Below are 97,183 nucleotides of genomic sequence, written 5' to 3' on the forward strand. Positions count from 1 at the left end.
CGTATTCAACTTAAATTAAAAGGACTGAGTCCTGTGCAATACAGAACTCAGTCCTTGTTATAAACTAAACCGTCCAACATTTGGGGGTCAGTTCATTGGCAACCCTTTTTTATTAACAGCTATCAATCATTATTAATAATTCATCAATAACCCTCAATCCCTTTATGAAAAATATTTATCAAAAGACCTTATTTACGATAATGGGTGCTATCAACGCTCGGCAGATGATGCTCGGTACTGGTCACTTGATGATCATCCAAATAATCTTCTGGTCGACCAAACATCTTCGCCGTCCACGTCAGTATAACGATTGAGGCACTCAGCACCATAATGGCAAAGGAAATCGTTGCTAGCAACCACAGATGAAAGTCATCCGATACCGCTTGCACATCGACCACCAGATGTCGTGATAAAGCGGTAATCGCAATAAATATCAAAAACTGTACTGGCAGACGATGGGTTTTAAAATAAATTCCAATCATCGCCAGCAGCTCTAGATAAATAAACAGCAGTAAAATGTCTTTTAAATCTGCTGAGCCTTTTTGAAAAATAACAAAGAACTCTTTGCCCGCTGTCCAAACCACCACCACACTGATTAAAAATAAAATAATATAGTGGCAAATATCGACAAACTCACGGCCAATATGTTGCATACGCTCATGTATTTCCATCTTTGGCTTTGATGCATGAGCGGTATTGGTTTGTTGTGCTCGATGGACTTTACTATTTTTCTGTTCCGATTGCTGTTCTGGTTCTTGCTCCGACAGCGGCTGCATTAGCTGACTGCACTGTTGTCTAAACCAGCAGATTTTTCAGCAGCATCAACGGTTTGGCGAATAAGCGTATTAATGGTCATAGGGCCAACACCACCTGGGACAGGCGTATAAGCACTAGCAATACTTTCGATGCCTTGCAACTCGATATCACCGACGCCGCCATTGTCAGTTGGGTGGAAACCTGCATCGATGACTACTGCGCCTGCTTTAATCCAATCGGCTTTGATCAGCTCAGGTACGCCCACTGCCCCAACTACGATATCAGCACGCTTAATATGAGATTCTAAATCTTGTGTTCTTGAATGGCAAACCGTTACCGTACAATTAGCATTTAACAGCATCATCGCCATTGGCTTACCTAGTATAGCACTACGACCTACGACCACTGCTTCTTTACCAGCAAGCTCGATATTATTATGCTCTAATAAATGCATGATACCTTGAGGGGTACACGAGCCATAAGCGGACTGCTGCATCGCCATACGACCAAAACCAAGACAGGTCACCCCATCGACGTCTTTTGCCAAGTCAATCTGCTCAAAGCAAGCGCGCTCATCGATATGCTCAGGAACAGGATGCTGTAGCAAGATACCATGGACGTCTGGATTGTTATTGAGCTCGTCTATTTTCGCCATAAGCTCTTCAGTGGTTGTCACACTTGGCATCTCAACCCGTATAGAATCCATACCAACACGCTTACAAGCATTGCCTTTCATACGTACATAAGTTGCAGAAGCAGGATCATCGCCTACCAATATTGTCGCTAAGCTTGGTGTACGTCCTGTCTTAGCTTTAATCGCGTCTACACGCGTACTCAGTTGCTGTTCTATTTGTTTAGCAAGTGCTTTACCGTCCAAAACGGTAGCAGATCCTTGGGCAGTTGACGTAATAGACGCAATTGACATAGTAACTCCAATAGAGGGTACGATAAAAAAGTAAAGACAGCGCCTGCAGTATTGTTGCATGCCTGTCTTATGTTCGGTCAATTCTTTTTGACCGTTGATTGAGACTGATATTGTACCTGTTTGGGCTAAAAAATCCTAGCACTCTAATATGGGTAATGGCGGCTTTACGCCAATACAGAAAATAAATCATACAGCTTAATTCTATTTGATAAGTGTCTTATGGTTAGAATGATTACCTTATTTTTTAATATCAAACTACATATCGGTATCGCGCTCTGAAAAACGCCTATTAAGACGTCGACATCTTAGCAGACTTCTTCTAAAATTAGCGTTTATAACTTTATATCTTCGTTGCTTATTACCAGTAAATCGACTCATCGTAGCTTCTCCCTCTGCACAAATACCTTGCTTTTTAATAACCAGCCTCACTGTTTTGAATAATATTTGAATATCTAACCACATCGATTGATTATCAACGTACCAAATATCAAGCTCAAAGCGTTTTTCCCAACTGATGCTATTACGACCATTGATCTGGGCATGACCAGTGATTCCTGGTTTAACTAAGTGCCTCTTAAACTGCTCTTCACTATATAATGGTAAGTACTCTATAAGCTGAGGACGCGGGCCCACTATACTCATTTCACCTTTAAGCACATTCCATAGTTGAGGTAATTCATCGAAACTACTCGCTCGAAGCTGCTTACCAAACTCTGTAAGACGATACTCATCAGGCAAGAGATTCCCTTCAGAATCTTTATCATCGCTCATTGTCCGAAATTTAATAATCTCAAACGTTTTACCATCAAGACCAGACCGAGCTTGACGAAATAACACAGGTGCTCCAAAATTCTTCCTAACTTTGTATACCACCAGAATATAAATAGGCAACATTAAAATTAAGGCCATTAGAGCAATACTCACGTCGAATACCCTCTTAAGCATTTTAAAACCTCCTATGTAGAGCAGTTCACTATGTACCCAGACCCACAATGCATTTCTTATATAATAAATATTAAATACATATACTCTTAAAAACGAATATATAGGATAAAGTAGCTTCCAAGATAAAAACTATTAGACTTTGTGTTTCCTGAAGCGATGACTAAGAGATATATTTCAATATAAAAATCTAACCTAAACCCATCTCCACTATCATATGAGCGTTTACTTTTTTAACGTCATACTTATCTACCGCAATACCTCTAGAGGCCGATCCCATTTGCTCATAAAGATTGGGATGCTCTATGAACTGGCGCATGGCATCTATTAACTCATCAACGGCTTGGACAGGAACTAGATAACCATTTATACCATTGGTCACCGGCTCCCTACACCCTGGAGCATCCGTCGTAATAATAGCTCGTCCCATTGACATGGCCTCTAACACAGAGCGCGATGTGCCTTCGCGATAGGACGGCAATACATAGACTGAACTGGCCGCTATAGCAGGACGAACATCTGTAAGCTGACCCCAATATATGATGTCGCCATCTGCTATCCATTGATCTAACTGTGCTTGCTCAATGGCTGCTGGGTTTTCATCTATCGAGCCTACTAGATGAAATTCGGCATCAGTATATTCTCTCTTTATCTGTTTGGATGCTTCGACATATTCTACTATTCCTTTATCTTTGAGCAGTCTAGCAATCAACAAAAAGGAGGGCTTTATGCTACCTGAGTCATTCCTAGGTAATGGAAATACATTGAAGTCATTTAAATCCACTCCTGAGCCGTTCACCACTACTGTTGGAGTGATTGACTGAACTATACTTAGTTTTTTCAATAAATTTAAGTCATCATTATTTTGAAAAAACACCTTAGAAGACTTTGCTAATGCTTGTTGGTAAAGCGCATGTACAAATTTTTGAAAGATACTACGCTTGTCAGTTTCCTCTACTTGCTGAAAGGTATAACCTAGTCCTGATATCAACACAAACCGATAAGGTACTTTTGCCAGCCATGCTGCTAATGTTCCATACACTACAGGCTTTACAGTGTAAGAAAGTATATATTCTGGTTTAATTCTATTTAATATCTGATAACTATGAAAAAAAGTTTTTATATCTTTAACTGGGTTGGTTCCGGTCCTTTGCATAGCAATCTGATGGACATGATATCCACGACCTATAAGCTCATTATGGTCTGCAGTGTATTTCTCTAAATCAGGAGAAATGACATGTATCTCATATCCTAATTGAGCAATGGACTCCAAAAGCTTGCCTCTAAAATTCAATACATGAGGCAAATAGTTAGCAAATATTAGAAAACTTTTTCTCTTAGGCATAATGTTTCAGCTTAATTATTTAAATCGTATAAAGAGAATAGCTATGAATATCATTATTAATACTGCAAACTAACATTCGACTCAAAATATATTTATATATTCACATATATAAATATACTATAGGTAGTTTTCATACTAATTACAATAGAAAGACATAAATAATTTATATTTATACCTTTGAGAGAGGTGGTTAAGAATTTTTACTGATTGATTTTAGGAAGTGGGTTTTCACTTGGAAGTCCTTTATTAGGGAATAATGTACGAATTTCACAGTCAGCACATACGAACAGTACATATATCATAAAGAATGGATATCTATAACGAACAGCTGTTCCATAGTTAAATACAACTAAGCCATATACAGACATGGATAAAGCCATAAATAACAACCAAAAAGCAAGCTTGTCAGGACTTTTCATCCAAGCTTTACGTGTTATCAGAAATAAAATAGTAAGTACAAATAAATTTTCAAATGACTGAATCAAAGGTAAGAGGCCGCTCGCTTCCCATATAAATGGTTTAGACAAAAAGTAAAGACCTGAGGTCAAACCTTCAATGACAAACTCTCCTGCTCCAGAAATAAGCATGATTTCGTCAGCTTTTCCTCCATCTTCTACAAACATAGCCGCCCTAAAATGATTAATTTGAGGGATCGCTATCGGAGCAGAAAGAAGCAATCCAGCTAGGCTAATCAGGCTTATAATTACTGCTTTTGCTAACCCCATACCCTTTTTGGACACATTAAAAATAAAATACATTAGAACAATAGGACCTAAAATAAAAAAGTTCTGGAATTTAATTAGATATAAAGGAATAATAAATAAAATGCTTTTAAGAATCTTAGACTCACGGGCATAGACAACAGTTAACACCATAAAAAATAGAATGAGAGTTTCTCGCAAGCTTAGCGCTGTGTATAGAGCCATGCTTGGAAACAACAGATAAAACCATATTGATACTTTTGTAAAAATGTTTTTGACATACAAAACGAAGAACAAAACGATATAGAGAAAAGTATTATAGAATCCTAGACTAATAGGAGAAACTGGAGATGGAAATGGTAACAGTGCAAGCATGGCACTGGCTTGAAAGACATTATCACCACCTGTGAATGCTTCAATCAAACCCAGTTCTCCAGATCTTATCGCATTCACTCCCTCCCAGTACCTAAACTGATCACCCATATATGAAGTACTAAACAATACGTCATTTAGAACAAAAGGAAGCAAACAGTGTAAAGCAAGAACTACTTGATAATTGGAAGGAACCTTAAATTTGTATCCGACAGTAACAATGAGCAACAAGCATATTAGCAAACTAGGCAAGTCAAAAAGCCTGATGCCTAAGAATCCATACGTGTAAATCCAACTTGGGTCTGACATCAGTTTGTCTCTATATTTTTAATAAAAAATTAAAATGACATATCTGTTTTAACTACTATCGAGGGACTGTTGTGATTAGCATATTGGGGCATTATTCTAATTTAACCTACTGGCTTTGTACGACTACGTTTTAAAAGGTGTCTTGCTGATTGTAGTACAATAATTACATATATTCAAAAATATAAATATAATTTTGCTATCCATATAAATCACTGGGTCTCAAGCCAAGCTTGGAACATTAGTATATTCCATAGTTGATCTTGATGATTATATTTACCACTCAGATGCTCTGTCCACATCATACGTATGGGTGCGGGATAAAAATAACCTTGCTGTAGTAATAGTTTCTCATCTAATAATGCTTCAGCCCAATCCCGTAATGAACCACGTAACCAATCGTGTAAAGGTAGGCTAAACCCCATTTTAGGTCGTTCAATCAATTGATGAGGGACATGACGAAATAGCACCTGCTTCAGCAACCACTTGCCTTCCCCATTCCGTATTTTGTAATCTAATGGCATTTTCCAGGCTAATTCAACAATACGATGATCTAGCATCGGCACTCGCGTCTCTAAGCTATTAGCCATAGCAGCGCGATCAACCTTTACCAAAATATCATCAGTCATATAAGTCTGTGCGTCCATAGCCATCATTGCATGTTGAAAGCTATCTGTTTTCGGCCAACAATTTATGTCACTTATCAAAGTACTAGGTTCTTTTGCACCTATGACTAACTTCTCAGGCTGCTGCCAATGACTGGTCAATGATTGATAAAAGTCCTGTTCACTATCAATATTTAGCACACCTGCTAGCTTGTGAGCCTTATCACCAGGAGCACTCAATCGTAATCTTTTAGGGAGAATAGGATTAAGTGTTGTGAACATAGCATCCCAGCTCTTAGGTGCGAAAGCAGTCAGCGTCGTCGACGCCAATCTTCTCATTGGTCTAGGCAGTTTACGATTTTTATTCCAAACTTGCTGAGCCATGAGGTAGCGATTGTAGCCCCCAAATAGTTCATCACCCCCGTCACCACTTAAGGCAACCGTCACATGCTCACTTGCTAACTGACTGACTAAAAAGGTCGGGATTTGTGAGCTATCTGAAAATGGCTCACAGTATATAGATGATAATTTCGGTATCACTGCTAAAGCATCTTTAGGGGTTATATAAAGCTCAGTATGTTCAGTACCAATGTGCTTAGCCACAGCTTTTGCATGCGTTGCTTCGTTATATCCTTCATCCTCAAAACCAATAGTAAAAGTCTTAATTGGCCGCTCGCGTTGCGCCTGCATTAAGGCAACAACCGTACTGCTATCTATACCACCGCTTAAAAAGGCACCAAGTGGAACATCTGATTGCATTTGACTGCCAATAGTCTCTACAAGTGCTGATTCTAAAATATCAACTGCTTGCTCTGGACTGCCAGTAAAAGGATTCTCTAGCCCTGTTTCAACTACAGTATTAAAACTCCAGTAGGCCTTGGGTACCGCTATTTTAGCTGTTTTCAATTCTGCTAAAGGCAACTGTAACCAATAACCAGGTCGTAACTTTTTAATACCTTGATAAATACTATAAGGAGCAGGGATGCAGTTGTGACGCAACAGTAACGTGATTGAATCACGATCGATGTCTGCTTTAAATGTCGGGTGCGCTTTCAAAGCTTTTAATTCAGAACTAAAGAATAAAGTATCGTCTTGCCAACCCCAATATAAAGGTTTTTCACCCATCCTATCCTTTGCTAAAGTCAGTAGTTTTGTTTGCTTGTCCCATAGAGCAATGACAAACATACCTACCATAGCTTGTAGTGTTTTCTCTATACCCCAAGCTACGAAACAAGCGAGCATAGTCTCGGTATCTGAATGACCTTTCCATTCGAGTAAGAAGCCTTCTTGATTAAGCTGTTGACGTAGTTGCAGATGGTTATATATCTCACCATTAAATACAACCACATATCGTCCACAATTAGAATGCATAGGCTGTGCGCCTGCAGGGGATAGCTCTAAAATGGCTAAACGCCGATGACCAAGCGCCAATCCCATAGTTTCATCCAGCCAGCTATCGCCAGCATCTGGACCTCTATGATAAAGAGTATCTTTCATCTGCGTGATACAAGCACGCATGCCTATATTACTTGATGAGTTTTGGCGGAAACCAACAATACCACACATTAAACACTCCTTAGTCTAGATGACCGTGACGTAACCAACTGCTACCGGCAGCTGCTAACGCGATAATAGAATAAACAGCACAAAGCAGAACAAAACCACGAGCTTCATCGTAAGGAGCTAATGCTAAAACCCCAGTCAAAGGCATTAAAAAAAATACCAGTCTAAAACGAATTCTTTGACGACCCGGCATTTTTAGCAACCCTTTACTATCAAGATAACCAAAAAGACGGAAAGCCGCGTAACTGATACTTGCTGCTAGGGCGATACCCATCCTATAACGATCTTCTACCACAAATATGACTGGTGCCATAAATCGAAACCAAGCCAACCAAAGAAAGGTTGCCGCCTTGAACTCACGATCAACAAAGATATTATGAAGAGCGAATACGATAAACAAGGCTAAAAAGAAACTCCACCATGCCCATACCTCTTGCATATTTAGTAGAATAGTTAATACTATAAAAGCCATTATTCGAAAAGCAATCCACGTAAGAACCCACATAGTAGGTGCATTTTGAGGACCGCGTCGACGACCATCTTTCTCTTTACGTGCCGCGAATAAGTCATTTACAAGATAGCCGATCTCATACAAACTGATAAATGCAAAGTATACTAAGATAGCCTGTATCAAAGCTTGAAACGGTGGGACACTACCCAGAGCCATCACAAGTATTGCTGCACTTAGCCACTCAAATAGCGCATGAAAAACCCAACTTCCATTACGCAGACGCGTATTATAGAAGTAACTAAATGGCAATATATATATGATATTCATCAGCTTAGCCTTATATAAGTAGCAGTTAATCCTGCCCAGCGCTCCTTATGGGACGCTTTATGCAAAACCACATAAGCTCTCCTTGCACCACTTAGCAACTCTCTATCTGTCAAATTATCACTGATGGCATCGTATGAGCTGTCAATCAAGTCGATACCAATAAGATTACTTAAAGCTCGTGACTTTAATCCAGTTAAGTCACGTTTATAACGGCCTGTTAAAACACCGTCTTTACTCTCAAGCTCACTAGCAACAAATCTTACACCCAACTGCTTTGCCAATGCCGAAACGATAGGTTGTAAACTGGCAGAAGCCAATATTATGTGTTTGTCTTTTATCGCAGGTGTAACGACATTCCAAACAGCAGGGACTTTTCTATTATCCAATAACCATTGTGCATAAACTTCTGCATTTAATTCGAGAGAGCTGACTGTATCGTCTTTCAGCATTCTAACAAGTAAGTGCTTTAAAACATGTTTACCAGTGAGACGTTCAATCACTGCGATTCCTAACCGAAACGGACTAAGATGTGCGGTCAAAGCACGAAGCATTGGCAAACGCCATTGACGTTCAGGCTGCTGAGAAAAATGTACTCTGAGCAGGCATAACGTTGTATCGTCATAGACCAATGTGCCACAAACATCTGTTATAAATAAGGTGGCGTTTGAATTATTGTTCATAGTGTCTGTTCCAGCTGCTCGTAAATTTTTTTATAACTTAATTCTGCAACATGGAGGTCTAATTCGGATTTAGCTCGCGCGCGTAGATTGGGCCCTCCCATCTTCTTAAGACTATCAAGTGAGGATACGATATCAGATAGACTGTCAGGCTTATCTAAATCTATAACTGCACCTGCTTTTAGCCTAGCCGTCATATCATCTATGTCACCAATTCCAGCATTACTAACGACAGGCAAACCTACCGCAAGCGCTTCGGCTATTTTAGTAGGTGAGCTTGCTATTTTTGAATAAGCAGGCTTAATGAAACTAAGCATTAAATCAGAGCAACCTATATAAGAAGGCACTTGGTCACGTTTGGCTTCATGCACATGTATGCGCGTACGCAAATGTGACAAGCCAAGCGCAATTATTAATGCCTCATGTTCCTCTCGCCAATCCTTAGTAATCAATAAAAAGTGTACATCTTTTCGCTCAGTAGCTGCTTGGCCGAACAGTTGTAGCATTTCTTCTAACATATACCAAGTTCCCAAAGAACCTAAGTATGAGAGTACAAAAGCATTTTCAGGTAATCCTAGCTCCTTACGAGTAGCCATACGCTGCTTAGCAGTAGGTAGGATAAAATGCTCAAAGTCTGCACAGCAAGGAATCACTGAAATGGGAGCAGACATATCTGGTGACAGCTTGTATAGTTCAGGTACTACTCGTTCTGTAAGAGCCACAATATGACTGGCGCTCAAAAGAAGACTACCCTCTACACGCTTATACAACTTAAATATTGAAGCATCAATACTGTTGTCTAGCTTCCAAATATCGCCATCTACTCTCTCGTCAACCCAGAGGCCGCGCATATCAAACAAGACCTTTACTCCGGTAAGCTTACGCAGTAATGCTCCAACCTGCATGGCTTGATAGCTACGACAATGGATCACGCCAAAACGATGTTTAAACTGCAAATATAAAGCAACTTCATACATGCGAGACAAATCCCAAAGCTTGCCTAACCTACCGAAACGTGTCGTGAAAGACAAAGGTGTCCATCCTATGCCAGAACTAGCCAATTCTGCTTTTAATAACTCACCGCCTGCCTTAAAACGTGCAGGTTTTTCATAGCTTAAAATATGTAAAGGACGAGGGTGCTGACGAATACTATGTAAATACGGTAGTATTTGGCTACCACCTAAAGGATCTAGCAAGCCATCATAAGAGATAAACAATACTGAGTTACTCATAGATACTCCGTCATATTTTAGAGGTATGTAAAGCTAGCTATATTATGGTAATAAACACATAACGATAAAATTACACTAAAACCTTTCTCTTATAATAAATTTATAAAAAAACTATAGCTTCAACATAATTTCTATATTAATAGAGCTCTTCTACCAAATGATTTGTACTTTGCCTCTTCCATACTACTGACATCAAATGTAAATCTATTAAAAACACCGCTAGTAGCATCACTATACTTATCACCTACCAATAAAACACTCCGGAAACCGTATTCTTTAGCGAGGACTATCTGCTCAGCTGTGGCACTGCCATTTGGGAAACAATAAATATCGCAATCAAGTTGCAGGCTTTCTAAAAAATATTCTTTACATTTTTTTAGATCATTCAAAAAATATTCTTCGTCCTGGCTTTCCATCGATAAATGTTCAAAGGAGTGAGCGCCAATTTCATGTATTGGAGATATCTGCATGATATCTTTTTTAGTCATTACTGAAGCACAAAGGAACTCTGGATAGTTTAGTAGAAATTTTAGTAACTCAGCCCTGCAAGGTATAAATTCAGCTTCAGGAAGGTATTTAATAAGAAAAGATGCTTTTGTACCTAGCTTATATCGATCAATATTATTGACGTCTATTTCCAAAGGTATTTTTTTTAGAAGTTCAGTAGGTGCCTTCCCAATAAAATCCTGTATCAAAACATTTACAGGGGGCAAGCCTGTTTCGATACAATAAGGGATTACATTTTGATTGACTCGAACATCATACTTTTCCAGTATAGGCACTGCATAATTTATAAAATCTTTATAACCATCGTCAAATGATAAGATTAATTTAGGTTTTTTCGTTTTTATTTTTTCAAAATCCCCAAACAAACAAATATGAAACTCTTTCTTTAGATAACTAATTAGCTCATCAAAAAGCCATGGGCTTATTGCTTTATAAGCACTACCTGTATCGGGTGACACTCTATGCAAGTTAAGAACTGTTACTATGTTATCTTTAACCAAAATTTTTTTTCTAGATTCCAACCTTGTCTGTTTTGCTAATATAGAAAATATTATTTTTTTAAACAATCTATCTCCCATAACATCACGATCCTTTGTCTTTAAAAAATCTATAATTATTAAATACAACTTCAAAACACTAGTTTTTTATAATTAAATTGGAGCAATGCAATAATTATATGAAAATAGAACAGCCATATATATTAGTAATTATTACCTAATACAAAATCTATCTACTAAATTTATTGGAATCTATGTTTTCTGAAAACCACATTTGGAATATTAGTAAGACCCAAACCTTGTTATCATCGTTTTTTTTCGCATAAAATGCTTCTAATAATTTTGATATGTAACCATAGTCAAAGATACTATATTTTTTTATTAACTCTTCACCTAAGTATTGGTCTATAAGATACTTAAGATCTTCTCGGAGCCAATCATTTAATGGTATACCAAAACCTTGTTTCTTCCTAAGAAATAGCTCTTCAGGAATATAACGACCTAGAATAATTTTTAATATATCTTTATTTTCTTTATAAGAAACTGGTAAGCTTGCAGCAAATTCAATTATCTTATGGTCAAGTAAGGGTTCTCGTCCTTCTAAAGACGCACTCATTGTCGACCTATCTATTTTAACCATTAAGTCATCAGGCAAATAACCCTTAAAATCTGAAATCATCATTTTTTCTAAGTTCGATGTAGTAGCAGGTATATCTTTAGAGAAAAAATAACCTTCTCTTATTAAGCCCTTAATCTCATCTTTTGAAAATACAGAATTTGCAACTTTGAAAGTATTCACGATATCATCATGATCTAGCATATTTTTAAATTTTATAACTCTACTGTACAATTTTCCATCAAATTTATTTTGTATAAAAATAGGAACGGGAAATATATTAGATATTTTTCTTAATGTTTTTCTAAATGGAACTCTAGATAGAAGTTTAAACCTTTTTTCCATAAGCATGTAGCTTGGGTATCCACAAAATAATTCATCACCACCATCGCCAGAAAGTACGACCGACACCTGTTTTTTTGCAAGCTCAGAAACCAAGACAGTTGGTATAGCCGAGATATCTGCAAACGGCTCATCGAATATCTTTGGTAACTTCATTATAATTTCTAAAGCATCTTCTTTCTTACAAATAAGTTCGGTATGATTTGTACCTAAATACCCTGCAATATCTTTAGCATAATTAGATTCATCGAAGCTTTTATCTTCAAAACCAATAGTAAAAGTATTTATAGGTATCTTGCTATTTTTTTGGACAATAGCTGCTACTAAAGAGCTGTCTATTCCACCACTAAGAAAAATACCTACAGGAACATCTGCTATCATTCGTAAGTTAAAGGCTTCTGTTATAGTAGACTCTAGATCATCTACAACATTCTCTGCCGCAATTTGATTCTCATAGAAATCATCAATACTCCAGTAGCACTCTTTTACCAAATACTTTGAAACAATATCATATTTTAAATAATGTCCAGGAAGAAGCTTTTGTACATTTTTAAATATTGTTTTTGGAGCTTGAATATAGCCAAACTGAAGATAAGAAGATACAGCTTCGAAATCTATGTCTTTATTGAAATCAGGATAATTCATAAGAGGTTTCAATTCACTTGAAAACTTGAATGCATCATCTGTTAAGGAATAATACAAAGGTTTTACACCTACACGATCCCGAAAAATTACAATATCTTTTTGTTCAGAATCGTAAATCGCAAATGCAAACATACCTCTAAACTTATGTACGCAATGTATTCCCCATAAATGATATGATTTTAAAATCACTTCAGTGTCAGTATTGGAGTCAAATGAGTAACCATTTAATATTAGTTCTTGTCGTATATGCTTGAAATTGTAAACCTCTCCATTGTATATAATAGCTAGGTGTTCATAGAGCATAGGCTGGTGACCATTAGAACTGATGTCTATTATCGAAAGCCTTCTATGTCCTAGAAATATAGAGCACGAGTCTAAAGAAAAAACATCTAAACCCTCATCGTCTGGGCCACGGTGTTTCAAGCTATTTAACATCTCCGTAAATAAACTCGTATTTATATTCTTTTTATAATCAACAACCCCTAATAATCCACACATTATTTAAAAGCCTCGATATATTGCTTCGCAATTTTATCCACTGAAAAATCAGCCGCACGACTCTTTAAAGCATTTTTATCATGTGTATTATTAATAGATTTACACATAGCTTTAGCTAAAGCGCTAACGTCACCAACTGGTACTAATATTCCATACTTTCCATTTTCAAGAATTTCTTTTGGCCCTGACTTGCAGTCGGTAGAAACAACTGGGGTACCCACACTCATTGCTTCAATCAATACATTACCAAATCCTTCGCAGTTAGATGAAAGTACTAACAAGTCAGATGAGGCTATCCATGCAGAAGGTCTTCTACTAAAGCCTGCAAAGTCAACTCGTTCAGCTATATCTAAATTTATAGCTAAAGCTTCTAAATCAGCTAATAAATCTCCCTGCCCCAATATCGTTAGGTAAGCATCTTCTTTTTTAAGAAGATGGGAAAATGCTTCTAGCAGCGATGGGTAATCTTTTTCCTTTTTCAAAGCGCCAACAGCGATTATTTTTTTGCCTTTATAATTTTTCCAATTCCTAAAGCCTTCCTCTTTTAGGCAAAGATCTGTATTGATTTCTACAGGATTAGATATAACTGTAATACTTTTACGTCTTAGCCCACCTAGTCCGCACAAATCGTCAGCTACACCATCAGATACGGCAACTATCGCGTCAGCAAAAGGATAAACCAAACTTAAACTATATTTAAAAAACCAGCGCGTTGATCTTTTTTTCATCAAAGGAGCTTGAGAAAAGGTGGTATGATCTGAGACTAAAACCGAGCCAGATAGTTTCGCTGACTTGAATGCAACAACTGCCAATAAAGTCAAAGGCCACATCGATGCTAATACCACATCCGGCTTTTCACTTTTAAAATATTTTAATAAGGGCTTAAACACATAACGTATGCGATCTGCTTTCAAGTCTACGATTCGAATTTGGCTGTTTAGCTCTAATAAGAATTCTCCCTGAGCTTTACTCAAGACCATATCAACTTTAAAACCTTGTTTGATAAACTCGTTAGCTAGCAAAAGAGCTACCTTTTCTGCTCCGCCACACCGAAGATCTGGTAAAAAAAACGCAATTTTTTTCATTATTATTTAGCCTTTTTTAAGCAGATTATTGTCTAACAAAAAATGTTATATATTTTCCTTCGTATTCATAGAAATACTTTCTATAACTCGTATAGTCTTACTTATTAAAATAGCTTATAAAAAACTACTTTTTTAATGCCATTAATCAAACTTCAGAAAGCAAGTCAATAAATCTGATATGCTCATTACCTTTTAAGGAATAAGAAACGGTTGTGTCAATATGGTATACGGTTAATTCGTTATTATTAGTACTCTGTATATGCTTTAATACTGCTTCTGCAGGACTATGCAATTTAACTGCTTTTTTATTTTCAAACCAACTCTCTTCCCGCGGATGCATGATATACAACCCAACATCATCAATGATTTTCATTATATTTTTTTTAAGCTTTATTTGCTGCCTAATACTGAAATCTTGAAAAGCGGTTCCTAACAAAATAGTATTAGTGTTCATCAACAATTTATCTAAATCCCTGCTATCTAACAGTTCACTCCAATCCCAATCAAGATTGACTACCCTATCTTTTTCTACGATATTATCTAAATTAGGGAAAACGGTGTAATGACGCTTGGTTCTACCTCTTAAATACTTAGCTCCTCCACTAGGGAAAACCATTTTAGAAATAAATCCTTTAATTCCTTTTCTAGCGAGAGCTGTCTCATCAAAATACTTTGAAGACTGAATCACATTATATGAACCATCATCGAATGTATTAACTTCCAAACTAGGAAAAAATCTATTTGAAAGCGCGAAAGGATAGCTATCAATTACCGCTAAAAACACTTTACCGTTAGTTATAGATGCCATTAACTGTGTCAAAAAAAACTTTGTAAAATTGACCGAAATTTTACTACTGCAAAATACATTTATAGTAAAAAATGCATTCTTCCTAATCCTTTTATAAGTAGTATAATATTCAGAATCATCTTCATATTTATTATCAAGATAACAAAATACTAAGATATATTTACTTATATCCTCTACATTTATTATTTTTTCAACAATTAAAGACTGTAGTCTAGTTCTTACGATAAACACATTCATCTTATATACTCCAATATATTTAATCGTTCGATCGTCCTACCTATATTCTTACAATCTATTCAAACAATCCTTCTACAGTATCCCTAGTAAGAGCAGTGCTGGCATTTACGTTCCGTGTTACCTTTTTACCTATCACTTCATGCAGATATTTTGGCGCTAAACCAAATCCAGGACGCACACTGCGTACAGAATCTTCAGTGATGGTATCGCCTTCCTTCATATCTTGTATAAAGTACAATGAGCGTCGAAACTTAGTGTTGGTTTTTTCGCTGGCTTTTCGGTTGTAATCTACCTGCCCCAGCGCCTGCCAAGCTGTTTTGGTATCACGGCACAAGGCGGCCAAATCTGCAGGCTCTAATGAAAAACTGTCATCAGGTCCGCCACCATTACGATCAAGGGTGAAATGCTTTTCGATGATAGAGGCTCCAAGGGCGACACTTGTGATTGCTGTGGTATTATCAAGAGTGTGATCAGATAAGCCTGTCACTAGCCCAAACCGCTCTATCATATCTGCAATAGTACGCAGGTTATAATCGGCAGCAGGCGCTGGGTAACCACTGACACAGTGCAAAATAGCAAGCTCCTTACAGCCGCCTACACGTGCAGCATCTATCGCTTCTTCTATCTCCTCAGCACTGGCCATACCAGTAGATATAATCATCGGCTTGCCAGTGCTAGCAACGTACTTAATCAATGCTAAGTCAACTGCTTCAAAAGAAGCTATTTTGTATGCAGGTGCTCCTAGATCCTCGAGTAGATCTACAGCGGTGCTGTCAAAAGGGGAGCTAAATATCGTAATACCTAACTGACGAGCATAATCGAACAGTGGCTTATGCCAGTCCCAAGGGGTATGAGCCCACTCGTACAAATCATATAAAGTACGTCCAGCCCATAAACCATCTGAAATTTGAAAATCCGGCAAGTCTGACTTTAAAGTAATCGTATCAGGCCTGTACGTTTGCATTTTAATGGCGTCAGCACCGGCGCGTTTAGCCTCTTCTATAATACGCAGAGCTATATCAAGTTGGCCATTATGGTTTGCCGACATCTCAGCAATGATATAAGGGGCTTGATTACGACCTATGATGCGACCATCAATATGAATATTATTTGTCATTTACCTTCTCCAAAATAATCTTATATCTCTCTCCATACATATCTATATGCGCAGGAAATCGATCAGGATCACAGACTCGAATTTTATCAAACTGACTCTCAATACTTTTAGAGGGATCAATTGCACTATCATCTGGTGTCCGCCTTGGATAATACGTCGGTTTTATATTTGGATCTTGTGGCTTAGGTAAGACACTATTAAAGTTACTAACCGCAAAACCTATCAACTCAATCTCTTTTTCAAATAACTGAGCATTAATCTCATCCCATAGGGCATGTTTGGGTACTTGAAAATTTAATTTTTTCCATATTTTGCCGCTATCTACCTCATCATTAGCCTCTAGCAGTGTCAGAGCTATCTCCTCCTTACCTTCTATAATGCTCCATATATGAGGGCTCCAGCCTCTACCTCTTGGTAAGTCACTGGCATGCAGTACCAAGCAGCTAATATAAGCCTTGCGCTCTTGACTACTTATAATCTCTGTACAGGAAACGAGAAATAATATGTCACCTCCAGACAGATCCTTTTTCCGACGCACTAGCTCTATCTCATGTTTACTATTGTTCTTTTTTATCCATGCATATAGATAGTCATTGACAGGGTGTCTAGGATTACTACATAAGAAGCTGATTTTCATAGCGTTTCCTCTAGAGCTATCGGAGTAAAACTTTAGATAACCGTGTTGTTCCTACTCCATCAGTAACCGTGCTGGCTACCCTACTCATTGCTCTCATTTTAGGTACGGCTGAAGCTATACATTGTTCAAGTGCTAATGGTTCAGCTTCTAGCTTATTTACATTAAAGGTCAATGCGGCTCCTACATCCTCCAACACGTTAGCAATAACCTGTTGGTTATCCGCTAGAACCAGCATAATAGTTGGCAGCCCCAAACAGCATCTCTCCCATGATGTTGACCCTGCGGCGCCGATAGCCAAATCACTATTGGCCATTATCTCAGCCATATTATCTACCCCTACCTTTACTACCGTACGCCACTGCATTATTGCGGCTTGTTGTTTTACGGCTTCAATCCATGGTGATGTTGCGCCCATAACGATGGTAATTGAACAGTGATCAGGTAGAGATTTCGTTTGCAGTCTTTTCAGGATTTTGGTTGTAATATTATCCTTATCAACCCCACCTAAATTAATCAAAATACTTGCCAATTTATTATGCTGACGCCGCTCTAAGCTGTAGCTTCGCCACTCTGCAAATTCAGGCCTGAGTAACGCATAGTCAGATCCACATAGCAATTCACAACCTTCATTAACATAGGCTGCATAGTCATGAGGCTCACGCCCAAAGTTTTGATTAAGTAAAATGTCACAATCATGCTTTCGATCTGCCAAATCATCGATAACCATTAGCTTGGTACAATATGGTTGCAGTCTTTTTTCCCAACTCTCATCTAGCGCATAATGATCAACGATTAACCAATCAGGTTGTATCGCTTTTACTATCGAGATACTTAATTCCGCATCTCTGTGTTGTGTACTAGCCAGCCAATCAGCGTGAACAAGTGTAGCCTTACTTTCTGACTCAATACATAAGTCATGCTCTAAAGGGAGCGTATACACTTGATACCCACGCTGTTGTAAAACCTCAATCAAACTTCCATCATGCTGACGGCATATAAAAAAACTCTCAGCTCCTTGCCTAGATAGCTCATCAGCTAAAGTCAAGCAACGCATCACATGACCAGATCCTATCTGAATAGAAGCATCACAACGAAAGACAATCTTGCACTCTTTTGCTTTCATAGCGAGTAATCACTGGCTAGTAATAATGCATTTGCAATCTTTAAATCCTCATAATTGTCTATATCCATTGCACTTTTTAATGATATTGGCTCAAACGTGTAATCCGGTGAATAGAACGTCTGGTGAGCCAACAGCGCTTTCACTGTAGATATCCAAATAGCTCCGGTTGGACAATAAAGCTTAGGTAAGTCTTGCGAGCGCTGAGTCAATGTTTCAGAGAAAAGCTGTGTAGGTCTGCCCTCATCATTAATCGTTGCCGCCCACCATGGATTCATCCACCCATATTCAAAGCAACTGATCTGAGCGGTACGATCCTCTGTTTCAAATACCGACACCAAGGTTTTAATGTCTTCACTAGTACGCAATGGACAGTTAGCCATCAATTGGACCACCACATCATATTCTTCGTTCCAATACTCCATAGCCTGCTGTAAAGCAAATGTTGTAGCCTGGCTTACTGTGGAGTAATCATCAGCGCAATCAGTACGCAGAAAAGGTACTTCAGCACCAGCCCTCATAGCCACCTCAGCTATCGTTGAATCGTCGGTAGACACCAAGATTCGATCAAACAATTTAGATTCTTCCGCAGCTTTAATCGTCCATACAATCATCGGCAGACCATTAAAATCGGTTATGTTTTTTTTCGGGATTCGCTTCGAACCACCGCGAGCAGGAATAATGGCAATTCTACGGTTTACCATAATGTCCACCCACCATCCGCCTGAATGGTTTGACCATTGATTGCTTTACAGTTTTCTGAAACTAGAAAATCTAGAGGCCCTATGAGATCAGACTCGGATAGCATACGACCACTTGGCGTAAGTTTCGCATATCTGGCTTCAAAGCTATCATCGACGCGACCGCTGACACCGCCATAGGCAATACAATTAACCCTTATATCGAAATCAGAAAAACGTACAGCCAACTCCTTTGTTAAATGTATCAATGCTGCTTTGGCAACACTGTATTGAATAGGCGATTGTCTTGGATAATCCTCATATAAAGTAGGGTTGGCAGCGACGACACCGTACTGAGAGCCTATATTAGTGATTGTCCTTAGCTCGTTTGGCTGAGTATTGAACAGCCCTATTGATAGCTCATAGGGTACGACGACATCCATCAAATACTCTGCTAAAAAATCTTCACGGCTTGTCTGACCTAATGAGTCTGTCTTCAAAAAATCCAAACTACGCGCATTGTTTATCAAGTGATTAACGGTATAACCAAAGTCTTGAATTTGCTTAATGATGTCCTGTACTGCTTGCGGCTTAGTGAAATCGACTATTAGCGGAATCAAACGATAATCATTGCCTACCTTTCTCATTAACTTATCGGCATTGTCTTGAGAGGTCGTCGTAAATAACACCTGCCAGCCCTTAGTTGCAAAGTGCTTGACAAATTGCCTGCCGAATTTACCTGTACCACCAGTAATCAAGATTGTCTCTATCATTGGCAACCTCTTTCAAGCAACTGAACGACCCTTGTATTAAACGCTTTGTCTGACATTACCTTTTTTTCTTGTATGCCGTATATAAAAGTCTGCAAAGCCGTTTTAAAAGCTGAGAATGAATCTGTAAATGTAAAATCCATCCAACTATCCGTACCAAATACTCTAATCGAGATTGGAGACTGTCCATTACCAAGCGCAAAAAAATTGGTCTGTATACCACTTCCCCAGTAAACCATTAGGCTACCCGAGCCATCACTTCTATCAGAAGCAGGAGCAGTCATTTCGACTATCTCGTCACCCTCAGAGAGCATGTTTAGCACAGGCTCAATAATATGAACAGCATATTTAGACCATGATTTAGGGGTAAACGCTGCTATCTGTTTAATGCTTCCCAGTTTTTGCTTATCCATTTCACTCAATGTCAACTGCTTACTATATCTGAGCGCTGAGCAGGTAAAAATCTGACCTGAATATTGTTCTAATGCATATAACCTATCTAAATCATTAATGGATAGTGCGATGGGTTTGTCTATATAAATAGGGATGCCTTGACGTAAGAATGGTTCGGCATACTGCAAATGATGATAGGCATCATCACGGGCCAACAGAACGGCATCTACTTGCCCAATCATATCTGTGTAACAAGTCACAACGTGCTCGATTTTTGCAGCTTTAGCAATGTGCCGAGAATGTGCTATATCTTGCGTCCAAATAGCAGTAACTCTTGCCTCTTTTATTTGACTCGCAGGCCATTGTTGCTGCTCTAAATAACGTGGTATAACAGGATAGCCACATTTTTCCATTTCCACTGAATCATAACCATTAAAGATAGCGCTCCATGAATAAGGATGCCCATTACCTTCAGATGAGCCAATTACTCCCAATTTTAAAGTCATCGCTGCCACCTCGACGGATTAATCAAACCTTCATCTACTGATTGTAAGAAGTCAGGAATATCAGTAATGGGAGTATCAATTGCAGCAATTATTTGTTTCAGCTGCCAAATATTATCTACTCCGACTATAATTTTATCGATATCATTATGTTGGTTAAGATAGCTTAGGCAGGCCTGCAAAGGAGAGAGGCTTTGTTGATTTAACCACTGATGGTACTGTTTAATTAATGGTGCCCATGGAGCAAAATATACTGGAATCTTTTCACTTGGCATCAATAAAAGACCTTGTAAGAAAGCCGATCTAATATGAATCACTACGCCTGCTTTTTTTAGCTGTTTAAGCATTCCTGTACTCTCCATACGCCTATCAAATATATTCATAGGTGCTTGGATTACATCAAAATCGAATCTTTTGATTAGCTCGGATAATTCATCAGGACCATAAACAGAAACGCCAATCTGGTCCACCATGCCCTGCTCTTTGAGTTTTAATATCGACTTATATATTTTCTCTCCGTTTGTCCCTAGCAACTGGGCTGGTCTATGTAATAACAAGTCGTTTAATTTGTCAGTTTTTAAACGCTTTAATGAAGACATTGTTTGTTCTAGCACCCATTCTTCTATGTTTAGACAATTGGATGGCACTGCCGGTAACTTACTTACTACCTCAAACTTCGCAAGGTTATACAAACCTAAGACTTGTTCGCTATCACCATAAGCAATAGCGGTATCGAGCATTGTTATGTTAAATGCGCTGGCTACTTTAAGTAACTGCTCAACCATGTCACGTGGTACTTTGTTTGCAGCATTAGCTAGCCCATATTTCAGTCCGAATTGCGCCGTTCCTAGCGCAAGCTTGTGACTGTGCGCTAGGATACTCATGACTCTTTACTCAATATGGTTCTCAGCGTCGAGCATACAGTGTCTTGTTGCCCTTCAGTCATCGCTGAGAACAGGGGGATACTGATTGCTTCTTTATAATACTTTTCCGCTTCAGGGAATTGACCAGACGCAAACCCCATCATTTGATAATAGGGCTGCATATGTACAGGGATATAATGCAAATTGGCTTGAATTCCTGCCGCCCTCAGCGCGTTAAATACATCAAGATGGGTGGTATTAATTTGTTCTAATTGCAGACGAATGACGTATAAATGCCTAGCTGAATAACTGTCGGGATGCTGCCACGGTAAGATGATTGGTAGATCGTGAAGTAGATTGTCATAGCGAGACGCTAGCTCGTTACGCTTGATAACAAACTCTTCTAACCGTTGCATTTGTGATAGCCCAAGAGCAGCTTGCAACTCTGTCATTCGGTAATTATAGCCAAGTTCAATCTGCTGATAATACCAAGGGCCATCTGCAGCTTTAGTCATTAATTCTTCATCACGAGTGATACCATGACTGCGTAACAGATTTAACTGTTCTGCTAACTTAGCGTTGTTGGTAACAGCCATGCCACCTTCGGCGGTCGTCACTATTTTTACAGGGTGAAAACTAAATACGGTGATGTCGCTATAGCGGCTATTACCAATAGGTTCACCCTTATACTGACCGCCAATTGCATGTGAGGCATCTTCAATAATTTTGAAACCATACTTTTTAGCCAGATCATGGATCGCTTGCATATCACATGACTGACCACTGAAATGCACAGGGATCACTATTTTGGGTAGCTTTCCTACCTTTTGTGCTGCAATAAGCTTTTTCTCTAATTGTTTCGCGCAGAGATTATAAGTGCGAGGATCGATATCAACAAAATCAACTTTGGCACCGCAATACAGAGCGCAATTTGCTGAAGCAACAAAAGTATTTGGTGTTGTCCAAAGCCAATCGTCATTGCTTAACCGTAAAGCCAAACAAGCGATATGTAATGCCGATGTTGCACTATTAACAGCAACAGCATACTTGGCATCACAAGCATCTATAATGGACTGTTCAAATGCAGGAACTTGAGGGCCTTGGGTCAAAAAATCTGATTTAAGCACCTCAATAACAGCATTAATATCTTGCTGATTAATGTCTTGGCGGCCATAGGGGATCATTTATATACTCCCTATTTTTTCGTAGTTTATCTCCAGCCAATTTTGTAAATCGATATCAGTCATCCACTCGGAATTACTGTCACTGGCATACACGAAACCTTTAGGTACTTTTTTGCCATCTTTGATTCGTTTTGGACATGCTGCCCAGTTATGTATCAGCGGCAAAATTTTGAAATGCTCAGGATACTCATAGGTATAGTGAGCATCTTCACTACTGATCATTTGTTCATGCAGTTTCTCACCGGGACGAATGCCTATAATCTCTTGCTTGGCTTCTGGTGCAACTACTCGGGCTAAATCTGTCATCCTCATAGAAGGTATTTTTTTGACGTAAATCTCGCCACCGATCATATCTTCGAATGCATGCCAAACTAACTTAACGCCATCTTCTAATGAAATCATAAAGCGGGTCATACGCTCGTCTGTAATCGGTAGCACACCTTTATCTTTAATAGACATGAAAAAAGGAATCACAGAGCCCCTAGAACCCATGACATTACCATAACGTACCACTGAAAACTTAGTGCCATGCTCTCCAGAATAAGCGTTACCCGCTACGAACAATTTATCGGAAGCAAGCTTAGTAGCACCATAAAGGTTAATCGGGCTACTAGCTTTATCAGTAGATAGCGCAACCACACCTTTAACCCCTTTATCAATACAGGCATCAATTAGGTTCATTGCACCATTGATATTGGTTTTTACACATTCAAAGGGATTGTATTCGGCGGTAGGCACAATTTTGGTAGCGGCAGCATGGACAACATAATCAACGCCGTCTAATGCACGATATAAGCGCTCTTTATCACGGACATTGCCGATGAAGAAACGCACCCTATCATCACCGACGAATTTTTTCGCCATATCCCACTGCTTCATCTCATCACGTGAAAAGATGATAATTTTTTTAGGATTATATTTCTCTAAGGTCATTGGTAAAAAAGTATTGCCAAATGAACCTGTACCGCCGGTGATAAGAATAGTGCTATTAGTCAACATGTAAAATCCCTCTACCAGTTGCAAAGCTACCAAATATTATTCGATTATTTATTCTGTAATAAACTTAACAAAACTATAACACACATTAATATGCAAAATAAAGCATATATATATTTATTAATATCAATATTCAAATATATAGGTAGCAACAATAAATTACACGTAAAATAAATGACAAAAATAATTCATCAAAAAAAGAGCTCTGGCTTAAACATATGATTATTCATACATTTAAACCAAAGCTCTTTATTGATTAGAAGAAATTACAGTTACCTACAGTCAAAACAATTTAGAAAAAATAGTTTATAAGAGATATAGGTCACAATGTTCAATGTGGAAAAGCAAGCAGATTAGTAATTAATATAAAGGTCAAATTAGCAATTTTGAATATTCACAACTATCGGCATGATCTGAAACCAAATTAACACTTATCAATAAATCTTCAGCTTTCAGCTTATTTATAGTATCTTGCAACGCCCATAATGGGGCGTTTATTTTTTCTGCTATTTCTAGATTTGTACTTACTCCATCACAGTAAGCCAGAAAATTCATCATATTTTTGACAACTAAGCTACTGTTTTTGGTACCGATTGTGGGATGTAGACCTCTCTTGCCAAGTTGTGGTTCGCATAAAAATTTTGTTGCAAGTACTTCATTAGCTTCAAGACATTCAATCGTTTTTTTTAGCACTTCATAACTACCAAGCAGCCCAGTAGCAGTGACCAGCTCCAAGTCATCTAAAGAGGTGTGATACTCTGGATAGCATCCATACTTTGTCCTCATGATTGAGCATACAGGCAGATCTATACCCTTGCTACAGTACTGTCTCTCATCACTTCCTCTGTCTAAAAAGGAATAACTGACAAACTCTGGATGAGTGTGGGTTAAAACATGTTTTGCCACTTTGTCTGCTAACGTGTCACCGGTTTTGGAAGGCAAATATGAGTAAGCCCTATCATCGCCTACACAGGTAATATTAAAGCCAGCAATGATGTTTTGTTTCATCGCTTCATGATGACGACTGAGGTAGGTGATTGAGCCAATAGTTTCAGGGATGATAATAATACGATAAGTATATTTTCTAGATGGCAAGCTTAAAAGCCACTTTGCCAAAAATACCGTTACCACTGGTCCTGATAGCTCATTGTTTGCCATTGAGGGATGACACAAATAGGTTGACAAAAAGATCTCTTCTTCCGTTTCACCTGGAATGATCAATTCTCCGTAGGTTAAGCTTCCATCCCGTAAATCACTGTCTATATATACTTGATAAGTACCTGGTTTGAGCGTGTCCCTCTCTTGTTGAGTGATACAAAAACCCCATCTTTCTTGGTAGTATGAGGTTATATACGGTATCGCATTCGGTTGCTCTGGCAATGAGTATAGATGCTTCTGCAATTCTTCAAGCGATATTTCTTGATTTACGGGTATAGAGTAGCCAACCACATGAAGGTTAGATACTTGAAAGTCACATATCTTTTTGCCATCCGGAGTAATGATATAGGCGTCTCTAATATTCCACTCTTTTGGGACTTCCCAATCGAAGCATTTGGTACCAGTTGCTACCTCAAACATATTCAAATCATTCAATTGCATATCATTTTTTAGTATCTTTAAGGATTCTCGAAAGCCTGCGCCAGTTATGCTACGACATATCGGAAAAAGCTTTTCACAAAGCTTGTGCATTGCCATACCAATATCTTCCATTACTTGGTTCTCCTTTAACCTAATTAAGAATATCCCTTATTTTATTCGATCTTGAAACCGCTGAAATAAAATACCTCACTCATAGTACATGAATGCTTAATCACTAGAATTATGCTGCAAAGTACTTTTTTAAAAAAATATATCCTATATTACGAATATATCTTAGCATAATGCTTATAAGGTAATTTACTTAATCCTTTTTATGTTTACAGTTTGTTTTTTACAGAAGATGAATGGCTATTACATTAGGAGTCAGGAATATAAAGGTTTAGTAGATATCTATAGTCAGTTCAAAATAAAAGCGATACGATTGTAGTAGAGTAAATAGCTTTATATCAGTTTATAAATCCCATTCTTTTTTTCTTATCTCCTCAAAGTAAGCCGTGTGATCACCTGTTAGCATAAAAGACATAAACCATTGTGCACGGAAATACAGTTTATACTGATAGTCCTTTTCATTAATAACATGAAAAGGGCTTAGGCTTATATTGAATTGCTTAGCCAATCTGCGATATTCGCTCATAATTTGCCAAATAGTTACCCACCCTTTATTAGGTATCATACTAAAGAACATCTCAGCACTGTCTATCAAGTACAGCTGAATAAAACGTTGCTTTATAATATCGATTTCCATATCAGTTTTCGCAAGTGCCAAACTTTCTCTCAATCCACAAATTGATGTATAAAGACGATCAAGTGATTTTAGAGTTATCTCACCTCTAGTAATAGAAGCGAATTCTTGATGATACAAATAGCCAATAATGTCTGTTTTTAAAAAACTCGTGACGAGAAGCGGGAGGGTAAATGCCAACGGGATGTCTTCGTAATAGCAGTACTCAGGATAATAAACCTGGTTTTCGATTAAAAACTTTCGTCTAAAAGCTTTGCACGTTTGAGGCATAAACCTACTTAAAAGTATATGAGTAACCTCTTGTCTATCTCTATAGCTGCCTGCCACCACGCCCATTCTATTCATAGGAATACTGTCTGAGCTTATGACATTGAAATCGATAAAATCATAATGATTGGCGCAGTTCTGCTTTATGAATGCCAATGCCTCGGTCGTTATATCATCGTCAGAGTCGACGAACCAAACATATTCACCTTTGGCGAGCTTCAACCCCGTGTTCCTAGCACCACCAGGACCTTTGTTTTTTTGTTTTATTGCGATTATATTAGCCTGTGGCAAGCTATCTCTAAAATCTGTAAGTAAACGATAAGTCTCGTCAGTTGAGCCGTCATCAACTAAAATAACCTCGAGATCGCTCGACGTTATTTCTGCTACATGTTTAAGAAGTCTCTTGCATTTATGTGCCGAATTGAAAAACGGGATAATTAAACTTAAGTACATATCAGAGCTCCCGTCAGTAACGCTAAGCGTATTTAGCCATTTCTTTGAACTTGACATTACGTACTACAAGTTCCTGATAGGTCCCATAATCAATTATTTTGCCGTATTCCATAAAGTAGATAAGATCACACTTCTCTACCGTTTTTAGACGATGCGCAATCATAATAATAGTTTTTTGACCACTAAACTCATGGATAGCGTCCATGACTATCTTTTCAGTAATACCATCTAATGCACTGGTTGCTTCGTCGAATACCAGCACTTCGGCCTCGTGATAAAGTGCGCGCGCAATGCCAATACGTTGACGCTGACCACCTGAGAGCTGTACGCCGCGCTCACCGACTTTGGTATTGACACCGTCTGGCAGTTGCTCAACCAACTCTGTCAGACTGGCTAAATTTAACGCTTTATTAACTTGTTTTAGGCTGATGTCTTTCGCCGGGATACCAAAGGCTATATTTTCAGCGATGCTTCCTCCACTCAGAAAAATACTTTGTGGTACAAATCCCAATAGATCTTGCCAAGCGCGTTTATTATCTACAGTGATGCGAACGTCATCGACATATATACCGCCTTGTTGCGGCATTAACAAACCAAGCAGCAGATCTATCAAAGTTGATTTGCCAGAACCTGATGAACCAACCAGACCAATCACACTATTGACAGGGATACTCATATTGACGCCTTCCACAGCCGGTCTATCTTTACCAGGATAGCTAAACTCTATATCGCTAAGCTTAATGCTTTTTTTTAGCTCAATTGGTGTGGATATGACGGTATCACTACTAGTTTTTCGAATATCAAATGATTTTTCTAAATCATCTTTGACTGCTTCAAACGCAGCAGTATTCCCTTTAATTTGAGATAGACTAGAATATATTTGTTGTAGAGCTGGCAACAACTTAAATGCCGCCAGAGCATAAACTGCTAAAATTGGCAAGACCTCTCCTAGATTACCAGAATGTACCTTAATCAATACCAATACTAATAAAATCATCGCACCAAAGGCTATAAGCTCTATAAAATATCGTGGTACTTGGCTAATAGCTACATTGGTACCTTGAGCACGAGCGAATACTTTACCGCTATCATGAAACCGAGTGATAAAATCATGGCTACGATTTAGCAGTAAGACGTCTTTAATACCGCCAAACCCTTCGTTCATGAGTCTAAAACGTTGAGTCGACACTTCAGACAGCTGTTGACCGTTACTTTCTAATTTTTGTCGCACCAATCTATATAGTACTAAGTACGCTAACGAAAATATGAATAATCCCAGTATCGCGATAACCGGATCATAAATCACAATACTGATAGATATAAATAGTGCCAACACTAGCTTTGAATTCATTTGCATTAGTGGCTGGACAATTTGCGAACTTATCCTTGCCGCCTCTGTAGATACCTGCTTAGTCAGCTGTGCACTACTACCGCTGGCATGGAACTGCCAGCTTTGCTGCATATAGTAAGTATAGAGACGATCCGCAATCTCAGTACCGATCCGCGCGCCAAAAATTGATAATCTCCAAGTTGTAAACATAGAAATGACAGTGGAAAAAGTCAACATGACTAGGACTATCACACCAGTATAAAACAAGAAATCCATTGGGTTATTCAGACCAGACATCTTATACAACTGTGCAAAAACGCCATTAGTCTCTAGTATGCTAATATCACCAACTAAAGCCATAAAAGGGGCTATAGAAGCAATCCCTAATAGCTCTGCAAACGCCATAATAACAACCAGCAATTGCAATATATAAAACTGTTTTAACTGTTTATCGGTCAGCAGAGCAAAAAGCTGTTTGATTACTTTCAACATAACCTACCCAACTATATTACGTTTAATATAAAAAGATACAGCGGGACTGGGATCAATTTTTTTGTAACCTCTGTCAGCTTAGGCACAGCTCACTAGAAACATTTATACAGTTCCGCCTCATAACGTCACGTCTCTATTTTGTTTAGTATCAACTATCATATTGGTTTAATACCTGCATCATATTACCGATTGCCGGCATAGGCGTAGCGATGATTATAGTTATATTTACTCATAAGACCTTGCCTTACATCGTTGAGAATAATGCCATCTACTTGGATATTAGATTCATGCATTTGCTTAACGGCATAGATTAACTGTTTTTCCATTGAATCATCATATCTGGTTACCATGAGTACTTTGTCTGCATGCTGAGCTAATACCATTGCATCTGAAGCGGCCAATAATGGTGCTGAATCGATTATAATATAGTCGTACTGAGACTTTAATCCTGTTAACAGAGCATCAAATTTTTCGCTAATTAGTAGCGATTCAGGATCATTTGGATGCTTTCCACGTGGCATAAAGTCAATATTCTCTATACCACTAGTATGAATAAAGTTCCCTATACTAGAATCAGAAACATCATTCACTATTTGAATATCGGCGCTCTTGCTAGGTTGGTTAAGTTGCAAACTGCTATCGTCTGGCGACAGATAATCTGCTAAGCCATCATATTGACTCATACCAAAAACCTTGTGCAGCTCACCCATCCGCATATCCGCATCTATGAGCAAAACTTTTTTGTTCAGCTGAGCAAAGACTTCTGCCAAGTTAACAGAGATAAACGACTTGCCAACGTCTGGGCTTTCACCAGTTAACAAAAGCACCTTTGCCTTTTGGTTGCCTGCAATCACCGTTGGGATACTCAATATAAGTCTAGTTCGAAGACTTTTAATCGCTTCATAACTCAAGCTACTGTTATCAACATGAGCCAGCATACGAGGGGCTGATTTTTTGTTAGTACTTAATCGTGATAATACAGCGGAGCGTGGAATTGTGGCGATGACCGGCACTCCTGTCTTAGACTCAATACGTTCAGGGTCTTTAACGACATTTCTAAGCATATGCATAATGAATACTAATAGAGCACCTAGCAGAGCACCTGCTAGGGTGGCTAAAGTCATTATTAATTGTTTTTTAGGGGTAATTATTCTATTGGTATTGATAGGCAAATCAATGATACGGGCAGCGCTGACCTCACCTGCTTTGACAATTTTTAGCTGCTCATAATTTTTAAGGATAGTGAGATAAATCTCTCTATCGATGTTTACATCCTCAGAGAGTGTCAAAAACTCTCTCTGTACTTCTGGTAGAGCACTGATGGTATTGTCGATTTGCTGCTTTCTAGCATTCAATACGCTAAGTTGTTCGTTTATCTGAATGACCAAAGGATGCTCATTGGTATAGTAAGTAGTTAGATCTGCTTTTTTTAGCTTAAGCTCACTAATTTGTGTATCAATTCCAGCATTTTCACTAAGCAATATTGACGCTTCTTGTGCTACATCAATGGTGCCAGAATTCTCACGAAATTTATTAAATATTGCTTCTGATTCTTTGAGTTTTTGTTTTAAGGCTGGAATTTGTTTTTTCATAAACTCAATAGTCTTGATAGTTTGTTCCGAGCTGTGTGTTTGGTCCTGTGCACTATAAGACAGTACAATATGTTCTAATATTAGGCTGACTTGCTTTTGGTCTAGACCTGACAAAGACAGCTCGATCATACCGGTCTTAGTGCCTTCCTCCACTACTGACAAAGCACTATTGATAGAGTCTGTGGTGATTTGCAGTGATTGCTTAGTAATATCAATAGGATGTTCACCAGCAGGTAGCTCATTGACCATAATGTCAATGAGACCACTCTTACCTGTGAAACGATGGGCTTTGTTCAACTGTCCCTTAAATCTCTCACTGCCACTACTCAAAACAAAGCCTGTGTTAGTTCTTAATAAAGTAAAGGCTTTATCTAAATAGTCTTCTGACACATTAAACTGACTCACTTGTACTCGACCATCACTAGTCTCGAGTACAACACCATCAGCAGTATTCATTTGCACGTTCGTTTGGTTGTTTTTTATTCTATCTATCTTACTAACTATGGGATCATTCAATCTAATACCCAAATGAAGCAAATCCACCACTGGCTCTAAGACCATACGAGATCTTATAAGCTTAATCTGCGCTTGCATTGAACTATCATCAGGTGGCAATAGCTCTGCTATATTCGACCCTAGACCTGATAAGTTTTGGGAGGTTTCATCAATTTGAATCAGTGCATCTGATTTAAAAGTAGGATTTTCATAGCGAACATACAACATCCCTATTATTAAACCCAAAATTGCAAACAGAGCAATGATTTTCCAGCCGCGTAGTAATACTAAAAGCAGACCCAGTAGATCATTATCTTTGTCAGTATTGTGTCTAGATAAATCCTTTGAATTGTTATCCATAACATTGTTATCCATAACCATGTCTTCATCAGTTAGTGTTAGTCACTCAGCTTATTTTTTTAGTCCATTATTCAAGGCTCGCGGTGATATTATCAAACGCCATAACTGCTATCGCTTAAAAGTCTGAGAGTGATCTGATCGCAGAAGTTGACGGCAGTAGCGCGCTAATAACACGGTTCCAACGAGTTAAGCCCGTAGGGTCAACGTAAAGAATGTCATTAGCCTGCATCTCAAAGCGATTTGCCAATGCTAAGCCGGTAATAGTCTGCATATCGGCATAATAGATATTGGTATAGTTATACTTTGAATTATCACGGACAATATATACTTTGGCAGCATTGGCTGTGCTCGCATTTAAGCCACTTGATTCACCCAGTACATGCGCTAAGCTAAGCCCCTGCTCAGGTATAGCGACTGGTTCGATTCGACCAAATTCTCCCAAAACATAGACTTTATTACGGCTTTGACTATTGACATGGATTGAATCTCCATCTTGTACATAGATTTGGTTGGCAGATAGCCCCATCTGCCTTAATGACTGCAATCCTAAGTTATAATTTTTACCTCGGCGATTTAATACAATATTATTTGAATCGCCTGTCGTAGTGGCACCCCCTGCCATGGACAAAGCACCATATAAAGTGACCGGTGCATCAGTAATAGGAAACTCGCCAGACTTAGTGACTTCTCCGTCGATAAAGAATTTGCTACCCAGATAGTTGGTTATTCTGACTTGCGGGTCTGAGTATTTGAGATAGCGTTGCAACCTACTTTGTAATACTGCAGTGAACTGCGGCACACTCATGCCACTCGCTTTCAGGCGGCCTATCAATGGAAACTGAATAAAGCCTTGCTGATCTACAGTCAGACTTGATGTTGATGCAGTGATATTTGGATAGTCAGTGAGCACTATACTCATGACGTCTCCAGCTTCAATACGATAACCTATTGGTCTTGAAGCTTTGACCAAGTTATATAGCTCATTATCGAATACCGGAGCTTGCTTAGCGGGTAAGGTGGTTACGTCTAATGGCTGAACATTGAAGGTAATACCATTTTCTGCCACAAAGGCACCACTGGGCGGTAACTCACCTGCTTGAAGGCCAGAATTAATGCTAGAGCACCCTGAAGCTAGGCTAATCATGAGTAGACACGCTACACTTAATAACTTTGATGAATTGAATAACATAGAAAAACCTTTATAAATCATAGATATAAGTAGCGCCTACTGATTGAACCAATTAAGACAACTATATTAAAGAGCTACATTAGCCACAGAAAAACAAAGCCATAATAACATAGGTGGTTAAATATTGAATAATAATGCGCTATTTTCGGCGAAAATTACTTAAGAATAACAATCAGCTTATATTTGCGTTCGTCAAATATGGAAATCTTGATTAAACTCATAACTATCTAATAAATCATGGATTATTACAAATAACCTTAGCCTTAAAAAATTTCTCTTGAACATAGCTTTGATAAATAGCGTATAATAATCAGTCCAAAATTATACATTGAGAAATGTAAATCCACCGACTCAAGGATACAGTTATGAAAGATGAAAAACTCCAAAAAGCCCTCGCCCGTATGGGACTTGGCTCACGCCGTCAGATGGAAGAAGTGATCAAGGCAGGTCGCGTAACCGTTAATAATGGCCCAGCGACTATCGGCGACCGTGTTGAACAAGGTGATGAGATTCGTGTTGATGGTCGTCAGATCAAATATACTGCTGAAAATGAAAAGCGTCGGCGCGTTTTAGCGTATTACAAGCCTGAAGGCGAAGTATGTTCTGCCAATGATCCAGAAGGTCGTCCAACAGTCTTTGAGCGGTTGCCAAAGCTGACTCATGACCGTTGGGTAATGGTTGGTCGCTTGGATATTAACTCGACTGGTCTGTTATTGTTTACCAATGATGGCGAAATGGCGCATCGCTTGATGCATCCGTCTAGCGAAGTGACACGTGAATATGCCGTGCGCGTATTAGGTGAAGTGACACCAGATATCGCTCGTACGCTAACGTCTGGCGTCATGTTAGAAGACGGTATGGCACAGTTTGAAGATATCAAAGAAGGCGGCGGTGAAGGCGTCAATAAGTGGTATCACGTCAGGCTAAAAGAAGGTCGTAACCGCGAAGTACGCCGTTTGTTTGAATCACAAGGTCTTAAAGTGAGCCGTCTGCTGCGTACACGTTACGGTACGATTGTCTTACCAAAAGAGCTACGTACTGGGCGTTTCTTAGAGCTTGATAAAAAAGATATCAATACCTTAACGGATTTAGTGAGCTTACGCCCACGTCATGGTACGGGTCTACATGGCGCAGCGAAAGAGAAGCAAGAACGTATCAAAAATAAGCCGCTTAAAGCGCGTCGTACGGACACTCGTGGTGATAATCGTAATAGCGCCAGTAGTAGCGCTAAACCAAAAAGTAGCGGTAGTCCTGCTAGTCGCGGTACGCGTAATACCCGTGACCGTAACAACGAGCGTTAATCGGATTAATTTAACCTTACTTTGAATCTTTTATAAATTTGAAGTAGTTAATAAAAAAAGCGGTCAATGATTCATTCATTGACCGCTTTTTTATGCGTTTCCTGAATAACGTTGCTAACTGAAAGCTTAGCTATCATGGCTATTAATATAGCTCTTCATGATTCGTAATTCCTGCAACTGCTGAACCTCTATTTGCTTTAATAGTTCATCTAGACGATGCTCTATATTATTTAATACATCTTGTAATAACTCACTGGCTTCAGCTTTTTTTTGCTGATTTACCTCATTATTACTTCTATTTATGTTCACTAGCTGATAATGATTGGCTAGCATTTCAGGCAATCGAGTATGTAGTATCTTATTTAACACAAACTGCTGTTCTGTGACCGCAGGCGTTTTATTCTGAGCTTGCAATGTTTTTTGATAAGATTGATAGCTGCTGACCTTTTCATCGATACGTTGTAATTGACGTATTTGGTTATCTGGCAAAACTTTCAAGTGCTTTTTATTTAAAGTTAGCTGCTGCCAATTAACAGCAGATAGAGCCAATGGCGTATTATTATCTTGATATGCAAGTACGCCTGGAGTAATGCCGGCCATTTTATGCAATGCGTGCCAGCCCTTTCTACCGAAATAAATGGTAGTGACTGTCGTCACAATGCCAACCCCTACTAAAACACTCATATACGCCTAACCTTTTTTAGCTCATACGATTGGGTAATTATAGTTTAATATCTTTAGCATTCGTATTCGCGCTTTTGCCACTTGCATCAGTTGGAATTTCAAGGGCCTCGATTTCTATATTACTATGATTAATAATGGTACTATCGGCATTATTATTAATCCCCTGAATATCCGCATTAATGGCAGGATTGTTAAAACGTTTTTGTAGGTATCGATTGGTCGCAAGTAGCTTTTGCCCATCTTGATGATAAGAGGCATTAAGCAAGTCATCAAACTGGGTATTAATGGTGCTCAATACATCTAACAATGCCTCTTTACCAGTGACATTAGAGTGCTTGATTTTAGTGTTATCGGCAAGCGCGCCATCCCCCACATCTAAATCATGCAAGCGGCGATAGTCTGCTACGGCAAGTGGCACATGCCTATCCATTAAGTTTTGAATCATGACGTAGGTTTCGTTGACGGTGTCTTTATCATCGATTTTGCCGTCATTATTGGTATCACCATAAATGACACGCAGCTTTTCGCCTTTTTCATTGATTTGATCGAGCGCTGTCTTAACGTCAATCGGCAAGCTTTTTTCAGGAATATAGCCTAACTGCGGCATCGCTTTATACTCAAGCATTTTGGGGGCCGTCACTTTTTTGATACCACGATATCCTAGGTACAACCCAGTGGCTGGCAGCATGCCATATAAAACAAACATTACGAACATCGCAGTCAATTGGGTCATTAGATTATCCTTATTGCTTAGCAGAGTTGTTTGGCAAATTTCTTATGATTCTAAATAGCTTATTATTCTAAATAAGATAGATAGTTATCATTAAACAAAAAAATAAGGCTCTATAAAAGCCCTATATTGTTATACATTGAATCGATTGTGTTTAATCATGCTGATTTATAATACTTTCATGATAGCAATTCAAAGTCCATAAGTTAAAACCTAAGATTAGAAGAGAAGCAAGCACTAGCTCTGGGTTCGGCTTTTTACATAGCGGTGCGTTGAAGCCAGTTTATTCATCACCGTTTGGTGTAGCTCATCTAGCAATTCATCAAGCTCATAATCAATCTCTAAAAACAAATCGGTCAACATATCGCCTGCAGTCATTTTGCCTTGTACCATATTATTTTTGGTACGATGCGGACTAAATCGTTGCAGCTGCTCATAGTGATGTAGCGCTTCTGGAATACTTTCAGATATTAGCTTATCAATGACGAATTGGCGCTCATTATGTTGCTGTTGTTGCTCAGCATTAAGCTCGCTACTCCACTCACGGTAGCGCTTTAATTTACCATTAATTCGGTCTAGTATCGCAACGGCCTCAATAGGCATAGCATTTAGGGTGGCTTCATCGACCACATCAACAAGCTCAGTCATAATCGGACAGCGTCCATGTTTGAGATACCATAACGTATCAGGGTCAAAAGGAGGGCGATTGGTTGGGCGCATCTGAGCACGATTGGCTAAATAGCGATCAGTCAATGGCGTTGCCGAGCGGATATCATTTACTTGTGCTAATGCATCGCAAATACGATCGGCACGCTCAGGCGGCGTAAGCGTAGAACGTTGGCTGCTCGCTTGAGTCTGCTCATTATCGGCTGCTTTATCATTAGACGTACTATCACCACTACTTGCCATCTTCTGAGCATTTTTAGCCGCAAGTGTTGGCAGGTCTTGAGCTTGCCCAAATGACTGTAGCATTCTTGTCAAACTTACGACCATGACCGCTTCTGCCCCTCTTCCAGTGCATTCATATTTTGCTCGTACTACGTTTATTCATATTGCATCGATTTATTCAATAGCGTATCTTAACAGCTTTTTACGGCGCTGCCAGTAAGCAAAATGTCAAGATTCTCACTTTGCAACCTCTCAAATCATGTGAAAGACAAAGCGCTTAAAATATCAAACCTTAAAATCATAAGCGCACTATTATGAATGCTCCCGACTATATTTCTGGCTTCTTACTTGGGCTATCGCTCATCATTGCAATCGGCTCACAAAATGCCTTTGTCCTCAAACAAGGACTGAAACGCGAACACATATTTTTCGTCTGCTTATTTTGCGCGGTCAGTGATGCGATTTTAATCTCTGCTGGTGTCGGTGGTTTTGGCGCAGTAACAGCACGTTATCCGCAAGTCGTAGACATTGCCAAATTTGCAGGCGTGGTATTTTTACTTGGCTATGGATTGCAAAGCTTATATGCCAGTGTACGCGTATCGCATGCGCTTACCGTTGAGGGGCAAGTCGTCACCAGTTTAAAAAAAGCGCTGTTATTATGCTTTGGCTTTACTTGGCTCAATCCGCACGTCTATCTAGATACATTGGTGCTCGTCGGCATGGTTTCAACAGGGGCAACTAGCAAAGTCGTATTTGCAGCTGGTGCAGTAAGCGCCTCGTTCTTTTTCTTCTTTGCACTTGGTTATGGTGCACGATTACTTCGACCCTTATTTGCCAAACCAAAAGCGTGGAATATACTCGATGCCTTGGTCGGTATCTTAATGCTGTATTTGGCTTGGCATCTATATCAAAGTTAATTGAGACCAAACCCAAAAAATACAATTAGTGCTATCAAGCTCGCCTAGTCTACTCAATCTAGTACACGATTTTAGAAGCATTTATAGATTTGAATTACAACAATAGACAGAGCGATAACCACATCTTATAAAACAAAAAAACCAAACACATTACGTGTTTGGTTTTTTATTACTTTGAAACTAATGAATTTTTATTAAGATGCTTTTTTGCGCTTTTTAGGTTTAACAAAGGTTAAGTTTAAAAAGTGCTCTAGCGAATCATCAAGAATATCTAACCATGGCTCTGGTAGCTCAGGAGATAGCGTTCCAGTTAAAGTAGAACGATAGGCCTTTTCTCTAAAGGTCATGATGTTCTCAGCTTTATCCTTTTGCCATTCTTTTAAAATCTCGCCCTGCTCTTCTACCGCAAACTCTGGGTAATCGGTGCCATTGGTCAAGTCACGGATATAAGCAGCCTGAAAATCAATAGAATCACTGACCGTCACGCACTTAGCATAAGTCGCCAACCACTTTTGCTCATCTGCTTCACGAGTCGCCAAATCAGGCAATTCGATATCGCCCAGCATCACATCACGTGCGTACCACGCTTGCGCATCAAACATATTAAAGGTGAAGTACTGATCTTGCATACCCAAATAAATCAGCTTTGGATTCGGCTGCCAAAAAATACCTTTATATAAGTTGGCTGGGTATAAGCAGTTGTGCGTCTGCAAACGCAGCTCATCTGGCATGAATGGAAAATGGAACAAGTAACCGGTACACATAATGATAGCGTCAAAGCTTTGGCTCGTACCATCAGCAAAATGTGCCACATCATCTTCAAAATGCGTTACTAATGGCACTTCTTTAATACCATCAGGCCAGTCATAACCTAGCGCTTGTGTGCGATAGCTAATGGTGACTGATTTGGTGCCATACTTGTAGCACTGCGTGCCAATGTCTTCGGCAGAGTAACTGCTACCGATAAGTAAGATATCTTCGTCTTTAAATTCTAACGCGTCACGGAAATCATGCGCGTGTAGGATACGACCGGGGAACGCTTCTAAACCTTCAAAGTATGGCATGTTTGGTGTGGAAAAATGACCGGTCGCAACCACGACATAATCAAACTCTTCCACTTCTTGCTCATCGGTTTTGTGATTCATTACCGTCACAGTGAATTTTTGCGTTTCATCATCAAATGACACCCAACGTACTGGGCACTCAAAACGGATGTATTTTTGAATATCTTGCTTATCGATACGACCCATGATGTAGTCTTTTAAGACTTCACGTGGTGGATATGATGGGATGGGTTCACCAAAATGCTCATCGAACGAATAATCGGCGAACTCTAAGCACTCTTTAGGGCCATTTGACCATAAATAGCGATACATACTACCGTGGACAGGCTCACCGTTTCTATCTAAACCTGTGCGCCAGCTGTAATTCCACATACCGCCGATAGCGTTTTGCTTTTCATAACAAACTATCTCAGGCAAGTTCTTTGCCCCAGCTAAACGAGCTGCTTCAAAAGCGCGCAATTGCGCCAAACCACTTGGACCTGCACCTAAAATAGCAATCCTTTTCTTACTCAAAACTAACTCCTATGAAATTATCGTACTCCTATTATAACATAATTTCATGATTCAAGTTTTTTGGCGCTACCTTTGGTAATTGATCGTGGATAGTAAAATCATAGGTTAATTTTAAAACTCACTTAAGAGGTAACTTTTTTAGAGGCAGTCTTTTAGAAAGTAGACATGAGATTTTTGATGAATGCCATCTTTTTGCGAGTGCTAGGCTGGTTTAATACTACTTAAGGTATTATTACGATAATAGAATAAAGGCAATAACTTTCTATATTGCCTAAAAAATGAACGTCTTAAGTTGAGAGGTTTGAACTTGAGGACTTAAACCGAGAAGCCTAAAAAGCGGTTACATGGCTTGTGAGAGCCAGTGTTAAAAAGCGAGATAAGATTAATGAACACTTAGAATTAATCACACTAAATCAGGGAATAAGGTGCGTAAACCATTAACGATAATTTCGATAGCAACTGCCGCGAGTAACATACCCATGATTCGGCTCATGATGTTTAGCCCAGTATCACCCAATAAACGACTGATACGACCTGCCGCCATCAAAGCTAAATAACAGAATAAACTGATAAACAATCCCGCAATCAAAATAGCCGAGACTTGCAAAATACCGGAGACTTGCGAGGAGTAAATAATTACTGTTGAGATACCACCAGGTCCAATCATCATTGGAATGGCTATAGGCACAACCGCTGCAGCCATCGTTGGCGGTGCACCGTGCAGATGATCAACATCGAAGTTTTCTTGATCAGGTTTAACAGGATTGCCTTCACCATTCATCATGTTTAAGGCAATTAAAAATACTAAAATACCACCTGCCAATTGGAACGAGCCAATCGAGATACCCAAAGCTTTTAGTAACGTTTCACCTACTATGGTAAAGAAACTAATGGTGATAAAAATGGTTAAACATGCTACGCGTGCTACTTTACGGCGATTATTCATCGAATAACCGCGAGTTGAATCCAAAAATAACGTCAATGCGCCAAAGGGATTAATCAATACCAAAAAAGCTAATATTATCTTGATGATTTCAGTATTCACTAAGCGCTCGCTTATCTATTGGGCAAATCAGGTAAAAAATAAGGTAGTCGTGCGCGTGTACGATGACCTTATAGTCAGTAGCAGCGGCATTGTAGCATAGCCAGATAAGCCAATTAAATCATTAACTTTGCTTAATTCCCACGCCTTACCAAATCCATAGGAGATCCATACAAATCTGCCCTTTTAATAGACTGTTAATCCGAGATTTAACCCATAAAAGCGAATATAAACTCAGACTAAGCACTGACGTTAGGCGCTAAAATCAAGACCGATATCTAGCGCAGTCGTGCTATGAGTCAAGTAACCCATGGCAATAAAATCAACACCGGTCTCAGCTACCGCTTGCACAGTTTCAGGGGTGATACCACCTGATGCCTCAGTTTTGGCACGACCTTTACACATGGCGACGGCTTTAGATAATATCTCAGGTGACATATTATCTAACAGCACCAAGCTCACGCCAGCATCTAAGGCTTGCTCTAACTGCGCTAACGTATCGACTTCCACCTCTATCGGAATCAGGTGACCGGCAAAGTCTTGCGCTTGCTGAATAGCGGTTTTTATATTACCTGCAATGGCAATGTGATTGTCTTTGATTAAAATCGCATCGTCTAACCCTAAACGATGATTGCGCCCGCCGCCGCAGCGTACCGCGTATTTTTGTACGATACGCAACCCAGGAATGGTTTTACGCGTACAGGTAATTTGTGCCGGATACTTTGCCACACTGTCAACAATCTGTCGAGTCGCCGTCGCAATACCACTAAGATGAGTCAGAAAGTTTAGAGCGGTACGTTCTGCTGTTAATAGATGACGCGCATTGCCGCTGACAATCGCTAATACTGTATCCGCTGCAACCGTTTCGCCATCAACAACCTGAGCAACAAACTCTATCTGCGCATCTACTAAAGCAAAAGACAGTCTTGCTAAATCCATCCCGCAAATCACACCTGCTTGACGCGCTTTGATTTGTAGTTGCGCTTGCATATCCGCTGGGATAGTTGCTTGCGACGTCACATCACCACGTCTACCCAAATCCTCAGTTAAAGCGGCTTCCACTAAAGGTTTAAGTAATACCTCATCCAAGGCTGGCTCTTGTTCAACTATCATATTTTACCCTTATTTTTACGTGTTGGCTTTTACATGTTATTTGCGCGCGATTGATACGAGCTTTATTTTATTAAACTCAAAATGAGCATAAATATAACGTAAAGCATCTAGCCTCGCAAGAAAAGGGCGTAATTTTATTTATTTAATAATTTATATTTAAGGCGTATGAGAGATAATTGATGCAGATATTTATACTATCGGCACTATTTTCGTTTGGGCAACTTACTGTCCATCAGCAAGCTTTGTAGCTCAATGTCATGACGAAAGCGATAGAGTTTGGCAGGGCGACCGCGCTGGGCAGTGTTGCTTTGTCCCGTTTCCATTACGAGGTTTTGTGAGTCTAGCAAACGACGGAAGTTTTGCTTGTGCAAGCGTACTCCTGACAATGCCTCAACGCTTTGCTGTAATTGCGATAAGGTAAAAACATCTGGCATCAAACCAAATATAAGCGGTCGATATTCAATCTTGGCACGCAGACGTGAAATAGCGGTAGCAATCACGCGGCGATGATCATAATACATGGGCACACCTATCAGCTGCGACCAATTTTCAGGTAAAGAACTGGCTTGGGCACTGATTTGAGTGTTGGCTGAATAACTGGGTGGATAGGTCGGCGCTTCAGGGATCAGTCCTGCTTCATATAGCATCTCATAGCGTAGCAGTACGTGTTCGGCAACCCACTCTCGATTGTCCTGATTATCATCACTAGCTGTATCAATGCTAGCATCTCTATTTTCGCAATTTCCAAAATCATTGCCCGCTAAGAACGCTTCATTTAATCCCCAGCATAAGCCAATGCGCTGACGACGACGCTGCTGAACGATGGCATCTTTTGTATAATTCGCCCACTCTAATAGTGCCGGCACAATAAAATCCATGATAATACTGGGCCTACCCTCTAAGTGATTTTCCCAAGGAAAATAATCATACCAATCTCGCCATAGCGCTTGGCTTTGTAACTGCTGCGTTTGCGTCTCTTGCACCAATCCCAAATAGCTGACATAGACCAACGCATGGCCATCGTCATTGCGTCTATTGGTATCGACAAAGGTATATAGCTGCTCTAAATAACCAAGCGGCTGCTGAGTCTGTTCTTCAACCCACTGGCGCACGCCAGCTTGCAACGAGCGGTGCAATGGCATCAGGGGTCCATTGGGCAATAGCTTACCTTGATCGACGGTTAAGACCCGAGCGGTATGCTCAGTAATCGCCACCAACACGGCGACCACTTCTGTGGTGCCACTACCCTGTTGATGTGCATGTGAGTAAGACAACGTCATGGCTTTAGTAAATATCCTTTATCTTGAAGAGTGCAGTGAAAAAGCTGCATATTCTGACTTTTATAACACGGCTAATTATAGCGTGAATCTAAAACTATCATAGTCTGCCGTTGTAAATATACCAATGGCAGTGTAATAAAAACTAAAAGATAAACGCGAGAACAATAATATAAGAAACGGCGCTATTTGGAAAAAACCCACAGACACTTAGTTCAATCTTTAAGTTAACTATAAAAAATACTTGTATTTATACTCAAAATGAGCATAATTAAAACACTTTATTCATTCACCCTGTTTAACAGTCTTATTTCTAACGACACCTCATTTGTCGTTAATGCACTAAAGGTTACACTTATGAAGACTTATCCCTATGACGCGCCCATCATGAGCAATGACAATCGCATTGCGACTCAAATGAACATCGAATATGCCAAAGCTAAAATACCTGCAGACCTGCCGCGTGCGGAACGTCTCGCAGTTGAAGATAATATTAAGCAGCTATTAAAAGATAATAATGCCGTATTAGTTGCCCATTACTACGTCGACCCTTTTATCCAAGACTTAGCATTAGCAACGGGTGGCTGTGTTGGTGACTCATTAGAGATGGCACGCTTTGGGCAAGCGCATAGTGCGCAAACCTTAGTCGTCGCTGGCGTACGCTTTATGGGTGAATCGGCAAAAATATTAAGTATGGAAAAGACAGTACTCATGCCAGACTTGGAAGCTGAGTGTTCGCTTGATTTAGGCTGCCCTGCTGATGAGTTTTCCGCATTTTGTGATGCCCATCCTGAGCGTACCGTGGTGGTTTATGCCAACACTAGTGCTGCGGTCAAAGCTCGTGCTGATTGGGTTGTGACCTCTTCCGTTGGTATCGATATCGTGCGTCATCTGCATGCGCAAGGCGAGCCTATCATTTGGGGCCCTGACCGTCATTTGGGTAAATACATCGCGCAAGAGACTGGCGCCGATATGCTGCTTTGGCAAGGGTCTTGCTTGGTTCATAACGAGTTTAAAGCAACTGAGCTGCTGCAATTAAAAGAAGAGCATCCAAACGCTAAAGTATTGGTACATCCTGAGTCGCCTGATAGCGTAGTCGCGCTTGCCGACGTGGTTGGCTCGACCAGTAAGCTGTTGCAATCGACTTATGAGATGGATGCCGATACCTTTATCGTTGCCACAGATTTAGGTATCTTGCACGAGATGCAAAAGCGTTCGCCACACAAACGTTTCTTAGCTGCCCCGACCGCTGGTGAGAGCGCCAGTTGTAAAAGTTGTGCATTTTGCCCTTGGATGGCGATGAATGGCCTAAAAGGGATTGAGCAATGTCTGTCTCAGCGTAGCGGTGAAGTGCTCATGGCGCCTGAGCTCGCAGCAGCAGCTAGAAAACCATTACAACGCATGCTTGATTTTGCTGAAGCGCAAAAGCAACGGGTGACCGCGAGCGGTGACATTGTTAAAGACCGAGAATTATTTGCCAATGTTGGAGCAGCCTAATATGAGCGAGGCCTGGTCAGCGGATAAGGTAACTTCAAATAATGCTGAGGATACTGTCCAGACAGACGTCCTTATCATTGGTGCTGGTCTTGCAGGACTAAGCACTGCTCTCGCTTTGCCAACATCGCTAAGTGTGACAGTACTAAGTAAAGCAGCAATGGACGTTTGCTCAAGCCATTATGCCCAAGGCGGAATTGCAGCCAGCTTAGATAAGAATGACCGTGTCGCTGATCATATCGCTGATACGCTAGTCGCTGGTGCAGGATTATGTGAGACTGATAATACCACTAATATCCTCAGCGCTGGACAGCAAGCCGTACAGTGGCTGTGTGAGCAAGGCGTACCTTTTACTCGGATTCCGCAACAAGAAAGCCAGCCATATAATAATGTAAATCCTTTAGCGGCATTACAGACTAGCAATTTGCATCTGACCAAAGAAGGCGGCCATGGGTGCCGACGGGTGGCGCATGCTGATGATGCAACCGGTCGACATATTATGGAAGCATTGACTCTAAAAGCACAAGCTGCATCCAATATTACTATCTTGCCCTACTATGAAGCACTGAACCTTTTAAAAAACAGCGATAGCCAATGCCACGGTGCGCTTGTTTTTGACTATCACAATCAACGTAAGCTCAACTTTCATAGTCGCGCCGTCGTATTGGCAAGTGGCGGTTTAGGACAGTTATTTAAGCGTGCCAGTGCGCCGAATGTCTGTGTCGGCGATGGTGTGATGATGGCATGGCAAGCGGGTTGCCGCTTAGCCAATTTAGAGTTTATTCAATTTCACCCGACCGGCTTAGCCTTAGATGACAGTAGCTTTCTAATATCCGAAGCACTGCGCGGTGAAGGTGGACGGTTGTATTGTCCGCAAACGGGCAAGCGTTTTATGCTCGATGTTGATAAGCGTGCAGAACTGGCACCGCGCGATATCGTTGCCCGAGCGATTGCTGAGCAAATTAACAGAAATGGACTTGGTTACGTCAATCTTGATGTCAGTCACTTACCAGCGGAATTTTTGCAAGGGCATTTTCCGCAGATTTATCAAACACTATCAGACTTCGGTATCGATATTACTACTGACCCTATTCCAGTTGCCCCTACTGCTCATTATAGCTGTGGCGGTGTAGTGACATCTGCTAACGGTTTGACCGATGTAGCAGGGCTTTATGCTGCTGGCGAAGTCGCTTATACAGGTCTACATGGTGCAAATCGCTTAGCGAGTAATTCACTTTTGGAGTGCGTGGTCATTGGGCGCAATATTGCTACAGACTTACCGAGCTATTTAGCAGCAATAGAAAATTTAGAAACAACTTCACTTCATGCTAATGTAAATTATTTAATTCAAGATATTTGGATAGCGCCAACGCTTAAAGATAGTCAGCGCATTACTTTGCCATCGTCTGTTGAGTATGAAAGTAATTGTAATGACAATCACAACGTCAATATGAATGTTGATATCAATGGAATAACCGCAGAATTAAAAGCTTTGATGACCTCTCATATGGGCATTACCCGTGATGCTCAGCAGTTAGAACAAGCGCTTTTACAAATAAAACAATGGCAACAACAACTTAACGGCTACGACTCTAATCAACTAGATATCGACAATAAAAACAATGCTATTATTTTGAATGAGCTACCCTACTTTCAATTAGCAAGACAATTACAATTAGCAACTTTGATTATTCAATCTGCTTACCAGCGCCATGAGAGCCGCGGTGGACATTACCGAAAAGACTATCCTAACTTAGCAAGCACACCTCGAACGAGCGTTATTGAGCCTCTCTTAAAGCAATCAAATGAGCAGAATCTTTGCATAGATCAATCTGTGGAACAGAGTCAAAGCCACCTTTCTTTAATTAACAAAGATGATGCATTGGCAGTTGGCTGCTAATCCGCAATAAACTGGCGCATTCATGTCGAATTTTGCTTGGGGATTGTCCGTATTGATAGCCTGATATGATACAATCTCCAGCTTCCTAAAAACGCCTTGTTACAAAATGACGAGCCTGCTGACATGCAAAGCCTGATTACCCTTGTTTTGGTATTAATGCCAATGTTTATTGGTTTTGCCATCCCCTCCAATCCCAAAATGACCAAGCTTGCTGATAAAGGCTTGTCTTACTTGGTCTTTGTTATCTTAGCCCTTATCGGTATTGAGCTATCACAAGTCGAAGGGCTGGGCAGTCAGATAGGTGAAATCGCACTTTATGTCACGATATTGTCTATATTGACAATTGGCACTGGCTTGTTTGCCCTGATGTTATTCGATCATCTGCGTCCATGGCACGCCAAAAAGCCCAGCGTTAAATCCAAAGAGCATCGTGTCAGTATTCGTGGCAGCTTGGCGCAAGTAATTTGTGTGGTGATTGGCATGGTAATCGGCTATTTCTTACCAGCTGATTATATGCCGCCTGAAAACACCATGACCGCAATGCTGATGGTATTAATCTTACTGGTCGGCATTGGGTTAAAAGGCTCAGGCATTACCCTTAAAGAGGTACTACTCAATAAACGTGGCGTTGAGATGAGTATTATCTTTACGCTATCGATATTGGTTGGCGGGCTTATTTTTGCGCTGATGTTCACCGATGTGTCATGGACGAAAGGCTTGGCACTGGCATCTGGGTTTGGTTGGTATTCGCTATCAGCGATTATCATGACTGATGCTTATGGCGCCGTTTGGGGCAGTGTGGCGCTATTTAACGACTTAATACGTGAGTTCTTTGCGCTATTATTTATTCCCGTCTTTATGCGTAAATATCCATCAGCAGCGGTAGGACTTGGCGGCGCGACCAGTTTAGACTTTACCCTGCCTATTATTCAACAATCTGGCGGCTTAAAAGTCGTACCACTAGCGATTAGTTTTGGCTTTATTATTAATATCGTCTCGCCAGTGCTGATGGTGTTGTTTTCGTCGTTGGGGTAAGTATAAGTTTTAAAGATTGATGAAAATCAGTCGTTATTATTCAAACCGCTCACAATGCTTGGCGTACTCACCGTATCTTCTTATAGAAGACACATATTCGAGATTCTCTAAGTCATACACTTCACTACTTGCCATTAAAGTTGCGCGGCGTTGTTTTGCCTCAAGACCTTTCAGATTAAGCGCTCTAAAACTAGGGTTTATATAATCGGTATCTTTAACCAATAATTTATTTGAACACTCATAAGTACGGATACGCTTAGCATCGATATTATGTTGCAATACTAAATTAGTCTTAATAATTAGCGCGAGATTGCGTGATAAAGAATCGAAACCAAAAGTCACTAAAGCATCTTCATCTATTTCATTTGTAGCTGCATGACCAAAAATAAAAACACTGGCTTCTGGATACTCATTGATTTTTTCTGCCATTTTTGTGACTTCTGAATCATAAATAGCAGGTAATTGAATACTCATCGATGGAAAAAATCCACTAAACTCCATTTCCAGTGCTTCGCCTCCCTCAATTATTATTTCACAGCCTTTAGCATCAACCACTACGTAAGGTCGCGTTTCAGGACACTCATCTATAGTATCAGGCACACCATCGCCATCTGAATCTATCTCTGCTTGCATTGTACTGATATTTTCATGTTGAGGTATATCCTTAGACGGCGCAGTTGTAGTGGTTTGACACGCTGATAACGCTAAAGAACTACAAAAAACAGTGCTGGCTAGATAGAAATTTAGTTTCATATCGAATTGGAGTACTTATTCCAATTAGACTTTATGAGTTGCCTCGAATCGTTTTAATAATAGAGTTGTTTTTTATTCCTGAGGTTCAGACGCAATCGCATATACGCGCCGGTTCAACATATTGCCCTCTTCACTATCAGACGGCGCAATCGGTCTTCTTGCACCATACTCAGTCGCCGTGATGCGCTCAGAGGCAATGTTATATTTCGATATTAAATAATTTTTAACCTTATTCGCTCTGTCTTGCGCCAAGGCATTCGCTTCGTGTATAGAGGCGCTATCGACTTCGGTTCTTGAATTATGACCTTCAATCAATATGGTAGCGGTTTTATACTCTTGCAATTTCATTCCTACCTTATCAAGCTCGGCTTGATACTTTGGCGACAGCTCACTGCTATATTTATCAAAAAAGGCACGATACTCCATTTTTAAACCAACCCCAGGCATCGTAAAAGGGCAGCCTCTGTCATCTACTACTACGTTTTCTGGCGTATTCGGGCACTGATCTAACTTATCAGGAACGCTATCGCCGTCGCTATCCGAATTAATCACAACCATTGGCATATTGATAGTTTGACTTGCTTGATTAGATAAATCAGCCGTTTGACAACCTGTCAGCGCTAATACACCTATCATCATCGGCGCTATTGTCCATAATTTAACGTTCATATTTTACTCTTCCTTAAGTCTAAAATCCTAAACCCCACTCGCCTGCTTGGCAAACAACCGCATCAAGGGTTTGATTTTGCTGACGCGATACATACCTTCATTGCGAAGTTGTTGAATCGGACGCATCTGAGCCAGCGAGCCGGCAAATAGCCAATTAAGCGCCGAAAAACTGTGCATCATCAGACTATTATGCGGACGACGCAGACGCTCATAGCTACGCAAGGTTTGGTTCGTACCCCACAGTTTGTTGCCACTGCGCGCATAGTCATGGATGAGTTGTTCGCTTAACGCTTTCACATCGAGCATACCCAAATTCAGCCCCTGACCTGCCAACGGATGCACGCCATGTGCGGCGTCCCCAATTAATACTAAATTATCGGCGACGTAGCTTTTTGCTTGCTGCGCTGCTAATGGAAAGCTGGCGATGGATTCAATCTCGCGGATAGCGCCCAGCTCATAATTACTGGCAGCAGCCAATTTATCAGCGATATAGCGAGGCGATTCTTCCAACAATGCCAACGCTTGGTTGCGCGGTAATGTCCATACAATCGACTGCCAGTGTTGCGGATTGGCTTTATCTTCATCCGTGATATCGGCTAACGGCAATAATGCCAATGTACCTGTCGGCAGCATGGCTTGACGGGCGGTTGCTCGATGTGGCTTATCAGTTTGAATGGCGCAGCAAATCGCCGTTTGATTATAATCAAGCACATCCAGCTCAATTGCCGCCTGCTTACGCACAAACGAGCCACGACCGTCAGCACCAACCAATAAACGCGCGTCAATCACAGTGTCATTATCTAAGGTCACACGGTAACCTTGCGCGCTACCAAGCCAATCCATATCGACAACCTTCTGCCCATCGATAACGGTTAGATATTGACTGACATCAGAAGCAGATAAACGCTGCCACAGTGCATATTCGATAACTGCTGGCTCAACCATACTGCCGAGCATTTTTGTCTCAGAGTTTTGATTGCTGTTACTGCTGTCATTACTATTATTAGCATCATCACTATCGCCGAACAGTAACTCGCCTCTACCGTTTAGCTGCCAAACCTGCATCTGTGAATAATCGGCTTTACGCTCTGATGCCGCTATCTTTTGCCAAGCGCCCACATCTTTGAGTAAATTAATACTGGCAAGGCTTAATGCATAAACACGCGCATCCCGCTTGCCAAGCACTTGCCGCCAATCTGATTCATCACGTTGCGGGCGCGCATCAATGATGGTCACTGGCATTTCAGCTTGCGCCAGTTTTAGCGCAAGGGTTGCACCGACGATACCGCCACCGATAATGAGCGTATGGTTATTTTTCATAAAACATCCTTTGTCACGTTATTCATGCTATCCGCTCATATTTATGTGGTTTAGCAGCAGCTGAAATTATAAATTTTATTTGCTTAATAACTTACCAGTATTTTGAACTAAGATTTTAAGCCCATCGCATAGTTGGCAATCAATGGTTTAATGTTTGGCAGTTTATCAAAGGCAACCAAAGCCACGTTACGTGCCAGCTTCACTGCTGGGTTTGGGTGCGTAAAGCCATGCACGACGGCATCACAAAAGCGAATGACGCGTTTTTGGTCGGTTTGACGGGCTTTTTCATAGCGTTTTAGCAAAGTAGGATTACCAATGTCTTCGCCTTTTAGCACTTGCCGACTCATCATTTGCGCCAGTACATGGGCATCGCGCATACATAGGTTAAAACCTTGCCCAGCGACCGGATGCAAGGTGTGAGCTGCATTGCCCATGATGACGCAGCGACCGTCGACTTGCTTATCAGCCAACACTCGCGTTAATGGATAAGCGCCGCGACGACCGGCTTTTTTAAACGTACCAGCGCGCGCGCCAAAGGCTTGCTGCAATGTGGCTAAGAAATGCACATCATCTTCTAGGTATTTATCTTCTTCACCCGTTGGGCACACCCAGACTACCGAACGCCGATAGCCCTCTTGGTACTCATCATTGCCGTCGCCTTCTGGATCGGTCAATGGCAACACCGCAAGCGGCCCTGCCGGACTAAATCGCTCAATGGCGATATGTTCATGTGGCTTGTCTGTCTCTACCACACCGACGATAGCAGCCTGCTGATAATCATAAGTCGTAGTACTGATACCTAATAGCTGACGCACAGTAGAATCACGACCATCACAGGCAACCAAAATGCTGGCCTGCAATTGCTGCTCATGCTCCTCTTCACCGTAATAGCTAAAGCTTAAGGTCACTCCATCGCTTTGTTGGTCAACTGCTATCACATTGGCATTATCAATCAGTGTAATTAATGGTTCTTGCTGGGCCGCGAGCAACAGCTTACGTCCAAGCCACGCATTTTCCATCACTTGACCAAATGACTCAACCTGCTCCTCAGCTTTATTTAATTGCGCACGTCCAAAGCTACCTTGCTCGCTAATCTGTACCGCATCAATACGGCAAGCATGGCTTTGTAGCTCATCCCATAGCCCAATCTCTTGGTAAATCTGTACCGTACGCCGTGATAGCGCGGTATTGCGACTGTCTAAATAATGGCTACGCTTAGCATCATCATTAGGACTAATGGTTGGATAGCTATTTTTTTCCAGCAAGGTACTGGCGATACCATGATGGGCAAGTAACAATGCAAACGACAAACCGACATGCCCGCCGCCCGCAATAAGTACTTGCTGTTCAGTCATAGCAGCTTTATTAACATGGCTAGTTTTAACATGGCTAGTTTTAATATGGCTAGATTTAATATGATTATTTTTTGACAAATTTGCTTCAGTATTTTGCATGGTTATTATTCCTAATCTGACCCTTTTAACACACTACTAGACGTAATGAATATGCACTCAAAAATGTTATTTTTTTAGAAAATTTATCGTTCTCTGACGCTTTTTAACTTGGCTTTTATACCGCCATTATCTAAGCACTAGATTACCACAAATTACACAAACTTCCGTGTCCTTCACTATAGGTATAACGCTGGCTTAACCTTTAAGACCTCTTATGGTCACAAATCAGAATATTGATAGCAGGAGTAGCAAACTCTAGGATTGCAATCGTCATACAAAACAAAGCTATCCACCTCTGTCTATGGCTTGAAATTTAAAAACTATCAACCATAATGGAAGTAAGATATTTACTTGTCATCACCCATATAATCAATAACTATTTTTCCGTCATTTTTACTTTTATTTTCTAAAAGCTATAAAACTTTACTGACTATTTTATCTATTAAGCCCGCTCACCTATTAAAACCTACCAATAGTAGCGGGCACCTAATACAAGGATAATCGCTTGACTGATTCCATGAGCCGCCGTATAAAGTTCGAATCGTTGACCCCAGCACAGCTCAAAACCGTGCTCGGCGAATATAATAACCACATGAAATATATCCAAGAACGCCTCGATATCAAAATCAGCCAACGCCAAGGCGACTTTTGCCTGAGCGGCGATATATTGGGTGTTGAGCGCGGTGAACGCATTATCTACAAGATGGTAGATGAAGCACAAAATACCAAAGATATCAGCGCAGAAGAGCTACACTTAATCATCCAATCGAGTATCTCTCGTGATGAAGATAGAGCAGCCGATGAAGAATTGGCTGACGAGGAAGATGCAGACAACTTGGATGCTGCAAATGACTTTACGCCGATTAGCCTGCGCACCCGCAATGGTAAAATCATTCCGCGTGGTGGCAATCAGCAGCGTTATGTGAGAGATATTTTATCGTCTGATGTGTCGTTTGGTATTGGACCTGCCGGTACTGGCAAAACTTATCTTGCCGTCGCTTGTGCTGTCGATATGCTTGAGCGCAATGAGATTGAGCGTATTTTACTGGTACGTCCTGCGGTAGAAGCTGGCGAGAAGCTGGGCTTTTTACCGGGTGATTTAACTCAAAAAATCGATCCGTATTTGCGTCCTTTATATGACGCACTATATGAGATGCTTGGCTTTGATAAAGTGGGCAAAATGCTTGAAAAGCAAATCATCGAGGTTGCTCCGCTTGCTTATATGCGTGGTCGGACACTTAATAACTCATTTGTCATTTTGGATGAAGCGCAAAATACCACGCCTGAACAAATGAAAATGTTTTTGACGCGCTTAGGGTTTGGTTCACGTGCAGTGATTACCGGTGACATTACGCAGGTCGACTTACCGCGCGGCAGTAAATCTGGTCTGGCGCAAGCGATGGAAATATTAAGCGGTATTGAAGAAATTCATATCACTAAGTTTGATTCAAAAGACGTCGTGCGCCATCAATTGGTACAAAAAATCGTCGAAGCTTATGATGTCTTTGATGAAGAGCAACTCGCTTTGCAAGAAAAACGTAAATTTGAGCGCATGAAAGAGCAAGAGCGTAAACAGGCAATAAACGATGCAGCAGCTAAGCTGTAAGCTATCTAAATATAGATATATTAGAAAACTTGAGAAAATATGGCAAGAAAACCGGATTTGATATCCGGTTTTTTACTGTTAAATACTTTTAGATTGACATAAAAAAGGATAATGGAATGAGCCAAGCCGAACAGAATGATACTGACAATAATCTTGATGATAATGTTAATAGCAGTTTGAATAACACGTTTAATGACAGTTTTAATAGCAACGACAGCTTAGCTGCACTTGATATCAGCGCCGCCGATAGTATCCATGACGATATACTTGAGAGCTTTTATAATCGCGAAAACTTATTAAAGGTCATGATGGCGACTTTGGATAATATAGATGAGCGTATTAAAAATGGTCTGACGCTGCCTTATTATGCCGATATCGATACTGAAGTATGGCAAGAAAAATCGAAAGCGCTAGATATCTATATTACGGATGCAGTGGAAGGTCAAGAGCTTAATTTAGACGCGCGCGGCAAAGATTATGCCACCAATATCCTATCCTACCCAAGCGACTTGCCAGCGGCAATCATTGGCTTGATGCCAACGCTACCGCTAGGTGAGCTGGTGATTTGCCATGGCGTGGTGGTACGTGAAGCTGCTGAGCAAGACAAGACTGTGGCACAGCACATTAGCCATTTATTAATACACGGTCTGCTGCACCTGCTTGGTTTTGACCATGAGCTCGGACAAGCCGAGCAAGATGAGATGGAAAGCTTTGAGATTGATATTTTGGCAGGATTAGCGCTGCCAAATCCTTATCTCTAGCTTGTCTTTAGCCCTTTTTTAACTCTTTTTTAACATGGTTTTTTGTGCTTGATCCATTTGATTAATCATCTGATCTAAGCCTTTGACATGTACACTGCGCTGCGGGAATGGAATGTCAATTTCATTGTCATCAAGGGCGTTTTTGAATTGTTCTAATAAATCGCATTGCATCGACCACCAGTCATCGTTGGTGGTCCAAACATTTAAAGTTAAATCGACTGAATTGTCACCCAAGTTGGTCACGCGTACCACGGGTGCAGGATCACTAAACGCCATTGGATTATTTTTTGCCAAACTTAGCATAATATCTTTGGCGGTTTTGATATCGGCATCATAACCAATACCGACCGTGATATCGACGCGGCGGTTGGGTAACGCCGTATAGTTAATCACCGCTGAGGTAGTAATATCGCCATTTGGAATAATGATATCATGATTATTAATGGTCGTTAAATGGGTATTGACCAAGGTGATTTCGGTCACGGTACCGGTATAACTACTAATCTGCACATAGTCACCGCGGACAAACGGGCGAAAAGTGACAATCATAATACCAGCGGCAAAATTCGATAGCTGGTCTTTGAGTGACAAACCAATTGCTACCGCCGCACCGCCCAAGATTGCGACGACTGACGTGGTCTGTACGCCAACTTTACTCAGCGCTGCTAAAATAACGACAACCAATAATAAACCATATAATAATCGGCTTAAAAAGTTAGCCGCCGTTGTCTCTAAACGACTACGTAACATAATGCGATTGCTAATGGTCACGACTTTTTTTGCCAACCAACGCCCGACGATAAATATCAATAAGGCAAAAGCAATTTTAAGCGCAATGCTCAAAGCACTCTCTGTTAAGCTCGCTATATCAAGGGTAAAACCTAAAAATTCCATACTGACTCTTTACTCTATTACTGATTTTTAAAAATGTGTTTTTATAAATACTTTGTCATAAACATGATGTTTATGGCTGTTTAACGCTAAATTAAAGCCCGATAAAATCTTTCAGACTCTCAATGAGCTTAATAAGTGATGTCCACTTTATCACTATAGCGATAAGTACGTATGAGACGCAACTCAACAATATCATTCATATCTTCGGTAAATTTACCAAAGGGCGCCGCTTGTCTAACCGACTGTTTGGCAGCCTCATCTAATATCGTCGAATTTGAACTCTCAAGCAAACGAATGGCTTTAATATTACCATCATTACCAATGACGACCATCAAACGCACCTCACCCGTAATACCTTGGGCTCGTGCTTGGGTAGGATATTGCAAGTTACCGACGCGCTCGACGTGCTCACGAAAGGTATTGATATAATCCGCTGCCGCACCGCGTGTTGTCGAATTGCTATCGACAGTCACGACTTTCGACTTGGTTGCATACAGCTGTTGACGCTGAGACAGTTGCGCCTCTAAAGTAGCGATTTGCTTACGCAGGCGCTCTTCTTGCGCCATTATATCATCTTGCTCTTGCTTACTATCGTTATCAGATTCGACGCTTGCTTCACGCCAACTTAGCGTCGTACGCAGATAGCTTTCTTGATAGCGCTGCTGACGGACTTGGCGCTGCAAGCTAATCACATCTTGCGTTTCGCTCATTTGCTCAGCTGACAACGGACTACTTTGGTCGGTCTCTTGGCGCAACTGTTCCTGCACAGTGCCGCCGCCTTCTTGTGAGGCATTGGCGACAAACTGTGCATCTTCATTTGGTTGCATATTATCAGTCAGCGCCTTAGCAACGTCTTGCATCATGCCAGCAGGGTCTTGCCCCATTGAGAAGCTAATCCCAAAAATAATGAGCGCATGGACACTGACGGCAATTACAATCGCCATCGGCAAGCTGATATCACGCTTAGGTGCTTGCGCTGAAAAATGGTAGCTTTGCGAGTCTTTAATGGAGGCCACAGTTGTTCTCAACTAATGAATATAAGGGCTATCGGCAAGAAGCATGATAATATAAGCACCTGTCGACCAATGCCGGCGCTATCATAACATGACAAAGAATTGTGTCGCTAGCACAACCGTATACTGCAGCTCTTAACTTGCTGCTTGCTTATCTATCAGCTGATATTTATGTTAACGGTTTTATATTAACTACTGCATATTAAGTGCGACGTACTCTATAACTACATCACATCAGCTAGAGTAAATAGTAGGCCTGCTCAATCAGACAAAACCTAGACGTTCATTTTGCACGCTACCTTTTTGATATATACTGTTTTATAAGTGAACTATTAGCAAATACGCATTTTACGCCTGCATAATATGAAATATAAACGCAGGCGCATTTATTACCCCAACGCTTACGTGACGACCCCCATCATTATAAGGATAATAAGTTTGAGTAACTTTGATAATATGGACAATATGAATGATTCAGACAGTTTTGATGAATTCTTTGAAAATATTGGCTACCGTTTTGACGAGTCATTTAGTGATGGCTGGGAGCGTCTTACCCAAGCGATTAAAAACATTTATAACAGAACCACAGATAAGCTTGAGGATGAGATATCCTTGCCAGTTGCCCAAACCTACGTCAACGATGCACTGCAAAAGTTCGTCACGGACAATGTCAAAGCCATTTTAGAGCTGCGCGTTGAGATACATGATGACTGGTTTCGCCTGTATTGTACTGTCGATGCTGGCGGTATCTATGCGGAGGTTGCAAGTAACTTTAATTTGGTTCATGTACAGCTTGATCGCAATGTGCAGCGTTTTGTGTTTGGTCAGCAAACTTATACCGACGTCCTTAATCTACGCTGCGAATCCTTTATCAAACGCCAAGGTATCAAGCTTTTTATCTGGTTTTATCATAGCGTGCTGAAAAAAGACCCGTTGGGCTTTATTTTGTCTTATATTAATATTGCCCGCGCCAAAGAAGAAATCATCTACCTTGATATCAATCGCTGGCTGAAAAAGAATAAAAAAATCATCGGCACCTTACATAAAGTACAGGTCAATTACGGTGAGCTTGAAGAAGAGCAACTGGTGCTCAAAACCCAAATCAATTATCGCGACCTACTAGCCAGTAGTGCTAACGAAGCTATCATTACTGATAAAGATGAGCCGCAGCTGATGCAAGGCCCTATCAACCCGATTGCAGATGCTACTGAGCCAAATTTACAACCCTCTTTATAAGCAGACCGAAAGCCGCCTAAATACTCTTTTAACGCTTACCATAAAAAAGCGCTGACCCTTAAAGACAATAATCTTTAAGGGTCAGCGCTTTTTTAATTAAGGCTGTCTACATCAATTTAAAGTAATCAGACCATTACCAGTAGTTTTCTACTGCGATATTGCCTTCGCCGCGGCGATTCATCACCAGTCCTAAGCTCTTTAACATCTCTTTAGTATCTTCTACCATATCTGGGTTACCACATAGCATAACGTGCGTGCTATCGATATCCAAGGCAATACCGGCGCGCTCTTGTAGCGTCCCGTCTAATAATAGCTTCGGCAGACGTTCAGTCAATGTGCCCTCGACAGCTTCACGGGTGACAATAGGTATAAAAATTAACTTGGCTGGATTATCAACCAATGAGCCAAAGTCTTCTTGCAAGCTTTCAATCTTGTCAATATATGCCAATTCTTCTGTCGAACGCGCGCTATAAGCAAGAATGATATGCTCGTAATCTTCCCAAGTTTTTAAATCTTGCAGCATCGATAAAAATGGTGCTAAACCCGTACCTGTCGCCAATAACCATAAGTCCTTTGGTAATGGTTTTTGATAACGCGCCAAAGTTAAAAAGCCAAATGGCATAGTATTCAGTAGTAGCTCATCACCCACTTCTAGGTGTTGCAGCTGTGAGGTAAATGCGCCATCAGGGATGACAATAGAGAAGAATTCTAATACCTCATCAAAGGGTGACGATACAATCGAATAGGCGCGGAAGATATCCTCATCCAGTGTTTCGTTCAGGTCTTCATCGTCATCATCAGTATCAGCTACTGCACTCAACTGCTTATAATATTTTAATTGACTGGGATTAACGCCCAAACGCACAAATTGCCCAGCGGTAAATTTAAAACTATCCGGACGACTGACGGTAAAGCTAAATAGGTTGGGCGTCCACGTGGTTTTACTGAGCACCGTTACTTTTTGAATATTGTCACTCATAATAATGAATCACCCTCTTTTTTTATTAATAATTATGGATACTCTATTGTAGATGGTAGTTTTTATGAACTTTTAAAGGCTACAAACTAAAAGGTGCACCAAGCTTATCATAAAGCTGGCGCACCTTAGTTTTCTAACAGTAACAACTGATAAGTGGCGGCGGCATCAAACCCTAATGCAGCCGCTGTCCTTATTTTTTATGCTTACCATATACGAGCTAAACTTGCCCACTCAATCATACTGTTCGGTAACACACCGAAGAAGACGATGATAGCAGTGACAGCGATGACCATAATACCACCGGTACGTAGACCCCACTGCTTAGACACGTCAAACTCAATAAATTGTTTTGGACGTTTAAATAGCGTGAGCATAACGCGCAAGTAGTAAAATAGACCAATGGCACTACCCAAGATAATCATCGCAGCCAAGAACCAGTTGGTACCTTGTACGGCGGCAAGAATCGCAAATAGTTTGGTGATAAAGCCTGCCGTCAATGGAATACCTGCTAGTGACAACATCATAATCGTCATCACAGCAGTCAGTACTGGGCGGCGCCAGAATAGCCCTTGGTAATGGGTCAGCTCATCGGCTTCACCAGCCAAACGATAAGGGCTCGACATCAAGGTTACGACACCAAAGGCACCGATAGAAGTAAAGGCATAAATCGCCATATACATGCTCGAGATGCTATCAGCAGCAGAGCCGATGCTAACAATCACGATTAATACATAACCCATATGGGCAATAGACGAATAACCAAGTAGACGTTTAAGGCTAGTCTGACGGACCGCTAGTAAGTTACCCACCAAAATCGACAAGGTTGCCATGACCATAAGCAGCATCTGTACTGATGGCAGTGCCAATAACGAGGTATCAATTAAGAAACGAACCGCCAGTGCCATCATTGCCACTTTTGATACCGAAGCTAAGTAAGTAGCGATAGGTGCTGGTGCGCCCTCATAAACATCTGGCGTCCACATATGAAACGGTGCTGCAGACAATTTAAAGGCAATACCAAACATCATCATTGCAGCCCCTAAAATCAACAGCGGCGATTCAAATAAATCAACCAACGTCATACTGATAGGTTTAAAGGCGAGTGAACCTACTTCTGCATAAATAAACGCCATACCCATTAGTAGTGTTGCTGATGCCGTAGCTGATAGCACCAAGTACTTCAGCCCCGACTCAAGCGAGCGTTTACGCATATAAGTATATGCCAGCATGCCGTATAGCGGTATTGATAGCATCTCAAGGCTCATAAAGAATGAGGCTAAATGCTGAGCACTGACCATGAGCAAGGCGCCAACGGTCGATAGCAGCATCAGTAAATATAGCTCTTCTTTATGATCTTTTAAATCAGCTAAATAAGCATAAGACAGCGTAAAGCAGGCCAATGCACAGATAAAGATGACCACCATATTAAACTGAGCAAAGTTATCAATAACAAATAACTGCTCAGCCGCTGGCACAAGGGTTCCACTATCGACTATACCTGCCATTTGCCCAAGCAAAATAAACAGCCCGATATTGAGACCGACAACCGAAATCGTACCTGTCACCATATGTGAGCGCTTCATAGTGATGGCAATCATCACCACCAATACCGTAATCACTACCGCAATGATTGGTGCATAAGGCAATAGCCCCATCAAATCATTCATCGTAAAATCGTTCATGACTTAACGTGCCTCCATTGCATCAAGCAGCTGCGAGGCATCTACTTGTGTTACTTGACTATATATATAGGCGTTATTAATCCACTGCATCGCATGACTTGAGGTATCAAGGAACGGTTGTGGATACAGTCCCAGCCATACCAATCCGGCAGCAAGCATCAATAGCAATGACAGCTCACGCTTGCCCAAATCTTTTAATGGACGCTCTGGCAAACCATGTAACTTGGTTTCTTTTAACGCCACTTCTTTAATATTATTGGTACCGAATAACGCCTTGTGAATCAGAATTAGTGAATACAAACCTGCTAATACCAAACTGAATGTCGCTAAGACTACAAAAACAGGATAGTCGGCAAAGGCGCCAAATAAAATCATGAACTCGCCAATGAAGTTACCTGTCCCCGGAATACCCAATAAAGCGGCACAGAAGAACATCAGTATCGGCGCATAATAACGGAACTGACCCCACATACCACCCATCAAGGTCAAATCACGCGTATGTAAGCGCTCATATAACTGCCCTGCCATAATAAACAGGGCTGCCGAGCTTAGACCATGTGCCAACATCTGAATCATCAAGCCTTGCAAGCTGAGTAACGTCCCTGCATAAATTGCCAAGACGACAAAGCCCATGTGCGAGATACTGGTATAAGCCAATAAGCGTTTCATATCGGTTTGCATAAAAGCAAGCCACGCACCATAGAAGATACCAATGGTACCTAAGGTCATAGCAATAGGAGCAAAATCTTGCGACGCAGCTGGAAATAATGGCAAGACGAAACGAATCAAACCATAAGCGGCGGTTTTAATCAAAACCCCTGCCAAATCCACCGAACCCGCCGTTGGTGCTTGCGCATGCGCATCAGGTAACCAGCCGTGGAATGGAATAATCGGCAACTTCACGGCAAAGCCAATAAAGAAGCATAGCATGATCGGATATTCCCAGCCGCCAAGTGACGTACCGAGCAAATCATTATAGTTAAAGCTCACCACCCCTTTTTGGGCGTAGCTGATAATGACCAATATCAAAATACCGACCAGCATGATTAGCCCAGACGCTTGGGTATAAATAAAGAACTTGGTTGCTGCGTATTCTTTGGTTTTGCCAACGACGTCATGACCCCAAATCGCGATCAAAAAGTAGATAGGAACCAGCATCATCTCCCAAAAGAAGAAGAATAAGAACATATCAATGGCTAAGAAAACACCAATGACGCCGCCCAAGCTCCATAGCAAGTTCAGATGGAAGAAGCCAACACGGCGCTGGATCTCATTCCACGAACAAGCAACTGCAGCAACGCCGAGCAGCCCTGTCAAAGCAACCATCATCAGCGATAAACCATCTAACGCCAAATGAAAGCTGATACCAAAGCTAGGTATCCAAGGCACACTAAACTCAGCAACCCAAGGCACATTTGCGTCTGGCGCAATGACTTGCTGACTCATGCCACTATAATCACCGTATTGCCACAGTACCAGTGACAATACAAAGGTCAACGTCATACCGATTAAAGCAATCCAGCGCGGTAGACGTTTATTAAAGCGTTCAACCAGCCAACATAGCAATCCTGCAATAAAAGGAATGGCGATTAATGCTGGTAGCATCCACGTTTGTTGTAACTCAATCATCTTATACCACCGTCATCATTACCAGCACGAGTAATACAGCCATACCCAAGCCAAAGCTTGCAGCATAACCTCGAAGTGACCCTGTTTGCGTCGCAGACAACACCTTATTACCCGCTGATGCTAGCTTAGGTAATAACAGCCACGTTTTATCAATAGGGTCGGCTTTAAATAAGCGGCCGATGAACAAAAAGGGTTTTACAAAAACTATATCGTATAGCGCGTCAAAGCCCATACCGTGATAGCACCAATGATATAACGCCGCACCGATACGTGTGCGCTTAAAGCTGGTCAGCAGTCGACCTTTATTAACGACATATAATAGCGCCGCCAATACCAAGCCTGCCGCCATCGCACCCATGGCGATAAACTCAGCAGTATGCTTACCATGTGCTTGACCAGCAACTTCTAATAAGTGCCCAACGCTCTCTGGCAATACGCCTTGCAATGGTGGCGTAATCAATGCGCCCACTGCTGTTGATAATACGAGCAACACACTAAGTGGCAGCCAATACGACACACCCGATAATTTATGTGCATGGGTTTTTTCTTCACCAAAGAAGATAATCCAAATCATACGGAAGGTATAAATCGCGGTTAAGAAAGCACCGAATACGCCCATATAGAATAAGACCATATGACCGGTCGCATAACTCTCCCACAGAATCGCTTCTTTAGAATAGAAACCAACGGTGACCCAAGGTATCGCTGCAAGCGCACCGCCACCGACGATATAGCACCAAAATACCAAGGGTATCTTTTTGCGTAAACCGCCCATCTTAAAGATGTTTTGCTCATGATGAACCGCAAGAATGACTGCACCTGATGATAAGAATAGCAATGCTTTAAAGAAAGCATGCGTCATCAAGTGGAAGATAGCACCTTGCCATGCGCCAACGCCCAATGCTAAGAACATATAGCCAATTTGGCTCATGGTCGAATAAGCAAGAATACGTTTAATATCGGTTTGTACTAGCGCACAAAATCCAGCAACCACGAGCGTCAATGCACCCACTGCCCCAACCCAGTACAACAATACGCCCGGTGTGAGAAGAAATAATGGATGTAGACGGGCAATCAGATAAACACCCGCAGTAACCATGGTCGCTGCGTGAATCAAAGCAGACACTGGCGTTGGACCTGCCATCGCATCAGCAAGCCACGTATGTAGTGGTAGCTGCGCTGATTTACCCATCGCACCACCGACCAACATCATGGTGGTTAAAATCATCGTTGGGTTGTTAATATCAAAGATTTCCGGCGCACGGGTAATAATCTCTTGAATATTAAGCGTGCCAAATTCGCGGAATAATAAAAACAAACCAAAGGCTAAAAACACATCACCAACGCGGGTGACGGTAAAGGCTTTAATTGCTGCCCGACCATTAGCACGGTCTTGATAATAAAAACCAATTAGCAAGTAAGAACAGATACCGACGCCTTCCCAGCCAAGATAGAGCAAGAACAAGTTATCCGCCAATACCAGTAATAACATGCTGGCGACGAATAAGTTCATATAACTAAAGAAGCGCGCAAAGCCTGTTTCACCTTTCATATACCATGCGGCAAACAGATGAATCAAAAAGCCGATACCGGTAATTACGCCAATCATCGTCAATGCTAAGCCATCAAAGCTTAGACCAAAACTCGGCGCAAAATCGCCGACTTGGAACCAAGTCCATAGTGGAATCTCGATGACCGTACCGGCAGGGTTGCTTGTTAAAAAGGTATAGCTGACCATCAGCGTACAAAGTGCTGATAGCAGCATGCTACCAACACCAACAATCGCTGCTACCTGCTCGCTTAACTTGTCGCGCATAAAGGCTAGAATCAAAAAGCCAACGAGCGGGAATATAAAGGTTAATGGTAATAAATTCATGACATCATCCTTTCATCTCATTCGCGCTGTCGACATCGAGATGCCCACGCTGATGATAAAACCGCAATAATATTGCCAAACCAATAGCCGCCTCTGCTGCTGCTAAAGTCAGAATAAAGATAAACATAATCTGTCCATCTGGATCAACCCAGCGGCTACCTGCGACCACAAATGCCAAAGCCGTCGCATTCATCATGATCTCAAGGCTCATCAGCATAAATAAGAAATTACGCCTTACCATGACACCGCACAGACCAATCGCAAATAAGATACCGGCCAAAATCAATCCATGGCTCATGGGTATCATACCCAGTACATTTTGCGCCTCAGCAACCGGCTGCACTAAGCCTGCTACCTCGTGGGCAAACGGCACATTAGCAATATCTTGTGCCACGCTCGCTGCTAGTACCATCAGTCCGACTCCTTGCGCGTGACTTTATTCACACCTACCTGCGTACCTGCTTTCATGCCAACATAGTCATGCGGGTCAACATCTTTATATTCATATGGTTCAGCCATGTTTACTGCATCAGTATCTATAGGCATGCCGTTATCATCGTAGTGTGTGATACTGGCAACATTTGGATTGGTTGCTTGGCTAGCACCTCGGCTACTGTTACCGACAATCTCATCATCAATAGACTCTTTACCCAAATGATAAGCGGCAACCAAAGCGGCTAATAAGAGCAATGCCGCTACTTCTATCAACATAATATATTTGGTAAACAGCGCAGTACCTACTGCTTTGGCTGAAATCGTCGACCCGCCAATAATTGCCGCTTCATCATGGTTAAGACCAATCATCGCATACAGCACAACCGCGATAATAATCGTTAGTCCCGTCGGTACAGCCCAAGTCTTGGCATCAAGCCAGCGCTCTTCGCGCTCATCATTACTCATGCCGAGATTTAGCATCATAATAACGAAAACGAATAGCACCATAATGGCACCGGCATAAACGACCACTTCAAGCGCACCAGCAAAAGGCGCACCTAATATAAAGAAAATACCTGAGATGGCCAATAACGACACAATCATCGATAAAATAGCATGCACTGGATTGGCGAGGGTCACCACGCGCAAGCTGGCAAATATTGCCACCGCTGCCAGCGCATAAAACCCTGCCAATTCAGGACTATTTAAGATATTCATCATGGTAGCAAGCTCCTTAGATCAATCGGTGCAGCTTCGTTTTGGGCCGCGCCTTTTGGTTTATCTGCTACCGCCATACCCGTCACGCGATAATAGTTATAATCGGGATATTTACCCGGTCCTGAAATCAGCAAATGCTCTTTTTCATAAACCAAGTCTTGACGGACATATTCGCCCATCTCAAAGTCTGGGGTCATCTGAATCGCGGTCGTCGGACACGCCTCTTCACACAAACCACAAAAGATACAGCGTGAAAAGTTGATGCGGAAAAACTCTGGATACCAGCGTCCATCTTCACGTTCTGCTTTTTGCAGTGAGATACAGCCGACCGGACATGCCACAGCACATAGGTTACAAGCGACACAGCGCTCATCACCGTCAGGGTCACGCGACAAGATAATGCGTCCGCGAAAGCGCGGCGGTACAGGTACCGGTTCTTCTGGATACAGAATGGTGTCGCGTGGCCTGATTGCATGACTATTGACCATCCACATACTGCGGACAATGGTAAACATACCAATGACGGTCTTTTTTATAGTAGTAAACATGGGATTATTATCCTTATCAGCTTTACCCTAGTTCATCAGTGATGGCTAGTAATGATTACAACGTTGGGGAAAAAATCAAAATGACTGCAGCAGTAACCAATAGATTAATCAAGGTTACCGGCAGGCAGACTTTCCAGCCAAAGTTCATCACCTGATCATAGCGCGGACGCATGAGTGAGCCTCGAGCCAAAATAAACATGGTCATAAAGAATAGTGTCTTAATCATGAACCAAAAAGCTGGTGGAATAAACGGAATATCTAAATTAAACGGCGCAAGCCAACCGCCGAAGAACAAACAAGTCATCAACGCAGAAATCAGTACGACGTTGACGTATTCACCGATAAAGAACATACCGAACTTCATGCCAGAATATTCGACATGATAACCTTCGGCCAACTCTTGCTCGGCTTCTGGCTGATCAAATGGATGTCTATGGGTAACAGCAACACCAGCAACGACAAAGGTCAAAAAGCCAAAGAACTGCGGAATGATATACCAGCCGTCAATTTGCGATTCAACGATTTCGCGTAGGTTAAATGAGCCTGTTAAGGCAACAACGCCCATCAATGATAAGCCTAAAAAGACTTCATAACTGATGGTTTGCGCTGCAGAACGTAAGCCGCCAAGTAAAGAGAACTTATTGGCAGACGCCCAGCCACCGAACATCACCGCATAGACCGCAATACCTGCCATAGCAAAGAAGAACAAAATACCGATATCCCAATCAGCAACCCCAAGGGATGGCGAGATAGGAATAATGGCAAAAGAGGCCAAAGCAGTAAACATGGCAACCGCTGGCGCCAAGGTAAACATAAACTTATCGGTAAAGTTTGGCGTCCAATCTTCTTTAAAGAAGATTTTGAGCATATCAGCAACCAGCTGTAGCGACCCAAACGGACCAACACGGTTCGGACCGTAACGATCTTGCCAGAGTGCTAGCATGCGGCGCTCATAGACAATCATCATTGCAGCGACAATGACCACCACCAAAAAGATGACCAGCGATTGCACGACCATAAAGAGTATCGACCAGGTATCAAAGGTCATCATACCAGCCAAAAAGCTTGGCACATCAGGGATAATGCGGGTAACTTGCATATTACAGCTCCTGTGTGGTGGTCGGCGCGCTGCTTACTTGTGTTGCGCGGTTATTGGTATTGGCTGTTAAAGCATTATCAGTCGCCATGCTGCCCATCATCGTCACCGGCGCATCAACTTTACGTACCGATGCAGGCATTGACGGATGAATGATATCTACCTGCCCAACTGGATAACCGATACAACCTTCGGCTAAATAACCAACGAGCTCAACGGGTAAGGTGATTTGCTGCTTATCAATCTCAATCGCCAGATAATCACCCGCTGCAAGACCCCAGTCTTTGGCATCGTCAATACCAACGCGCCATGTGGCTAGCGGTAATTGCTCAGCAACGACGGGGCTACGTGATGCCATCATAGAGCTGGCATAAAGGTTGTAAATCGGTACCAGTTTCGCTTGTCCTTGCTGCATATCCGTAGTCGTCACCGAAGTAACTTCTGGCGCAACATATTGACGCGTGGCTAGGCGCTCTAATTGATCAAACAGACGCGCACCTGGATCACCATTTTTGAGGCTACCACCGACTTTATCTTGGTATTTATTCCATGCTTGCGGTGAGTTCCAACCTGCCGCACTGGCAAAAGGAATCATCGAGCTTGGCGTTTGCTTACCGCTATAGCCTTCCATTGAGAAGGTTAAACCGGTATCCAAATCTTTTGGCTGCATTGGCTCATGCACAGAGACAGGCGCACGCATAGAAGTACGACCAGAGTAACGACGCGGCTGACGGGCAATTTTTAGACCGGTCATACGGTAATCGGCATCCGGAGCAGCGCCTTTAATACCAACAAGCTTAGGATGAGTAGCAACCAAGGCATTGATGACATCATCAAGCTGTGTCCAATCGACATCACGACCTTCTAAACTGCTATGGACGGCATGTAACCAACGCCAGCCTTCTTTGATACTGCTCAGCGGATGATAGTATTCGTTATCATAAACTTGGAAGAAGCGCTGTGCGCGACCTTCAGCAGAGATAAGCGTACCGTCCGCTTCCGCAAAGCTGGCGGCTGGCAATACAATATCGACATCTTTATGCCAATCAAGCAGCTGATGATCAAGTGCGATGACAGTTTTGTCAGTCAATAACTGGGTTAATTTATGCGCATCAATGGCATCAGTCAACTGGTTTTCAGCGACTATCACCACATCAAAGTCAGTCGCTAATAACTCTTCGACGGATTGACCGCCAAGCATACAGACACCAATGCTATTGGCATCAGGAACCGCCAAATAAATACCGGCTTGCGCATGGTATTGTTTATTAACTTCTTTTAGCTCAAGTTTGGTTGCCGGTTTGCGCTCTACATCGTCTTGCGCTTCTGTATCAACGCCGGTTTCAGGTTTGTTCGGCTTAGCGGATAAGTCTTTGTCTTCGCTCTGCTGAGCGGTTGCTGCTTGTGCTTCGGCGGCTGCAACCTTAGCGTTATGTTCCTCAACCTGCTGCTGCTCAGTCGCTTTAATCGCTGCGCGCTTTTGGCTCAATGCTTGAGCAATTTGTGCTGCTGCTTCTATTAAAGCAGTCGATGATAAACTGCTACCAGAGACAACCAACGGCTTATCGGCTTGAATCAAGTCATAAGCAATTTGCTGTGCCAATGCTTGCATAGCATCAACATTAGCATCGTCATCGCTATCTGACGTTGGTTCCGCGATTTCTGCTAAATCATCAGCAAAATCAGCAATCGCATCAGCGACTTTAAAGCCAAGCTTAGTAATATCTTCAGGTGTCGCAACAACACTGACTTTACTGATATCTTCTAGCTTAGTTTGGATAACATCGATGACATATACCGGGCTTTGTACGCCTTGACCAATACGTTTGACTGGCTCGGCCAACCACGATTGCGTTTTGGTCGCAGCAGCCATTTTAATGGCTTCATTTTTTGCTGCTTGACGAATCGACAGCGCCACACGTGATGAGGTTTGGGTGATGTCTTCACCTAGCACCAATACGGCATCATGGCTTTCAATATCAGCCATACCCGGGTTATAAATACCCTCAGTGCTCAATACTTCAATACATTTATTGACCAATGCTTGCTGCTGATGGTTAAGACCGGTTGAAAAGTTATCAAAACCGACCATATTTTTTAAGGCAAAGTTGGTTTCAAGGCTCGCACGTGGTGAGCCAATACCGATGACTTTTTTGTCTTTAATACGTTTGATGGTTTCATCAAGCGCATAATCGATATTGATTTTGACATGCTTGTCATTGATACGTTCAAGCGCCTGCGTTGGACGGTCTTCACGATTGACATAGCCATACCCAAAGCGACCACGGTCACATAGGAAGTAACGGTTTACTTCACCGTTATAGCGGTTTTCGATACGGCGCAATTCACCATAACGCTCGCCCGGAGAGATGTTACAACCGGCAGAGCAACCATGACAGATGCTTGGCGCATACTGCATGTCCCATTTACGGTTATAACGCTCAGAATGAGTTTTATCAGTAAATACACCGGTTGGGCACACTTCGGTTAAGTTACCTGAAAACTCGCTTTCAAACTGACCATCTTTATCACGACCAAAATAAACGCGCTCGTTTGAGCCATAAACGCCCAAATCTTCGCCACCCGCATAGTCTTTGTAAAAACGGACGCAGCGATAGCAAGCGATACAGCGGTTCATTTCATGAGCAATAAACGGACCAAGCTCTTGATTGTGATGGGTGCGCTTAGTAAAACGATAGCGACGACGGCTATGACCCGACATATAGGTCATGTCTTGCAAATGACAATGTCCGCCTTCTTCACAGGTTGGACAGTCATGCGGATGATTAACCATCAACAGCTCAACCATCGACTTACGGAACGCTTTGGCTTCGTCATCAGTGACTGATATGTACATATCATCGCCTGGAGCGACCATACATGACATCACGAGGCGACCGCGACCCGCTTCCATATCTTCTTTAGACTGATATTGCTTAACCGCGCACTGACGGCAAGAGCCGACTGAACCTAAGGCTGGGTGATAACAAAAATACGGCACATCAATGCCGAGTGATAAGCATGCTTGTAGCAAGTTATCAGCGCTATCTACTTCGACAGTGGTTCCATCAATATGTATGACTGCCATGCCGCTCTCCTTATTTCACTTCTGGCTGTTGATTGGCTGCAGCCTCAATGACATCTTCACCAACCGCCTGCGCAATTTTTTGATCAAACTCAGGACGGAAATATTTAATAGCACTCATCAATGGTTCCATCGCACCCGGCGCATGGGCACAAAAAGTTTTGCCGATCCATAAGTCACGAGTCAACTCTTCTAACTTCTCAACGTCACCGATTTGACCTTGACCGTCGTTAATGGCAGTCAATATTTTCACGCCCCACGGTAGACCATCACGGCATGGCGTACACCAACCGCATGATTCACGTTGGAAGAAAATCTCAAGGTTACGCAATAATGGCACCATATCTTGCTCTTCATCGACGACCATAATTAGCCCAGTACCCATACGACTACCGGCTTTTTGAATGGCATCAAAATCTACGACGGTATCTAAATGGTCAGCGGTTAAAAAGTCTGTTGATGCGCCGCCCGGTAGCCATGCTTTGAGCTTTTTACCTTCCTGCATACCGCCAGCGAAATCTTCGATAATTTCACGCGCCGTATAACCAAATGGCAGCTCCCACAGACCGGGATCATTGACCAGACCTGAACAACCAAATAGCTTGGTACCTGGGGTTTCGACCACGCCTTTGGCTTTTGGTAAGTCTTGATACCATTTGCTACCATGCAAAATAATCGCCGAAACGTTATGCAAAGTTTCAACGTTATTGACTACAGTTGGACGTCCCCATGCACCCGCTACTTGTGGAAATGGCGGCTTAGTACGCGGATTGGCACGGCGACCTTCTAGGCAGTTAATCAAAGCGGTTTCTTCACCGCAAATATAACGACCAGCGCCAGTATGGACGTGCAAATCAAAGCTAAAGTCAGACCCTAAGATATTGTCGCCGACCAAGTTATTAGCACGAAGTTCTTCAAGCGCTGTATTTAAACGCTCTGCTGCTAAAATATATTCACCGCGAATAAAGATATAACCGGCTGTTGCACCGATGGCGTAAGCAGAGATGAGCATACCTTCGATAAGCTGTAGCGGCAGACGCTCCATCAGCAAACGGTCTTTAAAAGTACCCGGCTCCATCTCATCGGCATTACAGACGAGATAACGTGGACCGCCATCGGGTGGTGCCATCAGCGACCATTTGATACCCGCTGGGAAACCTGCACCGCCACGACCTTTTACCACGGCTTCTTTAATGGTATTCAAAGTATCGTCTGGCGATTGGTTTAAAGCCATTTTTAGCGCTTCAAAACCACGTAGCGATTCATAAGTAGCCAAATCTAATACCGCATCGTGATGTGCGAGGCGCCATGTAAGCGGCTTGGTTTCGCTGGTAGCGGTCGCTTTATCGCCATAAACAGGAATGCGCTGGTCATTTAATTGGCTTGGCGCTTTGCCTCGACCGCGACGAGCAATCTGCTCTGAAATTGTTAAACTCATGCGTATAGCTCCAACAATTGGGCGACTTCAGTGGGCTGGACAGGACCATAGGTATCTTCATTAATCAATACAGAAGGACCTTTGTCACAGTTACCCAAACAGCAAATCGGCAATAGCGTAAAGCGGTTATCAGCGGTAGTCTGACCATAGTCGATGCCCAACTGCGCTTTTAATTCAGCGGCAAGTGCTTCGTAACCGGTTAGATAACAAGCCACCGAATCACAAATAAGGATGACATTGCGACCGACTGGCTGACGATAGATACGGTTAAAAAAGGTTGCCACCCCATCCATATCGGTCATTGGCACATTTAGAATGTTGGCAATGGCATTGACTTGTGCATCATCGACCCAGCCATTACGCTTTTGCACGATTTTTAGCGCATCTAAAGACGCGGCCCGTGGATGGGGATAATGATGCATAAACTCGTGGATAGCTGCAATTTCTTCAGCGGTTAAAATACTTGCCACATCTACTTTTGGCATTTTATCGGAAACAATTCTCATAATCTTTTTCTTTCCTCACTCAGCCCACTGTTAAGGTTGCGCTTATGGCGCAATGACAGCGTTTTGGTGTGCCAGTTTGGCGATAACATGTTAATGAACGTGTATTACTTTTAATACTTAACATCTAATATTTAGCGGTCACAATCGGCCATTACAATATCAATCGACGCCAAATACATAATGGCATCAGAGACCAATGAGCCATTAATAACCGATGGCATCTGCTGCAGGTGTGCAAATGTCGGGGTACGAATACGGGTACGGTAGCTCATCGTCGCTTTATCTGAGGTGATGTAGTAACTGTTTAGACCTTTGGTGGCTTCTACAATCGTGGTGCACTCACCCGCTGGCATCACCGGACCCCAAGAGACGGAGATAAAGTGGTTAATCAAAGTTTCGATGTCATTCAAGGTACGGTCTTTTGGCGGTGGTACGGCCAATGGATGATCTGCCTTATAAGGACCTTGCGGCATATTATCCATACATTGACGGATGATACGTAACGACTGGCGCATCTCTTCGACTTTCACCATACAGCGATCATAAGCATCGCCGTTATATCCGACTGGAACTTCAAAGTCGTAGTTCTCGTAGCCCATATACGGACGCGCTTTACGCAAATCAAAATCTAAACCTGTTGCACGTAAACCTGCGCCAGTGACGCCCCACGCCAATGCTTGTTTAGTATTATATTGCGCAACGCCTTGGGTACGACCTTTAAGCACACTGTTTTGAAGTGCTGCTTTAACATACTCATCCAAGCGTTTTGGCATCCAGTCTAGGAACTCGCGAACCAAACGCTGCCAGCCGCGCGGTAAATCGTGCGCTGTACCGCCGATACGGAACCATGCTGGGTGCATACGATAGCCAGTCACGGCTTCGATGACGTCATAGGCTTTTTGGCGATCGGTAAACATATAGAATACCGGCGTCATACCTCCGGCATCCTGAATAAAGGTACCGACGAACAGCAAGTTATTAGTAATACGGAAAAATTCACTCATCATCACGCGGATGGTTTCAGCGCGCGGCGGAATGGTGATTCCTGCTAGCTTCTCAACCGACATGATATACGGTAACTCATTCATTACGCCGCCGAGATAGTCAATACGGTCGGTATAAGGAATAAAAGAATGCCATGTTTGACGCTCAGCCATCTTTTCGGCGCCGCGATGGTGATAGCCAATATCAGGGATACAATCGACGACTTCTTCGCCATCAAGCTGAAGTACCAAACGGAAAGCACCGTGAGCCGATGGATGGTTAGGACCGATGTTCAAGAACATAAAGTCTTCGTCACGACCCGAGCGTTTCATGCCCCACTCTTCAGGGACAAAGCGCAGGTTTTCTTGCTCGTATTGTTGTTTGGCGGTATTCAAGAAATACGGGGTAAATTCAGTCGCCCGCGCATGATATTCTTTACGCAGTGGATGACCTTCCCAGTATTTTGGCAATAAGATACGCGTCAAATGAGGATGGCCACTAAAGACAATACCGAACATATCCCACACTTCACGCTCATACCAATTGGCATTTGGCCAAATCTTGGTGGCGCTCGGTACATTCAGATCATCTTCGCTTAGCGCGACTTTGATACGCACATCGCTATTACGCTCAAGCGACATCAAATGATAAAACACCGTAAAATCGCTGTCAGGCAGACCTTGGCGATGTTGGCGCAGGCGCTCATCTATCGCTGATAAGTCAAATAGCATGACATAAGGTTTTGGCAATTTACGCAGGTATAAGAGAATATCCAGCAAATCAGCACGCGCCACCCAAACCGTTGGAATCTCATCAACAGTGTGCTGCACGACAAACTTACCAGCATACTTCTGCTCAAGCTCAGTGATAACTGCTGGAACAGGCTTAATCTTAGGATCTATGTTTTCGACTACCGTGACCATGAATGATGTATTCCTTCATTAATCATAATTGAGCTATGTTAAACATAACCGAACTATGATGAATATATGCGTACTGAGCACTTTTACGGATTATGAATAATTGAGCCAAACGGGCAAATAAAATGCTTTTCGCTTAAATATTTTATACCTAAGTCTTGTTTGGCTACATGCTCGCTGATTAAATACTATCTGGGCTACGTAAGTTTTTCACAGCGATACGATCTGCTTGCTTACGGTCACGTTCAGGCGTCATTTGTGGCTGGTAGATACCTTGCTCATTGACATGAATACCCAGCGGACGACGCTCTTTAGTAATCGATTCTTGCAGCAGCATCAAACCTTGAATCAACGCTTCTGGACGCGGTGGACAACCAGGTACATAGACATCGACAGGAATGATTTTATCCACGCCTTGCACCACTGAATAGATGTCATACATGCCACCCGAGTTGGCACAAGCACCCATCGAGATGACCCATTTTGGCTCAAGCATTTGCTCATATAGACGCTGAATAACCGGTGCCATTTTGACAAAGCAGGTACCAGCAACAATCATCACGTCCGCCTGACGGGGCGAGGCGCGAATAACTTCGGCACCAAAACGTGATAAATCGTGAACCGCAGTTAGGGTAGTTGCATATTCGACATAACAGCATGAGGTACCAAAGTTAAATGGCCATAGTGAGTGCTTGCGCCCCCAGTTTGCTGTTGAATGGACGAGGTCTTCGAGACGACCCATAAAGACATTTTTATTGACTTCGTCTTCGAGAGGATCATTGACCGTTTGGCTAGTCTGCGCAGGATAGACATCTGCATCAGGGTTGGCTTTTGTTAATGTGTATTTCATAACATACAACCTTTATTTTAAGCGCCACGTGGCAATCAGATTGCCATTACGAGCGCCATAACTTCTATTATTAATAAGTGACCATGCTGGAATAAGGCTAAAGTAAGACAGCTAAAAGCAATTAGCGTTCGACACTACCCTTTTGTGCAGACGTGGCAAAATCCACAGAGGTAATATTACCTGTGGTATTAATATGATCGATATTCTGTAAATGACGACGGTTGGTCTCAATGTTGTTCGAGACATTAATCTGTCCTGAAGACTGCGCCGGTATTTTACCCGTCGGATCAACCATCAGCTCATCAACTCCATCAAACTTGGTGATGTCTGCCAAATTGAAACCTGCCGGAGCGGCATGTAAGCGAGGTTGCTTACGGCGTTTATCGGCTGGTGCCCAGTTCATCGCGCCCAGACTGAGCTCGTATACTAAGCCAATAATCAAGATGGTGATAAATATCGCGGCAGCGGCAAAGCCAAGCCAGCCAGCCTCACGAACGGAAACCGCATAGGCATATAGATACAGCGCTTCTAAATCAAAAATAACGAAGAAGATTGCCACCAAATAGAATTTGGCAGACAAACGAATGCGGGCGTTGCCAGCTCCGACAACACCCGCTTCAAATATCTCTTCTTTTTGTGAGCCCTGAGAGCGACCGCCAAGTAAGCGCGGAACGACCAGCATAAATACAACTAGCCCAATGGCGGCTAAAATAAAAGCGATTGCTGACCAATTAAAAGCAGACATGATAATACGTGCTCCTCACCCAATCGAGTGTCAAACGCACCGCAAATACTCACAAACAATGGTGGTAATGGCGACAGGCATAACGCAGACGAAAACACAAAGTAACTGTCATTGAGTCACTTTATTTGAGTAAATTTGTCTAAATAACTCAGTGATTAGGATAAATCAATGGCTATTATAGCTACTGTGCTGGTAACAACCAATTATCAAGCTTATTGACGACGATGTCAGACGTGACCAACTATAGATGTTCCGCTCTGTACACGGATAAAAAGGCTGGTCGCCCAACGCATCTTGTAACAACGTAAGATCAACGTATTAAATCAATATCATATCCGGTGTTTACTTAATTGATTTAATAGCTCATTACACGTAGTCAACAATGACGTGACAACTGGCATAAATTATTTACGTACTATACGCATATCGGCAATCAAAAGCTAGTTTTTAACTGCATTGAACGGTCATTTTCTCTGCAAAAAAAAGATGTTTTTTTTACTATGAACTATGCTATAGACGTTACCTTATATTAAGCCCAAATCCATATTTCCGAAAAGAAGCTGGTATATATAGTGTAAGTCACGAAATCCAAACGCTTTTTTACTAAGCACTCATCCCTCAACTCCTCACCCAAAGATAGGCTTTTTGCTTTATAATGACCCACCGAATTCCATGGTAGTATCGACAGCTATTTTAATGACGGCACTGATGATTAATTGTCACAAAATATTAACTGCTATGAGCTAAATTAACAGACGGATTGAATAACCCTATCGACGCCATGTTTTGATATCGAGATGAGGCAACAAGTCATCACGCTATTTTGCGCTATCAATTTGCTTAATGCGTGCAGTATTGATTGAAAATAGCTGCTCTTAATATCGAAGCTCACCTCCTTTTACTTATTTTTTTTGCTTTTGTCTTACAGGTCACCTTATGAGTCAACTTAATCCCAAACAACAAGAAGCGATGCTCTACGTATCTGGTCCATTGCTTGTGCTAGCAGGTGCTGGCTCCGGTAAGACGTCGGTGATTACCCGTAAGATTGCCTATCTAATCGAAGAATGCAACATGCCAGCTGAGCGTATCACAGCGGTGACATTTACTAATAAAGCGGCGCGTGAGATGAAAGCCCGTGTCAGTAAATTGCTGCCGAGTGAAAAAACCCGCGGTCTGACGGTGTCGACCTTTCACCAATTTGGGCTACAGTTTTTACGTTATGAGTTGATACATACCCCACTCAAAGGCAACTTCTCCATCATGGACAGCGATGACAGCAAACGTTTGCTAATGGAGCTGATGATGCGTGACAACTTAAGTGGCGCGGAAAGTCGTGAGCTGGTCGGCAAAGCGATAAAAATGATTTCTGATTGGAAAAACGATCTGATTGAGCCTGATAAGGCGATGGAAACCTTAGACGATCCAGAAGATATGATTTTTGCTACCCTTTATGCTTTATATGAGCGTAACCTGCGAGCTTATAACGCCGTTGATTTTGATGATTTGATTGTACTCCCAACCAAAATCTTGCGTGAAAATAGAGAGCTGCGCGATAAATGGCAAAACCGTATCCGCTACTTACTGGTCGATGAGTATCAAGATACCAATACCGCGCAATATGAGATGATTAAATATCTGGTCGGACCACAAGGACGCTTTACTGTCGTTGGTGATGACGACCAATCAATCTATGCTTGGCGCGGCGCAAAACCTGAAAATATGGCGCTACTTAAAGAAGATTTTCCAAAGCTTAAAATCGTCATGCTTGAGCAAAACTATCGTTCAACCACGCGTATCTTGACCTCTGCCAACGCCGTTATTACTAATAACGAGCATTTATTTGAAAAGAAACTCTGGTCAGATAAAGGTCAAGGCGAAAAAATCCGCATTATTAATTGCCGTAATGACGATGATGAATCAGAGCGCGTTGCAAAAGAAATCGTCACCCATAAACTGCGTTTTGGTAATGAGTGGGAGCAATATGCGGTCCTCTATCGCAGTAACTTTCAGGCACGCATGCTAGAGGCACAATTGCGTCAGCTGCAAGTCCCTTATAAGTTGTCGGGCGGTCAATCGTTCTTTGCCCGTAGTGAAATTAAAGACATCATGGGTTATTTGCGTTTAATTCTTAACCCTGAAGATGACAGTGCATTTTTACGGATTATCAATACGCCGAAGCGCGGGATGGGACCGGCAACGCTTGAAAAGCTTGGCCTGTTTTCACAAGAGCATAGCATCTCGTTATTGGCGTCTTGTACCCATGCCGGTCTGGCTCACGTCCTGCCGTCAAAAGCATATGGTACCTTAAAAGAATTTGGTGACTTTATTGGCCACTATACCCGTGAGCTCGATCAGCATCCCGATCCCGTGCCTATCGTCCGTCAAATGATTGACGAGACCGGTTATATTGACTTCGTTCGTGGCGACTCAAAAACGCCGCAGCAAGAAAAAAATCGTATCGATAATATCGATATGCTCTATACCAGTATTCAATCGCTGATAAATCGCGCCGAAGAAGATGAAGACCGCACCATTGATACCATCATTCGTAAACTGGTTTTGCTTGATATGCTCGAGCAGCAGCAAGAAGAAGAAAACACCAATAAAGTTAATCTCATGACCTTACATGCGGCAAAAGGTTTGGAGTTTGATTTCGTTTATATTATGGGACTAGAGGAAGAAATGCTACCGCACCGCAACTCTATCCTGAGCGAGACGGTCGAAGAAGAGCGGCGCTTAATGTATGTAGGCATTACCCGTGCCCGTCGTGAGCTGACATTGACCCTTGCCACTCAGCGCCGCGCGGGTGGACAAATGCGCGTGACGTCTGAATCCAGATTCTTAGATGAGTTGCCAGAAGAGCATATCGATTGGCCTGCAAAAGCCAAAAAGAAAAAGGCTAGCAAAGACCCTGAAAAAGTTGCTGATGAATACTTGGCCAATATTCGTGCTTTACTAGGTAATCGTTAAGCCTAGCACTTAGAAAAGCCGCTCATGCTTACCGCGCTTAAAATAAGCGTTAAGCTTAACTTTTTATATTACTACCTTTTGAAAACTTGGAACTTTTATGCCCACCTCGACGCCGAATCCTGAACGACCATTGACACGACAAGGCGACTATAATCCGGCAGAGTCGAGCGGCGAATATAAGCTTCTGTATTTGCAAGGTTTGGTTGCTGATAAAGCGTACGAGGCGATTACTGAGTTTTTAGAAAAGCAGTCAGAATATGAGATTGCCAGCTTACTAGAATCATTTCCTAGCCAAAACCGCTTATTGATTTGGGCGCAGGTGCCAGAAGATATCAAAGGTGAAGTGCTTGCGGAGCTGGAGTTTGATACACGCCAGCCGCTGTTAGAAAACGTCTCCTCAAAAGAGATATCACTATTTACCCAAGACCTTGACGCACAAGATATCTCTGAGATTTTAGATACTGTTACCGAAAGCGTGCGTACCTCGGTGATGGCGACTTTGGATGAAGACATTCGCATTCAGGTCAATAAGCTTGATACCTATGCCGACTGGGAAGTCGGTAGTTATATGGATCCCGATCTCATTCAGATCAGGGACGATATCACCCTTGCAGAAGTACAAAGCTGGCTGCGAGAAAATGCCGATTTGCTCGATGATGAAAGCCAAGAACTGTTGGTCGTTGACCAAAGCCAGCAATTACTCGGGCTACTCAGTCTGGTCGATTTGATTAAACATGACCAACGTACCCTAGTATCTGCTTTGATTGACGCAGCTATCACCATTAATGACCGCTTAGATATTCAAGATGCGGCAGCGATTTTCCGTTCAGAAGACATTCGCTTTGCCCCCGTGATTAACAGTCATGGCGAGCTGGTCGGTCAGTTAAATGGTGAAGATATCATGGAGATTATCCAAGATGATGTTGATAGCACCATGAAGAACCTTGCCGGTGTCAGCCAAGATGAGGAGCTGTTTGCGCCTATTTTGACCAGCGCCAAAAGCCGTAGTATTTGGCTCGGTATCAATTTATGCACCGCGCTCTTAGCCGCCGCAGTAATTGGCCAGTTTGAAGCGGTACTGGCAAAAGTCGTGGCGCTAGCAATACTGATGCCCGTGGTTGCCAGTATGGGCGGGATTGCAGGCTCGCAGACGCTGACCGTGGTCATTCGCGGTATGGCGATGGGTCAAATTGGTGGTTCCAACCGCTTATGGCTGCTCAATAAAGAGCTGTGGGTTGGCGCGATAAACGGTATCATATGGGCAATAATCATGGCGTTTATTGCTCAATTGTGGTTTCATGATATTAAAATCAGTGCTGTCATTGGCCTTGCTATCGCGATTAACATGACTGCCGCCAACGTTTCAGGCATCAGTATTCCGCTGATGCTAAAACGTATGAATATTGATCCGGCGTTGTCTGCCTCTGTTATCCTCACCACGGTAACGGACATTGTCGGCTTTATGTCGTTTTTGGGCTTGGCAAGTTTACTGATTCTTTAATAAATCACCTATAAAAAGTTAAAAACTAAAAGTTAGAAATCAGCAGCTATTTATAATAAAAATAGTTGTTGTTGAGCATTTAAAAACTAAAATTTAAAAATCAGGGCATGCCCTAGATTCATTCTGTTGATAAAACCATTAAATCGTTAAGTGAGTGTGCTATGCAAGCTGTACAAGTTAAAGTATTAAACCCTAAAATCACTGAAGATAAAGCGTTTTCCCTACCGACACGCGCAACCGATGGCAGTGCAGGTATTGATTTGCGCGCTTGTATTGACGAGCCTTTGACGATTAAAGCCGGTGCGACGCATTTGATTGGTACTGGACTTGCGGTTTATATTCAAGACCCTAACTTTGCTGGCATGATTTTACCGCGCTCAGGGCTTGGTCATAAGCACGGTATTGTCTTGGGCAATCTGGTTGGCTTGATTGATGCCGATTATCAAGGTGAGCTGATGGTCAGTATTTGGAATCGCAGTAATGAAGATTTTGTATTAAATCCCGCCGAGCGTATGGCGCAATATGTGGTTGTCCCTGTTGCCCGCCCTGAATTTGAAGTCGTGACAGAGTTTAGCGATACCAGTGCGCGCGGTGCTGGTGGATTTGGGCATTCGGGTCGTCAGTAATAGCGATTTTAAACTAATTATCAGCTACATACCTAACGCTCTTGGGCTATTTTTTAATCATAATATTAATCACGACAATAAGGAGAGTAAGCGATGCCATCTTTTGCTGCGCAGCAATCCTTATTTCGTGCTTATGATATTCGTGGGTCGCGCCAGCATTTTACTGATGGCTTCATTCATGCATTAGGGCACGCTTTTGCTCATCTTTATCAAGTTCAGCAAAAAACTAATAACAAACACAATAGCCAACGCGCTAATAAAAAAACCATTGTTGTCATTGGTTATGATGTGCGCTGCGGTAGCGATACCATTGCGCAGACATTCAAGCGCTATATCAGCAGCTGGCTAGCTACAATACGCAACATCCATTTTTGGACAGCGTTACTAAGCCCATCTTTCATAAACAACAGCATTTACCTACTAAGCGAGTTGCCAGCGCTTATATCGAAGCCATTACGCAAGTTTTTAAGAAAATCTATCAGCATAATTGTCAAAAAAATAATCAGAACGCAGAAGATAGCCAATTACCCTTCTCTAAACTTGATTTGGTGGTGGTCATTGACTGTATGCACGGCGCGACTAGCAATATCGCCAAGCCTTTATTTGAACGTTTTTGCCAGCAGGTCATCATACTTAATGATACGCCAGACGGTGATTTTCCTGCCGGCAATCCTGATCCGACTGAGCCGCAGCGTCTTAAGCAGTTACAGCAAAGCGTGCTTCTGCATCAGGCAGATATAGGTATCGCCTTTGATGGTGATGGCGATCGGTTAATGGTGGTCGATAATAAAGGCAAGGTCGTCACACCTGACCACCTTCTTTATCTGTTGGCAACAGTAGCGGTCAATGATCGCCCTCAAACGCTAACGGCTTCGCTAGCAAGCCCTCAAGTCCTCTTTGATATTAAATGCTGTCATCATTTACCAAAGCTCATTACTGAACTTGGCGCAACCCCTGTGATTAGCGAAACAGGCAGCAGCCTAATGCGGCAAAAAATACAGCATTCTGATGGTCAAATTATCTTTGCCGGTGAATTATCTGGTCATTTTATTTTTAATGATAGCCACTTTATTCCTTATGATGATGCCATGTATGCTGCATTAAGACTGCTACATTGGCTGGCAAAACTACAACTAGCTAATCCAGGTTGCACTACAAACCTAGCTGATATTATTGATGGCTTACCGATTATCGTTAGTACAGCTGACCATTATCTACCGCTGCCAGAAACGCTTGTAAGTAACTGCTCAATCGTGCAGCAACTGACAAGATTCTGTCAGTACTTACAGCAATTGGTCGATGCGGCGGCGATAAGACCAACAGCAACAGCTGTATCTACCACACAGCTTAACCCGCTATCCATCGTTGCTTGTGCGCCCTCATTTTGTACTTGTTCGGCTAAAAGCCAATATATAACTTTAGAGCAGGCGCAAGCGTTATTACCAGTGGGCACTAAGCTTAGCTGTATCGATGGGGTACGCTTGGATTTCGCCCACGGATTTGGCGTATTAAGACAATCAAACACCAGTCAAAATCTGACCGTTCGCTTCGCTGGTGATAGCATCGACGACCTTATCGATATTCAAACAAGGTTTGCCGCTTTATGCCGCCCATTTAACGAGCATTTAGCCACGCAAATTTTGGCTATTGTTGCTGAATAAATGTTATTTAACTGATTTTTTACCATTTATTTTATTAAAGAATGCCTTATTAGAGAACGCCGGAAAAAATAGAAATACTCAATCAACCGCTTAACCCTATCTTTTAGGAGCTTGTCATGACGCTTAATTTGGATGAAGCTAAAATTACCGCAGAAGTATTAACCACGGCGCTGCCTTATATCCAACGCTTTGTTGATAAATTAATCGTGGTTAAATACGGCGGCAATGCCATGACCGACCCTGCACTTGAAAGCTCATTTGCCCGCGATATCGTCCTGCTCAAAACTGTTGGTATGCATCCCGTGGTCGTACATGGCGGTGGTCCACAAGTGGATAATTTATTAAAAGAGCTTGGACGTCAATCTGATCGTATCGATGGTATGCGCGTGACTGATAAAAGCACGATGGATATCGTTGAGATGGTACTAGGTGGTAGCGTTAATAAATCTATCGTTAGCTTAATCAACAAGCACGGTGGCCGCGCGATTGGTCTAACCGGTAAAGATGCCAATTTAATCCTAGCCAAGAAATTAATGATGGAAAAAATTGGCGCAGACGGTATTGCTGTGCCCGTCGATTTAGGCTTTGTCGGGGACGTAGTGAGCGTCAATAAAGACGTGATTAACATGCTGATTGCCTCTGACTTTATTCCCGTCATCGCCCCGCTTGGCGTTGATGAAGAAGGCAATACTTATAATATCAATGCCGACTTGGTCGCCGGTAAAGTCGCCGAATTCTTGCAGGCAGAGAAACTCATGCTACTCACCAATATCAAAGGAGTATTAGGACGTGATGGCGAGGTAGTCACTGGTTTGACGCCAAAGACTGTGGACAGCTTAATTGAAGATGGTACGATTTCAGGCGGCATGATTCCTAAAATTCAGTGTGCACTCGATGCGGTCCGTAGCGGCGTAAAAAGTGCCGTTATCGTCGATGGTCGTGTACCGCATGCGACCCTATTGGAGATTTTCACCAACGAAGGCGTTGGTACACTAATCAGTCGCGACTTGGACTTACTGTCAAACTAGACGCTGTAATAATTGGTTAAAAAAAGCCCGAGCTTGCTATTTAAGCTTGGGCTTCTTAATTCACAAGATAGCTTTCTTTAAGTAAAATTTGTATCGAACTCAGCTTCATCATAACCGCACAGCAAGACTGACTGACCCTCTACAATCGGACGCTTAATCATACTAGTATTTTCAGTAAGTAAGTCAATGGCTTTATCCACATCGCTATCCGCCGCTTGCTTTTGAGCATCTTCTAGCTTGCGCCATGTCGTGCCGCGCTTATTCAATACTTTAGCTATCCCCAACTCCTTTACCCAGCGCTGAATGCTATCTTTGTCGATACCTTGTTTTTTATAATCATGAAAGTTATAGCTGACACCCAAATCATCAAGCTTGGTAAAAGCTTTTTTCATGGTACTACAAGATTTGATACCGTAAATGGTGATGGTCATAAAAACTCCTCTTCAATGAATGTTACTGTTTATTATACTCAAATAATGTCTGAAACTAGCGCATGTCGAATGTAGCTATCGGCAAGCGGCGAATATAAGCCGAAAAGCTATTAGGCAATCAATGAAAGGCGGCATCATATCGTCGCAATTTTCGCTAAATTACGCTATGCTATGGCATTAGAAAATTTCACCCCATTTATTTGTAATAACCGATTCCGAGCCAACTATGAGCAACGCCGTGACAGCAGAAACTGCTAATACAAACCATACTAATAATACTTCTATCGACAATAGCCAATATCAGCCGCAACTTATTGAAGCTGCGCAGCAAGCCAAATGGGCAACGGACAAGCGCTTTGAAGTAAGCAATGAGCCAAGTGATAAGCCAAGCCGCTATATGCTGTCTATGTTCCCGTACCCAAGCGGCAAGCTGCATATGGGTCATGTGCGTAACTATACCATCTCTGATGTACTGAGCCGTTATTATCGTCTCAAAGGCTATGAAGTCATGCAGCCAATGGGATGGGATGGTTTTGGCTTGCCAGCAGAAAACGCCGCGATTGCCAATCAGACGCCGCCTGCCAAGTGGACGTTTGAGAACATTGACAGTATGCGTGCCCAGCTAAAATTGCTTGGCTTGTCTATTGATTGGTCACGTGAATTTGCCACGTGTAGCCCTGAATATTATCAGTGGGAACAGTGGTTATTTTTACAGTTATATAAAAAAGGTTTGGTCTATAAAAAGCTTGCGACCGTCAACTGGGATCCGATTGACAATACTGTCTTAGCCAATGAGCAAGTCATCGATGGTAAAGGCTGGCGTAGTGGCGCGATGGTCGAAAAGCGTGACATTCCGATGTATTATTTTAACATCACTGATTATGCTGATGAGCTGCTTGATGATTTGGATCAGCTAGAGGGTCACTGGCCATCTGAGGTGATCACTATGCAGCGCAATTGGATTGGTCGTAGCTCAGGTATGGAAGTGCATTTCCCTTATGAGCTAGCTGGTCAAAGCAATAGCTTAGACGTCTTTACCACTCGCCCTGATACTTTGATGGGTGTCACTTATGTTGCAGTTGCCGCAGAGCACCCGCTAGCCCAATATGCCTCTGAGAACAATAAAGCGATTGCAGATTTTTGCGCCCTTTGTAAAAAAGGTTCAGTCGCTGAAGCCGATCTTGCTAAAGCGGAAAAAATCGGTATGGATACTGGTCTTACCGTCACTCACCCATTAACTGGCGAAGAAGTGCCAGTATGGGTTGCCAACTATGTACTTATGAGCTATGGCTCAGGTGCGGTCATGGCAGTACCAGCCCACGATGAGCGCGACTATGAGTTTGCTACTAAGTACAGCCTGCCTATCAAACAAGTGATTGAGATTCCTGCAGGCTATTTCGATGATGTAGAAGAAAATGATGACAATCGTGCTTATACCGAACGCAATACTCTAGTCAACTCAGGTGAGTTTGATGGCATGGATTTTGAGCAAGCGTTTGAAGCGATGCTTGCTAAGCTTGAACCACAATCTCTTGCTAAGAAAAAAATCCAGTACCGTCTACGTGATTGGGGCGTTTCGCGCCAGCGCTATTGGGGCTGCCCTATCCCAATGGTCAACTGTGAGCATTGCGGTACTGTGCCGGTTGAAGAACAAGATTTACCCGTTGTCTTACCAACTGACGTCGTCCCTGACGGTCGCGGCAATCCGTTAAAAAACATCCCAGAATTTGTCAATACGACTTGTCCTAAATGTGGTAATCCTGCTGAACGCGAAACCGATACCTTTGATACCTTTGTAGAATCAAGCTGGTACTATGCGCGCTTTGCCAGCCCGAATGATACGACCAATATGGTCAACAAGTCGGCGGCGAATAAATGGTTGCCAGTCGACCAATATATCGGCGGTGTAGAGCATGCCGTGATGCATCTGCTATATGCACGCTTCTTCCATAAGCTGATGCGTGATGAAAACTTGGTATCAGGTGATGAGCCCTTTGCCAATTTGATGACCCAAGGTATGGTACTTGCGGGTACGTTCTACCGCGTTAATCCTGATGGCAGCACCACTTATTACTTCACCAAAGACATCGATATTGACTATAACGAGCGTGGTCAGCCAATCAAAGCCATTTTAAAATCAGATGGTCAGCCAGTGACGATTGGCAAAATCGAAAAAATGTCTAAGTCAAAAAATAATGGCGTTGATCCACAGATAACCATCGATAAATATGGCGCGGATACCGTTCGTCTTTATACGCTATTTACCGCTCCTGCTGACCAGACACTAGAATGGTCAGATGATGCGCTGAAAGGTCCTTATAACTTTGTTAGAAAAGTATGGCGCATTGCTTCTGAGCATATCCAAGCGTTAACCGATGCCAATTTAAGTCTTGAGCAGTTAAATAATGAAGCATTGAATACGGATAACTTAAGCAAAGAAGCTAAAGCCTTACGCCGTAAGACGCATGAAACTATCGGTAAAATTGATAGTGACTTGGGTAAACGCCTAGCACTAAACACTCCTGTTTCTAGCCTGATGGAACTAGCTAATGAGCTAAGTAACTTTAAAGCTAGCAGTGAGCAAGATCTGCAAGTACAGCATGAAGCATTGATTGATTTATTGATTATCCTATCGGTATACGCGCCGCACATTGGTGAGCATTTGCTTGAGCAATTAGGAGTGGATACCGTCACCCTGAGCTACCCAGAAGTCGATGCAAGCGCTTTAGTGCAAGATATGATTACTATGATAGTGCAGGTTAACGGTAAAATGCGCGGTAAAATGGATGTAGCACCCAATAGCGATCCTGAACAGCTAAAAGCGCAAGCAAAAGAGCTTGAAGGCGTGGCAAAATTCCTTACAGGCGAGATTAAAAAAGAAATTGTCGTACCGAATAAACTGGTTAATATTGTGGTTGCAGGTTAGGGATAATTAAACGCGAATATCTTAGGTTTTCTTATCACAATAAGAATAGCGATTATGGCGGATAAGCACTGTACTATGCCGTCATATCAAACAACATGTAAGGAAAAAAGCACATGCCTAATAAGTCGAATAGACAGAAACTAGCGACCGCATTACTTGCATCTTTGCCAATGCTTGCCATAGTGGGTGCGACTGTTAGTCTCAGTGGTTGCGGCTTTCAGCTACGCGGCTATGATGCGCCCATGCTGTTTGATGTCGCTAAAACAGCAATAATTATCGAAGACAATCGCACCTCATTTCCATTGAAGTTACCACTCACAAAACGTCTACAGGCATTGGGCGTTGATGTGATTGATAATATGACCTTGGCGGATGTTGCCAGTAATAACCAAAAAGTAGGTGCAGAAACCATCGCAGCGATTACGGTTAACAACGTCCGTTTTAAGCGTTATGAGTTGGTCGGTGTATTAACAGAGATTCGCTTGGTCATGTCAGCTGATGTCAGTTATCAAAGCGTAGAGGATGGCAAGCCTGTGACGCTCACTAACCCTATCCAAGTTGAGCGTAGCTATCAGTATAATGAGGCATCAGTGAGTACCGATGACCAACAGGGTGATCAAATTCGCGATTGGCTCTATGACAGCTTGGCGCGCCGTATCACTGACCAATATGTGGCAATTGCGCTGCCTAAGATTGCCCCTAATAGCGTCAAGCCAGCTACGCAAAATGGCAAAGGTTCAGCATCTACTGCTGTTATCGTACCGAGTTCTTAATGTTACTATTTTTTCATTTTTAAAAATTAAGTTTTTAAAGACACTTTTATTGAAGCTGCCTTTATTTAAAGTACTTTTTTAAACGAAGGCAGCTTTACTCTTATATTCATAACCTTGTGTCCTTCTTCGTCTATGCAAGATACTTTTATACAAGCTTATCCAAAACTACTACAGCCCTCCGTTGCAGTAGCAGGCTTGTGGCTGGCACACGGTGATGAGCCATTACTCAGTCAATGGCTCATCGATGCGCTGCGTCCGCATTGGCGCGCGCAGAACTATGCTATTAAACGCATCGAGCTAGTATCAGTTAAAAGCTGGCAAGAAGTGTTGTCAGAGCTTGGCAGTCAGTCTTTATTCGATGATGCGAGTGCGCTCATTGTCACAGGCAACCATAAACCTGATAAAGCGGTTATCGCCGAGCTAGAACGTTTTGCCGTTGATGCACAAACAGGGGCGCATAGCCATAGCTTGTTGTGGCTCACGCCAAAGCAAGACAAACGTGCCCAAACTAGCAAATGGTTTGCGCCATTTGCGCAATATGGTCATGTCATCGATTGTAATTTGTATAACGAGCAGCAACGTCAGCAGTTATTGCAGATACAAGCTCAGCAGTTTGGCTTAACATTGTCGCAAGAAGCTTGGCAGCTGCTGATGTCGCATACCGAACATCATCTGCTCAGTGCTTATCAAACCTTATGGCGGTTATCCTATTTATTTGCGCCACAATTGATGGCAATTAATGACAGTGATAATAATAGTCATAGTACTAATTTTGACAATAATTCTAGCCAGCCTCTGACAAACGTGGCATTAGATATTAATGATCTACAAGCAGCATTGGTCAGCGATGCCCAGTTTAGCGTGTTTGATTTGTCCGATGCGATGCTTGCTGGCAATAGCGCCCAAGTTGCTAAAATTATATTTCAACTTAAAGCTACTGATGAACCAACAACCTTGGTTTTATGGGCAATTAGTAAAGACATGCGGCAGATTATGCAATTAATGGACGGACAAGACCCGCAAGCGCTTGGCATTTGGCGTAGCAAGCAAGGCTTATATCAGCAAGCCTGCCGCCGCCAATCAAAAGCACAAACTGCTGCATGGCCAGCTTTGCTTTATAAATGTGACCAATCAATTAAAGGCTTGGTTCGCCAGCCAGCGTGGGAGTTATTATTGCAAGCAGCGCTTGAGCTATCAGGGCAGCGTTTGTTTAAGACGCCATAAATCATTAACGATAAAACATTGCGCTTTCTTATTTTTAACCCTGTATTGGGTTATTTTTTTGTCTGCAATTTAGCATTTATTACCGTCGCTATTTCTTCTCTTAACGTTTCGCAAACTAATTGCCATTCCCTTTTGTCCATCAAGCCTCTATCATAGCTACACTTGATTTAACTGTGATTGGATTGTTGTCATGCGCAAAATGAGCAAGAAGTCTGCTATCAAATGGGGCGTTATTGCCCTCGTCATCATCGCTTTAGGATTTTTAGCCTATAAAACCTTTAAGCCAAAAGAAACCACACCCAACTATCTAACGGCGACGGCTGAGATTGGTGATATCGAAAATAACGTCATGGCATCCGGTAAAGTAAAAGCGTTAAATACCGTCGATGTTGGTGCGCAGGTATCTGGTGAGGTGACAAGGCTGTTTGTTGAAGTCGGCGATGAAGTCAAAAAAGGCGATTTAATTGCGCAGATTGATCAGGTGACCCAGAAGAATAATTTAAGCAATGAGCAAGCGAGCCTTGAGCAGAGTGAAGCGGCATTACAAAGTGCGCAAGCAGAATCGTTAAGCAAACAAGCCAGTCTGAAAAGTGCCTATGCCGATCTTGCCAGCCGTCAAGCTGAGCTCAAACAAGCACAAGCAGATTTCTCGCGCCTACAAGGCTTATTGGCTATCGATGCGATATCGCAGCAGGATTATGATACGCAAGCGACAAAGGTTGCTACCGCTCAGGCATCGGTTGCTAACGCCCGAGCTGCCATCGAGACGGCAAAAGCGGCGATTGCTACCACCGAGGCAAATATTAATAGCCAGCAAGCCGCGTTGCGCAAATCTCAGACCAACGTCAGTACCGCGCAGGAAGATTTAAGCTATACCACCATTCGTGCACCGATATCAGGGACGGTGGTATCTGTGACCACTGAGCAAGGGTCGACCGTCAATGCCAATCAAACCGCGCCAACCATTGTGACTTTAGCCGATTTATCCACCGTGCGTATCAATGCGCAAATCTCTGAAGCTGACGTCATTAACGTTACAGCAGGCTTGCCAGTCTATTTTAATATCATCGGTAATCCCGACCAAAAATATGATGCGACCCTCAAAGCCATTGAACCTGCTCCTGAAAAAATCAGTGACACTAGCTCAACCGATGCCGCTATCTACTACGTTGGTTATATCGAAGTACCTAATACAGAGCGCCGCTTTCGTATCGATATGACCGCGCAAGTGTATATCGTCATCAATCAAGCAAAAGACGCGCTACTTATCCCATCTGCTGCCCTGCAGCCTGCCGGCAAATCTAGAAAACCTAATGGCTCTAAACCAGAGTCTACTACTGTAAATAAGTTGGATAGCGATTCTAGTGCAACCATGGCAACGGTGCGTGTGCTTAAAGCTGATGGCGAAGTCGTCGAGCAAACTGTCAAAGTCGGCATCAATAACCGTGTCAATGCTGAAATCTTAAGTGGTCTTAATAAAGGCGATGAGGTTATATTAAGCGAAGAGGGACCGGATAGCGGCAAAGGCAGTAAAGGTGGCAGAGGCGGTCGACCGTTTTAATATCTGAAAGGTAATAAACAACCACTTTAAATAAAATCGTCGCTAGCAAGACATCAGCTTTAGCTTTGATAATGACTTGAGATTTGAGATAAGCAGGATAGCAAATGAGTAACCAAGACCCGACTTCTAATGCCACCGCTACGCCTTTGATAGAAGTCAAAGGACTGATTAGAGAGTTCAAAGCTGGCGAGCAGACCATTCGCGTCTTGCATGATATCAACTTGACCATCAATCAAGGCGAAATGGTGGCTATCATTGGGCAATCCGGCTCGGGAAAATCGACCTTAATGAATATCTTGGGTTGCTTAGACCAAGCGACTGCGGGCGACTATAAGATATTTGGTCAATCGGTCAGCCGCTTAGATGCGGATGAGCTGGCAAAACTACGCCGTGAGCACTTTGGTTTTATTTTTCAGCGCTATCATCTATTGGGCGACATCAACGCCCGTGACAACGTTTCTGTACCAGCAGTCTATGATGGGATGGACGGGCAAGCACGTAACGAGCGTGCCGAAAAGCTATTGTCAGATTTAGGGCTAGCAGACAAAGTCAATAACCGCCCAAGCCAGCTATCGGGTGGACAGCAGCAGCGTGTGTCTATCGCAAGGGCGCTGATGAATGGCGGCGATATCATCTTAGCCGATGAGCCAACAGGTGCCTTAGATAGTAAATCAGGTGAAGATGTCGTACAAATTCTCAAAGACTTAAACGCGCAAGGTCATACCATAATTATGGTCACCCATGACCCAGGTCTTGCCGCCCAAGCTGAGCGCGTGATTGAAATCAAAGACGGCTATATCATTGCCGATTATAAAAATGAAGATTATCAGCGCCCAGAAGCACAGCCAGCGGCGATGATAGACAAACACCGTAAAAGTGCCTTTAGTAGTTTTATCGACCGTCTATTTGAAGCCTTTAAGATGTCTTTACTTGCTATGCGTGCGCATAAAATGCGCACGTTATTGACGATGTTAGGGATTATCATTGGTATTGCTTCCGTGGTATCGGTCGTCGGTTTGGGGAAAGGTTCACAAGAGCAGATACTGTCCAATATTAGCTCCTTAGGTACCAATACCATTACTGTCACTGACGGCTATCCCTACGGTGATCCTAGGCGTCAGTACAACGATGATAATTTAACCCCACAAGACGCCCAAGCGGTCGCTGACCAACCCTATGTACTCAGTGTCAGCCCGCAGCTCAATAGCAATATGAACGTGCGCTATCGTAACGTTCAAGAAGCTGCCAGTATCAGTGGCGTTGGTAAAGACTACCTCGATGTGAGCGGTGAAAAGCTGGCACTGGGTCAAGGCTTTGATGAACAGAGTATCCTGCGCCGTACCCAAGATATCATTATTGATGATAACGCCAGTAAAACTTTTTTTCCTGACAATGCCAATCCGATTGGCGAGGTATTGCTGATCGGTAGCGTTCCTGGGCGTGTGATTGGAGTATTAGAGCCGAACGATGGCGGCTTTAGTAGAGGCGCAGATTCGCCGACTTTATATATGCCCTACACCACTATGATGTCGCGGCTGATAGGCAGTGCCTATATTGAGAGCTTTGTCGCGCTGATTGACAACAATATCTCCTCTTCTGCCGCTGAGTCTGCCATATCTGAGCTGATGAAAAGCCGTCATGGTACCGATGATTTTCGCATACGCAACTCCGACTCCATTCGTCAGACGATTGAATCTACGACGGCTGCCATGACATTACTCATTTCATCCATTGCGATTATCTCGCTGGTTGTCGGCGGTATTGGTGTCATGAACATCATGCTGGTATCAGTGACCGAACGCACCAATGAGATTGGCGTACGTATGGCCGTCGGTGCGCGTCAAAGCGATATCATGCAGCAGTTTCTGATTGAAGCCGTTTTGGTCTGTATTTTAGGCGGACTATTGGGTATAGGCATGGCATTTGCGATTGGTGAAATGATTAACCGTATCGGCGGCGATAGTTTTAAAGTCATCTACTCACCAACCTCTATTATTGCCGCCTTTGTTTGCTCAACGCTTATTGGGGTTGTGTTTGGCTTTTTACCGGCACGTAACGCCGCCAAATTAGATCCAGTAGAAGCGCTTTCTAGAGATTAAAATATTTTGAGTGTACTGATGAATTCTGTGTTTAAGACTACTGCTTAAGAACAGCTGTTTAAAACTAAGCATTCAAAACTTACGCTTCAAAACATCTAATTGATAGGATTTTAGGGTATCTCAATACCCATTAAGCCTTAAATTTAAAAAAATATGATTAATTCACATCGATTTGCACTTTTTTTAACAATCGGGGTTGTAATTGTCATAATTATATATATAATGTGCTCTCACGTTTAGAGATACAAATCATCTAAACGGGTAAACAAGCTTATTGTCTCTTTTGATATTGATTCATTAATAGATAAAGAAATGAAGCTTTAAGAATTTTACCTAATAAGTAAAACTCTCTTGCAGAGTTAAAAAAGCAGTGCTTTTTTTATATACTCTTCAGGGCCGATAGCTCAGTTGGTAGAGCAGTTGACTTTTAATCAATTGGTCCCGCGTTCGAGTCGCGGTCGGCCCACCATATTTAGTATTATCCTTATCATGTATACTGCTCTATCCGGTAGTAGCGTAATAAGTTTAAATGTTTTAAGAAGCTTTCTTTTAGAACGCTTTACAGAATTTACGAAAATGTAAATTCTCTTGCAGAGTTAGAAAAGCAGTGCTTTTTTTATATACTCTTCAGGGCCGATAGCTCAGTTGGTAGAGCAGTTGACTTTTAATCAATTGGTCCCGCGTTCGAGTCGCGGTCGGCCCACCATATTTAGGAAAGCCCAATCATTTAATGATTGGGCTTTTTTTTGGCTGATATTATTTAATACTTATTTAACTAAGGCGTATTCACTCTTTTGCGAGCAAACTTAACCTGTGCAAGCATGAGTTTAAAACCATTTTTCAGCGTTGTTTCTCGTGGTTCATTCGGTGTCTGTTCTATCAATCGCTCAAAGTCCTTATCACTGAGCTTAACCCTTTTATCATGTGCCAGTAATAAAGTATCTGGTTGCAGTGCTTTCACCTTGGCCAATGATGCACGGTAAGCGACTGGCAAGGTAATTAAATAAGGCGATACAAACCTATTTTTGATAATTAATATTAAATCGGCGGTATACGCCTGTTTGCTTTGCGGATGCCATAAAGACAAGTCTCGATCGGTATGTCCTGGTGTTTCCAAGACGATCCAATCTTCAAAGTTTGGCACAGGATCACCATCTTGAACGTTGACATCTGCTTTTAGAATGGGGTGGTACCAGACATTGGTAACCGACTTACCTTGTCGATTGGCCACATAATAAGTCAATCCCAAATCATTTAGATGGGCGACTCTTCCCGAAACACCATGATACCAATGCTTGTCAGACTTAGCGGTAACGATTTGACAGCCTGTTTTTTGTTTCAAAAGTTCAGCGCCGCCAGCATGATCAGGATGCATATGCGTTACCATGACTGTCTTAAGTTGCTGGACCGGACGTTTTAGATTATCGGTAATATACGTTAAGATTTTATCTACATCACATCGACATCCTGAATCTAACAATAGCAACTTGTCAGGATAAACCGCCATATACGTTGTCTGGATATATCCCTCTATCGCAACGATATCTATTAAACTCATAATATTCCTTTATTTTGATATAGCCTTTAGCCTAGCTATTTATAAGCATTTATATATAAAAGCGTAGCCTTTTTTCAACACGCTCTAAGCAATATGATTTGTCATTATAACGCTCAGTATTGGTTTATGAATGATATTCAGTGAACGCTTGTGGCTAAGCTTTGGTATTTAGGCGTTTATCAACCATTTATTGGCTTTTACACTTAGTTCATAAAAACAAAAAACCCAGCCCTTAAGCTGAGTTTTTTTAATCATTTAAATGACAATAGCTAAATTTCTTGATAGATAGCTTTTATAAAGCGTTAGGCTAAGTCACGCACTTTTGGCTCACGCTCCCACAAGCGTGATTTGGCATTTTCAATAAAGGTATCTAATTCCGCTAGTGGTGTGACAAAAGCATCTTTTTCAATTGGCAATTTACTTAAGATAAACTCATCAGTCGCTCCGCAATAAGCAATGGCTTTACAGTGCGCATAAGCATCATTGAACCAATCGAGCGTGGCGCTGTCTTTAGCCAGCTTCTTTGCTTGCTCAGGCATAATGATACTAACCACCGCATCAAACATCACTGATGGGCCACCAGCTACGCGCTCGTCGGCTTGTATGCGAGTATCATCGTCTAAAATCACTTCTTTACTTGGTGCGACGATTTTTACCCGAGCGCCTTCCGCTTTTGCAGCAGCTTCAAACTTCTTAATCTCGCTGTGTTTTGAGCCTTCAGCAACTAAAATGCCAATCAAGCGACTTTTTAGCGTCTTAGGCGTTAAGCCAATCGTTCGTAATTTTTCAGAAGTAGCCATATCTTGTATCGGCGCGGCAGGCTCTGCCGCTTCTGGCAAGTCCATACCTAATGCTTTTGCGACACGTTTTGCCAAATCTTCATCAATATTCAGAAGATGACCGAGCATACGCGTACGGACATGGGCCGTATCTACTTTACCTAGCTCAAAGGCATATGCTGAGGCAATATGTGCTTGCTCAGTTGGCGTTTGGCTAAGATAGAACATACGCGGCTGGCTATAATGGTCAGCAAAGCTTTCAGCGCGCACGCGACCTTTGACGCCATCATCTAACTGCTCATGGAACGACTCAAAGCCTTTTTTAACACTTTCACGTGGTCTTGTCGGATCAAGGCTTTGTGGCTCATACAGCACGCGAGTTTTTGGCACTTGCATCTGCATATGACCATCTTGCTGATTATTTGCAAACGGACATTTTGGCGCGTTAATTGGAATTTGCGCAAAGTTTGGTGAGCCTAAACGCGACAGCTGCGTATCCAAATAACTAAACAAGCGACCTTGTAATAAAGGGTCGTTACTAAAGTCGATGCCCGGTGGCAGATGCGATGGGCAGAATGCCACTTGCTCAGTTTCAGCAAAGAAATTATCCGGATAGCGATTTAACACCATTTTACCCACGATGCGTACCGGCACCAATTCTTCTGGAATCAACTTGGTAGCATCTAAGTGGTCAAACGGAAACTCATTGGCTTCTTGTTCAGTAAATAGCTGGACGCCAAATTCCCACTCTGGATAGTCACCATTATTAATCGATTCAAATAAATCACGGCGATTATAATCAGGATCCGCGCCAGAGATTTTAACCGCTTCATCCCAAATCAGCGACTGCACGCCAAGTACTGGCTTCCAATGGAAACGTACAAAGGTGCTCTTGCCATCTTTATTAATAAAGCGATAGCTATGAATACCAAAGCCTTCCATCATTCCCAAGCTACGCGGCAGCGCACGATCACTCATTAGCCAAATCACATTGTGCATGGTTTCAGGGCTAAGTGAGATAAAATCCCAAAAGGTATCATGGGCAGAGGCCGCTTGCGGGAAACCACGATCTGGTTCTGGTTTCACCGCATGAACCAAATCAGGGAATTTCATCGCGTCTTGAATGAAGAAAATAGGCATATTATTACCGACGATATCCCAGTTGCCCTCTTCAGTGTAAATTTTCACCGCAAAACCCCGCACATCACGCGGTGTATCTTTTGAGCCTTTATTACCAGCGACTGTAGAAAAACGGGTAAATAATGGGGTCTGTTTGCCTGTTTCAGTTAAAATTTTAGCAGTGGTAAATTCTTCTAACGATTCTGTTAACTCAAAATAACCATGGGCGGCACTACCACGTGCATGGACGATACGCTCTGGAATACGCTCATGATCGAAGTGATTAATCTTTTCGCGTAAGACAAAATCTTCTAATAGCGCCGGGCCACGAGCGCCAACCTTAAGGGAGTTTTGATTGTCCGAAATGACAACACCTTGCTGGGTTGTCATGGCTTTAGTGTCGCCATTAGCACGTTGATGAGTTTCACCACCATTGCCGCGTTCAGTATTCATATCTTTAGCGGGGTCGGTATGATCAATATTATTATTCATAAAATATCCTAGCTAATGAGTAAAAACGGGCTATAGATAGCCCATTAAATGGGTGCTAACACAGTTTTTATATCCTTAGAGATGGTTTTGACTTCACATGTCATTTAATATTCTGTGTGCCGCACGGTTGAGGATAAAAATTGATTCAAGCACTCTTGAGATAGCAATGCTGAGCTCAATAATTATCTTACTCAAAAACCTTGGGCAGGTATGTCAACTATATAGTTAAGCGTGTTGATGTTTGGTTAAGCAAGGTAATCGTTAATGAGCATTAAAAATCGTTTGGAGTCTATTATTTTTAACAAATAGATATGATGCTCGCGCTGATGAGCGTTCTTGGAAACGTTATTTAGATTTTTTAGCAGAAGCCTATAAATAATTTGACTGTATATAAACAACATGAGTAGCTCTAAACAAAAAAGACCTCTCAATCAAGATCTTATAATGATCGATTGAGAGGTCTTTTTTGTTATAGATTTTAGTTATCTAGTGTTTTTGGAATACCAATAGCTGGTTATTAGCAGGCATCGCATATCTATCAGATAGCCTTAGATGATGTGTCTTAGCCAGAGCGATTATATCTTCCAAATGACGAATACCGCTCTTTGGATCGTGTTGTTGTAAACTGATATCAAATTGCTGATTACCCACGCTGATATAATGCCCATTTTCATTAAACGGTCCATAAACGATTAACTTACCATTGATAGATAAAGCCTCACCTACTAACTCAAACAATTTTTCCACCAACGACCACGACATAATATGCAAAGTATTGGCGGTAAATACCGCATCATAAGGCGCAGCGACAGCTTTATTTGTTGGCACCGAATCATGTGATACATCAAAAGTAAGTGGCGCATATAGATTTGGCGCAGGATAAGCAGCATGCCAAGCATTGATGGTGGCATGATGCGCTAACACATCACTGGTCTGCCATGTTAAATGCCCTAATCGTGGCGCGAGATATACACTATGCTGACCCGTTCCTGAACCAACTTCCAATACATGATTAAAACCTTGTAATTCTTGCTGTAAAATTTCTAAAATTGGCTGTTTATTATTTTCACACGCCTGAGAAAACGGCAAGGATGCAGTATCAAAGAGATGATTGCTTGTTGAGCTGTCATTATTCATAGCCTTTCCTCTTCTCTATTATTTTGTAACAACTACCGTTCATTGCTAATAAATACCCGCTTCTACCCCAGCTGCTAGCGTCATCGCTAGCTCTTCGACTTGCTCAGTAAACGCCTCTTGCCAATCACCTTGTAAAATCAGCGCTTCTTGAATCCGTTCCCAACGCAGCCCAGTTGTAATCGTCTTCAAGGCAAGCTTGGTACCCGTACCATCATGCCCTGCTCGAATATATAACGCAAACGGCATGCCCTGCTTCTTCTCTAACACAGGATAATAACAGCGATCAAAGAAGTCCTTGGTCAGCCCTGCCATATAAGCCAAATTCTCTGTCGTCCCTAATAACAGTGAATCAGCTGCCAATACATCTTCAGGCTGGGTATCTTGTGGCGACTTCAATATGACCTTGATATCTATATCAGGATGATTGGCACCATCATAAGCTGCCTGTGCTAGTTTTTTAGTATTAGGCGATGGTGCATGAGCAACGATAAGTAAAGTTCTGGTAGCCATATTAATCACCATTATTGTAGTTACTAGTTTTTGAAATTAGTAATTCTTGGAATCAATAGCTCTTAGAGTTGATAGTCACTTTTTGAATAATGTCAGGATGGATACTTTTCGCAACTGGGCAAGTAAGCGCAGTGTTATAAAATATTTTTTGCGTCTTATTATCTAAATTTTGATTAAAAGTAATCGCGACGTGTACTTCACTGACACGTCTTGGGTCAGCTGCCATAACTTTGGTCACTTCAGCCGTAGTGCCCGCAATATCGATATCCATATCACGAGCTTTGATGCCGATAATCGTCAACATACAACTGGCTAAGCTGGTCGCCAATAAATCAGTTGGTGAAAATGCTTCACCCTTACCCTGATTATCAGTTGGGGCATCGGTAATGATTTCATTAATAGATTGCAAATGGATAGCAGTAGTGCGTAGATCGCCTTGATAAGTTACTTTTGAAGTTGTCATAGGGTTCTCATTAATAGTTATTGTTTTTAGGCTAATTTTATCGGATAGGCTATCAATGGCAAATGCTACTGTGCCTTGTACTTGAGAGATTACACCTATCAACTCCTTAGACGGTGACCAACAACTTGCTCTGTATGGTTGAGCATCAAGCACAAGCAAAGAAAGCATCGAGTCATATGAGTGTTAATTCCGACGAAGCAGAGATTAGATATAATACCTTTAGTCTTCACAAGAACATCAACCAGTTTACTACATCTACTTCGATCTATAATGTTAAGAGATTTCTACAAACAGACTATCTACTTTATTAATGATTAAAAGACATAAGAAAAGCCTGCATACACAGGCTTTTTATTTCTTAAAGAAATCAGGTTTGTGAGTACTTTAGCATTATTAATAATTAACTAAGGTCAGTACCCTCATTAATCACAAAGCTCACAATCATAATGACATGATACTTATTGATTTTACCATCAGTAATTCCTACTTTCTGCTCTTTTACCCAAGCACCTTGAACATTGTTAATGGTTTTGGCGATACGCGCCACACCTTTTTGGATAGCATCTTCAAAACTGGTTTCAGAGGTGCTACTTACTTCAATATTCTTTGCAATAGTCATAATTATCTCATCCTTGTGATTATTAATTCTTATATCATTAAATTTATTTATAAAAGCTCATACTTCTTTAATGATTCTACATCAATAATATGAACTGTAATTATCATAGCCTTAATAAGTCATCTCAACAATACATAGGTGTTAAGTTATGTATTAGTGATATATAAAATACCTTATTAACGCCTGTTATTTAAAATCCCCAAACCCCAGCCAAAAGAAAACCCCCTTCGCTTTCGCGAAGGGGGTTTTACTTTTAGAATAGAGAGCTGACGATGACCTACTCTCACATGGCCGGAGCCACACTACCATTGGCGCGATGATGTTTCACTTCTG

The 97,183-nt window shown here is 42.0% G+C and carries 80 protein-coding genes, 2 tRNA genes and 1 pseudogene; 22 read left to right on the plus strand and 61 right to left on the minus strand.

All coding sequences use genetic code 11. The features are described from left to right. The coding region (locus tag FHS24_RS12670; protein WP_221185040.1) for an IS3 family transposase at positions 1-63 on the plus strand (63 nt) is incomplete at its 5' end. Between the two features lie 125 nt (positions 64-188). Here the strand turns inward: FHS24_RS12670 and FHS24_RS11105 are convergent. The 27 genes from FHS24_RS11105 to FHS24_RS11235 form a co-directional block, all read right to left on the minus strand. Then, positions 189-671, minus strand: coding sequence for a phosphate-starvation-inducible protein PsiE (locus FHS24_RS11105; RefSeq protein WP_183621258.1), 483 nt, complete (start codon positions 669-671; stop codon positions 189-191). Positions 672-775: 104 nt separating this feature from the next. Continuing rightward, the gene (gene folD / locus FHS24_RS11110) at positions 776-1,681 is read right to left on the minus strand and encodes a bifunctional methylenetetrahydrofolate dehydrogenase/methenyltetrahydrofolate cyclohydrolase FolD (protein WP_183621190.1); all 906 of its coding nucleotides are present in this window, start codon (positions 1,679-1,681) and stop codon (positions 776-778) included. Between the two features lie 255 nt (positions 1,682-1,936). Next, the gene (locus tag FHS24_RS11115) at positions 1,937-2,626 is read right to left on the minus strand and encodes a sugar transferase (RefSeq protein WP_183621191.1); all 690 of its coding nucleotides are present in this window, start codon (positions 2,624-2,626) and stop codon (positions 1,937-1,939) included. A 187-nt stretch (positions 2,627-2,813) separates the two neighbouring features. Then, positions 2,814-3,968: a glycosyltransferase family 4 protein gene (locus FHS24_RS11120; RefSeq protein WP_183621192.1), complete on the minus strand. Its 1,155-nt coding sequence runs from the start codon at positions 3,966-3,968 to the stop codon at positions 2,814-2,816. Positions 3,969-4,168: 200 nt separating this feature from the next. Continuing rightward, the gene (locus tag FHS24_RS11125; protein ID WP_183621193.1) at positions 4,169-5,350 is read right to left on the minus strand and encodes a hypothetical protein; all 1,182 of its coding nucleotides are present in this window, start codon (positions 5,348-5,350) and stop codon (positions 4,169-4,171) included. Positions 5,351-5,559: 209 nt separating this feature from the next. Further along, positions 5,560-7,518, minus strand: a complete 1,959-nt coding sequence (gene asnB, locus FHS24_RS11130) for an asparagine synthase (glutamine-hydrolyzing) (protein WP_183621194.1) — start codon at positions 7,516-7,518, stop codon at positions 5,560-5,562. Positions 7,519-7,528: 10 nt separating this feature from the next. Continuing rightward, entirely contained in the window at positions 7,529-8,293 is a 765-nt protein-coding gene (locus FHS24_RS11135; protein ID WP_183621195.1) for a hypothetical protein, read from the minus strand. Then, positions 8,293-8,973 carry a haloacid dehalogenase-like hydrolase gene (locus tag FHS24_RS11140; RefSeq protein ID WP_183621196.1) on the minus strand — a complete coding sequence of 227 codons (681 nt, stop codon included), beginning with the start codon at positions 8,971-8,973 and terminating at the stop codon, positions 8,293-8,295. The genes FHS24_RS11135 and FHS24_RS11140 overlap by 1 nt, the downstream gene beginning before the upstream one ends. Next, complete coding sequence (locus FHS24_RS11145) at positions 8,970-10,202, minus strand: glycosyltransferase (RefSeq protein ID WP_183621197.1); 1,233 nt, start codon at positions 10,200-10,202, stop codon at positions 8,970-8,972. The genes FHS24_RS11140 and FHS24_RS11145 overlap by 4 nt, the downstream gene beginning before the upstream one ends. A gap of 131 nt (positions 10,203-10,333) precedes the next feature. Beyond that, entirely contained in the window at positions 10,334-11,287 is a 954-nt protein-coding gene (locus tag FHS24_RS11150; protein ID WP_183621198.1) for a polysaccharide deacetylase family protein, read from the minus strand. Positions 11,288-11,435: 148 nt separating this feature from the next. Continuing rightward, on the minus strand, positions 11,436-13,307 hold the full coding sequence (gene asnB / locus FHS24_RS11155) for an asparagine synthase (glutamine-hydrolyzing) (RefSeq protein ID WP_183621199.1): 1,872 nt from the start codon (positions 13,305-13,307) through the stop codon (positions 11,436-11,438). Then, positions 13,307-14,392: a glycosyltransferase gene (locus FHS24_RS11160; RefSeq protein WP_183621200.1), complete on the minus strand. Its 1,086-nt coding sequence runs from the start codon at positions 14,390-14,392 to the stop codon at positions 13,307-13,309. Before FHS24_RS11160 ends, asnB (FHS24_RS11155) begins: the two co-directional genes overlap by 1 nt. Before the next feature lie 145 nt (positions 14,393-14,537). Then, positions 14,538-15,437 carry a glycosyltransferase family 52 gene (locus FHS24_RS11165; RefSeq protein ID WP_183621201.1) on the minus strand — a complete coding sequence of 300 codons (900 nt, stop codon included), beginning with the start codon at positions 15,435-15,437 and terminating at the stop codon, positions 14,538-14,540. Positions 15,438-15,492: 55 nt separating this feature from the next. Next, positions 15,493-16,554 (minus strand): pseudaminic acid synthase, encoded by a 1,062-nt coding sequence (gene pseI / locus FHS24_RS11170; RefSeq protein ID WP_183621202.1) that lies wholly within the window; start codon positions 16,552-16,554, stop codon positions 15,493-15,495. Further along, positions 16,544-17,191, minus strand: a complete 648-nt coding sequence (locus tag FHS24_RS11175; RefSeq protein WP_183621203.1) for a formyltransferase family protein — start codon at positions 17,189-17,191, stop codon at positions 16,544-16,546. Before FHS24_RS11175 ends, pseI begins: the two co-directional genes overlap by 11 nt. Positions 17,192-17,207: 16 nt before the next feature. After that, positions 17,208-18,314: a UDP-2,4-diacetamido-2,4,6-trideoxy-beta-L-altropyranose hydrolase gene (gene pseG / locus FHS24_RS11180; protein ID WP_183621204.1), complete on the minus strand. Its 1,107-nt coding sequence runs from the start codon at positions 18,312-18,314 to the stop codon at positions 17,208-17,210. Beyond that, entirely contained in the window at positions 18,311-19,015 is a 705-nt protein-coding gene (locus tag FHS24_RS11185; RefSeq protein WP_201599053.1) for an acylneuraminate cytidylyltransferase family protein, read from the minus strand. Before FHS24_RS11185 ends, pseG begins: the two co-directional genes overlap by 4 nt. Then, positions 19,009-19,764, minus strand: a complete 756-nt coding sequence (locus tag FHS24_RS11190; RefSeq protein ID WP_183621206.1) for an SDR family oxidoreductase — start codon at positions 19,762-19,764, stop codon at positions 19,009-19,011. Before FHS24_RS11190 ends, FHS24_RS11185 begins: the two co-directional genes overlap by 7 nt. After that, on the minus strand, positions 19,761-20,660 hold the full coding sequence (locus FHS24_RS11195) for a Gfo/Idh/MocA family oxidoreductase (protein ID WP_183621207.1): 900 nt from the start codon (positions 20,658-20,660) through the stop codon (positions 19,761-19,763). The genes FHS24_RS11190 and FHS24_RS11195 overlap by 4 nt, the downstream gene beginning before the upstream one ends. Continuing rightward, positions 20,657-21,541 carry an aldo/keto reductase gene (locus FHS24_RS11200; protein WP_183621208.1) on the minus strand — a complete coding sequence of 295 codons (885 nt, stop codon included), beginning with the start codon at positions 21,539-21,541 and terminating at the stop codon, positions 20,657-20,659. Before FHS24_RS11200 ends, FHS24_RS11195 begins: the two co-directional genes overlap by 4 nt. After that, on the minus strand, positions 21,538-22,704 hold the full coding sequence (gene pseC / locus FHS24_RS11205) for a UDP-4-amino-4,6-dideoxy-N-acetyl-beta-L-altrosamine transaminase (RefSeq protein WP_183621209.1): 1,167 nt from the start codon (positions 22,702-22,704) through the stop codon (positions 21,538-21,540). Before pseC ends, FHS24_RS11200 begins: the two co-directional genes overlap by 4 nt. After that, entirely contained in the window at positions 22,705-23,703 is a 999-nt protein-coding gene (pseB, locus tag FHS24_RS11210; RefSeq protein ID WP_183621210.1) for a UDP-N-acetylglucosamine 4,6-dehydratase (inverting), read from the minus strand. A gap of 369 nt (positions 23,704-24,072) precedes the next feature. Continuing rightward, positions 24,073-25,410 (minus strand): DUF4910 domain-containing protein, encoded by a 1,338-nt coding sequence (locus tag FHS24_RS11215; RefSeq protein ID WP_183621211.1) that lies wholly within the window; start codon positions 25,408-25,410, stop codon positions 24,073-24,075. Positions 25,411-25,750: 340 nt separating this feature from the next. Next, on the minus strand, positions 25,751-26,761 hold the full coding sequence (locus FHS24_RS11220; RefSeq protein ID WP_183621212.1) for a glycosyltransferase family 2 protein: 1,011 nt from the start codon (positions 26,759-26,761) through the stop codon (positions 25,751-25,753). A gap of 22 nt (positions 26,762-26,783) precedes the next feature. After that, positions 26,784-28,583, minus strand: a complete 1,800-nt coding sequence (locus FHS24_RS11225; RefSeq protein WP_183621213.1) for an ABC transporter ATP-binding protein — start codon at positions 28,581-28,583, stop codon at positions 26,784-26,786. A gap of 182 nt (positions 28,584-28,765) precedes the next feature. Continuing rightward, complete coding sequence (locus tag FHS24_RS11230; RefSeq protein ID WP_183621214.1) at positions 28,766-31,030, minus strand: GNVR domain-containing protein; 2,265 nt, start codon at positions 31,028-31,030, stop codon at positions 28,766-28,768. A gap of 115 nt (positions 31,031-31,145) precedes the next feature. Then, entirely contained in the window at positions 31,146-32,219 is a 1,074-nt protein-coding gene (locus FHS24_RS11235) for a polysaccharide biosynthesis/export family protein (RefSeq protein ID WP_183621215.1), read from the minus strand. A gap of 365 nt (positions 32,220-32,584) precedes the next feature. Here FHS24_RS11235 and rluB point away from each other — a divergent pair, with 365 nt between their 5' ends. After that, on the plus strand, positions 32,585-33,520 hold the full coding sequence (gene rluB / locus FHS24_RS11240) for a 23S rRNA pseudouridine(2605) synthase RluB (RefSeq protein ID WP_183621216.1): 936 nt from the start codon (positions 32,585-32,587) through the stop codon (positions 33,518-33,520). A gap of 126 nt (positions 33,521-33,646) precedes the next feature. On the opposite strand, the gene FHS24_RS11245 is transcribed toward rluB, so the two are convergent. From FHS24_RS11245 to FHS24_RS11255, 3 genes are all read right to left on the minus strand, one after another. Beyond that, positions 33,647-34,204, minus strand: coding sequence for a hypothetical protein (locus FHS24_RS11245; RefSeq protein WP_183621217.1), 558 nt, complete (start codon positions 34,202-34,204; stop codon positions 33,647-33,649). A gap of 37 nt (positions 34,205-34,241) precedes the next feature. After that, positions 34,242-34,937 carry a hypothetical protein gene (locus FHS24_RS11250; RefSeq protein ID WP_183621218.1) on the minus strand — a complete coding sequence of 232 codons (696 nt, stop codon included), beginning with the start codon at positions 34,935-34,937 and terminating at the stop codon, positions 34,242-34,244. Positions 34,938-35,171: 234 nt separating this feature from the next. Further along, the gene (locus FHS24_RS11255) at positions 35,172-35,927 is read right to left on the minus strand and encodes a hypothetical protein (protein WP_227671806.1); all 756 of its coding nucleotides are present in this window, start codon (positions 35,925-35,927) and stop codon (positions 35,172-35,174) included. Between the two features lie 209 nt (positions 35,928-36,136). Between FHS24_RS11255 and FHS24_RS11260 the strand changes: the two genes are divergently transcribed. Continuing rightward, positions 36,137-36,739 carry a LysE/ArgO family amino acid transporter gene (locus FHS24_RS11260; protein ID WP_183621219.1) on the plus strand — a complete coding sequence of 201 codons (603 nt, stop codon included), beginning with the start codon at positions 36,137-36,139 and terminating at the stop codon, positions 36,737-36,739. 194 nt (positions 36,740-36,933) lie between these two features. Here FHS24_RS11260 and FHS24_RS11265 read toward each other — a convergent pair whose 3' ends face one another. The 4 genes from FHS24_RS11265 to FHS24_RS11280 form a co-directional block, all read right to left on the minus strand. Continuing rightward, the gene (locus FHS24_RS11265) at positions 36,934-38,316 is read right to left on the minus strand and encodes an NAD(P)-binding domain-containing protein (protein ID WP_183621220.1); all 1,383 of its coding nucleotides are present in this window, start codon (positions 38,314-38,316) and stop codon (positions 36,934-36,936) included. Between the two features lie 403 nt (positions 38,317-38,719). After that, positions 38,720-39,361, minus strand: a complete 642-nt coding sequence (locus tag FHS24_RS11270; protein WP_183621221.1) for a MarC family protein — start codon at positions 39,359-39,361, stop codon at positions 38,720-38,722. Between the two features lie 249 nt (positions 39,362-39,610). Continuing rightward, positions 39,611-40,471 (minus strand): carboxylating nicotinate-nucleotide diphosphorylase, encoded by an 861-nt coding sequence (gene nadC, locus FHS24_RS11275; RefSeq protein WP_183621222.1) that lies wholly within the window; start codon positions 40,469-40,471, stop codon positions 39,611-39,613. Between the two features lie 203 nt (positions 40,472-40,674). Further along, entirely contained in the window at positions 40,675-41,751 is a 1,077-nt protein-coding gene (locus FHS24_RS11280; protein ID WP_183621223.1) for an NUDIX hydrolase, read from the minus strand. Positions 41,752-42,105: 354 nt separating this feature from the next. Between FHS24_RS11280 and nadA the strand changes: the two genes are divergently transcribed. From nadA to FHS24_RS11295, 3 genes are all read left to right on the plus strand, one after another. Continuing rightward, the gene (nadA, locus tag FHS24_RS11285; RefSeq protein ID WP_183621224.1) at positions 42,106-43,245 is read left to right on the plus strand and encodes a quinolinate synthase NadA; all 1,140 of its coding nucleotides are present in this window, start codon (positions 42,106-42,108) and stop codon (positions 43,243-43,245) included. A 1-nt stretch (position 43,246) separates the two neighbouring features. Beyond that, complete coding sequence (gene nadB, locus FHS24_RS11290; protein ID WP_183621225.1) at positions 43,247-45,142, plus strand: L-aspartate oxidase; 1,896 nt, start codon at positions 43,247-43,249, stop codon at positions 45,140-45,142. Between the two features lie 123 nt (positions 45,143-45,265). After that, a complete protein-coding gene (locus FHS24_RS11295) occupies positions 45,266-46,177 on the plus strand; it encodes a LysO family transporter (RefSeq protein ID WP_183621226.1) in 912 nt (303 codons plus the stop codon). 36 nt (positions 46,178-46,213) lie between these two features. Here FHS24_RS11295 and FHS24_RS11300 read toward each other — a convergent pair whose 3' ends face one another. From FHS24_RS11300 to FHS24_RS11315, 4 genes are all read right to left on the minus strand, one after another. Continuing rightward, a complete protein-coding gene (locus tag FHS24_RS11300) occupies positions 46,214-46,930 on the minus strand; it encodes an OmpA family protein (RefSeq protein ID WP_183621227.1) in 717 nt (238 codons plus the stop codon). Positions 46,931-47,002: 72 nt separating this feature from the next. Continuing rightward, positions 47,003-47,599 (minus strand): OmpA family protein, encoded by a 597-nt coding sequence (locus tag FHS24_RS11305; protein ID WP_183621228.1) that lies wholly within the window; start codon positions 47,597-47,599, stop codon positions 47,003-47,005. Positions 47,600-47,626: 27 nt separating this feature from the next. Beyond that, positions 47,627-48,919: an FAD-dependent monooxygenase gene (locus FHS24_RS11310; protein WP_183621229.1), complete on the minus strand. Its 1,293-nt coding sequence runs from the start codon at positions 48,917-48,919 to the stop codon at positions 47,627-47,629. A 107-nt stretch (positions 48,920-49,026) separates the two neighbouring features. Further along, positions 49,027-50,274, minus strand: coding sequence for an FAD-dependent monooxygenase (locus FHS24_RS11315; RefSeq protein WP_183621260.1), 1,248 nt, complete (start codon positions 50,272-50,274; stop codon positions 49,027-49,029). Positions 50,275-50,890: 616 nt separating this feature from the next. Between FHS24_RS11315 and FHS24_RS11320 the strand changes: the two genes are divergently transcribed. Continuing rightward, positions 50,891-51,979, plus strand: a complete 1,089-nt coding sequence (locus tag FHS24_RS11320) for a PhoH family protein (protein ID WP_183621261.1) — start codon at positions 50,891-50,893, stop codon at positions 51,977-51,979. A 116-nt stretch (positions 51,980-52,095) separates the two neighbouring features. After that, positions 52,096-52,740: an rRNA maturation RNase YbeY gene (gene ybeY / locus FHS24_RS11325; protein WP_183621230.1), complete on the plus strand. Its 645-nt coding sequence runs from the start codon at positions 52,096-52,098 to the stop codon at positions 52,738-52,740. Positions 52,741-52,758: 18 nt separating this feature from the next. Here the strand turns inward: ybeY and FHS24_RS11330 are convergent, their stop codons facing one another. After that, positions 52,759-53,634, minus strand: coding sequence for a mechanosensitive ion channel family protein (locus tag FHS24_RS11330; RefSeq protein WP_183621231.1), 876 nt, complete (start codon positions 53,632-53,634; stop codon positions 52,759-52,761). A gap of 128 nt (positions 53,635-53,762) precedes the next feature. Continuing rightward, positions 53,763-54,650 (minus strand): energy transducer TonB, encoded by an 888-nt coding sequence (locus tag FHS24_RS12585; RefSeq protein ID WP_183621232.1) that lies wholly within the window; start codon positions 54,648-54,650, stop codon positions 53,763-53,765. Positions 54,651-55,103: 453 nt separating this feature from the next. On the opposite strand from FHS24_RS12585, the gene FHS24_RS11340 reads away from it, so the two are divergent. Continuing rightward, entirely contained in the window at positions 55,104-55,883 is a 780-nt protein-coding gene (locus FHS24_RS11340; RefSeq protein ID WP_183621262.1) for a hypothetical protein, read from the plus strand. A 133-nt stretch (positions 55,884-56,016) separates the two neighbouring features. Here the strand turns inward: FHS24_RS11340 and FHS24_RS11345 are convergent, their stop codons facing one another. From FHS24_RS11345 to ndhC, 14 genes are all read right to left on the minus strand, one after another. Further along, positions 56,017-56,862, minus strand: coding sequence for a ferredoxin--NADP reductase (locus FHS24_RS11345; protein ID WP_183621233.1), 846 nt, complete (start codon positions 56,860-56,862; stop codon positions 56,017-56,019). Between the two features lie 203 nt (positions 56,863-57,065). Further along, positions 57,066-58,544 carry an NADH-quinone oxidoreductase subunit N gene (locus tag FHS24_RS11350; protein WP_183621234.1) on the minus strand — a complete coding sequence of 493 codons (1,479 nt, stop codon included), beginning with the start codon at positions 58,542-58,544 and terminating at the stop codon, positions 57,066-57,068. 3 nt (positions 58,545-58,547) lie between these two features. Then, positions 58,548-60,173: an NADH-quinone oxidoreductase subunit M gene (nuoM, locus tag FHS24_RS11355; RefSeq protein WP_183621235.1), complete on the minus strand. Its 1,626-nt coding sequence runs from the start codon at positions 60,171-60,173 to the stop codon at positions 58,548-58,550. A gap of 1 nt (position 60,174) precedes the next feature. Next, positions 60,175-62,049 carry an NADH-quinone oxidoreductase subunit L gene (gene nuoL, locus FHS24_RS11360; RefSeq protein ID WP_183621236.1) on the minus strand — a complete coding sequence of 625 codons (1,875 nt, stop codon included), beginning with the start codon at positions 62,047-62,049 and terminating at the stop codon, positions 60,175-60,177. A gap of 4 nt (positions 62,050-62,053) precedes the next feature. Next, positions 62,054-62,362, minus strand: a complete 309-nt coding sequence (gene nuoK / locus FHS24_RS11365) for an NADH-quinone oxidoreductase subunit NuoK (RefSeq protein ID WP_045445153.1) — start codon at positions 62,360-62,362, stop codon at positions 62,054-62,056. 98 nt (positions 62,363-62,460) lie between these two features. Continuing rightward, a complete protein-coding gene (gene nuoJ / locus FHS24_RS11370) occupies positions 62,461-63,204 on the minus strand; it encodes an NADH-quinone oxidoreductase subunit J (protein WP_183621237.1) in 744 nt (247 codons plus the stop codon). Further along, positions 63,201-63,749: an NADH-quinone oxidoreductase subunit NuoI gene (gene nuoI / locus FHS24_RS11375; RefSeq protein WP_183621238.1), complete on the minus strand. Its 549-nt coding sequence runs from the start codon at positions 63,747-63,749 to the stop codon at positions 63,201-63,203. Before nuoI ends, nuoJ begins: the two co-directional genes overlap by 4 nt. A 55-nt stretch (positions 63,750-63,804) precedes the next feature. After that, positions 63,805-64,800 (minus strand): NADH-quinone oxidoreductase subunit NuoH, encoded by a 996-nt coding sequence (nuoH, locus tag FHS24_RS11380; RefSeq protein WP_183621263.1) that lies wholly within the window; start codon positions 64,798-64,800, stop codon positions 63,805-63,807. 49 nt (positions 64,801-64,849) lie between these two features. Then, positions 64,850-67,933, minus strand: coding sequence for an NADH-quinone oxidoreductase subunit NuoG (gene nuoG, locus FHS24_RS11385; protein WP_183621239.1), 3,084 nt, complete (start codon positions 67,931-67,933; stop codon positions 64,850-64,852). A 10-nt stretch (positions 67,934-67,943) separates the two neighbouring features. Beyond that, positions 67,944-69,368, minus strand: coding sequence for an NADH-quinone oxidoreductase subunit NuoF (nuoF, locus tag FHS24_RS11390; RefSeq protein WP_183621240.1), 1,425 nt, complete (start codon positions 69,366-69,368; stop codon positions 67,944-67,946). Next, positions 69,365-69,874 (minus strand): NADH-quinone oxidoreductase subunit NuoE, encoded by a 510-nt coding sequence (nuoE, locus tag FHS24_RS11395; RefSeq protein ID WP_183621241.1) that lies wholly within the window; start codon positions 69,872-69,874, stop codon positions 69,365-69,367. The genes nuoF and nuoE overlap by 4 nt, the downstream gene beginning before the upstream one ends. Before the next feature lie 131 nt (positions 69,875-70,005). Next, positions 70,006-71,781: an NADH-quinone oxidoreductase subunit C/D gene (gene nuoC, locus FHS24_RS11400; RefSeq protein ID WP_183621242.1), complete on the minus strand. Its 1,776-nt coding sequence runs from the start codon at positions 71,779-71,781 to the stop codon at positions 70,006-70,008. A 178-nt stretch (positions 71,782-71,959) separates the two neighbouring features. Beyond that, positions 71,960-72,628, minus strand: a complete 669-nt coding sequence (locus FHS24_RS11405) for a NuoB/complex I 20 kDa subunit family protein (RefSeq protein ID WP_149489627.1) — start codon at positions 72,626-72,628, stop codon at positions 71,960-71,962. 121 nt (positions 72,629-72,749) lie between these two features. Then, a complete protein-coding gene (ndhC, locus tag FHS24_RS11410) occupies positions 72,750-73,373 on the minus strand; it encodes an NADH-quinone oxidoreductase subunit A (RefSeq protein ID WP_183621243.1) in 624 nt (207 codons plus the stop codon). Positions 73,374-74,309: 936 nt separating this feature from the next. On the opposite strand from ndhC, the gene FHS24_RS11415 reads away from it, so the two are divergent. The 6 genes and pseudogenes from FHS24_RS11415 (at position 74,310) to argB (ending at position 81,159) form a co-directional block, all read left to right on the plus strand. Continuing rightward, positions 74,310-76,343, plus strand: a complete 2,034-nt coding sequence (locus FHS24_RS11415) for a UvrD-helicase domain-containing protein (RefSeq protein WP_149489625.1) — start codon at positions 74,310-74,312, stop codon at positions 76,341-76,343. Between the two features lie 97 nt (positions 76,344-76,440). Continuing rightward, on the plus strand, positions 76,441-77,844 hold the full coding sequence (mgtE, locus tag FHS24_RS11420; protein ID WP_183621244.1) for a magnesium transporter: 1,404 nt from the start codon (positions 76,441-76,443) through the stop codon (positions 77,842-77,844). A 161-nt stretch (positions 77,845-78,005) separates the two neighbouring features. Continuing rightward, positions 78,006-78,470 carry a dUTP diphosphatase gene (gene dut / locus FHS24_RS11425; protein ID WP_079691063.1) on the plus strand — a complete coding sequence of 155 codons (465 nt, stop codon included), beginning with the start codon at positions 78,006-78,008 and terminating at the stop codon, positions 78,468-78,470. Between the two features lie 93 nt (positions 78,471-78,563). After that, positions 78,564-78,740 (plus strand): annotated as a pseudogene (locus FHS24_RS12485) (hypothetical protein); the annotation flags it as partial. 101 nt (positions 78,741-78,841) lie between these two features. Beyond that, entirely contained in the window at positions 78,842-80,131 is a 1,290-nt protein-coding gene (locus tag FHS24_RS11430; RefSeq protein ID WP_227671807.1) for a phosphohexomutase domain-containing protein, read from the plus strand. 116 nt (positions 80,132-80,247) lie between these two features. Continuing rightward, complete coding sequence (gene argB, locus FHS24_RS11435) at positions 80,248-81,159, plus strand: acetylglutamate kinase (protein WP_183621245.1); 912 nt, start codon at positions 80,248-80,250, stop codon at positions 81,157-81,159. Positions 81,160-81,236: 77 nt separating this feature from the next. Here the strand turns inward: argB and FHS24_RS11440 are convergent, their stop codons facing one another. Then, positions 81,237-81,590: a Spx/MgsR family RNA polymerase-binding regulatory protein gene (locus FHS24_RS11440; RefSeq protein ID WP_183621246.1), complete on the minus strand. Its 354-nt coding sequence runs from the start codon at positions 81,588-81,590 to the stop codon at positions 81,237-81,239. A 226-nt stretch (positions 81,591-81,816) separates the two neighbouring features. Here FHS24_RS11440 and leuS point away from each other — a divergent pair, with 226 nt between their 5' ends. The 7 genes from leuS (at position 81,817) to FHS24_RS11475 (ending at position 90,879) form a co-directional block, all read left to right on the plus strand. Continuing rightward, positions 81,817-84,516 (plus strand): leucine--tRNA ligase, encoded by a 2,700-nt coding sequence (leuS, locus tag FHS24_RS11445; RefSeq protein WP_183621247.1) that lies wholly within the window; start codon positions 81,817-81,819, stop codon positions 84,514-84,516. A 113-nt stretch (positions 84,517-84,629) separates the two neighbouring features. Continuing rightward, on the plus strand, positions 84,630-85,289 hold the full coding sequence (locus tag FHS24_RS11450; protein WP_183621248.1) for an LPS-assembly lipoprotein LptE: 660 nt from the start codon (positions 84,630-84,632) through the stop codon (positions 85,287-85,289). Between the two features lie 132 nt (positions 85,290-85,421). After that, positions 85,422-86,513, plus strand: a complete 1,092-nt coding sequence (locus FHS24_RS11455) for a DNA polymerase III subunit delta (protein WP_183621249.1) — start codon at positions 85,422-85,424, stop codon at positions 86,511-86,513. Between the two features lie 190 nt (positions 86,514-86,703). Continuing rightward, complete coding sequence (locus FHS24_RS11460) at positions 86,704-88,074, plus strand: efflux RND transporter periplasmic adaptor subunit (protein WP_183621250.1); 1,371 nt, start codon at positions 86,704-86,706, stop codon at positions 88,072-88,074. Positions 88,075-88,178: 104 nt separating this feature from the next. After that, positions 88,179-90,173 (plus strand): MacB family efflux pump subunit, encoded by a 1,995-nt coding sequence (locus FHS24_RS11465; protein WP_183621251.1) that lies wholly within the window; start codon positions 88,179-88,181, stop codon positions 90,171-90,173. 393 nt (positions 90,174-90,566) lie between these two features. Continuing rightward, positions 90,567-90,642: transfer RNA gene (locus FHS24_RS11470), tRNA-Lys, on the plus strand. A 161-nt stretch (positions 90,643-90,803) separates the two neighbouring features. Continuing rightward, positions 90,804-90,879 (plus strand) — tRNA-Lys (locus tag FHS24_RS11475). Between the two features lie 69 nt (positions 90,880-90,948). Here the strand turns inward: FHS24_RS11475 and FHS24_RS11480 are convergent. The 6 genes from FHS24_RS11480 to FHS24_RS11505 all read right to left on the minus strand — a co-directional run bounded on the left by FHS24_RS11480 (position 90,949) and on the right by FHS24_RS11505 (position 96,850). After that, entirely contained in the window at positions 90,949-91,731 is a 783-nt protein-coding gene (locus tag FHS24_RS11480; RefSeq protein ID WP_183621252.1) for an MBL fold metallo-hydrolase, read from the minus strand. Positions 91,732-92,033: 302 nt separating this feature from the next. After that, complete coding sequence (locus FHS24_RS11485) at positions 92,034-94,121, minus strand: catalase (protein WP_183621253.1); 2,088 nt, start codon at positions 94,119-94,121, stop codon at positions 92,034-92,036. A gap of 486 nt (positions 94,122-94,607) precedes the next feature. Further along, the gene (locus tag FHS24_RS11490; RefSeq protein ID WP_183621254.1) at positions 94,608-95,258 is read right to left on the minus strand and encodes a DUF938 domain-containing protein; all 651 of its coding nucleotides are present in this window, start codon (positions 95,256-95,258) and stop codon (positions 94,608-94,610) included. 45 nt (positions 95,259-95,303) lie between these two features. After that, positions 95,304-95,768, minus strand: a complete 465-nt coding sequence (locus FHS24_RS11495; RefSeq protein WP_183621255.1) for a flavodoxin family protein — start codon at positions 95,766-95,768, stop codon at positions 95,304-95,306. A 52-nt stretch (positions 95,769-95,820) separates the two neighbouring features. Next, entirely contained in the window at positions 95,821-96,231 is a 411-nt protein-coding gene (locus FHS24_RS11500) for an OsmC family protein (RefSeq protein ID WP_183621256.1), read from the minus strand. Between the two features lie 400 nt (positions 96,232-96,631). Then, the gene (locus FHS24_RS11505; RefSeq protein ID WP_183621257.1) at positions 96,632-96,850 is read right to left on the minus strand and encodes a dodecin family protein; all 219 of its coding nucleotides are present in this window, start codon (positions 96,848-96,850) and stop codon (positions 96,632-96,634) included. Positions 96,851-97,183: the final 333 nt, after the last annotated feature.

It is taken from the genome of Psychrobacter luti (assembly GCF_014192115.1).
In the GTDB taxonomy this organism is placed as follows: Bacteria; Pseudomonadota; Gammaproteobacteria; order Pseudomonadales; family Moraxellaceae; genus Psychrobacter; species Psychrobacter luti.

Excerpts from the sequence above, each read along its gene's own strand:
- pseB (WP_183621210.1), bottom strand. The coding sequence starts at position 23,703 with ATGTTGACTAATAGCACTATTCTTATCACCGGCGGTACAGGTTCATTT.
- asnB (WP_183621194.1), bottom strand. The coding sequence starts at position 7,518 with ATGTGTGGTATTGTTGGTTTCCGCCAAAACTCATCAAGTAATATAGGC.
- FHS24_RS11405 (WP_149489627.1), bottom strand. The coding sequence starts at position 72,628 with ATGAAATACACATTAACAAAAGCCAACCCTGATGCAGATGTCTATCCT.
- nuoJ (WP_183621237.1), bottom strand. The coding sequence starts at position 63,204 with ATGATGAATATCTTAAATAGTCCTGAATTGGCAGGGTTTTATGCGCTG.
- FHS24_RS11115 (WP_183621191.1), bottom strand. The coding sequence starts at position 2,626 with ATGCTTAAGAGGGTATTCGACGTGAGTATTGCTCTAATGGCCTTAATT.
- nuoC (WP_183621242.1), bottom strand. The coding sequence starts at position 71,781 with ATGGTCACGGTAGTCGAAAACATAGATCCTAAGATTAAGCCTGTTCCA.
- FHS24_RS11120 (WP_183621192.1), bottom strand. The coding sequence starts at position 3,968 with ATGCCTAAGAGAAAAAGTTTTCTAATATTTGCTAACTATTTGCCTCAT.
- nadC (WP_183621222.1), bottom strand. The coding sequence starts at position 40,471 with ATGATAGTTGAACAAGAGCCAGCCTTGGATGAGGTATTACTTAAACCT.
- FHS24_RS11255 (WP_227671806.1), bottom strand. The coding sequence starts at position 35,927 with ATGGTCGTAAGTTTGACAAGAATGCTACAGTCATTTGGGCAAGCTCAA.
- rluB (WP_183621216.1), top strand. The coding sequence starts at position 32,585 with ATGAAAGATGAAAAACTCCAAAAAGCCCTCGCCCGTATGGGACTTGGC.
- FHS24_RS11415 (WP_149489625.1), top strand. The coding sequence starts at position 74,310 with ATGAGTCAACTTAATCCCAAACAACAAGAAGCGATGCTCTACGTATCT.
- FHS24_RS11185 (WP_201599053.1), bottom strand. The coding sequence starts at position 19,015 with ATGGTAAACCGTAGAATTGCCATTATTCCTGCTCGCGGTGGTTCGAAG.
- asnB (WP_183621199.1), bottom strand. The coding sequence starts at position 13,307 with ATGTGTGGATTATTAGGGGTTGTTGATTATAAAAAGAATATAAATACG.
- FHS24_RS11235 (WP_183621215.1), bottom strand. The coding sequence starts at position 32,219 with ATGTTATTCAATTCATCAAAGTTATTAAGTGTAGCGTGTCTACTCATG.
- FHS24_RS11150 (WP_183621198.1), bottom strand. The coding sequence starts at position 11,287 with ATGGGAGATAGATTGTTTAAAAAAATAATATTTTCTATATTAGCAAAA.
- FHS24_RS11295 (WP_183621226.1), top strand. The coding sequence starts at position 45,266 with ATGCAAAGCCTGATTACCCTTGTTTTGGTATTAATGCCAATGTTTATT.
- nuoE (WP_183621241.1), bottom strand. The coding sequence starts at position 69,874 with ATGAGAATTGTTTCCGATAAAATGCCAAAAGTAGATGTGGCAAGTATT.
- nadA (WP_183621224.1), top strand. The coding sequence starts at position 42,106 with ATGAAGACTTATCCCTATGACGCGCCCATCATGAGCAATGACAATCGC.
- FHS24_RS11310 (WP_183621229.1), bottom strand. The coding sequence starts at position 48,919 with ATGAAAAATAACCATACGCTCATTATCGGTGGCGGTATCGTCGGTGCA.
- FHS24_RS11300 (WP_183621227.1), bottom strand. The coding sequence starts at position 46,930 with ATGAAACTAAATTTCTATCTAGCCAGCACTGTTTTTTGTAGTTCTTTA.
- FHS24_RS11495 (WP_183621255.1), bottom strand. The coding sequence starts at position 95,768 with ATGGCTACCAGAACTTTACTTATCGTTGCTCATGCACCATCGCCTAAT.
- FHS24_RS11160 (WP_183621200.1), bottom strand. The coding sequence starts at position 14,392 with ATGAAAAAAATTGCGTTTTTTTTACCAGATCTTCGGTGTGGCGGAGCA.
- mgtE (WP_183621244.1), top strand. The coding sequence starts at position 76,441 with ATGCCCACCTCGACGCCGAATCCTGAACGACCATTGACACGACAAGGC.
- FHS24_RS11340 (WP_183621262.1), top strand. The coding sequence starts at position 55,104 with ATGGACAATATGAATGATTCAGACAGTTTTGATGAATTCTTTGAAAAT.
- dut (WP_079691063.1), top strand. The coding sequence starts at position 78,006 with ATGCAAGCTGTACAAGTTAAAGTATTAAACCCTAAAATCACTGAAGAT.
- folD (WP_183621190.1), bottom strand. The coding sequence starts at position 1,681 with ATGTCAATTGCGTCTATTACGTCAACTGCCCAAGGATCTGCTACCGTT.
- FHS24_RS11455 (WP_183621249.1), top strand. The coding sequence starts at position 85,422 with ATGCAAGATACTTTTATACAAGCTTATCCAAAACTACTACAGCCCTCC.
- ybeY (WP_183621230.1), top strand. The coding sequence starts at position 52,096 with ATGAGCCAAGCCGAACAGAATGATACTGACAATAATCTTGATGATAAT.
- FHS24_RS11225 (WP_183621213.1), bottom strand. The coding sequence starts at position 28,583 with ATGTTGAAAGTAATCAAACAGCTTTTTGCTCTGCTGACCGATAAACAG.
- FHS24_RS11450 (WP_183621248.1), top strand. The coding sequence starts at position 84,630 with ATGCCTAATAAGTCGAATAGACAGAAACTAGCGACCGCATTACTTGCA.
- FHS24_RS11490 (WP_183621254.1), bottom strand. The coding sequence starts at position 95,258 with ATGAATAATGACAGCTCAACAAGCAATCATCTCTTTGATACTGCATCC.
- ndhC (WP_183621243.1), bottom strand. The coding sequence starts at position 73,373 with ATGTCTGCTTTTAATTGGTCAGCAATCGCTTTTATTTTAGCCGCCATT.
- FHS24_RS11245 (WP_183621217.1), bottom strand. The coding sequence starts at position 34,204 with ATGAGTGTTTTAGTAGGGGTTGGCATTGTGACGACAGTCACTACCATT.
- FHS24_RS11220 (WP_183621212.1), bottom strand. The coding sequence starts at position 26,761 with ATGTACTTAAGTTTAATTATCCCGTTTTTCAATTCGGCACATAAATGC.
- nuoI (WP_183621238.1), bottom strand. The coding sequence starts at position 63,749 with ATGTTTACTACTATAAAAAAGACCGTCATTGGTATGTTTACCATTGTC.
- FHS24_RS11480 (WP_183621252.1), bottom strand. The coding sequence starts at position 91,731 with ATGAGTTTAATAGATATCGTTGCGATAGAGGGATATATCCAGACAACG.
- FHS24_RS11215 (WP_183621211.1), bottom strand. The coding sequence starts at position 25,410 with ATGGAAGATATTGGTATGGCAATGCACAAGCTTTGTGAAAAGCTTTTT.
- FHS24_RS11230 (WP_183621214.1), bottom strand. The coding sequence starts at position 31,030 with ATGGATAACAATTCAAAGGATTTATCTAGACACAATACTGACAAAGAT.
- FHS24_RS11175 (WP_183621203.1), bottom strand. The coding sequence starts at position 17,191 with ATGAAAATCAGCTTCTTATGTAGTAATCCTAGACACCCTGTCAATGAC.
- FHS24_RS11460 (WP_183621250.1), top strand. The coding sequence starts at position 86,704 with ATGCGCAAAATGAGCAAGAAGTCTGCTATCAAATGGGGCGTTATTGCC.
- FHS24_RS11465 (WP_183621251.1), top strand. The coding sequence starts at position 88,179 with ATGAGTAACCAAGACCCGACTTCTAATGCCACCGCTACGCCTTTGATA.
- FHS24_RS11195 (WP_183621207.1), bottom strand. The coding sequence starts at position 20,660 with ATGACTTTAAAATTGGGAGTAATTGGCTCATCTGAAGGTAATGGGCAT.
- FHS24_RS11250 (WP_183621218.1), bottom strand. The coding sequence starts at position 34,937 with ATGACCCAATTGACTGCGATGTTCGTAATGTTTGTTTTATATGGCATG.
- nuoL (WP_183621236.1), bottom strand. The coding sequence starts at position 62,049 with ATGAATTTATTACCATTAACCTTTATATTCCCGCTCGTTGGCTTTTTG.
- FHS24_RS11135 (WP_183621195.1), bottom strand. The coding sequence starts at position 8,293 with ATGAATATCATATATATATTGCCATTTAGTTACTTCTATAATACGCGT.
- FHS24_RS11440 (WP_183621246.1), bottom strand. The coding sequence starts at position 81,590 with ATGACCATCACCATTTACGGTATCAAATCTTGTAGTACCATGAAAAAA.
- nuoH (WP_183621263.1), bottom strand. The coding sequence starts at position 64,800 with ATGATGACCTTTGATACCTGGTCGATACTCTTTATGGTCGTGCAATCG.
- leuS (WP_183621247.1), top strand. The coding sequence starts at position 81,817 with ATGAGCAACGCCGTGACAGCAGAAACTGCTAATACAAACCATACTAAT.
- FHS24_RS11320 (WP_183621261.1), top strand. The coding sequence starts at position 50,891 with ATGAGCCGCCGTATAAAGTTCGAATCGTTGACCCCAGCACAGCTCAAA.
- FHS24_RS11345 (WP_183621233.1), bottom strand. The coding sequence starts at position 56,862 with ATGAGTGACAATATTCAAAAAGTAACGGTGCTCAGTAAAACCACGTGG.
- FHS24_RS11260 (WP_183621219.1), top strand. The coding sequence starts at position 36,137 with ATGAATGCTCCCGACTATATTTCTGGCTTCTTACTTGGGCTATCGCTC.
- pseI (WP_183621202.1), bottom strand. The coding sequence starts at position 16,554 with ATGACAAATAATATTCATATTGATGGTCGCATCATAGGTCGTAATCAA.
- FHS24_RS11315 (WP_183621260.1), bottom strand. The coding sequence starts at position 50,274 with ATGACTGAACAGCAAGTACTTATTGCGGGCGGCGGGCATGTCGGTTTG.
- nuoG (WP_183621239.1), bottom strand. The coding sequence starts at position 67,933 with ATGGCAGTCATACATATTGATGGAACCACTGTCGAAGTAGATAGCGCT.
- argB (WP_183621245.1), top strand. The coding sequence starts at position 80,248 with ATGACGCTTAATTTGGATGAAGCTAAAATTACCGCAGAAGTATTAACC.
- pseG (WP_183621204.1), bottom strand. The coding sequence starts at position 18,314 with ATGAAAGCAAAAGAGTGCAAGATTGTCTTTCGTTGTGATGCTTCTATT.
- FHS24_RS11165 (WP_183621201.1), bottom strand. The coding sequence starts at position 15,437 with ATGAATGTGTTTATCGTAAGAACTAGACTACAGTCTTTAATTGTTGAA.
- FHS24_RS11125 (WP_183621193.1), bottom strand. The coding sequence starts at position 5,350 with ATGTCAGACCCAAGTTGGATTTACACGTATGGATTCTTAGGCATCAGG.
- nuoF (WP_183621240.1), bottom strand. The coding sequence starts at position 69,368 with ATGAGTTTAACAATTTCAGAGCAGATTGCTCGTCGCGGTCGAGGCAAA.
- FHS24_RS11330 (WP_183621231.1), bottom strand. The coding sequence starts at position 53,634 with ATGGAATTTTTAGGTTTTACCCTTGATATAGCGAGCTTAACAGAGAGT.
- FHS24_RS11485 (WP_183621253.1), bottom strand. The coding sequence starts at position 94,121 with ATGAATAATAATATTGATCATACCGACCCCGCTAAAGATATGAATACT.
- nuoM (WP_183621235.1), bottom strand. The coding sequence starts at position 60,173 with ATGATTGAGTTACAACAAACGTGGATGCTACCAGCATTAATCGCCATT.
- FHS24_RS11280 (WP_183621223.1), bottom strand. The coding sequence starts at position 41,751 with ATGACGTTGTCTTACTCACATGCACATCAACAGGGTAGTGGCACCACA.
- FHS24_RS11305 (WP_183621228.1), bottom strand. The coding sequence starts at position 47,599 with ATGAACGTTAAATTATGGACAATAGCGCCGATGATGATAGGTGTATTA.
- FHS24_RS11200 (WP_183621208.1), bottom strand. The coding sequence starts at position 21,541 with ATGAGTATCCTAGCGCACAGTCACAAGCTTGCGCTAGGAACGGCGCAA.
- nadB (WP_183621225.1), top strand. The coding sequence starts at position 43,247 with ATGAGCGAGGCCTGGTCAGCGGATAAGGTAACTTCAAATAATGCTGAG.
- pseC (WP_183621209.1), bottom strand. The coding sequence starts at position 22,704 with ATGATCCCCTATGGCCGCCAAGACATTAATCAGCAAGATATTAATGCT.
- FHS24_RS11505 (WP_183621257.1), bottom strand. The coding sequence starts at position 96,850 with ATGACTATTGCAAAGAATATTGAAGTAAGTAGCACCTCTGAAACCAGT.
- FHS24_RS11140 (WP_183621196.1), bottom strand. The coding sequence starts at position 8,973 with ATGAACAATAATTCAAACGCCACCTTATTTATAACAGATGTTTGTGGC.
- FHS24_RS11190 (WP_183621206.1), bottom strand. The coding sequence starts at position 19,764 with ATGATAGAGACAATCTTGATTACTGGTGGTACAGGTAAATTCGGCAGG.
- FHS24_RS11500 (WP_183621256.1), bottom strand. The coding sequence starts at position 96,231 with ATGACAACTTCAAAAGTAACTTATCAAGGCGATCTACGCACTACTGCT.
- FHS24_RS11145 (WP_183621197.1), bottom strand. The coding sequence starts at position 10,202 with ATGAGTAACTCAGTATTGTTTATCTCTTATGATGGCTTGCTAGATCCT.
- FHS24_RS11350 (WP_183621234.1), bottom strand. The coding sequence starts at position 58,544 with ATGAACGATTTTACGATGAATGATTTGATGGGGCTATTGCCTTATGCA.
- FHS24_RS11105 (WP_183621258.1), bottom strand. The coding sequence starts at position 671 with ATGGAAATACATGAGCGTATGCAACATATTGGCCGTGAGTTTGTCGAT.